Annotated in this window: 107 protein-coding genes and 7 pseudogenes (2 of these 114 only partly in view); 49 read left to right on the top strand and 65 right to left on the bottom strand. The window is 61.2% G+C overall.

Annotated features, from left to right (window positions below; translation table 11 throughout):
- The 17 genes from BBTA_RS07455 to BBTA_RS38730 all read left to right on the top strand — a co-directional run.
- On the top strand, nt 1-584 hold the final stretch of the coding sequence (locus tag BBTA_RS07455) for a cytochrome P450 (protein WP_012041855.1). Its footprint begins 673 nt before the window's first position; only the last 584 of its 1257 coding nucleotides appear in the window; its start codon lies beyond the left edge, outside the window; the stop codon is at nt 582-584.
- An 84-nt stretch (nt 585-668) separates the two neighbouring features.
- Complete coding sequence (locus BBTA_RS07450; protein ID WP_041750444.1) at nt 669-1748, top strand: PEP/pyruvate-binding domain-containing protein; 1080 nt, start codon at nt 669-671, stop codon at nt 1746-1748.
- Between the two features lie 40 nt (nt 1749-1788).
- The gene (locus BBTA_RS07445; RefSeq protein ID WP_012041853.1) at nt 1789-3597 is read left to right on the top strand and encodes a PEP-utilizing enzyme; all 1809 of its coding nucleotides are present in this window, start codon (nt 1789-1791) and stop codon (nt 3595-3597) included.
- 56 nt (nt 3598-3653) lie between these two features.
- Nucleotides 3654-4256 carry an HD domain-containing protein gene (locus BBTA_RS07440; protein ID WP_041750443.1) on the top strand — a complete coding sequence of 201 codons (603 nt, stop codon included), beginning with the start codon at nt 3654-3656 and terminating at the stop codon, nt 4254-4256.
- Nucleotides 4257-4279: 23 nt separating this feature from the next.
- Complete coding sequence (locus BBTA_RS07435) at nt 4280-5719, top strand: aldehyde dehydrogenase (protein ID WP_012041851.1); 1440 nt, start codon at nt 4280-4282, stop codon at nt 5717-5719.
- Entirely contained in the window at nt 5716-6333 is a 618-nt protein-coding gene (locus tag BBTA_RS07430) for an HD domain-containing protein (RefSeq protein WP_012041850.1), read from the top strand. Before BBTA_RS07435 ends, BBTA_RS07430 begins: the two co-directional genes overlap by 4 nt.
- A complete protein-coding gene (locus tag BBTA_RS07425) occupies nt 6330-7091 on the top strand; it encodes an SDR family NAD(P)-dependent oxidoreductase (RefSeq protein WP_012041849.1) in 762 nt (253 codons plus the stop codon). The genes BBTA_RS07430 and BBTA_RS07425 overlap by 4 nt, the downstream gene beginning before the upstream one ends.
- A 16-nt stretch (nt 7092-7107) precedes the next feature.
- Complete coding sequence (locus BBTA_RS07420; protein ID WP_041750441.1) at nt 7108-7431, top strand: 2Fe-2S iron-sulfur cluster-binding protein; 324 nt, start codon at nt 7108-7110, stop codon at nt 7429-7431.
- Between the two features lie 470 nt (nt 7432-7901).
- Entirely contained in the window at nt 7902-9386 is a 1485-nt protein-coding gene (locus BBTA_RS07415; protein WP_012041847.1) for an aromatic/alkene/methane monooxygenase hydroxylase/oxygenase subunit alpha, read from the top strand.
- Between the two features lie 96 nt (nt 9387-9482).
- A complete protein-coding gene (locus BBTA_RS07410) occupies nt 9483-9728 on the top strand; it encodes a toluene-4-monooxygenase system B family protein (RefSeq protein WP_041750440.1) in 246 nt (81 codons plus the stop codon).
- Nucleotides 9721-10101: a Rieske 2Fe-2S domain-containing protein gene (locus BBTA_RS07405; protein WP_041750439.1), complete on the top strand. Its 381-nt coding sequence runs from the start codon at nt 9721-9723 to the stop codon at nt 10099-10101. The genes BBTA_RS07410 and BBTA_RS07405 overlap by 8 nt, the downstream gene beginning before the upstream one ends.
- A gap of 9 nt (nt 10102-10110) precedes the next feature.
- Entirely contained in the window at nt 10111-10410 is a 300-nt protein-coding gene (locus BBTA_RS07400) for an MmoB/DmpM family protein (protein WP_012041844.1), read from the top strand.
- Nucleotides 10411-10432: 22 nt separating this feature from the next.
- Nucleotides 10433-11458 carry an aromatic/alkene monooxygenase hydroxylase subunit beta gene (locus BBTA_RS07395; RefSeq protein WP_012041843.1) on the top strand — a complete coding sequence of 342 codons (1026 nt, stop codon included), beginning with the start codon at nt 10433-10435 and terminating at the stop codon, nt 11456-11458.
- A gap of 48 nt (nt 11459-11506) precedes the next feature.
- Nucleotides 11507-12505, top strand: a complete 999-nt coding sequence (locus BBTA_RS07390) for a 2Fe-2S iron-sulfur cluster-binding protein (RefSeq protein WP_012041842.1) — start codon at nt 11507-11509, stop codon at nt 12503-12505.
- Nucleotides 12489-13043, top strand: a complete 555-nt coding sequence (locus tag BBTA_RS07385) for a hypothetical protein (protein ID WP_244424385.1) — start codon at nt 12489-12491, stop codon at nt 13041-13043. The genes BBTA_RS07390 and BBTA_RS07385 overlap by 17 nt, the downstream gene beginning before the upstream one ends.
- Nucleotides 13044-13064: 21 nt before the next feature.
- Nucleotides 13065-13487: a 2Fe-2S iron-sulfur cluster-binding protein gene (locus BBTA_RS07380; protein WP_244424384.1), complete on the top strand. Its 423-nt coding sequence runs from the start codon at nt 13065-13067 to the stop codon at nt 13485-13487.
- 70 nt (nt 13488-13557) lie between these two features.
- Nucleotides 13558-14330 (top strand): IS5 family transposase gene (locus tag BBTA_RS38730; protein WP_148221378.1). Its coding sequence is split into 2 segments (ribosomal slippage): nt 13558-13891 and nt 13891-14330, totalling 774 coding nucleotides; the frame shifts between segments, so codons are not numbered across the junction.
- A 638-nt stretch (nt 14331-14968) separates the two neighbouring features.
- On the opposite strand, the gene BBTA_RS07360 is transcribed toward BBTA_RS38730, so the two are convergent.
- The gene (locus BBTA_RS07360) at nt 14969-15454 is read right to left on the bottom strand and encodes an adenosine-specific kinase (RefSeq protein ID WP_041750438.1); all 486 of its coding nucleotides are present in this window, start codon (nt 15452-15454) and stop codon (nt 14969-14971) included.
- 208 nt (nt 15455-15662) lie between these two features.
- Here BBTA_RS07360 and BBTA_RS07355 point away from each other — a divergent pair, with 208 nt between their 5' ends.
- Entirely contained in the window at nt 15663-16340 is a 678-nt protein-coding gene (locus tag BBTA_RS07355) for a phosphoglycerate mutase (RefSeq protein WP_012041837.1), read from the top strand.
- A 16-nt stretch (nt 16341-16356) separates the two neighbouring features.
- Here BBTA_RS07355 and BBTA_RS07350 read toward each other — a convergent pair.
- From BBTA_RS07350 to BBTA_RS07340, 3 genes are all read right to left on the bottom strand, one after another.
- Nucleotides 16357-18016 (bottom strand): IS66 family transposase gene (locus tag BBTA_RS07350; protein ID WP_371260186.1). Its coding sequence is split into 2 segments (ribosomal slippage): nt 16357-17010 and nt 17012-18016, totalling 1659 coding nucleotides; the frame shifts between segments, so codons are not numbered across the junction.
- Between the two features lie 45 nt (nt 18017-18061).
- Entirely contained in the window at nt 18062-18409 is a 348-nt protein-coding gene (gene tnpB, locus BBTA_RS07345; RefSeq protein WP_012041834.1) for an IS66 family insertion sequence element accessory protein TnpB, read from the bottom strand.
- On the bottom strand, nt 18406-18765 hold the full coding sequence (locus BBTA_RS07340) for a transposase (protein WP_244424460.1): 360 nt from the start codon (nt 18763-18765) through the stop codon (nt 18406-18408). The genes tnpB and BBTA_RS07340 overlap by 4 nt, the downstream gene beginning before the upstream one ends.
- A gap of 357 nt (nt 18766-19122) precedes the next feature.
- Here BBTA_RS07340 and BBTA_RS38725 point away from each other — a divergent pair.
- Nucleotides 19123-19420, top strand: a pseudogene (locus BBTA_RS38725) (transposase); the annotation flags it as partial.
- A 125-nt stretch (nt 19421-19545) separates the two neighbouring features.
- Here the strand turns inward: BBTA_RS38725 and BBTA_RS38720 are convergent.
- A complete protein-coding gene (locus BBTA_RS38720) occupies nt 19546-20814 on the bottom strand; it encodes a pyridoxal phosphate-dependent aminotransferase family protein (protein ID WP_083780623.1) in 1269 nt (422 codons plus the stop codon).
- 711 nt (nt 20815-21525) lie between these two features.
- On the opposite strand from BBTA_RS38720, the gene BBTA_RS07330 reads away from it, so the two are divergent.
- Nucleotides 21526-21837 carry a hypothetical protein gene (locus BBTA_RS07330; protein WP_041750437.1) on the top strand — a complete coding sequence of 104 codons (312 nt, stop codon included), beginning with the start codon at nt 21526-21528 and terminating at the stop codon, nt 21835-21837.
- Nucleotides 21838-23180: 1343 nt separating this feature from the next.
- Here BBTA_RS07330 and BBTA_RS07320 read toward each other — a convergent pair.
- On the bottom strand, nt 23181-23660 hold the full coding sequence (locus tag BBTA_RS07320) for a hypothetical protein (protein ID WP_012041828.1): 480 nt from the start codon (nt 23658-23660) through the stop codon (nt 23181-23183).
- A gap of 282 nt (nt 23661-23942) precedes the next feature.
- On the opposite strand from BBTA_RS07320, the gene BBTA_RS38715 reads away from it, so the two are divergent.
- Together BBTA_RS38715 and BBTA_RS07305 are read left to right on the top strand one after the other, a co-directional pair.
- Nucleotides 23943-25310 carry a DUF2927 domain-containing protein gene (locus tag BBTA_RS38715; protein WP_083780622.1) on the top strand — a complete coding sequence of 456 codons (1368 nt, stop codon included), beginning with the start codon at nt 23943-23945 and terminating at the stop codon, nt 25308-25310.
- A 211-nt stretch (nt 25311-25521) separates the two neighbouring features.
- Nucleotides 25522-26757, top strand: a complete 1236-nt coding sequence (locus BBTA_RS07305; RefSeq protein WP_148221416.1) for an IS4 family transposase — start codon at nt 25522-25524, stop codon at nt 26755-26757.
- Between the two features lie 193 nt (nt 26758-26950).
- Here the strand turns inward: BBTA_RS07305 and BBTA_RS07300 are convergent, their stop codons facing one another.
- Nucleotides 26951-27175, bottom strand: a complete 225-nt coding sequence (locus BBTA_RS07300; RefSeq protein ID WP_041750434.1) for a hypothetical protein — start codon at nt 27173-27175, stop codon at nt 26951-26953.
- 681 nt (nt 27176-27856) lie between these two features.
- Here BBTA_RS07300 and BBTA_RS38105 point away from each other — a divergent pair.
- The 6 genes from BBTA_RS38105 to BBTA_RS07265 all read left to right on the top strand — a co-directional run bounded on the left by BBTA_RS38105 (nt 27857) and on the right by BBTA_RS07265 (nt 33970).
- Entirely contained in the window at nt 27857-28276 is a 420-nt protein-coding gene (locus BBTA_RS38105) for a DUF5132 domain-containing protein (RefSeq protein ID WP_012041823.1), read from the top strand.
- 117 nt (nt 28277-28393) lie between these two features.
- Nucleotides 28394-28957 carry an HMA2 domain-containing protein gene (locus tag BBTA_RS07290; RefSeq protein WP_148221415.1) on the top strand — a complete coding sequence of 188 codons (564 nt, stop codon included), beginning with the start codon at nt 28394-28396 and terminating at the stop codon, nt 28955-28957.
- Nucleotides 28958-28993: 36 nt separating this feature from the next.
- On the top strand, nt 28994-31105 hold the full coding sequence (locus BBTA_RS07285) for a heavy metal translocating P-type ATPase (protein ID WP_012041821.1): 2112 nt from the start codon (nt 28994-28996) through the stop codon (nt 31103-31105).
- Nucleotides 31102-31929 (top strand): EcsC family protein, encoded by an 828-nt coding sequence (locus tag BBTA_RS07280; RefSeq protein WP_012041820.1) that lies wholly within the window; start codon nt 31102-31104, stop codon nt 31927-31929. Before BBTA_RS07285 ends, BBTA_RS07280 begins: the two co-directional genes overlap by 4 nt.
- Complete coding sequence (locus tag BBTA_RS07275; protein ID WP_049795330.1) at nt 31913-33205, top strand: DUF445 domain-containing protein; 1293 nt, start codon at nt 31913-31915, stop codon at nt 33203-33205. The genes BBTA_RS07280 and BBTA_RS07275 overlap by 17 nt, the downstream gene beginning before the upstream one ends.
- Nucleotides 33206-33703: 498 nt before the next feature.
- Nucleotides 33704-33970, top strand: coding sequence for a DNA-directed RNA polymerase subunit alpha C-terminal domain-containing protein (locus BBTA_RS07265; RefSeq protein WP_012041817.1), 267 nt, complete (start codon nt 33704-33706; stop codon nt 33968-33970).
- Nucleotides 33971-34098: 128 nt separating this feature from the next.
- On the opposite strand, the gene BBTA_RS39945 is transcribed toward BBTA_RS07265, so the two are convergent.
- From BBTA_RS39945 to BBTA_RS07250, 3 genes are all read right to left on the bottom strand, one after another.
- Nucleotides 34099-34626, bottom strand: a complete 528-nt coding sequence (locus BBTA_RS39945; RefSeq protein WP_148221414.1) for an HMA2 domain-containing protein — start codon at nt 34624-34626, stop codon at nt 34099-34101.
- A 275-nt stretch (nt 34627-34901) separates the two neighbouring features.
- The gene (locus tag BBTA_RS07255) at nt 34902-35309 is read right to left on the bottom strand and encodes an SDR family oxidoreductase (RefSeq protein ID WP_049795329.1); all 408 of its coding nucleotides are present in this window, start codon (nt 35307-35309) and stop codon (nt 34902-34904) included.
- Nucleotides 35310-35358: 49 nt separating this feature from the next.
- Nucleotides 35359-35667, bottom strand: a complete 309-nt coding sequence (locus BBTA_RS07250; protein ID WP_041750430.1) for a hypothetical protein — start codon at nt 35665-35667, stop codon at nt 35359-35361.
- A gap of 27 nt (nt 35668-35694) precedes the next feature.
- On the opposite strand from BBTA_RS07250, the pseudogene BBTA_RS07245 reads away from it, so the two are divergent.
- Nucleotides 35695-36336, top strand: a pseudogene (locus BBTA_RS07245) (IS630 family transposase); the annotation flags it as partial.
- A gap of 2 nt (nt 36337-36338) precedes the next feature.
- Here BBTA_RS07245 and BBTA_RS41265 read toward each other — a convergent pair.
- From BBTA_RS41265 to BBTA_RS07235, 3 genes and pseudogenes are all read right to left on the bottom strand, one after another.
- A pseudogene (locus tag BBTA_RS41265) lies at nt 36339-36545 on the bottom strand (SulP family inorganic anion transporter); the annotation flags it as partial.
- Nucleotides 36546-36942: 397 nt separating this feature from the next.
- Complete coding sequence (locus tag BBTA_RS07240) at nt 36943-37641, bottom strand: MgtC/SapB family protein (protein WP_012041810.1); 699 nt, start codon at nt 37639-37641, stop codon at nt 36943-36945.
- Nucleotides 37642-37869: 228 nt separating this feature from the next.
- On the bottom strand, nt 37870-39189 hold the full coding sequence (locus BBTA_RS07235) for an Nramp family divalent metal transporter (protein WP_012041809.1): 1320 nt from the start codon (nt 39187-39189) through the stop codon (nt 37870-37872).
- 157 nt (nt 39190-39346) lie between these two features.
- Here BBTA_RS07235 and mntR point away from each other — a divergent pair, with 157 nt between their 5' ends.
- The 3 genes from mntR to BBTA_RS07220 all read left to right on the top strand — a co-directional run bounded on the left by mntR (nt 39347) and on the right by BBTA_RS07220 (nt 44586).
- Nucleotides 39347-39814, top strand: a complete 468-nt coding sequence (gene mntR, locus BBTA_RS07230) for a manganese-binding transcriptional regulator MntR (protein ID WP_049795327.1) — start codon at nt 39347-39349, stop codon at nt 39812-39814.
- Nucleotides 39815-40699: 885 nt separating this feature from the next.
- Entirely contained in the window at nt 40700-42334 is a 1635-nt protein-coding gene (locus BBTA_RS07225; protein ID WP_012041806.1) for an NRAMP family divalent metal transporter, read from the top strand.
- 194 nt (nt 42335-42528) lie between these two features.
- Nucleotides 42529-44586, top strand: coding sequence for a carbohydrate porin (locus BBTA_RS07220; protein ID WP_083780620.1), 2058 nt, complete (start codon nt 42529-42531; stop codon nt 44584-44586).
- A 994-nt stretch (nt 44587-45580) separates the two neighbouring features.
- Here the strand turns inward: BBTA_RS07220 and BBTA_RS07215 are convergent.
- Together BBTA_RS07215 and BBTA_RS07210 are read right to left on the bottom strand one after the other, a co-directional pair.
- Nucleotides 45581-45889 carry a hypothetical protein gene (locus BBTA_RS07215; RefSeq protein ID WP_012041804.1) on the bottom strand — a complete coding sequence of 103 codons (309 nt, stop codon included), beginning with the start codon at nt 45887-45889 and terminating at the stop codon, nt 45581-45583.
- 523 nt (nt 45890-46412) lie between these two features.
- Complete coding sequence (locus BBTA_RS07210; protein WP_012041803.1) at nt 46413-48008, bottom strand: ATP-binding protein; 1596 nt, start codon at nt 48006-48008, stop codon at nt 46413-46415.
- Nucleotides 48009-48190: 182 nt separating this feature from the next.
- Between BBTA_RS07210 and BBTA_RS07205 the strand changes: the two genes are divergently transcribed.
- Nucleotides 48191-48796: a response regulator transcription factor gene (locus BBTA_RS07205; protein WP_012041802.1), complete on the top strand. Its 606-nt coding sequence runs from the start codon at nt 48191-48193 to the stop codon at nt 48794-48796.
- Between the two features lie 57 nt (nt 48797-48853).
- On the opposite strand, the gene BBTA_RS39940 is transcribed toward BBTA_RS07205, so the two are convergent.
- The 3 genes from BBTA_RS39940 to BBTA_RS07195 form a co-directional block, all read right to left on the bottom strand.
- Nucleotides 48854-49294 carry a hypothetical protein gene (locus tag BBTA_RS39940; protein ID WP_148221413.1) on the bottom strand — a complete coding sequence of 147 codons (441 nt, stop codon included), beginning with the start codon at nt 49292-49294 and terminating at the stop codon, nt 48854-48856.
- 577 nt (nt 49295-49871) lie between these two features.
- On the bottom strand, nt 49872-53111 hold the full coding sequence (locus BBTA_RS07200; protein WP_012041799.1) for an efflux RND transporter permease subunit: 3240 nt from the start codon (nt 53109-53111) through the stop codon (nt 49872-49874).
- A 57-nt stretch (nt 53112-53168) separates the two neighbouring features.
- The gene (locus BBTA_RS07195; protein WP_012041798.1) at nt 53169-54416 is read right to left on the bottom strand and encodes an efflux RND transporter periplasmic adaptor subunit; all 1248 of its coding nucleotides are present in this window, start codon (nt 54414-54416) and stop codon (nt 53169-53171) included.
- A 216-nt stretch (nt 54417-54632) separates the two neighbouring features.
- Between BBTA_RS07195 and BBTA_RS07190 the strand changes: the two genes are divergently transcribed.
- From BBTA_RS07190 to BBTA_RS07180, 3 genes are all read left to right on the top strand, one after another.
- Nucleotides 54633-56213: an efflux transporter outer membrane subunit gene (locus tag BBTA_RS07190; protein WP_244424383.1), complete on the top strand. Its 1581-nt coding sequence runs from the start codon at nt 54633-54635 to the stop codon at nt 56211-56213.
- Between the two features lie 31 nt (nt 56214-56244).
- A complete protein-coding gene (locus tag BBTA_RS07185; protein WP_041750427.1) occupies nt 56245-57036 on the top strand; it encodes an outer membrane protein in 792 nt (263 codons plus the stop codon).
- A gap of 159 nt (nt 57037-57195) precedes the next feature.
- Complete coding sequence (locus tag BBTA_RS07180; RefSeq protein WP_012041795.1) at nt 57196-57408, top strand: hypothetical protein; 213 nt, start codon at nt 57196-57198, stop codon at nt 57406-57408.
- Between the two features lie 851 nt (nt 57409-58259).
- Here the strand turns inward: BBTA_RS07180 and BBTA_RS07175 are convergent.
- From BBTA_RS07175 to tnpA, 4 genes and pseudogenes are all read right to left on the bottom strand, one after another.
- Nucleotides 58260-58472 (bottom strand): hypothetical protein, encoded by a 213-nt coding sequence (locus BBTA_RS07175; protein ID WP_083780619.1) that lies wholly within the window; start codon nt 58470-58472, stop codon nt 58260-58262.
- Between the two features lie 278 nt (nt 58473-58750).
- Nucleotides 58751-59470, bottom strand: a complete 720-nt coding sequence (locus BBTA_RS07170; protein WP_012041793.1) for an IS3 family transposase — start codon at nt 59468-59470, stop codon at nt 58751-58753.
- On the bottom strand, nt 59467-59757 hold the full coding sequence (locus tag BBTA_RS41770) for a transposase (RefSeq protein ID WP_012041792.1): 291 nt from the start codon (nt 59755-59757) through the stop codon (nt 59467-59469). The genes BBTA_RS07170 and BBTA_RS41770 overlap by 4 nt, the downstream gene beginning before the upstream one ends.
- Nucleotides 59758-59791: 34 nt before the next feature.
- Nucleotides 59792-60028, bottom strand: a pseudogene (gene tnpA / locus BBTA_RS07160) (IS200/IS605 family transposase); the annotation flags it as partial.
- 152 nt (nt 60029-60180) lie between these two features.
- Here tnpA and BBTA_RS39935 point away from each other — a divergent pair.
- Nucleotides 60181-60270, top strand: a pseudogene (locus tag BBTA_RS39935) (transposase); the annotation flags it as partial.
- Between the two features lie 377 nt (nt 60271-60647).
- On the opposite strand, the gene BBTA_RS07155 reads toward BBTA_RS39935, so the two are convergent.
- On the bottom strand, nt 60648-62798 hold the full coding sequence (locus tag BBTA_RS07155) for a methyl-accepting chemotaxis protein (RefSeq protein WP_012041789.1): 2151 nt from the start codon (nt 62796-62798) through the stop codon (nt 60648-60650).
- Nucleotides 62799-63222: 424 nt separating this feature from the next.
- On the opposite strand from BBTA_RS07155, the gene BBTA_RS07150 reads away from it, so the two are divergent.
- Nucleotides 63223-63600: a PleD family two-component system response regulator gene (locus BBTA_RS07150; RefSeq protein WP_041750424.1), complete on the top strand. Its 378-nt coding sequence runs from the start codon at nt 63223-63225 to the stop codon at nt 63598-63600.
- 56 nt (nt 63601-63656) lie between these two features.
- Entirely contained in the window at nt 63657-64535 is an 879-nt protein-coding gene (locus BBTA_RS07145; protein ID WP_012041787.1) for a protein-glutamate O-methyltransferase CheR, read from the top strand.
- Between the two features lie 587 nt (nt 64536-65122).
- Here BBTA_RS07145 and BBTA_RS38470 read toward each other — a convergent pair.
- Nucleotides 65123-65791, bottom strand: coding sequence for a diguanylate cyclase (locus tag BBTA_RS38470; protein WP_083780618.1), 669 nt, complete (start codon nt 65789-65791; stop codon nt 65123-65125).
- On the opposite strand from BBTA_RS38470, the gene BBTA_RS38705 reads away from it, so the two are divergent.
- Nucleotides 65780-65971: a hypothetical protein gene (locus BBTA_RS38705; protein WP_148221411.1), complete on the top strand. Its 192-nt coding sequence runs from the start codon at nt 65780-65782 to the stop codon at nt 65969-65971. The genes BBTA_RS38470 and BBTA_RS38705 overlap by 12 nt on opposite strands.
- 120 nt (nt 65972-66091) lie before the next feature.
- On the opposite strand, the gene BBTA_RS07135 is transcribed toward BBTA_RS38705, so the two are convergent.
- Nucleotides 66092-66646 carry a prepilin peptidase gene (locus tag BBTA_RS07135; protein ID WP_012041782.1) on the bottom strand — a complete coding sequence of 185 codons (555 nt, stop codon included), beginning with the start codon at nt 66644-66646 and terminating at the stop codon, nt 66092-66094.
- A gap of 390 nt (nt 66647-67036) precedes the next feature.
- Nucleotides 67037-67228, bottom strand: coding sequence for a Flp family type IVb pilin (locus BBTA_RS07130; RefSeq protein ID WP_041750423.1), 192 nt, complete (start codon nt 67226-67228; stop codon nt 67037-67039).
- 383 nt (nt 67229-67611) lie between these two features.
- Here BBTA_RS07130 and BBTA_RS07125 point away from each other — a divergent pair, with 383 nt between their 5' ends.
- From BBTA_RS07125 to BBTA_RS07110, 4 genes are all read left to right on the top strand, one after another.
- Nucleotides 67612-68859 carry a pilus assembly protein TadG-related protein gene (locus tag BBTA_RS07125; protein ID WP_168167876.1) on the top strand — a complete coding sequence of 416 codons (1248 nt, stop codon included), beginning with the start codon at nt 67612-67614 and terminating at the stop codon, nt 68857-68859.
- 13 nt (nt 68860-68872) lie between these two features.
- Complete coding sequence (locus BBTA_RS07120; protein WP_148221410.1) at nt 68873-69355, top strand: TadE/TadG family type IV pilus assembly protein; 483 nt, start codon at nt 68873-68875, stop codon at nt 69353-69355.
- A 3-nt stretch (nt 69356-69358) separates the two neighbouring features.
- On the top strand, nt 69359-69778 hold the full coding sequence (locus tag BBTA_RS38090; protein WP_012041778.1) for a TadE/TadG family type IV pilus assembly protein: 420 nt from the start codon (nt 69359-69361) through the stop codon (nt 69776-69778).
- A gap of 156 nt (nt 69779-69934) precedes the next feature.
- Complete coding sequence (locus BBTA_RS07110) at nt 69935-70822, top strand: bifunctional diguanylate cyclase/phosphodiesterase (RefSeq protein WP_012041777.1); 888 nt, start codon at nt 69935-69937, stop codon at nt 70820-70822.
- Nucleotides 70823-70912: 90 nt separating this feature from the next.
- Here BBTA_RS07110 and BBTA_RS07105 read toward each other — a convergent pair whose 3' ends face one another.
- The 9 genes and pseudogenes from BBTA_RS07105 to BBTA_RS38075 form a co-directional block, all read right to left on the bottom strand.
- Nucleotides 70913-71488, bottom strand: a complete 576-nt coding sequence (locus tag BBTA_RS07105) for a tetratricopeptide repeat protein (RefSeq protein WP_244424382.1) — start codon at nt 71486-71488, stop codon at nt 70913-70915.
- A gap of 213 nt (nt 71489-71701) precedes the next feature.
- Entirely contained in the window at nt 71702-72067 is a 366-nt protein-coding gene (locus BBTA_RS07100) for a hypothetical protein (RefSeq protein WP_041750421.1), read from the bottom strand.
- Between the two features lie 28 nt (nt 72068-72095).
- The gene (locus BBTA_RS07095; RefSeq protein ID WP_244424381.1) at nt 72096-73796 is read right to left on the bottom strand and encodes a type II and III secretion system protein family protein; all 1701 of its coding nucleotides are present in this window, start codon (nt 73794-73796) and stop codon (nt 72096-72098) included.
- A 300-nt stretch (nt 73797-74096) separates the two neighbouring features.
- Nucleotides 74097-75059: a type II secretion system F family protein gene (locus tag BBTA_RS07090; RefSeq protein ID WP_012041773.1), complete on the bottom strand. Its 963-nt coding sequence runs from the start codon at nt 75057-75059 to the stop codon at nt 74097-74099.
- A 19-nt stretch (nt 75060-75078) separates the two neighbouring features.
- Entirely contained in the window at nt 75079-76032 is a 954-nt protein-coding gene (locus BBTA_RS07085; protein WP_049795325.1) for a type II secretion system F family protein, read from the bottom strand.
- A gap of 4 nt (nt 76033-76036) precedes the next feature.
- On the bottom strand, nt 76037-77431 hold the full coding sequence (locus BBTA_RS07080; protein WP_041750420.1) for a CpaF family protein: 1395 nt from the start codon (nt 77429-77431) through the stop codon (nt 76037-76039).
- Nucleotide 77432: 1 nt separating this feature from the next.
- Nucleotides 77433-78632, bottom strand: a complete 1200-nt coding sequence (locus tag BBTA_RS07075; RefSeq protein ID WP_148221409.1) for a cellulose synthase operon protein YhjQ/BcsQ — start codon at nt 78630-78632, stop codon at nt 77433-77435.
- Between the two features lie 21 nt (nt 78633-78653).
- The gene (cpaB, locus tag BBTA_RS38085) at nt 78654-79583 is read right to left on the bottom strand and encodes a Flp pilus assembly protein CpaB (protein ID WP_012041769.1); all 930 of its coding nucleotides are present in this window, start codon (nt 79581-79583) and stop codon (nt 78654-78656) included.
- A gap of 181 nt (nt 79584-79764) precedes the next feature.
- Nucleotides 79765-80927 (bottom strand): annotated as a pseudogene (locus tag BBTA_RS38075) (HD domain-containing phosphohydrolase).
- A 651-nt stretch (nt 80928-81578) separates the two neighbouring features.
- Between BBTA_RS38075 and BBTA_RS07060 the strand changes: the two are divergent.
- Entirely contained in the window at nt 81579-82529 is a 951-nt protein-coding gene (locus BBTA_RS07060; RefSeq protein ID WP_041750419.1) for a LysR family transcriptional regulator, read from the top strand.
- On the opposite strand, the gene BBTA_RS07055 is transcribed toward BBTA_RS07060, so the two are convergent.
- From BBTA_RS07055 to BBTA_RS06995, 13 genes are all read right to left on the bottom strand, one after another.
- Nucleotides 82505-82762 (bottom strand): DUF2274 domain-containing protein, encoded by a 258-nt coding sequence (locus tag BBTA_RS07055; protein ID WP_041750418.1) that lies wholly within the window; start codon nt 82760-82762, stop codon nt 82505-82507. The genes BBTA_RS07060 and BBTA_RS07055 overlap by 25 nt on opposite strands.
- Complete coding sequence (locus BBTA_RS07050) at nt 82759-83937, bottom strand: TrbI/VirB10 family protein (RefSeq protein WP_012041764.1); 1179 nt, start codon at nt 83935-83937, stop codon at nt 82759-82761. The genes BBTA_RS07055 and BBTA_RS07050 overlap by 4 nt, the downstream gene beginning before the upstream one ends.
- The gene (gene trbG / locus BBTA_RS07045; protein WP_371260204.1) at nt 83934-84887 is read right to left on the bottom strand and encodes a P-type conjugative transfer protein TrbG; all 954 of its coding nucleotides are present in this window, start codon (nt 84885-84887) and stop codon (nt 83934-83936) included. Before trbG ends, BBTA_RS07050 begins: the two co-directional genes overlap by 4 nt.
- A gap of 26 nt (nt 84888-84913) precedes the next feature.
- A complete protein-coding gene (trbF, locus tag BBTA_RS07040) occupies nt 84914-85597 on the bottom strand; it encodes a conjugal transfer protein TrbF (protein ID WP_012041762.1) in 684 nt (227 codons plus the stop codon).
- A complete protein-coding gene (trbL, locus tag BBTA_RS07035; RefSeq protein ID WP_012041761.1) occupies nt 85597-86802 on the bottom strand; it encodes a P-type conjugative transfer protein TrbL in 1206 nt (401 codons plus the stop codon). Before trbL ends, trbF begins: the two co-directional genes overlap by 1 nt.
- Nucleotides 86803-86805: 3 nt before the next feature.
- Nucleotides 86806-87180, bottom strand: coding sequence for a putative entry exclusion protein TrbK-alt (trbK-alt, locus tag BBTA_RS07030; RefSeq protein WP_041750417.1), 375 nt, complete (start codon nt 87178-87180; stop codon nt 86806-86808).
- Nucleotides 87180-87914: a P-type conjugative transfer protein TrbJ gene (gene trbJ / locus BBTA_RS07025; protein ID WP_012041760.1), complete on the bottom strand. Its 735-nt coding sequence runs from the start codon at nt 87912-87914 to the stop codon at nt 87180-87182. The genes trbK-alt and trbJ overlap by 1 nt, the downstream gene beginning before the upstream one ends.
- Nucleotides 87911-90352 (bottom strand): conjugal transfer protein TrbE, encoded by a 2442-nt coding sequence (trbE, locus tag BBTA_RS07020; protein WP_012041759.1) that lies wholly within the window; start codon nt 90350-90352, stop codon nt 87911-87913. Before trbE ends, trbJ begins: the two co-directional genes overlap by 4 nt.
- Nucleotides 90353-90360: 8 nt before the next feature.
- Nucleotides 90361-90624 (bottom strand): VirB3 family type IV secretion system protein, encoded by a 264-nt coding sequence (locus tag BBTA_RS07015; protein WP_012041758.1) that lies wholly within the window; start codon nt 90622-90624, stop codon nt 90361-90363.
- Nucleotides 90624-90950, bottom strand: a complete 327-nt coding sequence (locus BBTA_RS07010; protein ID WP_012041757.1) for a TrbC/VirB2 family protein — start codon at nt 90948-90950, stop codon at nt 90624-90626. Before BBTA_RS07010 ends, BBTA_RS07015 begins: the two co-directional genes overlap by 1 nt.
- Nucleotides 90947-91867, bottom strand: a complete 921-nt coding sequence (gene trbB, locus BBTA_RS07005; RefSeq protein WP_049795323.1) for a P-type conjugative transfer ATPase TrbB — start codon at nt 91865-91867, stop codon at nt 90947-90949. The genes BBTA_RS07010 and trbB overlap by 4 nt, the downstream gene beginning before the upstream one ends.
- 316 nt (nt 91868-92183) lie before the next feature.
- On the bottom strand, nt 92184-92363 hold the full coding sequence (locus tag BBTA_RS07000) for a hypothetical protein (RefSeq protein WP_041750416.1): 180 nt from the start codon (nt 92361-92363) through the stop codon (nt 92184-92186).
- On the bottom strand, nt 92360-92908 hold the full coding sequence (locus BBTA_RS06995) for a hypothetical protein (RefSeq protein ID WP_148221408.1): 549 nt from the start codon (nt 92906-92908) through the stop codon (nt 92360-92362). Before BBTA_RS06995 ends, BBTA_RS07000 begins: the two co-directional genes overlap by 4 nt.
- A 212-nt stretch (nt 92909-93120) precedes the next feature.
- Here BBTA_RS06995 and BBTA_RS06990 point away from each other — a divergent pair, with 212 nt between their 5' ends.
- Nucleotides 93121-93378: a helix-turn-helix domain-containing protein gene (locus BBTA_RS06990; protein ID WP_012041754.1), complete on the top strand. Its 258-nt coding sequence runs from the start codon at nt 93121-93123 to the stop codon at nt 93376-93378.
- A gap of 365 nt (nt 93379-93743) precedes the next feature.
- On the opposite strand, the gene BBTA_RS41260 is transcribed toward BBTA_RS06990, so the two are convergent.
- The 12 genes from BBTA_RS41260 to BBTA_RS38675 form a co-directional block, all read right to left on the bottom strand.
- Nucleotides 93744-94250: a hypothetical protein gene (locus BBTA_RS41260; protein WP_244424380.1), complete on the bottom strand. Its 507-nt coding sequence runs from the start codon at nt 94248-94250 to the stop codon at nt 93744-93746.
- Nucleotides 94243-95790 (bottom strand): nitrate/nitrite transporter, encoded by a 1548-nt coding sequence (locus BBTA_RS41255; RefSeq protein ID WP_244424379.1) that lies wholly within the window; start codon nt 95788-95790, stop codon nt 94243-94245. Before BBTA_RS41255 ends, BBTA_RS41260 begins: the two co-directional genes overlap by 8 nt.
- Before the next feature lie 347 nt (nt 95791-96137).
- On the bottom strand, nt 96138-96572 hold the full coding sequence (locus BBTA_RS06975) for a hypothetical protein (RefSeq protein WP_012041750.1): 435 nt from the start codon (nt 96570-96572) through the stop codon (nt 96138-96140).
- Between the two features lie 9 nt (nt 96573-96581).
- On the bottom strand, nt 96582-98558 hold the full coding sequence (locus BBTA_RS06970; RefSeq protein ID WP_041751301.1) for a conjugal transfer protein TraG: 1977 nt from the start codon (nt 98556-98558) through the stop codon (nt 96582-96584).
- A gap of 89 nt (nt 98559-98647) precedes the next feature.
- Nucleotides 98648-100375 carry a VirD2 family relaxase/mobilization nuclease gene (locus tag BBTA_RS06965; protein WP_012041748.1) on the bottom strand — a complete coding sequence of 576 codons (1728 nt, stop codon included), beginning with the start codon at nt 100373-100375 and terminating at the stop codon, nt 98648-98650.
- Nucleotides 100376-100521: 146 nt separating this feature from the next.
- Nucleotides 100522-101517 carry a lytic transglycosylase domain-containing protein gene (locus BBTA_RS38060; RefSeq protein ID WP_244424378.1) on the bottom strand — a complete coding sequence of 332 codons (996 nt, stop codon included), beginning with the start codon at nt 101515-101517 and terminating at the stop codon, nt 100522-100524.
- 2 nt (nt 101518-101519) lie between these two features.
- Nucleotides 101520-102029 (bottom strand): S26 family signal peptidase, encoded by a 510-nt coding sequence (locus BBTA_RS38690; RefSeq protein ID WP_083780616.1) that lies wholly within the window; start codon nt 102027-102029, stop codon nt 101520-101522.
- Nucleotides 102026-102541 carry a DUF2840 domain-containing protein gene (locus tag BBTA_RS06950; protein WP_012041745.1) on the bottom strand — a complete coding sequence of 172 codons (516 nt, stop codon included), beginning with the start codon at nt 102539-102541 and terminating at the stop codon, nt 102026-102028. Before BBTA_RS06950 ends, BBTA_RS38690 begins: the two co-directional genes overlap by 4 nt.
- Nucleotides 102542-102544: 3 nt before the next feature.
- Complete coding sequence (locus BBTA_RS38685; RefSeq protein ID WP_012041744.1) at nt 102545-102823, bottom strand: AlpA family transcriptional regulator; 279 nt, start codon at nt 102821-102823, stop codon at nt 102545-102547.
- A 132-nt stretch (nt 102824-102955) separates the two neighbouring features.
- Nucleotides 102956-103489 carry a DUF2285 domain-containing protein gene (locus BBTA_RS41090; RefSeq protein WP_244424377.1) on the bottom strand — a complete coding sequence of 178 codons (534 nt, stop codon included), beginning with the start codon at nt 103487-103489 and terminating at the stop codon, nt 102956-102958.
- 46 nt (nt 103490-103535) lie between these two features.
- Entirely contained in the window at nt 103536-103658 is a 123-nt protein-coding gene (locus tag BBTA_RS41765) for a transcriptional regulator domain-containing protein (RefSeq protein ID WP_371260203.1), read from the bottom strand.
- Nucleotides 103659-103856: 198 nt separating this feature from the next.
- A complete protein-coding gene (locus BBTA_RS38675) occupies nt 103857-104144 on the bottom strand; it encodes a DNA -binding domain-containing protein (protein WP_012041742.1) in 288 nt (95 codons plus the stop codon).
- A gap of 212 nt (nt 104145-104356) precedes the next feature.
- On the opposite strand from BBTA_RS38675, the gene BBTA_RS06935 reads away from it, so the two are divergent.
- Nucleotides 104357-104584: a helix-turn-helix domain-containing protein gene (locus BBTA_RS06935; protein ID WP_012041741.1), complete on the top strand. Its 228-nt coding sequence runs from the start codon at nt 104357-104359 to the stop codon at nt 104582-104584.
- Nucleotides 104585-104691: 107 nt separating this feature from the next.
- Here the strand turns inward: BBTA_RS06935 and BBTA_RS06930 are convergent, their stop codons facing one another.
- The 4 genes from BBTA_RS06930 to BBTA_RS06915 all read right to left on the bottom strand — a co-directional run bounded on the left by BBTA_RS06930 (nt 104692) and on the right by BBTA_RS06915 (nt 108549).
- On the bottom strand, nt 104692-105015 hold the full coding sequence (locus BBTA_RS06930; RefSeq protein WP_012041740.1) for a DUF736 domain-containing protein: 324 nt from the start codon (nt 105013-105015) through the stop codon (nt 104692-104694).
- Between the two features lie 562 nt (nt 105016-105577).
- Nucleotides 105578-106057: a hypothetical protein gene (locus BBTA_RS06925; RefSeq protein WP_041750414.1), complete on the bottom strand. Its 480-nt coding sequence runs from the start codon at nt 106055-106057 to the stop codon at nt 105578-105580.
- Between the two features lie 146 nt (nt 106058-106203).
- Nucleotides 106204-107127, bottom strand: coding sequence for a DUF2493 domain-containing protein (locus BBTA_RS06920; protein ID WP_041751297.1), 924 nt, complete (start codon nt 107125-107127; stop codon nt 106204-106206).
- Between the two features lie 363 nt (nt 107128-107490).
- A complete protein-coding gene (locus tag BBTA_RS06915) occupies nt 107491-108549 on the bottom strand; it encodes a toprim domain-containing protein (RefSeq protein ID WP_244424376.1) in 1059 nt (352 codons plus the stop codon).
- A gap of 129 nt (nt 108550-108678) precedes the next feature.
- On the opposite strand from BBTA_RS06915, the pseudogene istA reads away from it, so the two are divergent.
- Both istA and istB read left to right on the top strand, forming a co-directional pair.
- A pseudogene (gene istA / locus BBTA_RS06910) lies at nt 108679-110210 on the top strand (IS21 family transposase).
- 11 nt (nt 110211-110221) lie between these two features.
- A complete protein-coding gene (istB, locus tag BBTA_RS06905; protein ID WP_012041725.1) occupies nt 110222-110965 on the top strand; it encodes an IS21-like element helper ATPase IstB in 744 nt (247 codons plus the stop codon).
- 359 nt (nt 110966-111324) lie between these two features.
- Here istB and BBTA_RS06900 read toward each other — a convergent pair whose 3' ends face one another.
- A protein-coding gene (locus BBTA_RS06900) for a strawberry notch-like NTP hydrolase domain-containing protein (protein ID WP_012041735.1) crosses the window boundary here: on the bottom strand, nt 111325-114178 show its 3' portion. The gene runs 1454 nt beyond the window's last position; only the last 2854 of its 4308 coding nucleotides appear in the window; the start codon falls outside the window, past its right edge — the gene reads right to left on this strand; its stop codon occupies nt 111325-111327.

The following is a 114178-nucleotide window of genomic DNA, read 5'->3' as shown; positions in this document are numbered from 1 at the left end:
TGCCGGGCGATCTGGTGCGGCTGCAGAAGGATGGCGCCGAGATCAGCGACGAGGAGATCGCCGGCGTGCTCTACAGCGCCCTGTTCGCCGGCCACGAGACCACGACGACCTTGATGGCCAACGGCATGCGCGAACTGCTGCAGCGGCGCGAGAACTGGGAAGCCCTCATCGCCGAGCCGCAGCTCATTCCGAACGCCGTCGAGGAATGCCTGCGCTTCAGCCCGTCCATCGTGGCCTGGCGCCGGCGCGCGCTGAAGGACACGGAGATCGGCGGCGTGCCGGTGCCGAAGGAGGCCAATATCCTGCTGCTGATCGGCTCCGCCAACCGCGACGAGACAGTGTTCTCCGCGCCGGCCCGCTTCGATGTCCGGCGCACGGATGCGCGGAGCCATCTGGCGTTCGGCTATGGCATTCACACCTGCGTCGGCCAGCAGCTCGCCCGCATCGAATTCGCCATTGCCCTGGGCGAGCTGACTCGCAGGCTTCCGGGCCTGCGGCTGGCCGCGGACCAGACCGACGATTTCGTTCACAACATCTCGTTTCGCGTGCCGACGGCACTTCGGATCGAATGGGACGTGGCCTGACGCGCACCGATCGTCTCCGGGACGCGTCGCACAAGCAAGAACAAGCCCGGATGCGATCCGGGCCACAAGGTGGGGAACAGACGCATGGGCGCCAACGCAGCCGCATCCTTCATCGTGCCGTTCGAAGCCGCATGCGCGGACGACTTTCCGCGCATCGGCGGCAAATGCGCAAGCCTTGCGCGCATGATCGCACAAGGCGTCCGCGTGCCCCAGGGCTTTGCGGTCACGACCGACGCCTACGCCCTGCACCTTCGAAGCAACGGGCTCGCGGCCACGATCAGCGAGCGTCTGGCGCGGATCGTGCTCGACGATGTGGATGACGAAGAGAGGCTGTCGCACGAGATCCGCGATGCGATCGTGGCGCAGCCGATGCCGGCCGCGGTCGAGCAGTCGATCCGCGAGGCCTATCGCCGGATGTCGCCCGACGGCCAGCTGCCGGTCGCGGTGCGCTCCTCCGCGACCGCCGAGGACCTGCCTGATGCCAGCTTCGCTGGCCAGCAGGACACCTATCTCTGGGTGGTGGGCGAGGACGCCGTGGTCGAGAAGGTCAAGGCGTGCTGGGCCAGCCTGTTCAATGCCCGCGCCATCTCCTATCGCGCCGAGAACGGGCTCGGGCAGATCGACGTGCTGATGTCGGTGGGCGTCCAGAAGATGGTCAATGCGTCAGCGGCAGGCGTGGCGATGACGCTCGATCCGATCAACGGCGACCGCACCAAGATTGTGATCGATTCCGCCTTCGGTCTGGGCGAGCCCGTGGTGTCCGGCGAGATCACGCCTGACAATTTCGTTGTCGAGAAGGTGCTGCTGCAGGTGATCAAGCAGCGCATCTCCGAGAAGGATTTCGAGCTTGTGGCCGATCGCGCGGCGCGCCGAACCGTCGAGCGCGTGATCGCCCCGGAGCGGCGCACGCTGCCCTCGCTGACCAACGCCCAGGTGCTCGCCGTCGCCCGGCTCGCGAAGTCGCTCGAGCGCAGCATGGGCTGTCCGCAGGATGTCGAATGGGCGATCGATGCCGATCTGCCGGAGGACGACAATCTCGTCGCGCTGCAGAGCCGGCCCGAGACGGTCTGGAGCCAGAAGAAAAAGCAGACGACGGCGGTCTACGAGACCGGCATCGCCGGGGTGCTGGGGACGCTGCTCGCCCCGATCCAGGCCAAGCGGTAAGCACGACCATAACGACAAACGACAACGAGGGGAAACAACCATGACGGCGCACGCGAAATTCCCGAGCCCCTATGACCTGAAGACGCCCGTGGGCGCCGAGGGCTGGGAGAAGCTCTATCCCTATTATCTGCAGTTCCAGAACAGCCTGCGCGACAAGGAGGACGGCAAATTCTGGTTCTGCGACTCGCAGCACTGGCCGAGCCCGTTCAAGCCGTTCGACGCCGTCACCGTCGAGTTCGCCGTCAAATGCCTCGGCCAGTACAACACCCGGCATTATCTGATCCCGCCGGCGAATGGCGTCGAATACCGCATTCACAACGGCTATTGCTACATGAGCCCGGTCGCGGTCGCGCCGGAGCTGATCGGCGACCGCGTGCCGCATTTCATGGAGCGCGCCGGCTACTACTTCCAGAACTGGGATCGGCTGCTGGCCAATTGGGACAAGAAGGTCCGTGCCAACATCGCCGATCTCGAAGCGCTCAGCTTCGAGCCGCTGCCGGACGCCGTGCCGCTCGACTGGATCACCGGCGGCGTCGGCCTCGACAACACCTATGCGCTGACCGAGACCTACGACCGGGCGATCCAGCTGCTCTACAAGACCTGGCAGTATCATTTCGAGTTTCTCAATCTCGGCTACGCCGCCTATCTCGACTTCTTCAGCTTCATGAAGGGGCAATTCCCCACCATTCCCGACCAGGCCATCGCCAAGATGGTTCAGGGCGTGGAGGTCGACCTGTTCCGCCCCGACGATGAGCTGAAGAAGCTCGCCAAGCTCGCGGTGAAACTCGGGATCGCCAGCGCGCTGAAGAGCGGCTCCGTCGACGAGGCACTGGCCGCCGTCAGCCGTGCACCGAACGGCGCCGAATGGCTGAAGGCCTGGAAGGAGGCGCAGGATCCCTGGTTCAACTTCACCTCGGGCAACGGCTTCTACTCGACCGACAAATACTGGATCGAGCATCTCGACATCCCGCTCGGCTATATCAGGGACTACATCGTCCGCCTCGAACGCGGCGAGGAGATCGACCGGCCGACGGAAGCGATCGCGCGGGAGCGCGACCGCATCACCTCGGAATATGCCGAGATGCTCGACGCCGATGCCCGCGCCGCCTTCGAGGGCAAGCTCGGGCTCGCCCGCACCGTGTTCCCCTATGTCGAGAACCACAATTTCTACATCGAGCATTGGTCGATGAGCGTGTTCTGGCGCAAGATGCGCGAGCTCGGCGCCATCTTCCGCGATGCCGGCTTCTGGAAGGACGCCGACGACCTGTTCTACCTCAACCGCCAGGAAGTCCGCGACGCACTGTTCGACTACGGCAATGGCTGGGCCGTCGGCGCGCCAGCGATCGGTCCGACCTACTGGCCGCCGGAGATCGAGCGGCGCAAGAAGATCATGGCCGCGCTGGCGACCACCCCGCCGCAGCCCGCGCTCAACAATCCGCCTGATGTCATCACCGAGCCGTTCACGATCATGCTCTGGGGTATCACCACAGAGAGCATCGGCCGCTGGCTCGACGGCGCCGCGAATACGACCAAGCTGTCCGGCATGGCCGCTTCGCCCGGCATCGTCGAGGGCCGCGCCCGCGTGGTGCGCTCGGCCGACGAGCTCGGGCAGATCGAACAGGGCGAGATCCTGGTCGCGCCGGTGACCGCGCCGAGCTGGGCGCCGATCTTCGGCAAGATCAACGCGATCGTCACCGACATCGGAGGCATGATGTCGCACGCCGCGATCGTCTGCCGCGAATATGGACTGCCCGCCGTCACCGGCACGGGGCGCGCGAGCTCCTCGATCAAGAACGGACAGATGCTGCGCGTCAACGGTTCGACCGGCGAAGTCACCATCCTCTCCTGACCCCAAACCACGGAAGGCCGGCGGTGCCGGCCTTCGCCGCAAGATTGGATACAGCAATGCTCGACAGGCCCGAGATCGGCAGCCGTTATGATCAGGTATGGCGCATCAGCGAGCCCTATATGCGCGCCCGCAAGAACGACGTCCACATTCCGCTGTCCTATGCCTACGCGCGCAAGCTGCTGGTGCACTATCCGGACGCCGATGAGGACATCGTCTCGCTCGCGATCATCCTGCACGATATCGGCTGGTACTCCATCGACATGACCGACATCATCGAGAAGGGATTTGGCCCCAACATGATGCAGTCGGAGGTGCGCTTCCTGCACGAGAGCGAAGGAGTCCGCATGTCGCGCGAGGTGCTGGAGCAGGCCGACTGGCCGGAGCCGGTCATCGTCGCGGTCGGCGAGATCATCGACGGCCACGACACGCGCCCCTACCCGCGCTCGCTCAACGACCGGATCGTGCGCGACGCCGACAAGCTGTGGCGCTTCACCACCACCGGCGTCGCCGTCGCCTGCGACTGGTTCAAGATGACGCCGCACCAATATGCCGCGCGCCTGACGACGCAATTCGCGTTGCTCGAGACCGACGCCGGACGCGCGATGGCCGAGGATGCGCTGACCCAAACCCGGTCCGCGCTGATGCTCGACCTGATCTGACCCCGGGGCACGCGGACATGGAGATGTTCATCGACGGCCGCTGGGTTGGCGCCCTGGGCGGCGCGACGTTCGACGTGCTCGACCCGGCCACCGGCGAGACGATCGACAGCGTTCCGGAGGCCGGTCCCGCCGATGTCGATGCCGCCATCCGGTCGGCCGAGATGGCGTTCCAGGCGTGGAAGGCGACGCCGGTCGCCGAGCGAGCGCGGCTGCAGAAGGCCGCGGCACGGCTGATGCGCGAGAACGCCGAACAGCTCGGCCGCCTGCTGACCCGCGAGCTCGGCCGGCCGCTGGCCGGCGCGATCACGGAAATCCAGCGCTCGGCCGAATTGCTCGACGTCTACGCCGAGGAAGGCCTGCGCCTGCATGCCGAGATGCCGCTGACGGGCGTGGCGGGCGAGAAGATCATCATCACCCGCGAACCGGCCGGCGTCGTGATCGCAATCACGCCGTTCAATTACCCGGTGACATTGCTCTGCTTCAAGCTCGGCGCGGCGCTGATGGCCGGCTGCACGGTCGTCGCCAAGCCCGCCGAGGACACGCCGTTGTCGACCTTGCGGCTCGCCGAGCTGTTCCGGAAGGCGGGCTATCCAACTGGCTGCTTCAACGTCGTCACCGGCCGCGGCCCGGACGTCGGCATGCAGATGATCGCACATCCGACACCGCGCAAGATTGCCTTCACCGGCGGCACCCAGGCCGGCAAGGCGATCGCCGCCGCAGCTGCCGGGACGATGAAACGCGTCACCCTCGAGCTCGGCGGACAGTGTCCCGCCATCGTCTGCGCCGATGCCGACATCGGCGCAGCGTCTGCGGCGATCGCGCGTCATGCCTTCGCCAATTCCGGGCAGTTCTGCTACCGCGTCAATCGCGTCTATGTCGAGCGCCCGGTCTACACCAGGTTCCTCGATGCGCTCGCCGACAGGGTCTTGCAACTGGATGTCGGCAACGGCCTGACCTCGACCTGCGCGCTCGGGCCGCTCGTCAACGAGAAGATCTATCGCAACAGCGATCGACAGATCGCCGATGCGCGCGCCAGTGGCGCAACCATCCTGACCGGCGGAGCCCGTCTCACCGGCGGCCTGTACGACAAAGGCTGGTTCCTGCCGCCGACGGTCATCGCCGACGCCGGCCCCTCGTCTCTGATCATGACCGAGGAGACGTTCGGCCCCGTGCTCGGTGTCGCGCCGTTCGACCATCACAGCGAGGCTTTGAGGCTTGCGAATGCGACGATCTATGGCCTCGCCGCCTTCGTGTTCTCCCGCAACCTCGCGACAGGACTGACATTGGCGGAGCGGCTCGAAGCCGGCTCGGTCTGGATCAACGACATCCAGCGCTCGAACCAGCGCGCACCGTTCGGCGGCATGAAGCAGAGCGGCATCGGCCGCGAGAAAGGCCGCTACGGCGTCGAGGATTATCTCGAATACAAGACGATCTACCTCACTTACGACGCGGAGCTGCGATGACGCATTTTCTGCGCGACCAGGATCTGCAGATCTGGCTGGCGGCGCGGCCCTGGCTGGACGTGCGCTCGAACGACGAGCATACGCTGATCTCGTATCGTCTGGGCCAGGCGCTGCTGCGGCTGCATCCGGACGTCGATGCCTCGGTGGTGCTGCCCGCCATCCTCATGCACGATGTCGGCTGGAAGAGGTTCCCGCCGGAGCAGCTCGCTGCGGCTGTCGGCCCTAATCCCCGATATCCCGAACTGCAGCGCGCCCACGAGATCGAGGGCGTGAAGATCGCCAAGGAGGCCTTCACGCGCCTTGCCATTCCGGGGCTGCAGGTCGAGACCATCCTGGCGATCATCGACGGCCACGATACGCGCAAGACGGCGATCTCGTGCGAGGACGCGCTGATGAAGGACGCGGACAAATTGTGGCGCTTCACCGGCCACGGCATCGCGACGATCGGAGGCTGGTTCGATACGCCGCCGAAGGAGACGGTCGCGATGCTGGAAAGTTTCGTGCTGCCATCGATGCTGACCGAAACCGGCACCGCCATGGCCCAGGCCCTGATCGCCGAGGGCACGGCCTCCGCCTTCATGACCGATCTGCTCCACATTGGGGGTCCCGCATGAGCACGATCCAACTGCCGGGCAAGCGCGTCATCGTCACCGGGGCGGCAGGCGGGCTCGGCCGCGGCTTCGCGCTGGCCTTCGCGGCCGCAGGCGCCGAAATCGTCGCCGCCGACATCCGTCTCGGCGGCGTCGAGGAGACCGCGCGGCTGATTCGCGACGGCGGCGGCAAGGCGCACGCCGCCGAGGTCGACGTCGCCAACGAAGCCTCGACTGCCGCGCTGGCGCAATTTGCGCTCGCGCGCATGGGCGGGGTCGACGTGCTGGTGAACAATGCCGCCATCTATGCCGGGCTGGAGCGCCGCGGCTTCGAGGCGATCCCCGAAGCCGAGTGGGACCGCGTCATGCGCGTCAATATCAAGGGCGTGTGGATGATGACCAAGGCGGCCGCACCGCTGATGCGGCGCACCGGCGGCGGCGCGATCGTCAACGTCTCCTCGGCGACGGTCATGAGCGGCTCGCCGCTGTGGCTGCACTACGTGTCGTCGAAAGGCGCAGTCATCGCGATGACGCGCGCGCTGGCGCGCGAACTCGGCGACGACAAGATCACCGTCAACGTCATCGCACCCGGCTTCACCCTCACCGAGGCGAGCCTTGGCCTGATGGAGAACGCCGCCGAATACGGCGTCACGCGCGGCGCGCTGAAGCGTGCGGCCGATGTCGACGACATGGTCGGCGGCGCCTTGTTCTTCGCGTCGCCGGCGGCAGCCTTCATCACCGGCCAGACCCTGATCGTCGACGGCGGCCGGCAGTTCATCTAGGGACTCATCAAGACCCATGCCCAGGATCATCTTCATCGAACCCGATGGCACCGTGCGAACCGTCGAGGCCGCGCACGACGAGAGCGCCATGCAGGCGGCGAAGCGCAACGGCATCGATGGCATCATCGGCGAATGCGGCGGCTCCTGCATCTGCGCCACCTGCCATTGCCATGTCGACCAGGCCTGGCTCACGCGCGTCGGCCCGGCCGGCGATATCGAGGCCGATGTCCTCGAGTTCGAGGCCACGGACGTCCGACCCGAGAGCCGCCTGGCGTGCCAGATCCCGATCACCGACGCGCTCGCGGGTCTGGTGCTGCACGTTGTCGGCCGCAGCCGTTGATCCGCGGGAAGCTAAGCCAGCCGCCTGTTGGCTTCGGCCTCATCGTCAATCTGCTCAGAACGGGACACGGGCAGGCACCTCCACGCCTGCTCGCTTCGCAGGTGTGAACCCGCGCGCTTGAGCGGATCGGCCGAAGGGGTCGACGCAAACGCGTCAGCCCTCGACCGCAGTCGACTATTCCTGTCGCATCGCATCAATCCATCGCGGCATTTACGGCGCCGCCGATGCGATCATTTGCGGTCGCGCCGCAGTTCACGCGCCTCGCATTGATGCGGTGACTAAAGAAAAACCAAAGGAAGCCTCCTACACTCCGCCGCATAACAAGCGCCGACCTAGCCGACCGATCAGTCTCGATCATCTGGATCGTACGACATCGATACGAGCGGCACGGAGTTCGCCCGTTCAAGGGCGGCAGGGCGGACACAACGAAAAACGACGAATGCGATCATCGAGCTCGGGAGGAGCGACGCATGCCGAAGCTGCAGCGGCGGGACTATTACGACACAGCCCGCGACATGAACTGGGCCTTCTCCTATGTCAGCGAGGACGAGGTCTTCCCCGAGGAGCTTTCAAAGAGCTTCGGCATCCACGGCGAAGAATGGTGGGGCTGGGATGAGCCCTACAAGCTGACCTATCGCGAATACGTCCACAACCAGGCCGGCAAGGACGACGGCATCTACTCGATCCGCTCGACGATCGCGCGCTCCAACCTGTATGACAATCTCGATGCCGGCTGGAAATCGGCGATCAAGGCGCATTATGGCGCGATCCCGGTTCCGGAATATTTCGCCTCGATCGGCGAGGCACGCATGGCACGGTTCGGCCGCGCCGCCGCGTGGCGCAACATGGCCGCATTTGGCACGCTGGACGAATGCCGCCACGGCCAGGCGCAGATCTACTTCCCCTATTGCCTGCTCGGAAAGGACCCGCAATTCGACTGGGCCCACAAGGCGATGCACACCAACGAATGGGGTGTGATCGCGGCGCGCAGCCTGTTCGACGACATGTTCACCGCCAATGATGCCGTATCGACGGCGATCCAGCTCACCTTCACGTTCGAGACCGGCTTCACCAATCTGCAGTTCCTCGGCATGGCGTCCGACGCGCTGCATGTCGGCGATATCGAGTTCGGCGCGCTGATCTCCTCGATCCAGACCGACGAGGCGCGGCATTCGCAGCAGGGCGAGCCGACGCTGAAGATCATGATCAACAACGGCAAGAAGGCGGAGGCGCAGAAGCTGGTCGACCAGATGTTCTGGCGCTCCTGGAAGCTGTTCGCGCTGCTGACCGGCATCTCCATGGATTACTACACGCCGCTGGAAAGCCGGACGATGTCGTTCAAGGAGTTCATGCAGGACTGGATCTGCCGCCAGTTCATGGACCAGTTCAAGGATCTCGGCATGAACGTGCCTTGGTACTGGGAAAAGCACTTCCTGCCCGAGCTCGACTGGGTTCATCACGCCTATCACATGGGCGTGTGGTTCTGGCGGCCGACGGTGTGGTGGAATCCCGACGCGGGCGTGTCCGCCGCCGAGCGCGACTGGCTCGAGCAGAAATATCCCGGCTGGAACGACCGGTTCGGCAAGCTCTGGGACGTGATCGGCAACAACGTCCGCACAGGTCAGATCGAAAAGACCTATCCGGCGACGCTGCCGATCGTCTGCAACTGCTGTCACATCCCGATCTGCAGCCCGAGCATCGGGCAGGCGCCGCGGATCACCACACACAACGGGCGCAAGCTGAACTTCTGCTGCGAAGTCTGCGAATGGGTATGGAAGAGCCAGCCTGAACGCTACGAGACCCATCTCTCGGTCGTCGACCGCTTCCTGGCCGGCCACATCCAGCCGCCGACGCTGGAAGGCGCGCTGCAATACATGGGCATCACGCCCGACGTGGCCGGCAACGACGCTCAAGGATACGCCTGGGATGGCGCATCGCGGCTCGCGGCCGAGTGATCCGGCCTCAGCGGCAGCGACCAGTACGAATTGAGAGGCGCCGCTCACGAGCGGCTCGCCCAACCCGGCACACAACAACAAACATGGGAGGCAAGCGTGGCTCTGTTCCCGCTCCAAGCCAATTTTCGTGGCGATTTCGTCGTCCTGCTGGTCCCCGTCGACGACGGCGACACCATGAGCGTCGTGGCCGACAAGGTCGCCCAGCATGCGGTCGGACTGCGCGTCGCCGAGAAGAACGCGTCGAAATGCGTCTACCACAACGGCAAGGAGCTGCCTTCCGCGATCACTGTGGCGCAGTCCGGCATCCAGCCGATGGATTGGATCGAGGTGGCCTATGTCTGACCATGCCGACGTGACATGGGTGCAGGTCGCAACCTTGGACGATCTTTGGGAAGGCGATTTCATCGGCGTCGAGGTCGACGGCGAGGAAGTGATCGTGATGCATCTGCCCGGCGGCGAATTGCGCTGCTTCCAGGGCATGTGTCCGCATCAGGAAATCCTGCTGGCCGACGGCAAGGTCGATTTCGAAGCAGGCACCATCACCTGCTCGGCCCACGAATGGGAGTTCAGCATGGATGACGGCCGCGGACTCAACCCGCGGGATTGCCGCCTCTTTCGCTACGCCGTGAAGAAGGACGGTGAAGCCATTCTGGTCGGCGTGCCCAACGACAGACGGCTGCGCCGCCTGCGCCATAAGACCGAGCAGGACGCATAGGACAAACCCATGACCACGACAGCAACACCGAAACTGGTCGGGCCCGTCATCCGGGGCGTCGACGAAGACATTATCGACGCTGTGATCGCGGCGAGCGAGCAGGACAACCCGGATGTCGAGATCGTCATCGAGGACCGCGGCGGCTACGTCCGCATCCAGGCGGACCGAAACTTCCGCCTGACGCAGAAGAGCATGCAGGCGGCGCTGGGGCGACCGTTCCGGCTGGCCGAGATCGAGCCCAGCCTGGTGTCGTTCGGCGGTCGGCTCGAATCGATGGACGACGAGTGGGTCTGGACCATCCATACTTAGAAAATCCAGGGAGGACACGTTCATGACCGCAATGACCGCGAAGCCGGCTGCGCGCAAGCAGAAGAAGACCTGGAGCCTGTGGACCGAACGCCGGCTGCCCTCGGAGTACGAGGCCGTCACGTACAAGTTCCACAGTCATTTCCGGCGGGCGCCGGCACCGTTCGAGCTATCCGAGAACTGGTCGATCAACCAGTTCTATCTCAGGCATCGCGAAGGCTCGAAACTGATGCTGGACGATTGGGAGGGTTATCGCGATCCCCTGACCTACACCTATCGCCGTTATATTGGCGACCAGAAGGATCGTGAGGTCTACTGCGACAATCTGATCGATGAGTTCGAGCGCCAGGACAGCTACCGCAAGCTTCCTGCGGCGTGGCTCGACTTTCTCGGCCAGACCTATCTGCCGGTCCGGTTTCCCGGCCATGCGATGCAGATGAGCGCGGCCTATGTCGCGCAGATGGCGCCCTCGGCCTTCGTCACCAACACCTTCTACTTCCAGATGGGCAATGAAATGCGCCGCGTGCAGCGCCAGGCCTACCTCGCCAAGGCGCTCGCGCTCGACACCGGACGCCCGGAGCTCGCCGATAGCGGCATCGCCCGGACGATCTGGACACAGGGGCCGGAGTGGCAGGGCCTGCGCGAGCTGATCGAGAAGCAGCTGATCACCTACGATTGGGGCGAAGCCTTCGTCTCCCGCAATCTCGTGCTGCGACCGATCTTCGACCACATCTTCAATCGCGAGATTGCCGATCTGGCGCGGGCAAATGACGATGACCTGCTGGCGCTGCTGCACGACGACTTCCGCAACTACGACGAAGCCTATGCAGTCGAGACCACCAAGGCGCTGGTACGCTATGCGACTGGCAAGATGCCCGCACATGCCGTTCTGCTGCAAGAATGGGTCGCGAAGTGGATACCACTCGGCGAGCGCGCCGCGCGCAGCCTGAGCGAGGCACTTTCGGCCGCGCCCGGCGCCGACAGCGCACGGACCATCCTCGACCGGACCATGACCGCCCAGGCGAGGCTGATCGCCGATTGCGGCCTGTAGTTTGGCAGCGCCGCTCGGCATGTTGCACCGACCGCCCAGGCCGGAAGGATGGCGTTGATGACACGGCAACTCCGCATCGAGCCCGACGGTATCGCGATCGACATGGCCGACCATGAAACGATCCTTCAGGCGGCGCGCCGCGCGGGCGTCGCACTCCCCTATGAATGCGGCTGGGGGAGCTGCGGCACCTGCAAGGTGACGCTCGTCGCCGGTCAGGTCGATCTGATCTTTCCAGGTGCACCGGCCGTCAATCCGCGCGACGCACGACGCAACCGCATCCTGGCGTGTCAATCCCGCGCGACGTCGGAGGTCACCATCGCCCGCGGTCCCGGCGCCTGGTCCATGCCGGCACCCGGTTGCGTCGAGCGACAGGCCATCCTGCGCGACGTTGTCGATCTCGCGCCGGAGGTTCGGCAGTTCAGCTTCGAAACGGCTGAGCCGATCGATTTCCGGCCGGGTCAGTATGCGATACTGCATCTCGGGGCGGACCTGCGGCGCTGCTATTCGATGAGCAATCTGCCGGGCGGCAACCTCCTGCAGTTCATCGCCAGACGCTACGACGGCGGCACGGGCAGCAACGCACTCGCGGCGTTGGCTCCTGGCGCCGTGATCACGATCGAGGCCCCTTTCGGCACCTGTACATTGCGGCGTCGACCGGGTCGCAAGGTGTTCGTGGCGGGAGGCACGGGCATCGCGCCGATCCTGGCCATGATGCGTGAGGCGGCGGAGGCGCGCCTCGATTTCGGCTCGCCCGTGGACATCATCTACGGCGCGCGCGGGCCGGCGGATCTTGCCGCCCACGACGTGCTGCGAGCGGTCATCGCACGGATCGCTCAGGCGCGCTATCTGCCCGTGGTCGAGAACGCCCCATCCGGCTGGCCGCACGCAGCCGGCTTCGTCACTGATGCGATCAAGGCCACGATCCCCGATCCGGCCGCCGCCGAGTTCTACGTGGCTGGGCCGCCGATCATGGTCGACGCGGTCAAGTCGCTGCTGCGCAGTGCCGATGTTCCGATCACGCAGGTTCACTATGACAGCTTCGGCTAGGACAGGCTGGCGCGGCGCGCTACCCATCTGGGCGATGGCGCCGGGCCTGCGCCGCCTCGCCGCGCGTCCCGGCGATGCGCCTCGGCTGGCACCGGCATGGCCCTGCGTCCAGCTCGACGACACCTCGCCCGTCGGCTACGCAGCGCAGCTCGCCTCATGCGCATCTGCGCTGGCCGGCGTCGCCGAGGTGGCAGCGCCGCTCAACGCGGCAGGGCGCGCTTTCGCGCTCGATGACAGCCATGCCATGGGCCAGCCGGAAGCCTTCATCGTCGCGCCGGTGTGGCTCATCGTCCGCCCCGATGGCTCGCTGCACCTGACGCTGCGGCCGGAATGGGGGCAGAAGATTGTGGCCAAGGGCTGGGGCACGGTGCATCCCTTCGCACGCTACATGGCCGGTGCCGTGCCGCCGCAGAGCCTCGTCATCTACGCGCCGCGCGACGACGGTGAGATGGCGGTTGCGGCACGCATCATCGTTGCTGCGCATTGCTACGCGACCGGCCGCATCGGCGAGGTCGCGTTGCCCGACAGCCGCTGGTAAGCGATGACGGAGCTCTCGGCCATGATCGATGAAGGCGGCGCCAGGCGGTTTCGCATCCGGCTGGAACGTCCGGACGGCACGTTCACATTCGACGCCGCATCCGACGAATATCTGCTCTACAGCATGATCGACGCCGGTATCGAGAGCCCCTACATCTGCGAACAGGGCTGGTGCCTCGCATGCGCCGCGCGCCTGGTGTCGGGCAAGGTCGACCGCTCGGATGCGCTGACGGTCTACGCCGAGGACGCCGAAGCCGGCTTCCTGCTGCTTTGCTCGACCAAGCCATGCTCGGATCTGATCCTCACGCTTGACGAACGTCAAACCCGTCGGGACATGGTGCAGCACCGGATCGAGCATAACCAGCTCGCGCGCGCTTATCCGCCAGGGGCGCGCCTCCGCTTCCGCCGGGGACGAGCCACGCCGCGAATGAGCTCCGGTGACTAGGTCCTGTACCCAAACCCCTTGCGGGTGACGGGGCGGAGTGATTCAAGGCTTCCCAAAAGAGGAGGTCCCGATGGCTCGCTTCGACCTTTCAGACACGGAGTGGACAATCATCGCGCCGCTGTTGCCTGGAGCGGAGGGCAAGAAGAACGGCCGGCCGCGGCCGGATGACCGCAAGGTGCTCAACGGCATCTTCTTCGTCTTGCGCACTGGCACGCCGTGGCGCGATCTGCCTGAGCGCTATGGCCCTTACACAACAGCCTACAATCGCTTTAATCGATGGGCCAAGAAGGGCATCTGGCTGCAGATATTTGAGGCCTTGGCAGCGAAGTCTCCACAGTCATTGCAGTTAATCGACTCCTCGATCATCCGCGCTCACCAGCACGCCGCCGGTGGTAAAAAGGGGGCCCGGATAACGCCATCGGCCGTTCTCGTGGAGGACTGAGCACCAAGATAAACGCCATCGTCGATCAGGCCGGCATGCCGGTCCATATTGTGCTGTCGCAGGGCCAGTCCTCGGACAAGACCGTGGCGCCGCCCCTCATCGAAGCGGTCGAGCCGGGGCGCGATCTGGTCGCCGACCGCGGTTACGATGCCCGAGCCCTCATCGATCTGGTCGAAAGCCGTGGCGGGCGCGCTCACATCCCAACCTGCCGCGACCGCAAGGTTCAGCGTTCGGTCGATCCTGCTCTCTATCGACAGCGCAATCTGATCGAACGCTTCTTCAACAAGTTGAAGCATTTCCGCCGCATCGCGACCCGCTACGATAAGAGCGCTCGCAATTTCCTCTCCGCCGTCTTGCTCGCCTCAACCCGCCTCTGGATGCGGTTTGAGTCCACGACCTAGCCAACACACGCAACCATCCATTCGCACGGCAGGATGCTGCGAGGTGAACTGCGTGGCTACCGGGCTGATGAACCGATCCGCTCACGCGCCGCGCAAGGCGGCCGCGAGCGTCGCAGCAGAGAACGGTGCGACTGAAGCCGAGCGGGATGCGATCTTCGGATGGACCGAGCGTCGGATCCCGAGCCCTTGCACGAGCAAGGCCAATCGCAAGAAGCTTGCGTATGGCGGCGTTGCAGAGCTCGAACGAACCGGCTCCACGAACGCATAAAACGAGCGTCTATCCCCCCACCAATAACTGGGCGAGGGAGATCGAGCAAAAAGCTCAATCAAATCAGACGGTGGTCTGAAGAGTGGTGGGCACGACAGGGATCGAACCTGTGACCCCTACCATGTCAAGGTAGTCCAGAGCACAAATTCTCGTGTAAAATCAAAGCGAAAAGGCCGTTAGAGGTGCAAACGGAACACGAACGGGACTGGAACGAAGCGCTATTTGCTGTTGATGTGCTGTTGACGGGGTCCGGCCTGTCGTTCGGTCCACGCGTTCTCATCTCTCCCGCAGGATCAGTTGATAGATCGATACCGAGCCGGTCGCGTTCGACGCGTGGGAGCCGGTGCAACATGCCGACTTCATCCGTTTCCTACAGCTTGTAGCCGATCTTTCGCAGCAGGTCTTTCCGCCACGCAATGTCGGCGTCGGTTTCGATACCCAACGGCGAGGCGCCATCTACCACGCCGAGCACGCCCCGGCCCAGCTCCGTCTGCGCGATGATCACTTGGGTCGGGTTAGCTGTCGCGCAATAGATACGGCAGACTTCCGGCACCGCGCGCACTGCAGTCAGAACGTTGACGGGAAAAAACCCGTCGCCCAGGAAGATCAGGAACGTGTGGCCGGCGCCGATCGCCAATGCGTTGCCGCGTGCGAGCGCGAGGGCGGCTTCGTCATTACCTGACCAGCGGACCAGCCGCTTGCCGGAGGCCTCGCAAAAGGCCAGCCCGAAGCGGATGCCCGGAACCGCGCCCACCAGCGCCTCGTGGAGGTCTTCCACGGTTTTGATGAAATGCGACTGGCCGAAGATGAAGTTGGCGGCGTCTGGCTTGACGATAGGCACCACGGTGAGTTCCATGGCTCTGCTCCAGCTAGGTAAGCTATGCATCAATGGTAGACTGTCGCAAGGTGGCTGCAAGCCGCCACAGGCGGCAGTAGCGGCCGAAGCCAGCGCGAAGCGCGTCCCTTCAAGGCCGACGCAGCGTCGATCTTGGCCACGCCTGTCTGCGGACAGACTTGCGTCCAGTTTTTTCTTAGGAAAACTCATTGGGTGAGAGGAGCTGGACATGCAGAAATACCGACCGGTGATGCTTGTGGTTCTGGACGGCTGGGGCTGGCGAGAAGAGGTCGCTGACAACGCCATCCGTCAGGCGCGAACTCCCAATTTTGACCATCTGTGGGGCACCGGCCCGCACGCACTCGTGCAAACGTCGGGTCTCGATGTCGGGCTGCCGCAAGGACAAATGGGAAATTCCGAGGTCGGACATCTCAACATCGGCGCCGGCCGCGTCGTGATGCAGGACTTGCCACGCATCAGCGCGGCGATTACCGACGGTGAGATCAAAAGTGCGTCCGCCCTTATCGACCTGATGGAGCGGCTGCGGCGGACCGGCGGCACCTGCCACCTCCTAGGCTTGATCTCCCCGGGGGGAGTGCACTCGCATCAGGATCATGCGACAGCGCTTGCTGAGATACTCGCCGAAACCGGTGTGTCTGCCGTCGTTCATGCCATTACTGACGTCCGTGACACTCCGCCGCGATCGGCAGATGTGTATGTTTCACGCTTGAGCGCGGCGTTGCCGCTCTCCATTCCGATCGTGTCGGTTTGCGGCCGATACTATGCCATGGATCGCGACCATCGCTGGGAGCGTGTGGCTAAAGCCTACTGCACAATCGTGGAAGCGTACGCATACGACGAAGGCCGCCTGATTGACGCATGCGCGCGGGCACGACGAGGTCTATGATCGTGTTGGGTGAAGGTCAGGCGGCCTGCTGATCGGCGGGCTTGTCGGCCTGGCGCAGGAGCTTCCATTCCCAGGGCAGCAGCTCGTTCAGACGCGATGCGGGATGATCGGCGATACGGGCGAGGACGTCGGCGAGCCAAGCCTTGGGATCGACCTCGTTGAGGCGACAGGTCGTGATCATCGTCAGCATGGTGGCGGCACGGTCGGCGCCACGCTCGCTGCCGGCGAAGGTCCAGTTGCGCCGCCCCAAGGCGATGCCTCTCAATGCGCGCTCAGCGCAGTTGTTGGTCAAGCAGATCCTGCCGTCGTCGAGGAAGCGGGCGAAGCCGTCCCAGCGCCTGAGCATGTAGTTGATCGGCTTCAGAACCTCGGAGGAACGCGAGAGGGTTTCGCGCTCACGCAGCAACCAGGCTTGCATGTCCTGGAGAAGCGGCTTGCTCTGTTCCTGGCGCACGGCGCGCCGGTCGCCAGCACCATGGCCGTTGATGGCGCGCTCGATCTCGAACAGCGCGTCGAAGCGCTTGACCGCCTCCAGCGCGATCGGGGAGACCGGTTTGCCTTTCTTGCCTTCCCGCGCATTCTTCTCGATGTCAGCCAGTTCGAAGAAGCCCCGCCGCGCATGGGCAAAGCAGAATGCCGGCGCAATCGGCTGCGCCTTGCGCCTTCTTCTGCGGGTCGAACAGCGGCTCGAAGCCACTGTAGCAATCGGCCTGCAGGATGCCGGCGAAGGCGGCCAGATGCCTCTGCGGATGCTCGCCTCGTCGGTCGCTTGAGGCGTAATAGACCGCCGCAGGCGGCGCAGGCCCACCGAAGGGCTGGTCATCCCGCACATATGTCCAGATCCGGCCGGTCCTGCACTTGCCCTTCGCCAGGATACGGATGGTGGTGTCATCACCATGCAGGCGCTCAGCGGCGAGCACATGGCGTTCGATCAGGTGGAAGAGCGGCATGACGGCGAAGGTCCCGTGGCCGACTTGGTCGGCCAGTGTCGACAGCGGCAGGTCGATGCCCTCGGACTTGAAGCGCTCACTCTGGCGGTTGAGCGGGATATGCATGCCGAACTTGTCGAACAGGATCGTCGCCAGCAATCGCGGGCCGATGAAGCCGCGCGGCGTGGCATGGAATGGCGCGGGCGGCTGGCTGATCTTCTCGCAATCACGGCAGGTGAACTTCTCGCGGACCGTCTCGATCAGCTTGAAGCGACGCGGGATCTCCTCCAGCGTCCTGGTCACATCCTCACCGATCTTCGCCAGCCGCGCCCCACCGCAGCAGGTGCAGGTCGTTGGCGCCTCAACGACGACGCGCTCGCGTTCGATGTCATCTGGCCATGGCTTGCGCACCGGCCGCTTGCGCATGAAGGGGCGGACGTTCTGCGTCTTCGCCGCTGCGACTTGGGCAGCAAGCTCATCCTCGCTCGCCGTGGTGGCGAGTTCTTCGAGCTCCAATTCCAACTGCTCGATCAGGCGCGCCGTGCGCTCGGAGCGCTGCCCGTGCAGTTCGCGTTTGAGCTTCTCGATTCGCAGCTCGAGATGCGCGATCAGCACCTCGTTGTCCGACAGCTCCGCCCGCGCACTGGCAGCCACCGCCTCGGCTCGCAGCCGCGCCTCACGCTCGGCCTGCAGCGCCGCCAGGGCACTGACAAGGTCCGATGGAAGATCGTCCGGCTTCGATGTCATGAAGCCATTGAATCAGATCAGGCAACGGAATCAAACCATAAAGCGCTATCCGACCCGCGTCGGGCGCTGGGTTTCCTGAGGATTGCGCCAATCGATCCCGGACAGCAGATAGGAGAGCTGCGCCGGAGAGATCGTCACCGCTTCACCGGCGACCGACGGCCAGATGAACCTGCCTCTCTCGAGTCTTTTGGTAAACAGGCATGCTCCCTGACCATCGTGCCAAATGACCTTCAAAAGATCACCGCGTTTGCCCCTGAAGCAGAAAAGACCGCCGCCCATGGCGTCGCGCTTGAGCACTTCCTGCACGCGCAGAGCCAGGCTCGGAAAGCCGCACCGCATGTCGGTATGGCCCGTCGCCAGCCACACTCGCACGCCCGTCGGGATCGGGATCATCGCCGCGCCAGGCCCCGAGCAATTCGAACGACCGCTTCGATATCCGCACCGGGGCCGAAGACCACGCGCAGCCCCTGAGGGCTCACGATTTCGATCTGACCTGTCTCGACAGCTTCCGTCGTTGGCGGCGTACTTGCCGCAACTATCGCAGGGACGAATGTCGGGCCGATCGAATCCTCTTCGGCCGGATCATGAGAGGTCCAAGCCTTGCGCCAGCTCAGCAGAAGCTGACGTGATATCCCATACCGGCGAGCCGTCGCCGACACCAGTCGCGGCCCCGAGAAGCTCTCCTCTACGATTCTGAGCTTCTCCGCACGCCTCCAGCGTCGCCGCCGACCGGTCTCCACCAAATCCATGCGGCTCAGCACCGCACTGTCCTTATGTACGTCCATAAGGACAGTCAGCTACAGGTCGAAAAAACTCGCAAGACGGCCGCCCTCGGACGGATACGGTCGACCAGGGCATTTGGCTCGTCAGCTTCATGCACTACGATCTGGGATGTTTCGACTTGGAGCAGAAAACGTCACAGCCCCTCGACAACCCGTTCGGCACGAGGTTGTCACCCACGTCTTAGGTACGCTCTGTTACCCATGTGTCCGGGCTGGACAATTGATATCGCGGCGGAGGGAGAGGAGCTGGAATCCAACCGTCTCCACTTTTGGGACCGAGTTTGGCGGCCGGCAAGCTAATGACACCGCGATGGGCAATGTCACAACGGCCAAAGCGTCGGGGAGCTGCTGCGGGTACGCAAAGAACAAAGCGCTCCGCTTTTGACGGCACTGGAAGCACGGCGGCGCGAGCAGCGCGCCCGGTTGTTGAACTCCTCCGCGGTCGCTAAGCCTATCGACTACCTGCTGCACCGCTGGGACCGGTTCGCTCGCTTCGTCGATGACGGACGCATCTGCCTGACAAACAATGCGGAAGAGCCGCGCGCTGCGTGGCTTCGCCCTCGGCCGCAAGTCCTGGCTCTTCGCCGGCTCAAAACGTGGTGCCGACCGCGCCGCCACGTTGACGGTGTGTCAAACTGATGCCAGGTCTTGAGACGACAAGACGCCTTTGAAAGAATATACGAATCCTTGAAACTAACGCCCTTCGACCTGAAATGGCGATCAGATCTCCGCACATGTGCGTAGCTATTAGAGCGCCTCGTTGCCTGCAGGTTCGTCACGCTTTATCTTTGTCATGCCTAGCGTCGACATGATGGTTGCGGATGCGCCATGCTGGTGCACCCGTAGTGTGTCGATGAGCTGATCAATATCTTGACTGGTATGCCCAGCATTTAGTTGAATGCGAAGGCGCGCTTTGCGTAGGGGGACCGCCGGAAAGCGAACGGCATCGACGTGGATGCCCGATTCGCCAAGCGACAGCGCGAGGGCGTCCGCGGCATCCTCATCTCCGACCAGAATTGGGACAATCGGCGACCCTGTCGAGACGAGCGGATACGGCAGTTCCGACATCCTTGTAACGAAGTAACGTTGATTTTCCCACAAGCGGGCACGACGTTCCGGCTCGTCCACGACCATGTCCACTGCCTCGCTAAGGGCGACCGCTTGATCTGGAGGCAATGCTGACGTGAATCCATATGCCGAGCAGGCTAGACGAATAATCTTGGCGATGTGTGCTTCTGTGGCAATGAAGCCACCGATCCCGCCATAGGCCTTACTGAGCGTGCCCATGTAAATGATGCGTGCGCTCGTGACGCCGAAATGCTCACAAATTCCACCGCCGTTTTCACCAAGAATTCCAGTTCCGTGAGCATCGTCTACATAAAGCGCCGCGTCGTAGAGCTCAGCGAGTTGCAGTAAGTCGGGTAAGGGGGCAATATCGCCGTCTTGGCTGAAGACCCCATCAGTGACGATGATTTTGGTTGTCGCGGTCGATTTCTTGAGAAGCCCTTCAAGATGATTGAGATCAAGGTGACGATACGTCGCCCGCGCGGCTCCGGACATGCGGATGCCTTCGCGAATACTAACATGATTCAATTCATCGCTAAAGTAAGCGTAGGTATATTCCCGAGCGCCGGTAAATCCATAAATGCGTGCGTATTTTGACGTTTGCGGGAGAGACGACAAGACCCCCAAGTTGGCCATGTATCCTGTCGCGAATAGTACAGCCGCGTCTTTCTTCTTACAGCCTGCGAGCTTGTGCTCAAGCTCACCGTAAACTGCAAGGTTTCCACTCAGCAGCCGCGACTCGCAGTTTCCAACGCCGTAGGTTTCCAGACCCCGCCTCGCTGCGCCGGTGAAGCGAGCGCTTGTCGCAATCGACAAGTAATTATTGGTGCTGAAGGAGACATATTTTCTTCCATTGGCCTGAAAAGCCGGGGTGGGCAAGGATTCAACTGGATCGCCAGCCTGGAGATTTTGGTGGAGTAGCCATTCGGCCATTTCAATAAATTCTTGCAAGCAGACCCCTAAGTTTCTACCAGACCCCGACCAGCGCCGTGATTTTAGATTTGAGCATACGGAGTTCCGCCGGCTCGCTCTACTCGAAGTTACGGTCTCGCTGCGGTTAAGTTTCCTTGCTCGTTTCTCAGCGATCTCTACCTTAGCCACAGATCGATACCGCCAAAATTAGCCAAAATCGAGTTGCTCAATTGACATGGCATGGCGCCCAATGAGCCTTGCGATCTCACTGAGATCGCCGAAGTGCCCGCAGCCGTCCTAGATCCTACAACATAACTCCACTTAGAAGTCGAGGCTTTTCAGGCGTGTGCCCACAAAACTTGGTGGCGTGACGCGACGACGCCAGTCTGCTTTGCTCATAAGAAGACTGAGATCGTGCGGCATGCAATTTGTCGAGATGGGCCAGAACACAAAGTCGCTTCGCTCCAGCCCGCTGCGCGGGGCAAGAGCCGAGGGGCTGGTAGTCGGTCGAGAGGATCCCAATAGCCGTTGGAGAGCCCCGTCCTGAGAATCGAGATGTCGTCAACCTCACCCACAACGGAGCTCCCCATAAGCGAGACCAAAGTGTCAGTCCGGCGCGTCAGCCTATGATCGTAGATATGGCTGCGCGCGAGCTCACCCCGCACACGCAGCGCAGCCACGTTCATAGCTGCAAGCGGTTCGCCGCTTGGCTCAAACGCTCACCCGACACGGCAATACCCGACGAGGTGCATGCGATATTTTCAGCTGCACCTCATTGAGAGCGTTGCCTGCATCGGCAACCGCAATCGGATCATGACTGGGGTGCGGCTTCTGTTCCGTGTCACGCTGCACCGCCACGATTTAGCAGCCGAGGCCTGGCGCATTAAGGAGCCACAGAAGCTGCCGCCGGCGCTGAGCCGTCCCGAAGAGGTCAAGGGCATGCTCACCATCGCGATGAGCATGCAGGCGCAAGCGATGCTGATGGTCGTCTATAGCTTCTGGCAGCTCGCCGGCGAGTGGAGCGCGCCCGCTGGGCAGGTTACATCGGCAGCGCGCAGATGATCATCCGCATCCTGCAGTCGAAGGGCCGCAAGGACCGCCACGTGATGCTGCCGGCAGAGGTCCTAGGTCTGTTACGGCAATGGTGGAGGTGCTACTTAGGCATGACAGCGGCGTTGCGCCGGAACACCGCTGGCAGTTCCCCGTTCGCGGTCGACATCCGGCCGCTGACCACGTCTCAGTTCAGTCGACTGTCCAAGCAGGCGGCCAAAGCCTCGAGACTGCACACGGCGCGATTTCCCTTCTTGCGCTCCGTCATAGCTTCGCCACCCATTTGCTCGAGCGCGGCACGCGGGGTACTCTTTGGAGAACCCGCGACAGACTTAACGTTTGTCCCCGGTATGTAAGCCCTGACCTTGCTTCTTAAGACCGGCGCTCCAACCGCGGGAGCCTTATTGCTTTAGAAAGAGCCTGGCGATTTCCATCATGTATTGCAGCCGCCAGCTTCGCTGCAACCTGACAACCTGCTCAAGCGTCCGTGCTGTTGGGACTGGCATGGAACCTATGTTGAGTTGTTTCCGCGTCGGGCTCCAGGCTACGCAAGACTTATTCACAAACCGTAAACCATAAACTTGACCTAACTTCGGGATTCCGGTGTCAAAATACCGAAGACTACCATCGTAGGGGTCCCGATAGAGGTGTCCTTGGCGGCCCCTCAGGGGTAATTCTGGATCGCAATCGCAAAGGCTCTCTCGCGCGAGGGTGTTGAGGCAGTCGTCCACAGTCGCAACGAGCCGGGGAGCCCCTCGCTGATCCGATCGCGTCGGATGGTGGAATTCTTCGGCTCTAGCTACCACGTGGACGGCGGATGGCTTGAATCTTGGTCGTGCGCAGCGCGACCATGGCGCGGCGTTTGTAGGAATAGCCGCGCAGCTGAGAGCAGTCGTCGTAGTGAACGTAGTGCTCGAGTTCGTGGATCGGCCATCGGATCGACGCAGGGCGGGTAGATCAAATCGGGCCAAATGGCTTGCAGAAATCTTTAGGATTGGCTGTCATGACCGCTTCATGCGGGCCTTCAACCGCAGGCCTCGTTTCAACCCCGTCGCGTTCTCAGCGCGGCGGGGTTACTCTTTGGGCACGCTCGCCGCGTGAAACGAAGACGCTCGGGCTTGGACGCGGTCCCCGCGTCGGGATCTGCCGCTACGCTATGCCGAGAGCTCCGCGCCAGCTTCCGCCGCTAACACCGCCCATATGGACACATGCAACCGCCCGAACGAACTCAGACCTGGATAAAATTGAGGGCAAGGTCACGGACAGCCCTCCTCTGGGCATCGCCAAGTCGCTCAGGGGACTCTGGCGTTGCGGCCCGTTCCTGAACTGAATAGGTGGCAGGTCGCGCAAGCTAGTTACTCGGTTTGTCCAATGATGCTCCGGACTCGCTGACGGCTGGCGGTCGCGACCACGACCGTATAGATGCCTACCAATGCAAGCGCACCGTGCGCTATGAGTTCGCAAAATTTCTCGTTCCAGCTCGCGCCAACATGCCTGAACGACAGAAGAATCGTTACGCAAGAGGACAGCGTCATTAGAAACAGAACGATGCGCGCCAAAGTTCTCGCGATGCGGTCGGCCTGGAGCCGAGCCAGGATAATTCGAGGTCTTAGGTCGATACCGGAAAACCGGTTGCCGTAGGGTCGAACGGCCAGCCAGAAAATTCCAACGCAAACCAGAATGGCGGTGGCATAGCTAATGATCCGATCAGCGTATCCACTGCCATCGGTACCGACATGGGCAAGCACGAGCAAAACGAACAGAAGGAGCCCCGATGACAAGATCAGCGCGTCCCAACCCATGTCTGCCCGCCGGGATGAATCGATGGCCCCCATGATCCACGCCTCGTCGCATGTTGCACATGTTAAGGGGGTACCAAACCAGACCTGACAAGTTGCTGACGTGCGGGCGACAATCCCGGTGATCAAATGATATAGCAGGTATTTAACGGCCTCAGTTCGGGCACCGCCCCGCGACCAGGTCGCGGGACGGAGCTGTTGTCGCAGTCGTCTGAAACCTATCCCGTGCCCCCTCGACCGGCCCCTGCGGACCCGTGGGGGCAGTCGCCGTTTAATTCGTCGCCCGCGACGCGACAATCGCCGTTCCCGTCGAAACGCATGATGAATGCGCTCGGCTTCTCGACAAACTCCTTGCGCGTAACCTTGCCGTCCTGGTTCTCGTCGAAGTATCCGAAATCGGCATCGGCCAAGGCAGCGTCGGCTCTTGGCACCGTCGCGAATTTGGCCTTGCCGAGCTTTCCGTCTCGATTGCAGTCCGCCAGGGCGAATGTCCGGTTGGCAAAGGCCTTCCATTCGTCGCAAGTAAAGATGCCGTCGCGATTGGCGCCCCATGTCGCGGCCCGCTTCTTAGCAGGCCATCCGGCGCCGGCGGCGAGGTGGATGCGCGAGCGCGGGAGGTTCGACCGTCACCAACAAACCGACGCTCAGGCAAACCATGAGGATGGGTTTTTCGCGCCACAAAGTTCCCTTCCGGCTAAATCGCTGGACCGGCGTCGCGGATCATTTGCCCGGCCGGACATTGCAAATCCAGGTCGTTTCATTGCCGCATCCATATCAACCATATCCATCACGTTGGCTCCGACCTTGGCCGCGCCGGCTCTATGCCGCGCCTATGCGATCGTTAACCGCCACCCCTCGAATTCCTACCCGCCCGTCGGAGATATTTGGTCCAAGGCTCGCGCCGCCGCGCGCGGACACGACCGAGACAATCGGTACGAGTCTTGCTTAAGGAAGGGGCGCGGTCTCACGAGGCATCCACGAACGATGATCCGGCTATTGGCGATAGGCATTGGTGCTGCGACGTCACTCAGCGTCCTCGCGGTTCCGGCACTCGCAGAAAATCCGGATATTTGGAGCCGCCGCGCCGAACAACGGCGGACGTTCAGCGACGCCGAGATCCGCGATGGGTTCTTCAAGATCGCGCTCGACGCTGAACTGCAAATTGGGGCGCGGACGCATCGCATCCGCAAATTCGACGAACCGGTCCGGATCTTCGTCGACGGCAAGGTCCCGCGTGAACGCGTCGTAGCGCTCGACGCAGTGATCGCCGATATCCGCCAGCGCATCGATCATCTCGACATTGCGGCGACCACCGACCGGAAGGCCGCTAATTTTGTAGTGACGCTGGTGAGCGCACGAGACCTGCTGCCAACCATGCGCGCCCGCTTTGGCAATGAGGGGGCCCGGCAGATCGAGCATTCCCTCAATCCGCAATGCCTATCGGGCATCGCCAAGGACGGCGCCTATCGCATTCGGCGGGCGGAGGTGATCCTGCTGCCGGTCGACGCCGGCGATTTCGCCTTCTACGATTGCGCATATGAGGAATTGCTGCAGGGATTGGGAGCGATCAACGACGGCGCATCCGTGCCCTGGACCATGTTCAATGACGACGTCCAGATGGGCTTCTTCGACATCTACGATCAGCTTCTGCTTAACATTCTCTATGATCCGCGCGTCCGCTATTGAATGCACACATCTTTTTGGGTTGCGAGGCTCGTTGAGGACTGATTCCTTGGTGGAGGCAGGTCTTTACGCGGGGCATTTGCATGTCGATAGAGATTGGACTGGGGCGATTTGGCGATCGCCGCCTCGAAAAAGGGGGGCCTTGCTGCATGCGGCGCTTGTTCGACGGCCATGTTCGCGGATTCGACGTCTTGCCGGGAACCGTGCGCGAGAGATGCAGTTCACGCGCTTTCTGCGCAACGAACGAGTAGGCGTCGAAGAGATGGCGAGCCACGCGGCAGCGCGCACGGCGTTACGTGTTGCCGGTCGCGAGATCATCGTGGTTCAAGACAACAGCGAACTGATAATTGGCGGGCGACGCGCGAAAGCCAATGGATATGGACCTGTCGGCAAAGGAGGTGGAACACGTGGGCTGCTGCTGCATGCGGCGCTCGCGCTTGATGCCGAAAATGGTGCATTGCTGGGACTTGTTGATGCGCAGGTTTGGAATCGGGACAAGGGCAAGGTGACGGCCCGGCGCTCGCGAGCGATAGCAGATAAAGAGTCTCAATATTGGCTCTCGACGGCGACGAAAGCCGGCGAGACTCTATCTGCAGCGCAGAGCATCACCGTCATCTCCGACCGGGAAAGCGATATTTACGAACACTTCGTGCGACGTCCGCCGAATGTGGAGCTGCTTGTCCGAGCCAATTGGAACCGGAAGATCAAATTGAAATCCGGGACTTTTACGAGTCAGTTTGCATTCGTCGATGGCCTGCCGGAAGCAGCCCGGTTCAGCGTGACGATACCTGCAGCTCCGGGCCGCAAGGAGCGGACGGCCGAGCTTGCCTTGCGCTTCTCACCCGTAACGCTATGCAGGCCGCATCCAAGCCCAGCACCTGATCTGCCCGATACGGTCCGACTGACCATCGTGGATGTTCGAGAGGTGTCATCGACCCATGACGGCGAGTCGATCCATTGGCGGCTCCTCACCACTCACGTCGTGAGGAGCTCAAAGCAAGCACGTCGGATTGTCGATCTCTATCGTAAGCGATGGACGATCGAGGAGTTCTTTCGCACGCTCAAATCGGCAGGCTTTGATATCGAGGAGGCCGACATTGGTGAGCCAGAAGTCATGATCAAGTTTGTCGCGGCAGCCGCTGTGGCCGCGGTCACCATCATGCAACTGGTGCGCGCCCGTGACGGAACCACCGAGGAAAAATTGATCGAGGCCTTTGACCCCGACGATCGGCCTGTGCTCGAAGCTCTCTCTGCCGAATTCGAGGGAGCTACCGAGAAGCAAAAGAACCCACACCGAAAAGGTACGCTTGCCTTCGCTGCATGGGTCATCGCTCGGCTCGGAGGATGGACCGCCTACTACGGAAAGCCCGGCCCAATGGTGATGCGGGTGGGCCTCGAAGCCTTCCGCCGCATCAAATACGGCACCACTTTGAGGCTCAAAAATGTGTGAATCGAATAGCCGCGCGTCCGGCCGGGCATGACCGCAAAGGAGATCGATGACCTCCTCCCGGTCGTGCTGCCAACAGCGCGTGACCTCGTCCGCCGGAACAACCCTCTCGATCAGGCCAGCGTGCCCGCGCGCGCACACGCCGATTGACAGCAGGCGATCACCTCAAATCGATCAATCGGACGCTCGGTCGAGACTACTTCCGTGGCGACATCTTCTTCGCGGAGGAGGACGAATACTCCGTGATTGGGTAGTCAGTCTTCACCGGGTGAAGCACCTGATGCGCCACCACGACTTGGTGGCTCTGGCTATATTTCGACGGTGCGCTGGCGGATGCGCCCGCGGACACTGGTTGAGCCAGCAAGAGCGGCGAGGCGGCGATCGCGAGCGTCGTACCAACGAGGACGAAAGTCCTAGACATCGGCCCCCTCCATCTGAAGCGAGACAACTGCAACCGACGAGGTTCGGGCATTTCGACGACTCTCTCCGGCGTCGTGTTGTCCCTCGGGTCCGAATGCTGATCCCAATCTTCAGAATTCGCAAGAATAATTAGCAAATGCTGAAACAATGTGCATAGCGATCAGCCGATCAAAACAAGGGCAGACTAGAGCTAGCATCGCGTGCCGCGTGCGCAATCAAGACTGATACAGCTCGCACATCGCAGTGATTCAGATACCATCACCGGCGGCTCTCGCCGACGCGATTTCGAGTTCGAACTCGCGCGTCCACTCATCCGAGCTCCGGTTGCGCAAGCCCGCCGCGGCCGCCATGACCGACATGGCGATCGAGAGCAGATCCCACTCTGACGAAAGTTACCGCCGAGTTCGAACCGGCGATTTCGGAGACGGTTGAGCGTGCGCTCGATTCGACTGAAATCGCCTCCGGAGACGCGAGTCGCCATGGCGCGCCGCTGACGCGCGCGAGCACCATTCGCGCGCGATATCCGGTCTGACGGTCGCTCGCGGCGGTGAACGAAAAAAGCATGCCCACCCCACGTTGATATGACTGTCATAAAACTGTCGTAAGGTCATTGAACTCGGCTCCTATCCAAGGAGGCCGTTGTTTGCGCTGTTTATGCGTTCGACAGAAAAGGGGTTTTAGGATGCCGACAGGTAATGGCCAGGCTTCATTTTCGACCGATGAGGCTGCCCCGCGTGAGGCCGAAGCACATGAGGGACATGTCCGCGAGGGCGAGGAAGACAGTGGGCTGAGAACTGCCGTTGCCACCGTTGCGGTCGTCGCCGTCGGCGCGGCCGTGTTCGAGGCGGCGCTGTTGCCCGGCATCGCGCTTGGCGTTGCCGCGGTCGCTGCACCGAAATATTTCCCGCGGCTCGCCGGCGCGCTCAATCCGCTGTTCAAGTCGACGGTGCGGGGCACCTACAAGCTGGCGCAGAAATCGAAGGAAATGTTCGCCGAAGCGCAGGAGCAGGTGCACGATATCGTCGCCGAGGTGAAGGCCGAAAACGAAGCGGCAGCCAAGGAGCCGGCGGCGGACGAACCGCCGACGAAGCACGCGGCCTGAGGCCGACAGCTTGTCAGCGAGGCAAGCGGCCGATTGACGACCATTCGGCGTCCGGGACCCGCGCGCGGGTTCAGGACGCGTGGCAATGGTGCGGCCCGACAAAACCAGAGACCGCCGATGACGAAAATGAAGGTGCAGATCGCCCATCAGGTGCCTGGGCGCATTCGCCTGAAAGTGCCGAAGGTGAAGGAGAACCCTGAGCTGATCGAGCAGATTCAGCAGATGTTCAACGCAATCCCAGGCATCGAGGAAGTCACCGTCAATCCGACCACCGGCAGCGTGGTTCTGCACTACGACACCGAACGTCACGACCAATTTCATGGCCAGTTGCAGCGCCAGACCGGCGGTCAGTTCAAGCCGCCGACCAACGAGATCGACGTGCTCGCCAACAGGATCGAGCAGGAAGCGGAATATCTCGCCGAGCATTCGCATACGGCAAAGGTCGTCGTCGATTACTTCAAGGACTTCGACCGCCAGATCAAGATAGCGACTGGCAACGTCGTCGACCTGAAGATCGTGCTCGCCGTGGGCGTTGCCGGTTTCACAATCTTCGAAGTCGGCGCCAATGCCGCAACCCCGGTCTGGGTCACGCTGTCGATCTTCGCGCTCAATAACATGATCCAGGCCAATATGGGCGAGGCCGATGCTCCGGAGAAAGAGGAGGCTTTCGCGCCGGGCTGATTAAGCTCAAGGCCGGCCGCCGAAATCGAGAGCTTCATGGAATATTCCCTTCGACATGCGATGCGCGGACGCGTCAGGCTCAACGTCCCCGACCTCGGCCGCAATCGCAGACTTGCCGAGAGGCTGCTGGATTGGCTGCGCGCGCAGTCCGGCGTGCGCAGCGCGCGGATCAATTACGACTGCGCGAGCCTGGTGCTGGAATATGACCCGGCCCACGAGAGCATGCTGCTTGCAGTGCTGGAGCGGTTCAAGGCTTTAAGCCTGTCCGAGGTGAAAGCATTCTGCACACAGGCGCTGAAAGACGCTCCGCCCGCAAAGCCGCCGGAGGTCGCAAAAGACTCGCCGATGGCGCTTCCCACGCTCTCGCTCTTCATGGCCTTCAGCGCCAATCCCGTGGTCACCGCGGTCAACCTGCCCTTGATGCTCTACAACGCGCTGCCGATCGCAAGGCGCGCCTGGAAGGTCTGGGACACCGAACGCCGGCTCAATATCGACGTGCTCGACACGCTTGCCATCACCTCTTCGGTCATGCAGGGCAATCCGCTGGCCGGATGCATCATCACCTGGCTGATCAAGCTCGGCGACTGGATACGCGATCTCACCGCCGCCGGATCGAAGCGCGCGATCAGCGAGCTGCTTGAATTCCAGTCCAGGACCGCCTGGGTGCTACTCGGCGATACTGTGGTATCGGTCTCCGCCGCCGAGCTGCAGGCCGGCGATCTCGTTGTGGTCTATCCCGGCGAGATGATTCCGGTCGACGGCGAAATCGTCGATGGCCACGCGACCATCGACCAGAAGACCATCACCGGTGAAGGCCTGCCGGTCAGCCGCGGCAAAGGCGAGGCGGCATTCGCGGCGACCGTGATCCGCGAAGGCCAGATCACCGTGCGCGCGCTGCGCGTCGGAGCCGCGACCACCGCGGGCCAGATCGTGCGGCTGGTGGAGTCGGCGCCGACAGGCGACACGCGGATGCAAAATCATGCGGAGCGTTTCGCGGACCGCCTGGTGACGCCGACGCTCGCGCTCGCCGCCTCGACCGCAGCCGTGACCGGTGACTTCAACCGCTTCCTGTCGCTTGTCATTGTCGACTATGGCACCGGGATTCGCGTCGCCGCCCCGACGGCAGTGTTGTCGTCGATGACGCATGCCGCCCGCGCCGGCATTATCATCAAAAGCGGCGGCCATATGGAAAAGCTCGCCGAGATCGACACCATCGTGTTCGACAAGACCGGCACCCTCACCCACGGCCACCCTGCGGTGCTCGATATCATCCCCTACCAGGGTCACATCACGCCGAACCATCTGCTTGGGCTGGCGGCTGCCGCCGAGACCAAGCTGCAGCATCCCGTCGCCGAGGCGCTGCGCAGCAAGGCAAGGCAACTTGCCGTCAACGTGCCGCCCTGCAACGAGACCAAGTACCGGATCGGGCTCGGCGTCGAAGGCCAGGTCAATGGCTACTACCTGCACGTCGGCAACGAGCGCTTCATGCGCCAGAGCGGCATCCGGACCGAGAGGTCGGCGCGCGATCGCGCCGGCCTCGACCAGCGCGGTTTTTCCAGCCTCTACATCGCCGTCGATGGCAAGCTCGCCGGCCTCGTGCCCTATTCGGACAAGATCCGGGACGAGAGCCCGCAAGTGATCCGCACGCTCCATGAGCGCGGCATCAGGAACACCATCATGCTGACGGGCGACAATGCGGTGGTCGCACGCGCCGTCTGCGGCGATCTCGGCCTGACGCGCCATTTTGCCGACATGTTGCCGGCCGACAAGGCCAGCGTAATCCAGGAGCTGCAACGCGAGGGCCGCTGCGTCGCCATGGTTGGCGACGGCATCAACGACTCGCCCGCACTGTCTTTTGCCGATGTCGGCATCGCCATGAAACACGGCGCGGAAGTCACGCATGAATCCGCCGACGTGATCCTCATGGAGGATTCGTTGTGGAAGCTGGTCAAGGCGATCGAAATTTCGCAAGGCGCGGTCAGCCTCATCAAGCAGAACTATGCGATCGTCGCCGCGCTCAACACGCTCGCACTGGCGTTGGCATTGCCGGGCGGGCTGATCACGCCGGAGGTCACGGCGCTGATCAGTAACGGCTCGGCGATCCTCGCTAGCGGCAACGGCATCCGCCCAATCCTGCGCTACCAATGACCGATGATGTCACCCTGTTTGCCATCGCCCCGGCCGACGACGCCGCCCTAAAGAATGCGGTCAGGCAGCTGGAAGGCCGGAATTTCGCGGCCAGGCTCGCCGACTATGCCGGCGTGCCGGTGCATCGCGTGCTCGGCTTCCTGCCCAAGCCCGTGAACCGGCAGCTCAGCGGCTTGGTGCGCAAGGCCGTCATGAAGGGACTGGAAGTCGCCGTCGATACGCTGGACGAAAAGCCACCGCGGACGCCCGCGATCGGCTTCTCCTCCTTTCTCGCCGGCGTCACCGGCGGCGTCAGCGGCCTGTTCGGCTTTGGGGCGCTCGCGGTCGAACTGCCGATGACGACGACGCTGATGCTGCGGGCGATCGCGGAGATCGCCCAGCACCAGGGCGAGGACCTCGCCACCCTCGAGGCGCGGCTCGCCTGTCTCGAGGTCTTCGCTTATGGCGCCAAGCCCGACGCCGACAATATCGACGTCGGCTACTATGCCGCCCGCGCCTTGATCTCAAAATACACTCATGACGTCGCGGCGCTGGCGCTGGAGCGCGGCGCAATCGACGCCTCCGCGCCCGTCGTCGCAGGTTTCGTCAGCGAAATCGTCTCGCGCTTTGGCCTGGTCGTCTCCGACAAGGTCGCGGCCGGCGCGCTGCCGGTGCTCGGCGCGCTTGGCGGCGCCACGGTAAACATGATCTTCATGGATCATTTCCAGAGGATCGCACAGGGCCACTTCGCCTTGCGTCGGCTCGAGCGCCGCTATGGCAGCGCCAATATCCGGGCCCGCTATGACGAGCTTGCGGCGCGCAAGTCCGATGCCCTCCGCCATTGATCTTGCCGCATCGCGGCTGCGGCGCGTCCTTGCGCCCGCGCCGAGTGCCATGGCGGGCGAGCGGCGCGCCGGCTTGCGCCGTATGCGCTTCTTCGCCACCGCGCTGCTCGTGCTGATGCTGGTGCTTTTCATCCTGACGTCAATCGGCGAGCGCGAGTTGCCCTGGCTCGCTTATCTTCGCGCCTTTGCAGAGGCCGGGATGATCGGCGCCTGCGCCGACTGGTTCGCGGTGGTCGCCCTGTTCCGTCACCCGCTTGGGCTGCCGATCCCGCACACCGCCATCGTGCCACACAGCAAGGAGCGCATCGGCATCGCCATCGGCCGCTTCATAGCCAACAACTTCCTCTCGCCGCGGGTGCTCGCCGAGCGCATCAGAGATGTCGACTTCTCCGGCTGGGTCGCGCGCTGGATCCTGCGCGGCGGCAATGCGCGCAATGTCGCCCAACGCGCCACGCTGTTGCTGCAGCGGGGGTTGCGCGCGCTGCCGCGCGAGGATTTCAACGCCTTCATGGGCGAAGCCGTGCGGCGCGGCATCGAAGCCGTCCCCGCCGCCCCGCTCGCCTCCCGCCTGCTCTCGCTGCTCTGGGCCCATGGCGAGATGCAGACGGTCATCGAGCACCTGCTCGACCACACAAGCGCGGCACTCGGGAACAACCGCGAGCTCATCAAATCCAAGGTCGCGAAGCAAACCTCGCGCCTGATCCCGAAATGGATCGACGGCCTTCTCGCCGACAAGATCATCGCAGGCGTGAGGCGGATTCTGGACGAGATGCGCGAGCCCGGCCATCCCTGGCGTGTCGAGCTCGCCGCGACCGTAACCCGGCTGATCGACGATCTCGCCACCGACCCGGGACTGGCGGCCAGGGGCGAGGAGATCAAAGCGAATCTCCTGAGCACCCACCAGGTCACCGGACAGATTGATGCGCTCCTTCTCGCCATCGAGGACCGGCTCGACGATGCGGCAACACAGGCGCGGCTCACCGATATGATCGAACAGCTGTTGATCGCGATCGGCGAGCGGCTCCTCAACGATGCGCGTATCCACGATGGCGTCAACCGGTGGCTTCGCGTCGCGGTGCTACGCACCGTCGCGCCACGGCGCGCCGAGATTGCGGCGTTCATCCGCAAGGTGGTCGAGAATTGGGACACCGAAACGCTGGTCGAGCGGATCGAGCTGCAGGTCGGTCGCGACCTGCAATATATCCGCATCAACGGCACGTTGGTCGGCGGCCTCGTTGGCCTATTGATCTTTGCCGTCGCACGCGAGTTTCATTAGAGAGTGCGCGCCAACCTTGAATCGTGCCCGCAAAAGGTCGAACTCCGCAATACGGAGCTCTTGATGCGAAATACTCGAAGCACCCGGCAGCCCCCATTCGCCAGCACCACCGAGTTCGACAATCGCAGTTGACTCCCTTTCCCCTGCCAGGCGCTCTTGCTGAGAAGCGGCAGCGCGGCAGTCAGCAACAGCAGCAGTCGTTGCCGGACCATGCTTCGCGCCCTTCTTTGATCAAAAGCCAAACGATTGCCGGTGAGCCGACGGCGTCTGCTGGTGCTGGTGCGAGTCTTTCAACTCGCCACGGTGCATGATATGTCTCGCATGCCCAAGGCGACCTTGAGGATGAGGCTTGGCGCTTGAACTGGCCTACGCTCTGCATGTTGCCGCCAAATACGAGGCTGAACCGATCGACTCGATCCTCCTTTTTCGCGCACGCGGCCGAACTGCGTTTGCAGACCGCAGGAATGCCGATCGTCAACAGGTGGAACGGAAACGGTCATGATCGATCCATCTCCCGAACTTCCGGATGACACGCCGATCCTGAACGTCGAACTTCCGCTCAGGGTGCGAGAGGCGCTCGTTGCGGCAGGCTTGACGACGATCGGAGAAATACGGGAAACGCCGGACAAGGAGATTCTTCGGATCCAACATCTGGGAACGAGCTCGCTCGCCCTTCTCCGCAAGACCCTTGGATTGCCATCCTCCGTGGGCGTGCGCGGCGATGCCGTACCGATGCCCACCAAGGCCGAGGATCGCAACCACTGAACTGATTTTTAATTCGTGGCCGAAAGGGGCTTTCTCTCGAGAGCCGCGGCCGTTTCCGTCAAGAACATCAGAACATCCGCGGTATACGCCTGATGACGAGCGCCTCTTGCGGCGCTCGTTGAGGACCATCACAGGATGGCGACGACCGCGCTTTCGAGAGCATGGTCGAGGATAAAGTGCAGCGCTGCTTTGCCGAAGTAGGTCGCGGCGCGAAACTCACGCTCACGGCCGACGCCAGAAGACCGCGTTGGCAGGATGACCGAGCAGCCGAGTTCGCCAAGTGCCCGCAACACAACGTCCCGTGTGCCGACAAGTGGGTCATAGGTCACGACGAGGCTCCCAGTGACCGAATTGAAGTGCGTCGTCTGCACCGACCGGGTGGCGAGCAAGTGCTCGCACAGTGCCGCAGCTTGTGCATGATCACCCTTGAGAGCCGACACGACAAATCGCATCCGCCCGTGTACTTCATGCACCAGGACAGCCGTTACAGCGAACGAGCGCTCTCGGTCGGGAGAAGGGGAGCAGGAGCATTGACAAGCGAGCCGCGGCCGCGCGGGTCGACCAACGTTTAGCCGGTTGTCATTGGAGGCCGCGATCACGCACGGCACGTTGCGCCGTGGCTGAGGCATCGGGATTTTTGCGAGATTCTTTGACATCGCTCACCTCCAGGGCCGCCGGCGGCCGGCGGTGGTGAGCGAAACGCGGTCGCCTACGCGCGACCACCAACCCTCACGCAACGTCGGTCGTCGCGGTCGATCTCGATATGTTGTGGCAACGCCAACCCTGATCGGTTGATCGGAGTGGCACTGCCATAGGGTGTACTGCCCATGGCGCTTTGTTCAGGTTGAGAGACGATCCCCGCGCGCGAACGCTCGTCGGAACCGTAGGCGCCCACATAGGCCTAGCCGAGATCCGAGTCAAGCGTAATCGATCATCCTCCCAGGAGGATCAATAAGATCCTGCCTAGAGGATAGGGGGATGATACCAGAACACCCACAAGAGCCACAATGGAGCCCGGCTCAGCCCTGTCCAGACCAGAGAACTTGATCACGTGGCGAACGCCGGCTTCCTTGCACCCGTCGACGAAAGTGCACTGCTTCTCGACCATCTGCGGATCGGGTCCCGAAATCATGAGCACTCGTGCGACCCCTTCAAGCGCAGCGCGCAAGCTTCCTTTTTCCGACATGTCGCCCTCGACGATGTCGACTGTCGGAGTCGATGCAAGGTGCACAACCTTGGCCCGATTCCTCACCAAAATCCTGACGCGTTGCTGAGTACGAACGAACTCCTGCGCGACAAAGGAACCTGCAAGTCCTGTGGCCCCCGTAAGCAGTATCATCTCGAAATCTCCTCTCGCCTTGATAGACGCGATTACGTCAGTTCTGATCTTAGGGACTCGACCGGTCGCCTGACGGGTAATTGCCTATGATCGTTGCGCTGTGGGACTCGGGCGCGGTTAAGCGCCTCGCTTCCGCATCTCGGCGAAACCTTTGAAATGTGGAGAAAGTCGCAAGTTGCGGTGCGTTGTCAGCCACTGATGCCAAATGGACAAAGCTGTCATCTTCCAGGCGGAGCACCAGATATTGCAGCCCGACAGGGGCCTTGGCACCGAGCTCCGCGAAAACCTCTTGGATTAGCCTCTGGTTTTCTTCGGCTTTTTCCGGCTTGACCTTGTACCGGACGACGACGGTTTTCATGTTTGTCTCCCGAAGTTGCAGGCCTAAGCGGCCGATCCGCAGCGGCCTGTGGTCTGCTTCGACGAGAGCCAGGTCCAACTCATCGGCGAGACCCGTCAACCGATTCCCGCCAAGCCGGGCCGGATCGAGCGTTACGATTACGAGTACCGACGCAACGGCACGGCCAACCTGTTCGTGCTCATTGACGTGAACCGGCCCTGGCGCAAGGTGAAGGTGACGGAACGACGCACCGCGAAGGACTTTGCCGAATGCATGCGCGAGCTTGTCGACGTGCACTATCCCAAAGCCGAACGCATTCGCGTTGTGCTCGACAATCTGTCGACCCACAAGGCCGGCGCACTCTATCAGGCATTCCCGCCCGACGAAGCTCGCCGCCTGCTCCGCCGTCTCGAATTCCATCACACGCCAAAGCACGCCAGCTGGCTCAACATGGTCGAGATCGAAATCGGCGTCCTCTCGCAGCAGTGCCTCGACCGACGGATCGACAGCCATGCTCGTCTCGTCAGAGAGACCGCAGCCTGGGAAAAACGCCGCAACGCCGAGCGCTCCAGAATCAACTGGATGTTTACGACCGAGAAGGCCAGGGCCAAACTCGGCCGCGCCTATCCAAAAGTCCCGGCTAAACCGACGAAAAAACAAAGAGTCAAAACCTCTGTGCAGAGGTACTAGTCCAGCATGGCAAAGCCGAGCGAACCCGCCATAAATGCAAAGAAGCCGATCTGCGGCGCGAATCCCGCCGAGTCGGGAGGTCGCCATCTGCTCGGGTAGGCAATTGCGGCCAGAGTCAAGCCGGCCATCAAGTCACTGGGCAGGAGGCCAACACGATAACGCGCCAGCGATTGGAAAAGCCGCCAGGACGCCTCGGCCGCTCCATCCAGGGCCTTCAGTCAGAATCCCTCTTTGATTGCCTATTCCATAATAGGATTGCTCCATTTCCGGGCCTGTTTGGACACCCATAACCGACAGCTCTTATTCAAGTCGAAACATGTCCCGCATGCGGTCCCGCACGATTGGGCCTCTAAGCAGGCCCCCAGGATCGGCTACGGCCGCGCTGCCGCGGGCAGGACCAGAACCACCTTCATGCCGGAAGGAGCCCGCACAGTATTGCTTCCGGTTAGAACGGCGTGCATTTCTTTGACCGAGAGGTTCCTTTCATCTTGGGGAGAGGTTCGCAGCGCACCGCATCTTTGATCCGGGGCCGGAAGAGAAGTCCGTCTCTTCTTCGCCCCTGCAGCCTCCTCCTCTCCCAGATCAGAGGCCGCAATTTCAAACGGATTATTCGGCGAGCGGCTCAACGCTCCAGCCCGCGGCCGAAACTGTGGGCTCGAGGCTGAGCCGCCCAATCACCTGCTCCAGAACCGTATCGCTTGGCGCATGGGCGGTCAGGTGAGCATGCACCTCGACCCGGTCGTTGCCCTCGATGTCCGTGCTTTCGAGGTTGCGCAAGCTGAGTTGGCCCGTAGCCGCTCCCTGGAGAAGCAGGGCACGAACATGGGCTTCTTCAGGGCTCCGGCAGACGATCCTGACTCGGTAACGAAAGTCGGTTTCCGCCTGCGCGATTGGCTGACGATTGATCAGGCGTACGATCGGCCGTAGCAGCAGGTTGACCAGAATGACGAACGCTGCGGCAACGCTCGCATGCAACGGATGACCGGAGCCCGCCAACAGTCCGATCGCCGCCGAGCACCAGAGAGTGGCCGCGGTGTTCAGTCCGGTGACCTGCATACCCTCCCGAAAGATGATGCCGGCGCCGAGAAAGCCGATCCCGGAAACAACTTGCGCCGCGACACGAGTGGGGCTCCCGTCTCCCGGGATCAGGCTCGCAAAAACCACAAAACTGGCGGCTCCAATCGCCACCAAAGTATTGGTACGAAGCCCGGCCATTCGCTGCCGCCACTGGCGCTCGAAACCGATACCGGCCCCGAGGAGCATTGCAACCGCCAGATTGATAAATGTCTCCTCAATCGATGCCATTTGGGCTTCCTCTGCTCGATGCTGGACGAATACCGTTTTCTTTGCCGACCACCTACATCTTGACGCCCCAAGGGCCTAACGCAAACTGGACGTGCAGAATCCGGCCTGCGCGATATCGCGCGTAGCCAATACAAGGTCATGACGGCGCGAGCTGGGAAGCATCATTGGATTGCAGGGTAGAGATGATAAGTGCCAAACGAGCAAACATGCCTTGTTGGCACAGATCCGCTACGCGGCGAAACCGGGCATCGGCAGACCGAAGATTTGCAAGATGAAGAAGATGTTGAGCAGCAACACCAGCGCCGTCCCCAGCAGCGCCGCGAGGAAGGTCAGCCGGCTGTTGGCGAACTGACCCATGATGTCGCGCCGGCTGGTGAAGATCAGGAGCGAGATCATCGGCAGCGGCAGTGCGATCGAGAGCACGACTTGGCTGATGACAAGAGAGCTCGTTGCATTCGCTCCGACGGCGACCACGATAAATGCGGGCAGCATCGTGACCAGTCTGCGCACAACAATCGGGACGCGAAACCTGAGGAAGCCCTGCATAATCATCTGACCCGCCATCGTTCCTACGGTCGAACTCGAAATCCCGGAGGCGATGAGCGACAGCAGGAACACCGCCGCGGCGCCGATCCCGAGCAGCGGAGTCAGCGTGTGATAGGCGGTTTCGATTTCCTCGACGTCGGTATAGCCGGCATGGAATGCGCCTGAAGCCATCATGACCATCGCGATGTTGACGAGGCCGGCTACCGCCAAGGCGATGATGACCTCCTGGTTGGAGAAGCGCAGAAGCTTGCGCCGCTCGGCGTCGTTATGAACCGGCGTACGGGCCTGCGTCAGGCCGGAATGAAGGTAGACCGCGTGCGGCATGACGGTGGCACCGATGATGCCGACCGATAGCAACAACGCCCCGCCGTCGGGAATCTGCGGCAGGACCAAATGGACCGCAGCCGCCGCCCAATCGACCGGGGCGATGAACAGTTCGACCACGTAGCAAAGGGCGATGACGCTGACCATGCCGCCGATGATCAGCTCGATCGGACGGAAGCCCGATCGCTCGAACATCAGCACGCCATAGGTGACGACCGCCGTGACCGCCATTCCCGCCAGAAGCGGCACGTGAAACAGCAAAGATAGACCGATCGCGCCACCGAGAAATTCGGCGAGATCCGTCGCCATCGCGGCGATCTCGCTCGCCGCCCACATTGCCCACACGACCGGCTGCGGAAAGTGGTCCCGGCACATCTCCGCAAGATTGCGTCCGGTCACGATGCCGAGCTTGGCCGAAAGTGCCTGGAACAGCATTGCGATCAGGTTGGCGGCGAGCACGACCCACAGCAGAGCGTAACCATATTTCGCGCCGGCCTGGATATTGGTCGCGAAATTGCCGGGATCCATGTAGGCGATCGAAGCGATCACCGCGGGGCCGGCAAAGGCCAAATAGGCCCGCAAGCCGCTGTGCCTGCCCTCCAGCACCTGGCGCGCCGCAGATACGGTCCGCTCGGAAAGCGATCCCCGCGGGACGACGGTTTCTGTCACTCGGCTCATGCAGCCCTTACATGAAAATGTAGCTCAGGCTACGAGTTGGGGAACGATTTGTAGATGTCAAGACAGTCCAAGGATATAGCTTCTGCTACATTTTTGACACGACGATCAAAATGTGTTCTCACTGAAGCGGAATCCTCAGCCCGTCAGGACCCGTGCCATGGTGTCGCCGACATCAAATAAGGCGCGACAATCGAGAAAATTGCCCAGCGAGCTCATTCAGGCGCGTCGCTTCGGCAAGACCCGGTCGGCCCAATCGACGGCCTTGTTTGAAGACTATGTGGAGCTGATCGCGGAGCTGTTGGCGGGTACGGGCGAGGCACGTCCGACCGACATCGCAAGACGCCTTGGCGTATCGCACGCTACCGCAATCAAGACGATCTCTCGCCTGAAACGGGCGGGTCTGGCGACGTCGCGTCCGTATCGCGGGGTGTTCTTGACGGAAGAAGGGCGCTCCCTGGCCGAGCGCGTGCACGTTCGCCACAGGCTGGTCGTCGATCTGTTGCGCGCCGTGGGCGTTCCCACCGAATCCGCCGAGGCCGACGCCGAGGGCATCGAGCATCACGTGTCGGAAGTCACGTTGCGTGCATTCGCGCAGTTCCTGAAGGCCCGTCGCAGCAAGCGCTAGCCGCTGCTCCTGCGGCAGGCGCCCCGTCTTTCACACGGAATGATCGCGGCCTCGCTTGTCGGGTGTTTTCGCCGGGACTCCCGCGCTTCCCCATATCGTGGCAGCCGCCCTGGCTTTGAGCTTGCGCCACGGGCGACTTGTTCAACCGTTGTCCCGCGCAGGACCAGGATCGCGCGGCTGCTATTGCGAGCTATTACGAACATTTCAAATTCTTCAACCAAAACACATATTTCGGATTGACATCATCAAACTAGAGGCGCACTTGCGAAACATCACTTCGGGAGTCGCATCTCGGGTGAATCGCAACACAGAAAGAAACATGGGCAGTAGCAGCTTTGGCGTCGTGACCGCGTCTGCGCGATCGACGTCGCCGACATATCCGGTCCGCGGCCTTGAGGATCGTGTGAGAGGCTTAGCTCGAGCTTAGGCTCCTGTCTGCCGCTCGCCTCCGGCCGTTGACCCCAACGAAGATCGGAGGTGAGCGATGTTCACGGCATTCGCTCTTTTTATACTCGCCTTCAAGGTGTTTCCGAGCCGCGTCAGCCTGCCGACGGCCCGCGAAGTGCCGCTGAACGCGACAGCTCCGCAGACGGCTCGCCGCCGTCCGCCGAGCCGCCGCCGGCTCATTTGCACCTGGGTGCCGGACGCACAGACCGGACGGCTTTCCTGCGTTTGGACCCACGAGCCTTCGCTTGGTGGTGGCGCGCGCCGGTCACCATCAGCGCCTGGAGCGTCGTGGGATCCTGGAGACGACGCCCCGCGGCGCCGCCTCGTTGCGGCCTGATCACCCGAACGTCTGCGCTCCACTTGTGGAGCGTCGGTTTCGCACCCCTTCCTTTTCCATCGAGCGCCCCGAGCGTTCAAATCAATCGCAGTGAGACGATGATGAACATACACGTGCACACACCCGATGAGACCGAAACCGCGGTGCTCGACGAGGCCCATATCGGCCATATCCACGGCGCGCTCGGGACCATCTTGCACGGCGATGTCGGCCCCCGTACGACCTGGCGACATCGCCTGCAGACGCTGCTCGCGATTCTAGGGCCCGGTCTCATCGTGATGGTCGGCGACAACGACGCTGGCGCGTTCGGAACCTATACGCAGGCGGGTCAGAACTATGGTACCGCGCTGCTATGGACGCTGGTGCTACTGATTCCGGTTCTCTACGTCAACCAGGAGATGGTGCTGCGTCTCGGCGCGGTAACCGGGGTCGGGCATGCCCGCCTGATCCTGGAGCGGTTCGGACGCTTCTGGGGCGCTTTTAGCGTCATCGATCTGTTTCTGCTCAATGCGCTGACCATCGTCACCGAGTTCATCGGCATTTCGCTTGGCCTGTCTTATCTTGGCCTGCCGAAGGAGCTCGGCGTTGCGCTTTCGGCGGTGGTGATCATGGGCGCCGCGAGCACGGGTAACTTCCGCCAGTTCGAGCGGTTCGCCCTGGTGCTGGTCGCGGGCAGCCTGGTCCTCGTTCCGATCGTCATCATGGTTCACCCGCCGATGACCGAGATCGTGCATAACCTGATCGTCCCGCAGTTCCCGCAGGGGGCCAAGCTCAGCGAGGTCATGCTGCTGATCATCGCCATCGTCGGCACGACGATCGCGCCCTGGCAGCTGTTCTTCCAGCAGAGCTACGTCATCGACAAACGTATCACGCCGCGCTTCATTCGCTATCAGCGAGCCGACCTGTGGATCGGGATCGTGCTGGTTATCGTCGGCGCAGTCGCCATGATGGCGTTCACCGCCCAGGCGTTCACCGGGACGGCCGAATTCGGCCAGTTCAAGGATGCTGCCGCCGTATCCGCCGGTCTGGAGAAGTATGCCGGCCGGCTGCCGGGCGTGCTGTTTGCGATCGCGCTGATCGACGCGAGCATCATCGGCGCCGCGGCGGTCTCGCTGTCGACGGCCTACGCCATCGGCGACGTTCTCTCGCTCAGGCATTCCCTCCACCGCAAACCGAAGGACGCCAAAGGGTTTTATGCGGTCTACTGCGGCCTGATCGTGGTGGCGGCGGGCCTCGTCCTCAGCCCCGGCGCCCCGCTCGGTCTCCTCACAAACGCGGTCCAGACCCTAGCCGGCGTGCTGCTGCCGAGCGCCACGGTGTTTCTGCTGCTGCTGTGTAACGACAAGGCCGTGCTCGGCCCGTGGTGCAATGGACGCGGCATGAACCTGTTTACTGGAGCGGTCATCGCGGTGCTGGTGATGCTTTCCGTGGTTCTCACCTCCTCGGTCCTGTTCCCGGAGGCGACCGACGAGACCGTCATCCTGAGCCTTCTTGGCGGGGGCACCGTGCTCGCGCTCGTGGCAGCAGTAATGAGCGGGGCGCTCGGCCGAAAGCCGGCCGATTCGGCCAACCTGGCCGAGCGCGAACACTGGCGCATGCCGCCGCTCCATCGCCTCCCACCGGCGCGGCTCGCCGCCGGCAGCAAACTGTGGATGCTCGTCCTGCGCGGTTATCTGATCGTCGCCGCAGGGCTCGTCCTCGTGCGCATCGCCCAACTCGCCGTCTCGGCGGGTTGAGCGACGGCCAACTTCGCTGGCCCGGTTCTTTGAAGGGGGGATCGATGGACGAACACCCTAGCAGGCCTGCTGTCGCGGCAAGCGGCGCAGGCATTCCGATCTCATTCAACCAACTAAAGAAACACACGTTCGTCGGGACGCAGTGAACGAGAAGCCTTGCGCTCTCGGCATGCGTCGAGCGCTGGGGCCAACCAATGTCGTCGAAAGTCTCTAACGATATCACTGCCAATCACAAGATCAGCCGCCCCTTGGCGGTGTTTCGAGAAATCATCGCTGAAACAGTCGCTGTCGGAATTGCGCTTGGCGCTCTCTCCTGCGGAGATCGCGCTGCGGCGGCCGATGCGCCTGCGCTGCCGGCGAAAGCGCCTGTGGTGCCCCCTTATTATGATTGGAGCGGATGGTACGGTGGCGTGAACCTCGCTTACGGATGGGGAAGCGCGAAGTCCAATCCGTCTTTGCCCCCCTTCAAGTCGTCGGTCGGATCGCTCTTCGGCGGCCTGCAGCTCGGCTATAATCGTGAGTTGCCCTCCCGCGTGGTGCTCGGCGTGGAAACTGACTTGTCGTTCCCGAACTATCTCGACTTCGACGACATCATCTGGTCGGGCGTGAACGCAAATGGTCGCGTCACGGAGAAGGTCGATTATTACGGCAGCCTTCGTGGGCGGATCGGATACGCGCCAGCCCGATGGCTTATCTACGCGACCGCCGGGCTCGCCTACAGCCAAGGCCGTCTCACCGAGGATCCGTTTGATCCGGCGACCCAGAAGAAGATCGGTTTTCGCGCCGGCTGGGTGGCGGGCGCGGGCGTCGAGGCGCCCGTTGATGGCAACTGGACCGCTCGGATCGAGTATCTCTACAGCAATTTCGGCTCGTTGAACGTGATGCTGCCCTCGGGCACGAGCTACGGTTCGACCTTCGATCTGCACACGGTCAGGCTCGGCCTCAACCGCAAGCTCGGCGGTTCGGCCAAGGAACCGAGTGGCGCGGGCGACACGATCACCTCGCCCATCTACTGGGAGATGCAGGGCCAGTCGACCTACATCCAGCAAGGCTATCCGGCATTTCGCTCGCCCTATTACAGCACCAACAGCTTCACCCCGGGGGCGCAGTCGCGAGAGACCTGGAGCAACAGCCTGTTCCTCGGCGTTAAGCTGTGGGACGGCGGCGAGTTCTACTATAATCCGGAATTGATCCAGGGATATGGCCTGAACGCGACGTTCGGCGCCGCCGGCTTCCCGAACGGCGAGGCCCAGAAGTCGAACTTCTCCTATCCTCATTACATCACCTCGCGCCTGTACCTGCGGCAGACCTTCGGCCTCGGTGGTGAGCAGGAGACGGTCCAAAGTGACTACGGCCAGATGGCTGGGAAACGCGACGTCTCGCGCCTCACCTTCCAGATCGGCAAGTTCGCGGTGCATGACATGTTCGACAACAACACCTACGCTCAGGACCCGCGCACTCAATTCCTGAACTGGTCGATCTGGGCGGCCGGCGCGTTCGACTACCCCGGCGACATGGTCGGGCTGACCTACGGCGCGGCGGCGGAATTGAACCAGCAGGCATGGGCCGTGCGCGCCGGCTATTTCCTGGTTGTCGTCCATCCCAACACCAATGACTTCGACATGGAGCTCGGGAAGCGCGGTGGCTATGTCGGAGAGTTCGAAACGCGTTATGAAGTCCTGTCGAGGCCGGGCAAGCTGCGCGTCATCGGCTGGATGCATGACACGCTCTCGGGAGGATACCGCGACGCCTTGAATCTGGCGGCTGCAACGCCCGGGCTGGACCTCACTACCGCGATCGACCTGACCCAGCAGGGCCGGATCAAGTACGGCTATGTCTTTAATGTCGAGCAGGCGGTCACCGATGACATCGGCGTGTTCGGGCGCTGGAGCTGGAACAACGGCAAGAACCAGATCTCGGCGTTTACCGATATCGACTCTAGCCTGTCTGGCGGCGTATCGATCAAAGGCACCTCGTGGGGCCGTCCCGAGGACACAGTCGGCCTGGCCGGGGCGGTCAACGAGATTTCCAAGGATCACCGCGACTTCCTTGCGGCCGGTGGCATGGGAATCCTGGTCGGCGACGGCCGCCTCAACTACCGGCCGGAGCGGATTCTGGAGACCTATTACACGGTGAAGGTTGCGAAGGACGCCACCTTCACCTTCGACTATCAGTTCCTGCAGAACCCCGCCTACAATGCCGATCGCGGACCAGTCTCGGTGTTGTCCGGCCGGGTTCACGCGCAGTTCTGAGGCCGATGTCTTGGCCTTTGTTGCTCAAGCGCTCTGGCTGCACACCTGGGTGTCAGCCTTGGCAGGCAACAAAGGCCGCTTGCGATTCACAAAAATGGCAGCCCGTCATCGGGTGGCGGCATGGTAAACTTCGCCGTGTCGCCTCGCCATTTTGCTCACAGCCGGAGTGGCTCAAATGACGAGCGATCGGGCCGCTAATCCGGTCAAAGGGTAAAGGTACAAAGTGATCAGGACGATCATCGCTGAAGTGCGACGCTGGGGGGCAATTGCAGCGCTTCGCCTTGCAAGCAGAACCCTGCGCTATGCGATGATGCTCAAGCGACAGCGCGGAATTCCACACAGCAGTCTTCTGGTCGTCTTGTCTGCCACGCGATCGCTAGAGCGTTTCGGATTGTGGTTGGGCCTCGGCGATCGACAAAAGCGAAGACAACGGGACCAGCGCAGTAATCACATCATCTGACCAGGCCATTTAACAGTTTTTGTGCAAGGACCAACCTGTCGAAATCCGAGTCGATGTCCGTGACAGCAGTTTGCGACGAGCGTCATGATCTGGCGAGGGCGTGATGCCGATGGCGCCCAGGCTCGTTATCTGACGTCCCCCGGACCACGGCAGGCATGGGTTTGCGGATCGCGTACGCGCCACTTTCCGCAACCAGGAAGAAAATCGCTCGGAGAAGCGGCGGGCTCCGAACTCTGCGGCGCGGGAACTGCCACATCGGCCCTCACGACGTTCTGGAGAGCTGCCTTGGTCTGAAACGATCCAGCGGCCCAGCTGTCCGACGAGAATGCGGCCGCTAACGCCACTATCAACGTTAGCAAGCTGGCGCGGCACATTGCAGTTCTCGTAAAAGCGAAAGTCAAACAATTGTAATCGCATATCGGGTGAAAGTACAGGATCCCTCGCGGATGGCTTTGCGAGTATTTCGCAAGAAATGCCGATTGACGCTCATCCGTCTTATTTCGAGGAAACATCCTCATCTAAAATTCACACGACCTAGTATGGGAACGGGAATTCCCGGACGCGGTATCGGCGCTCGAACCCAAGCCCCACTGCCGGCCCTGCCCGGTAGTAGTTGTTGTAGTAGGCCCGATCATACTGTCGAACGAGACAAGCCTGATCATCACGATAATCAAGCATTGGCCTGCGCTCTTGATAACGCGTCCGCCAGCAGGTGCAGTATTGGTCGCACACCAGCCTGACGAGCTCGAGAGGCGGCCGCAGCCCGCGATCCAATGCCGGCTCGGCATGACCAGCGAAGGTCAGCAAGGCGGCTTGAGCGAGAGAAACAAGCAACGTGGCCATGGGCGATCCCGACGGATTTCGGCAAGATAGTTGGTCGGTAACACGGCCGTGCCCTCAAATAACCTGAGACAAATACGAGCATCTAGCGGGACCATCCCTGCTTCGAGCCAACTGCCAGCCTGAAATCAATTCCAAGCTGAACCCTAACTGTCACAAATCCCGTATCCGGGATGTCCATCGTAACAGTTTACAATGGCGCTGGCGGCACGCTGAATGGGGTCCAGATTCATGCTGCCGCCCTAGCTGTCGAAAGAGAGCCGCCCGTGAGCCGTCGAAGAAGAGCTGCTTGCTCGACTGCGTACACGAATCAAACGATCATTAGAGCTGCGGCGGAAACCGAGGTGATCGCCGGCCGGGCCCCCACCGCGGAAAAGTTCAGGTTCGTGAAGGGAGAAAAAATTCGGTTCGAACGGTTCGCGAAATCCAGTCTCCGTGTCGGCCTCCTGGTCACCAAGGCCTCTTACTTTCGCTATTTTAGAGACCAGGCTCGGGCAAAATCCAAATGACCCCGCTCACCGACTTGCTACCTATCGCCCAATGTTGCCGGCCGAAGGTTCGCTTCAGGAGAGTTCGGATGGTTATCTACACGCAACGAAGGCAGGCGAACCGTGAAGCAGGATCCTTCGTCCTCGATGCTGTCTACAACAACGCTGCCGTTATGCAGTTCGGCAACAATCTTGACCAGGTATAAACCTACACCAGTGCCCACGATCCCTGAAGCATTGCTGCCGCGGGTGTAGCGATCAAAGATGTTCGCGAGGTCCCTTTGAGGAATACCCATCCCGCGATCGCGGACAGAAACCGCAATCTTATCTCCCTCCGTCGCTGCGATGACCTCAATAGAACTGCCGTCGGGAGAATATTTGAGAGCGTTTGATATGAGATTGCCGAACATCTGAAACAGCAATTTGACGTCGCCGAACACAGGCAACGGCGAAGTGCCCAGCCTTTGCGATATGTTCGCCTGCGGAGCGACCTCACGATGGACGTTACAAACCTCTTCCAAGACTCCCCGCAGATCGGTTTCAGCGGGGTGAAAATAGAGTTCCGCCTTACCTTCAACCAGACTCGAGAAATTGAGGAGTTTGTCGATTACCGTAGTCATACGGAACACCGCTTTGCGGATCTTTCCCGCGCGCTCGACGATGTCAGCGCTCGTGGCATCTTTGCTCGTTTTGGCAAGACGCTGCGCCTGCCCGTCGATTACGGTTAGCGGCGTGCGGAATTCGTGCGAGGCCATCGATACGAAATCCTGCCGCAGCTGGCTTAACCGCTGCTCCTCCGCGAGCCTCTCTTCCAGCATGCTCGCCTGTTGTGACAACGAGCGTTGACTGAGCATTAACTCAATAGCGTTCGTGCGGAAGACACTTAGCGCGCGGGCCATTTCGCCGATTTCATCGATGCGGTCGGCACCGCGTATCTCAATGTCGGCGTCGTTTCGCGCAAGCTTTCGCATGCCGGCCGCAAGCTCGAGCAAGGGCGTCGAGATAAAGCGCTTCACATAGAAAAGCGCTCCCATGACCAACACTACTGCAATACTCATGGCGAGGATGATCAGGGCCCTTGAATGCCGGTAAGCAGTATCCGCCGCATTGCTTGCGGCAATTGCACTCTCAATATTGAGGCGCGTAATACCGTCCAGCGCGTCGCTGCTCGCGTCATAGGCCGATTGCGAGGTGGTGCGGTAGAGGTTGACGGCCTCCGAAGTACGGCCCGCTTCATGCAGCTGCAGGACGCGGCCCACCACTTCGCGGTAGACGGTCCAATTCTCCTTGAACTTGGCGTAGAGCGCGGCGGCAGACGGCGCCTGGCGGAGGCTTTCGTAGCCTGTTTGCGCCTGCGTCACCGCTTTTCCGAGGCCTTCGATCTCCTTCCTGCCAGGCCCCGACTCCTGCCTTGGAGAGAGTAGATAGCGCCCCTCGGCGGCCCGGAAGTCCGAGGTAAAGTTGTTGAGATCCCCGACGAATCGGGTGCTCGGCAGCCAGATGTCACGCACGTCCGCCGAGATCCCGTTGAACTCCCGCAGCCGCTCGATGCTGAACAAGCCCAAGGCGACGATCAGCAGAAAGAAGAACAGGAATACCAATGACAGAACAGATTTCAGCGAACGCGCGCGCATGCCGCTCTTTTCGGTTGTGACTAAGCCTCTTGAACTTCTCGGATTTTCGCTTTCAACTGCTACTGTGATTTATCACATTTGCGTCGGTTCCGGATACCTTTTAAGGGCTGGTGGAACTACAGCCTCCCGTGGGCGAGCTAGGTCAAGAGGTCAGTGCTTTTCCGCGATCCAGAGACGCAGCGATGGCGACTAATAAGAGGAAAATTCTCTGTATCGAGGATGATCGCGAGACGGCAGCCCTGATCGTCGAAGAGCTGACGGAGCGAGGATTCGACGTCACGCTGGCCTATGACGGCGGAGAGGGTTTCGCAGCGATTTTCAGAACAATGCCCGATCTGGTCCTGTGCGACATCAACATGCGCGTGATGTCCGGATTCGAGGTTCTAGAGCACCTCACGAAGATCGCGCCTCGATTCAATAACATGCCGTTCATTTTCCTCACCGCCCTTACCGATCGAAGAAACGAACTGAAGGGGCGGCAGCTTGGTGCGGACGATTACGTCACCAAGCCCATCGATTTCGACATTCTGGTGTCGATCATCAACGCACGCCTCGCCCACGTTGCGCGAACCGACGTCTGGGTCAAGGAGGTAAATCTGAACCATCGCGAGATTGAAACCCTGACATGGGTCGCGCGCGGCAAGACCTCGGCCGAAATCGCCAAGATTCTGGGACTGAGCAAACGCACGGTCGACTTTCACATCGACAACGCCCGGATCAAGCTCGGGGTCGCGACCCGGACTCAGGCCGCCATCAAGGCGGTTACTGGCAAGCTGATCGAACCTTGATCTTCCGATCGGTTGGGAGACTCCAATGGATATGCGCTCCTCCTCGAGCGCAAGCACTCAGACCTTCCGTTTGTTAGCCGTCTGAAGCGAAATCCGATCGGGGCATTGGACCAACACCAGCCGTTGCACATATTCGGCAGCGCTCTCAGGAAACCATCCAGAACCAATATTGCGAAGTTCGTCGGACGATGTGCCGGGAACGATGTCATCAAGCAATTGCGCATAAGCCTGTAACACCGATACGTCCACGTGCCGTGTCGTTTCAGCAAGCTTCCGAAGGATCTTTGCGGCGGTCAGGTTACCCGTTCTCAGTGAGGAGTCGGCCGCACAATCGAGTTCGAGTCGAAGAAGTTCTCGTATCTTTTCCCGTCCGCTTTCTGCCGTAACTGCATCCACCTTCTTCATTGTCCTGGAACGATCCAACGATAGCGCTTCTCTTGGCGACAGCGCCAGTAGTGCTCGTCCACTTCCCATCATCCGATCGAACCATCTGGCCATCGTAAGCTCTTACTGACGCTTCGTGAGGCTACTCCCGCTCAACACGCCAACAGCGGTTTTGGTCGGGCCCCCCACGGCCGCTGTTCGGTCGGCTGGCCGGACCATGCTGGTGCCGTTGACGCTTGAACCGTTGGCAGCCGCGGCATTTCTCGATGAACTGGACGCCTGATCGCCCGGAGGCGCTGCGATCGGGGCACGCGCGGCCGTCGAGGCCTTCCCCGGGAGCGTCCCGTTGTTCGAACTCGCAGTCGCGGGGCCGGCGGTTTGCAGCTTTGCGCTTGCAGTGGGCTGGATCGGGCCCACGCCTGCTCCCTGCACCTTGCCAAACCCGCTCGGTGGTGATCCCTTGCCACCCTTGCCTTTCGGCGCAAACAGCATGTTGACATCCGGCCCGCCGCCTTTGGCCGACCCACCGTTGCCTTGATCGGCTCCTGTGCCCGATGCCGGCGTTGCCTCAACCCCACCCCCGGCATCCTGGGCGATGGCTGGACCTATGACTGAAACGCTGAGCGCGATGCCAACGAGCCAGACGAAGCGGATTCCACAGGTACGGCCTGCAACCATGAGAGCCCCTCGCTTACTCGGCAGGTGCGAAGCTACTGGCATCGCCTGCCCCCGACGCCTCTCCTTCTCTGCCAAGCAACATCACTCGAAGTGCCGGCACCACCACCAGGAGCATGATCGGCCCGATCAGCATGCCACCCACGACCACGGTGGCGAGCGGCCGCTGCACCTGGGCGCCGATGCCCTCGGAGAGGGCGGCCGGAAAAAGTCCGATGCAGGCCGACATTGCCGTCATCAGCATCGGCCGCATCCGCTGCGTTGAGGCCTGGAACATCGCTTCGACAGAGTCCGCCACTCCTTGCCGCGCCTGGTTGTAGTAGGTGATCATCAGAATGCCGTCCATGACGGACACGCCGAATAGCGAGACGAACCCGATCGCCGCCGAGATGCTGAAATCGAGGCCGGTCACGTATAGCGCAATGATGCCGCCAGCAACGGCGAATGGAATGCCGGCCAGCGCCAGCAGACTGTCGCGCAGCGAATTGAAGAGCCCGTAGAGAAGAACCAGAATCATCGCCAGGCTGATGGGCACGATCACTTCGAGTCGCTTCTTGGCGAGCTGCAGCGATTCGAACTCGCCGGCCCATAACACCCGGTAGCCCGGCGGCAGCTTCACGTTCTCCGCGATCCGTTCCTGGGCTTCGGCAACGGCGCCGCCAAGATCGCGATCTCGCACGCTGAACTTGACCGGAATGTAGCGCTCGCGACTCTCGTGATAGATGTAGGATGAGCCGGTATCGAGAGTGATGTCGGCCAACTCGCTCAAAGGTATATAGGCATTTGCTGCTGCCGGAGTGTTGATACCGACCTTGATGTTGCGAACCGCCTCAAGGCTTTCCCGGTACTCCGCCGGCAGACGGACCACGACGTTGAACTGACGGTCCGCTTCGAGCAATGCGGTCGCATGCGCGCCTCCAAGCGCCGCCTGGACCAGGGTGTTGACGTCACCGGTATTGAGTCCGTACCGGGCCGCCCGCTCCCGATCGACCTTGATGTTCAGATTGGGCTGACCGCGCACCCAGAACACGTCGAGATCCTCGATGCCCCGGACCTGGGCCATTTCGTGCCGGACCTGTCGCGCAAGCTCCTCGAGGGTCACGAGGTCGGGCCCGACTATCTTGGCCGAGTTCGCGCCTTTGACTCCGGACAGCTGCTCCTCGAAATTGTCCTGAATGTACTGCGAGAAGTTGAAAACGACCCCCGGAGCCTCGTCGGCGAATTCCTGCTGCAATTGCTTCGTCAGCTTGTCCTTGGTCAGACCGGCGGGCCACTGGTCAAACGGCTTGAGCGGCGCAAAGAGTTCCAGATTATTGAATCCTGCCGCATCGCTGCCATCGTCGGGGCGTCCGTGCTGCGTGACCACCGTGGTGATCTCGGGATGACGTAGCAGAATTTCGCGTGCCTTGTGAGCCACCGGTTCGCCGGACATCAGGCCGATGGTCGGCGGCATGGTCGCGCGAATCCAGAGATTGCCCTCTTCCAGGTGCGGCAGGAATTCGCTACCGAGGCGCATCATCAGCAATCCGGTCACACCCAGCATTGCCAATCCCAGGGACGCCACCAGCTTGCGATGGCCGAGCGCCCAGCGCAGCGCTGGAGCGTACACCGCCCGCAAGGCACGCACGACGATGGTTTCTGTCTCGGTGACGTGTTCGGGCAGCAGGAAAGAGCCCAGCACCGGCGAAATCGTAAAGGTCGAGATCAGCGCTCCGACCAGCGCATAGCCGTAGGTTCTGGCCATCGGATTGAAGATCTGGCCCTCCACGCCCTGCATAGTGAACAGCGGAACGAAAGCGGCGACCGTAATCGCAGCGGAAAAGAACACCGCCTTGTCAACCTGCAATGCACTGGCCAGAATCAGCCGTAACCGATCGGTCCAGAGATTGGGAGAGCCAGGTTTGGGCCGGGTTGGATCCGGACCCCACTGACCTTCGGAGAGGTAGCCCAGAGTTTCCTGCTTGTGCTTGTCGCTTGCCTGGAAGTTCCGGAAGATGTTTTCGACGAGGATCACGGCGGAGTCCACGATGATCCCGAAGTCGACGGCGCCGACCGACAGCAGATTCGCGTCCTGCCCCAGCAGCACGAGGACAATGACACTGAAAAACAACGCGAATGGAATATTGACGCCGACGATAATTGCGCTGCGCAGATCACCGAGGAACAGCCACTGAATCAAGAAGACCAGTGCGCAGCCAAAGATCAGGTTGTGCAGCACCGTGCGGGTGGTGACCGAGATCAGCGTGCCGCGGTCATAGAATGGCACCAACTTGACCCCGGGAGGCAGGGTGCCGTCGCTGTTCATCTTGGCAATCTCCGCCTCGACGCGCGGCAACACCTCGTTCGTATGATAGGTTCTGCCCATGACCACGATGGCCATCACCACGTCGTCATTGCTGTCCCGGCCGGCAATACCGAGCCGCGGCACGAAGCCGACCGAGACCTTGGCGACGTCCTTCACCTGCACGGGGACGCCGTTCATCTGGGTCAACACGACGTTCTCAATATCGCTGACCTTGTAACCCTGGGTCAGGTCCTTCTCGCCGCCGCTGTCAAACAAACCAACGCCCCGAATATTGACCGATTGCTGTCCGACCGCGATCTCGCGTCCACCGACATTGATATTGGAATTGCTGAGCGCAGTCGTGACTTGCTGGAGCGTGAGGTTGTAGGCGTCAAGCTTGTGCAGATCGACTTCGACGTCGTACTGCTTGGTCGTGCCGCCCCACGAGTTCACCTGAACGACTCCGGGAACCGTCAGAAGGCGGCGCTGTACGATCCAATCCTGCACGGTACGCAGGTTGGTCAATCCGAAATGCGGAGGTCCGGCCAGTTGATAACGAAGGATCTCGCCCGCCTGGCTGGACTGCTGAATATTGGGCTGCGTGTTGTTGGGAAGGTTGACACGCTGCTGAAGGCTGAGCGCCGCCTGGGTGTAGGCGAAATAGAATTCGACCCCGTATTTGAACGTGACTCGCACGAACGAGAGGCCATAGAACGAGGTCGAGCGAATGACATCGACGCCCGGTGTGACGGCAAGACCCACCTCCATCGGAATCGTGTAGTAGCGCTCCATTTCCTCGGCCGACAGACCCGGCGCCTGCGCGGTGATTTCAAGGATGACCGGCGCGGGATTGGGATAAGCCTCGATGTTCAGGTTGCGGAACGCGATCAGCCCACCGCAGATGAACACCAGCACCCCCAACAAGATAATGGCGCGCCGGGTCAAGCCAAATGCGAGGATTCCCTTCAGCACTTTTTATGCCTCTCTGATCGAGTTGCTGTTGGACGGATGGATGCGATCCACAACTTTTCAGCCGCCTGCCTGGCCGATAGCCAGCATGTTGCTCAGAAACAGCGCGCCTTCGGTGGCAACGAGTTCATCCGGCTGCAGCCCTTCCATGATCTGCCGCAGCCCGTCCTTCTGGTCGCCGATCTTGACGACGCGTTGAGTGAAACGCTTCCTGTCGATCGTGACCCATACCGTCATGGTGCCATCGCCCTGGCGCACCACCCCGTCGAGCGGCACGGCAGGTGATCTGACGGGAGCGCCGATCACGATCGAGAAGCGCGCGAACATGCCGGAGCGCAATTCGTGATCAGGGTCCTCGATCTCGGAGCGGACCAGCATCCGGTGCGTGTTGGGATCGACGTTCGAACTGATCGTTGAAATGTGCCCCTCGAAGATCTTGCCGGGATACGACATCACAGAGACCTTGACGTGCTGGCCGACGTGGATGGCCGAAACGTCGCTTTCAGCGACGTTGGCGATCATCCACATGGTCGAGGTGTCCGCAACCGAGAACGGCGCCGGCGCGCTGCCAGGTTGGACGAACAACCCGGGAGCGGCGTTGCGCGCGGTGATGCGACCGTTGATCGGGCTTTTCACCACGAGCGTTGAATCGGCCCGGCGCTCCTTGATGATTGCGTCAATTTCGGCGTCAGTCTTGCCGAAAATACGGACAGCATCACGCGCAGCTTTGTGCGCGCCTTCAGCGGTCTGCTGATCCGAGATTGCCTGCTCAACATCCTTCTGGGCGACCGCCCGGCTTTCATAGAGCGTCTTGAGCCTGTTCAATGCCCGCGTCGTCAGCTGCAGCACGCCGGAAGTTGCGATCAGGCTTGACGCGGCTGAAAGCAAATCCGGACTATCGATTGTGAAGAGGACTTGCCCCTTTTTGACCTCGTCGCCGACCTTGGCGAACGTCTCCAGGATGCGCCCCTGGTACGGCGTGAAGACCTGAAGGGTCATTTCTTCGTTGAAATCGATGCTGCCGACCGCCGCCTTCTCGAGCGGGAACTCCTGGTCCTTGACCGCCTCGACCTTGACGGTCAGCATTTGCTTCTCATTAAGTTCGATGCTCGGCATGCCGCCGACGACGCCCATTTTGGCTTCAGGAGAATCCGTCTTAGCGTTTGCGCTCGGGCTCACGATCTGGGCGCTCGACTGCAACCAGCCGTTGACGTAGCTGACTGAGGCTGCTCCAGCCAGGAAGCACAGCGCGCCACCCGCAACAACGACGATCACTCTGGATTGGACCACTGCCATCAATGCACCCATGCGAGAGCCCGGGCGACACCAGCACGCAGGCTTTGAAATCCCCGTAATTATGCCTCTGACGGACTTGGCATTTCACTGTGACAAACCCCGAGGAATTGCCGTGACAAATCACAGTTCCCGGCGAGGCCAAGTGCTCTAGCGTTCAGAGATCGTTTACCTCAGGCGATGGGACCGGGACCAAAAGCCCTTCGCTGTTCGGAAATGATCGGGGTTGGAATGCTTAGGTATCGTTCGGTGTTCGCGGCATCCTGCGCGGCGCTGCTACTGTCGAGCTGCGCGGTTGGACCGAAGTTCTCGTCGCCGCCGACGCCGGATGTCGCGCGCTATACACCCGAGCTGCTGTCCTCGCCCCACTCCAGCCCGGAGTCGCCAGGGATCGCCGGCCAGCGATTCATCGAAGGGGGCGATATTCCGACCCGTTGGTGGGCGGCGTTTCGCTCGCAGCCGCTCAACGACCTGATTAGGCTTGCTGTCGACCACAGTCCGACGCTGCAGGCCTCGGAAGCGGCGATCCGGGTAGCGAACTACAACGCACTTGCCCAGCGCGGCTTGTTCTTCCCGCAGATCAGCGGCAGTTCTGGCCCCTCACAAACCCTCCTGACGAACGCCGGAACCGTTTTCGGAGTCCCTCTCGATTCGGTGCCGCAGACTCGATACTCGCTGGTGACCCATCAGGTGACCGTTAGCTTCCTGCCGGATGTCTGGGGCGCTAACATCCGGGCCGTGGAAAACCTGGATGCGCTGACCGAGCAGGCCCACTTCCAGCTCGAGGCCGCCCACCTGGCGCTTACCGCCAACGTCGTCACTGCAGCCATTCAGGAGGCTTCGCTGCGCGGCCAGATCGAGGGAATCGAGCAGGTCATAAAGGTTGTGCGCGAGATACTCGAGCTCCTGAAGAAGCAATTCAATGCCGGCCAGGCTGCGCAGACCGACGTGCTGACACAGGAGGCGGCGCTCGCTCAGGTGGAGCAGACCCTGCTGCCCCTAAGGAAGCAACTCGCGGTACAACGAGACCTGTTGACGGCACTTGCCGGCCAGTTTTCCGCCGACGAGGTTCTCCAGAAGTTCGATCTGAAACACATCGCATTGCCGAGAAACCTGCCGGTGAGCTTGCCGAGCACGCTTGTGCGCCAGCGGCCAGACGTCAGGGCCGCGGAAGCGGCAATGCATGCGGCAAGCGCACAGGTCGGGGTTGCGATCGCCGCCCGTCTGCCTAGCTTCCCGTTGTCCGCGAATGGCGGATCGACCGGCTACAACTTCGCCCAGAGCTTTACCCCAGGCACAGGATTTTACGTGTTGGCTGCGAGTGTCACCGGCCCGATCTTCGATGGGTTTACGCTGTACCACAAGCAGAAGTCGGCCGAGGCCGCGCTTGACCAGGCCGATGCGCTGTATCGCCAGACCGTCATCACGGCGTTCCAGAACGTCGCAGACGCTCTGCGCAGCCTCCAGCAGGACACACCGGCGGTGCAGGCCGCTATCAAGTCGGAAATGGCCACAAAGAAAAGCCTCGATCTGATCAGAAAGCAGCTTGTCCTAGGTCTGGTCAATCAGGCAACGGTATTAACGGCCCAGCAAGCGTATCTCTCCGCCGTGATTGCGCGAGTTCAGGCGGAAGCCACACGACTTTCGGATGTCGCAGCCTTGTTTATGGCGCTGGGCGGCGGCTGGCCAACCAACTGCCCCACCACCGACTGGCGCGCCTGCGTGTTTGACGCGGTCCAGCTGCCCAAGGCTGAAATGCCGAAAGCCGAAATACCCAACCCCGAAATGCCCAAAGACACCACCAAGTCATGAGCCATCCCGGATTGAGTTCGGAGAAACCGCAATGACCAAACGAGTATTGATCGGCGCAGCAGGGCTCCTGGCGGCCGGCCTTGTCGCGAGTCCTTCGTTCGGCGCCGACCAGACGGAACGGGTGTACTACAATTACAGCCGGCCGAAGCCGGTGTTCGAGCCCAATTACGACTGGAGCGGCTTCTATGTCGGAGTCAACGTCGGCGGCGGTAAAGCCCACGCCTGCTGGGATGATGCCTTCAGCTTCGGTGTCTTGAACAGCCCAGCTATTTCCGAGGGATGTCACAGCACGTCGGGCGCAATTGCCGGCGGCCAAGCCGGATATCGCTGGCAGAGTGCGTTCGCGGTGCTGGGTGTCGAGGCGCAGGGCGACTGGGCCAATCTGCGGGGATCGAATATCAGCCAACTCGACCCTACGCTGACGAACCGAACCATTACCGATGCCATCGGCTTATTCACTGGGCAGGCCGGCGCGGCATGGCAGAACGTACTTTGGTACATCAAAGGGGGCGCGGCCATCACGAACGACAAGTATGATGGCCTGATAACCGGAACGAGCGTCCTGAACGACAGGGCCTCTGGAACACGCTGGGGCGGAACGATCGGAACGGGTATTGAAATCGGCTTTGCGCCGAATTGGTCGGTTGGTATCGAGTACGATCACCTCTTCATACCCAGCCGGAGCATTTCGTTCACCTCGCTCAACGCGGCTGTTGCGCCGATCGGAATGCAGACCCGCGTCGATAACGTTCGAGAGGGAGTCGATATGGCCACGGTGCGCGTGAACTATCGATTTGGCGGGCCTATCGTCGCAAAATACTGATCGGACCAGCCTGCAGCTTCGCGTCTTCGATGCCGAGCGAAAAATCAACGCTCGGCGAGCCATGTTCGACTGCACCCGAGGATTTGACGTGACCCAGCCGCGACGTACGAAGGCTGCAATATGGCTTGCACGCTCCGTGGCGCTGCTTTGAGGAGCGCGATGGGCAAGCGTGCCGCCTCCTGGACCGCGTTCATTTCGGCGTTCGCCGCAAGCGCCCTTGCGCTGCGCGTCGCCCTGAACTTGGGGCTCTTTGCAGCAAACGGTGAATCGGTCGGCTGCGATCTGACTCTGCAATCGCGGTGGGCTGCGGTCGCGGCACTTGCCGCTCTCGTATCGGCGATCGCGCAGATAATACGAAGGGCTTCGAGGTAAAAGGCAGGCGGATTCGCCAGAGCGGGGACCTTGCGTCCTTCGTTCTGCTCAAGTTGTGCGCCGATCCCTCCCTATTCGCGGCAGCAGCAAAATGGCAGCCATTGGCTTTCTGCCGCCCGGACCGATATATGCGCCGCGCCGAAAATCAGAATACTATTTCAATAACATACGAGTTCGCAGTTCTGTTCTGAATGGCGCGACGTTTCGCAAGACGCGGGGTCGCCGCTCTGGGCTGGGTGGGTGCGGCCGGGGCAGCTTGGCGAATCCGAGGTGCCCTCAGCGCGGGGGTGAGCGACCTCCTATGTGTCAACACTGCTCTATGGGAACCGCCAAACGCGCGATCAGCGTGACGATCTCATCAAGGTTCTTATTGTCCGCGTCCTCAATGAGCAGGGCAAGCCTCCGAACGCACTCGTCATCACTGAAGACTCGAACACCTTGCGGCGCGGTTGCTGATGTTTGGGTGTACGGCATAAAAGAATTCCCCCAGATTGATTCGCGGGGACCATCATAAGCAAGCCGACGTAACCCAATGTAATGTAAAAGGCCGGTCCGTAAAACTACGAAGGCGTTCGTCTAGAAGAGAGCTCGGATCGTCGCGCTGCTGCCGGACGGCTGCTCGCTTCGAACGCTCCTCGACGCCGGACAATGCACGACCGGCCTGAGTGGCGACCACGACGGAGATGCTACGGACGGGCCGCCGCCGTTTGCCAGTGATGTTCGCGAACATCGCGCAGCGGAGCCACGCAAAAAGGCAGCGAAGACAGGATCATCCGATGATCGGTATTGCTGAGTAAAACAAGAGGCCGCCAACTGAAGCGGCCTCAAATTCACCGTTGAACGGGGAGAAACTACTTTTTGCCGTGTTCCTCCATGTGAAGCTTGGCAGCTTCGTCAGAGTGATGCCTGGCGTGAAGCGCGTGCCCCCTTGCGGTATGTGCATGATGCGCCGCTTTTTCGTGCGCTCCACTTTCATGATGCTTAGCGGCTTCGCCGTGGTGGCGGGCGGCATGCGTATGGTGTTCTGCCGACTGTTTGTGGTGCTCAGCTGCTTTCTTGGACATGGTGTGTTTCCTCCGTTTGTCGCCCCCGCCGGCACAGACTACTCCCACGGAAAGTTGGGAATGCTCACATCTGCGAAATTGTGCTTCTTGCCACAAAACCTTCATGATGACGCTGATCACAATGCTCGTAGGAAAACGAGCAACCCCGCCCTGGGAGTCTCAAACAGGAGGCCCACTTGGAAGGCGGTGCCCGGCCTGGGAGATTGGAGGTTAAGGCGCCATGCAGTAGGGTATAATCTGAAGTGGACCCCAGGAGCAGGACCACTGATGCCGCTTTCTTAGTTGAATTTGAGATACACGTCCTCGTGCTTGAGGCTGCGCCACAGCCGCTCGATGAACACGTTGTCCATCCAGCGGCCGCGGCCGTCCATCGAGATTTGGATGCCGGCGGCTTCCAGCACGCTGGTGAAGGCCGCGCTGGTGAACTGGCTGCCCTGATCGGTGTTGAAGATTTGCGGCTTGCCGAACCGCGACAGCGCCTCCTCCAGGGCGTCGACGCAGAACGACACGTCCATCGTATTGGACAGGCGCCAGCTCAGCACGGCGCGGCTGGCCCAGTCGATCACGGCCACCAGGTAGAGGAAGCCGCGCCCCATCGGAATGTAGGTGATGTCGGTGGCCCAGACCTGGTTCGGCCGGTCGATGGTCATGGCGCGCAGCAGATAGGGATAAATCCGATGACCCGGCGCGGGCTTGCTGGTGCGCGGCTTCGGCCCCAACGCCTCGATCCCCATCTTGCGCATCAGCCGCTGCACCCGCTTGCGGTTGATCCTGACGCCATCCTCGCTGATCAGCCAAGCCATCCGCCGCGAGCCCAGGAACGGCCGGGCGGTGAACAACTCATCGATCCGGCGCATCAGCGCCAGATCATCATCGTTGGCCGGCAGCGGCGTCCGATAAACGCTCGAGCGCGACAGCCCGAGCAGCCGGCACTGGCGGCGGATCGACAGCACGCCATGGGCGCGGTCGAGCTTCGCCCTGCGGTCCGGGATGCTCATCTTCCGGACCTCTTCGCTAAAAAATCCCGCTCCACGATCAACTGGCCGATCTTGGCATGCAGCTTCTCGATCTCACGGTCGCGACCAGCTTCCGCGACCTCTCCAGCACCGGCGTCAAAAGCCCTGGCCGCCTGGTCCAACAGCTGCTTCTTCCAAGCGTAAATCTGGTTGGGGTGCACCTCGTAGCGCTGCGCCAGATCTGCCACGCTCACCTGTTCACGCAGCGCTTCCAGGGCGATCTTCGCCTTCAGCGCCGCGTCGATCTTCCGTCTCGTCTTCTTCGTCATCGTCCGCTCCGTTTACCAAACGGAACGGCTAGATTCCAACTATGCTTCTGGTCCCAAATCTGGGGTCCACTTCAAGCATCATATGAACATGATCGGGCATCAAATGCCCCTCCTCGACCCTGCACTCCTTCTGCAACGCCAACCTGCGGAAAACATCCCCGAGATGCCGCCTCAGCTCGCCGTACAGCACCTTCCTGCGGTACTTGGGAATGAAAACAACATGGTATTTGCACTCCCATTTGCTGTGACTTAGGCTCTCTAAATCGTCCATCGCGAAATTCCCTTTCGTGTGCGTGGAGGCTCACGAGTCGAGAGTTTCGACGATGGGCAACTGAAGGAAATGTCAAACTTCTGCTGCCTCCCCGGCAGAGCCGGGGGACCTCCCTTGTTGGGTTAGGTGTTTCATTGAGCCGGAGGTGGGCGATGAAGAGACGGAAGTTCAGTCGCGAGTTCAAGGTCGAAGCGGTCAAGTTGGTCGGGGAGCGCGGGGTGTCGGTGGCGCAAGCCAGGCGCCACCGTCGGCATAAGCACGCGCGTGCCTTCTGACCGTGCGCCGTCTTGAAATTAACTTGCCACTATACGCTCGAGGGTCGCAATCGCATCCGCAACTCCGTCTTCCGCGCGGATCGCTTCACCCAAGGTCCGTGCGCGGCTGCGCGCCGGAGCAGATCCTGCGAAGTCGAGAGCGCTTGCAAGCACCTCCGTGTCGGGCCGTCGGCTGTTGACAACGTTCGGCGCGACGCCGGCCAGACGCAAACGTTCAGCTCAGAAAAGCGATCGAGATCTACCATTCTGCCTGAGACGGACAAGCCTTCAACCGCATGATTCGCTCCGAACCAGATCGCGATTCAATGCGGCACAATTGCTTTGACTCTTGGAGAGCAGGATATTCAAGCCGCCCGCACGACGTCGAGAAACTTGCCTACCTCCGTTCTCAGATAGGTACTCTCGTTTGACAGCGACTGCGCAGCCGACAGGACATGAGATGAGGCGGCCCCGGTTTCGCTGGCCCCGCGCTGAACATCAACGATATTCGAGGAGACCTCCTCCGTGCCCCGTGAGGCCTGCTGGATGTTTCGAGAAATCTCCTGAGTGGCGGCGCCTTGCTCTTCCACGGCCGCTGCGATCGCCGAAGAGATCTCCGACAGGCGCTCGATCGTCGAGCTGATCTCCTTGATCGCCATCACCGAATCCTGGGTTGCTGCCTGAATGCCGGATACTTGCTGGCCGATTTCGCCAGTGGCTTTGGCGGTCTGCTCGGCGAGGGCCTTTACCTCGGACGCAACCACTGCAAAACCTCGTCCGGCCTCGCCGGCGCGGGCCGCCTCAATGGTGGCATTCAAGGCGAGAAGATTGGTTTGTCCGGCAATGGTGTTGATCAGCTCAACGACGTCACCGATGCGTGCAGCGGCTTTTGACAATTCATTGACCCGCTCATTCGTCGTGCGGGCTTGTTCGACGGCCCCGCTGGCAATCCGGGCCGACTCCTGAACCTGACGGCTGATCTCGTGGACGGAAGAGGTCAGCTCTTCGGCGGCGGAAGCAACCGATTGGACGTTGGTCGAGGCTTCCTCGGAGGCGGCCGCCACCGCGGTCGCAAGCTGCTGGGAACGAGTTGCGGTCGAAGACAGCGTGGAGGCTGATGATTCCAGATCATTTGAGGCAGAGGACACGGTCTCGATGATGTTTCCGACGGCCCCCTCGAACTCGCTGGCGAGCCGCGCCATATCGAATTTGCGTTGCGCGGCCGCCTGCTGTTCGACGGCCTTCACCTCTGCGGCATTGAACCGGACGATGGCCTGGACGTTCTGCATGTTGCGCAGCGCCTCGCCGAGTTCGTCGTCGTGCTCGACTGGAATGCGGTTGTCGAGCTTGTCCATCGCTATATTGAGCATCGTTTCGTTCAGGACTTTCAATGGCCGCAGCACGCTGCGAATGGTTTGCGTTCCAATACATCCACCCAACAACAGGCCGACCAGGAGAATGATGGAAGCTATCACGATCGCGACAATATATTCATGGATGGCCGTATCGTACTCCCGCTGGGCTTCCTTGACCTGGATCTCCACGAGCTTGTCGAGATCCTGCTTGGCGGCCGCAAAGAATTCGCCCGCCTTGCCCGCCAGCAGCAGATTGGCTTCGTCGAACTTGCGTTCGCCAAGCAGAGCAAGCGCAGGCTTAACGGCGTTGTCCGCATAATTCTTGCGCTTCGAGGAGAAGCTTTCTGCAAGGGCTTTTTCCTCTGGCGTGAAATAAGTCGTCAGATAGTCACCCCAGACCTTGGTAATTCGTTCGATGTTCGCGCTGACCTTAGACGCGACGTCGCCAACCGGCCTCTCGGCACGGCCGTTGGCAGCTGCTTCGTATTGCAGCGTCGCGTTTTGCAGCATGCGATCATTGATCTCAAGCAATTGAGACAGCGGCACCGTTCGGTCTTCGTAAATCGATTTCATTCGGATATTGCTGGCGCGCGTCGACAGGATGCCGGTCAGCGCCGCAACGACCATGAACACAGCGAGTACGGAAACGAGCATCGTCAAGCGCGCCTTCAATGTGCCGGTGAAGAACGACAGCCGATCGACGACCGACCGGCGCCGGATCACACCTGCGCTAATCCTGTAGTCCTGCGCCTTCCTGTCGCGCAGCAGCTTGTAGACCTTTTCAGCCTCCTCACGCTGGTCGGCGGAAAGCCTGGTTCGAATTGAGGTATAGCCGACGATCTGGCCGTTCTCACGCACCGGCGAGGCGGTAGCCAGAACCCAATAGAAATCCCCGTTCTTGCGGCGGTTCTTCACCGCGCCAACCCAGGGATTGCCGCCCTTTAGTGTCTCCCAGAGATTAGCGAACGCTTCCGGCGGCATGTCGGGGTGGCGGACGATGTTGTGTGGCTGCCCTATCAGCTCCGCCTCGGTAAAGCCCGACGCAGCGACAAACGCCGCGTTGAAATAGGTCAGTTTCCCTTTCAGATCCGTCTTGGAGACGATGATGGTTTCATCGGAGATCGGATATTCGACGGTCGTCACAGGAAGATTGGTGCGCATCTGCAGACCTAGCTTACGAATTTTGTGACCGATGGAATCAGCCGGTTCCTGATATTCTGATTGGAATGCTTCTAGATTGTTTAACTGTTGAGCACCGTAGGAACACGGAGGGCGCGTTCGGTTTCCGCGTGCATCGACTGCGTTGGGAATTCGCTTTTGCCTAGATCCCAAGAATGCTTCGGTGCACCGTCGGTATTGCCGTGTTGTTTGAAAATGCGACCCGTTGGCGAGCAGTCACTCCATACCGTATTTGTGCGGACCCGAAACTTAACGGGAGGGAGAATACTCAGCGGGTATTCGGCTAAAGAAGCCGCCGAACACGTATCGGCACTGTCGCGGAGTAAACGCCGAGCAGCGGTTGCGTGGAACGCGTTTGAGATTGGTTCGCTCCAGCGCAGTCCGTCTGCCGTCTTTGGGAAGACTCATGAAGACATGCATGGTCGTCGATGACTCCAGTGTCGGGCGGAAGATCGCACGGCGAATTCTAGAAGAACTGGAATTCCGGATCATCGAAGCCAAGGACGGGGAGAAGGCAGTGGAGGCGCGCAAAAGTGATCTTCCCGACGTTGTGTTGCTCGACTGGGACACGCAGGTCACCGACGGATGCGAATTGTTCGGAAACTTGCTTCGTCTGTCGGGCGGCGATCAGCCGATCGTGGTGATCTGCACAACCGAAAGCAATATCGATCACATCTCGGATGCGCTGCATGCCGGATCCGACGAGTACGTCGTGAAGCCTTTCAACAGGGACGCTGTCGTGGCCAGATTCCAAGATATCCGAGATTCCAAGATATCCGACTGATTGACCAGAATTCGCGGATATCTCCGTGATCAATTCGCCTGCTTTCGAGAGCACCCATGATCCCTCCTGACTACGAATTCCTGCGCAAACTTCTCAAGGATCATTCAGGTCTCGATCTGTCGTCAGACAAGCAATACCTGCTTGAAAGCCGGCTGCTCCCATTGGCGCGCAAATCTGGGATGCGCGACGTTAGCGACCTCGTGCAGAAGCTGAAGGGTGGCTCGAGTCCCTTTGTCGCTCAGGTGGTCGAAGCAATGACCACCAATGAGACGTTCTTCTTCCGGGACAAGACACCGTTCGATCATTTTCGCGATGTGATCATGCCAGAGCTGCTTAAGACGCGCGCGGGTCGCCGGAGCGTTCGGATCTGGTGCGCGGCCGGCTCAACCGGCCAGGAACCTTATTCGATCGCGATGTGCTTGAAGGAGATGGGGCTAGCTTTGAATGGTTGGCGAGTTGAGGTTCTTGCAACCGATCTCTCGCAGGAAGTGCTCGAGAAGTCCAAGACGGGACTCTACAGCCAGTTTGAAGTCCAGCGCGGTCTGCCAATTCAGTTACTGGTCAAATACTTCAAGCAGACAGGCGAGCTTTGGCAGATCAATGCCGATCTGCGCGCGATGGTTCAGCATCGCCAGCTCAATCTCCTGCATGACTTTTCAAGGCTTGGTATCTTTGACGTCATTTTCTGCAGAAATGTGCTGATCTATTTCGATCAAGAAACTAAGATCAATATCTTTAATCGCCTGGCCAAGGCGATTGAGCCTGACGGCTTTCTAATGCTCGGCGCGGCTGAGACTCTCGTGGGGCTGATGGACGCGTTTAAGCCGGTGACGGAACGACGTGGTCTCTACAGGCCGACCGGTGCCATGAACAGGCTGGGGAAGATGTCAACCCGAGGCGCGCCTGCATTAACGGCTGGTACCGGGCTTCGATAGGTACGCAACCTTCAATCGCCGAAACTCGTAAGCAGGCACTGCCTTTCGGGTTCGACCAACGCTCGATCAAGTTCACACCCCTGCTTCCGGATCGCGGACGCATCAAACGGCTGCCGAGTCTCCCGAGCGGAAAACCGCGACCTTTCGCCCACACGCAGTTTGCAAGTCTGGCTTGGCCTTATATTCGCACTTTCTCTCGCTGACAGGGGCATCCACAACGCCGCAAACGCAACGCACGCGGACACGCCAACCGAGCCGATAAAGCCTCGCCATGGGTCTCGATTGACAAGTGAACAAAATAGGACACGACCGTCCGGTCAACACGGAATGCGGCCCAATGTTCCGTCCCTCCGCGCAAATTTGCCAGATCGAGCCTGACGCTCTTGAGCTGGCGGGCGGACCAGGTTATCGCAGTGTGTGATGGAGACGTACGAGCGGCGGTCTGCGCGCTGATCGTTGCCGAGGGTCTGCTCGAACCCGAGCGAAACCTACGCTTCGTCTTCAAGAGAATACGCGCGAGGGCGGAGATCTCCGGTATCGAACCAAGTTTGAGCCTGCGGGAATTACGTCCTTTGGCACACCAGCATTTAGACAGAGCCGGCCGGGGATGCACTCATTGAATCGTTCCAGACGATTACGCGGTTCCTTCCCATCGCCTTGGCGACGTAAAGAGCGTTGTCGGCGCGATCAATGGACTGCTCTACGGGTATGTCCGGGTCCAAAAGGGTCAACCCGAACGAGACGGTGACTTGAAACATCTCCTTGCCATTCGCGTCAATTCGCAACGCCCCGAGTTCCTCCCGCAACCGATCAACGACGTCGCGGCCTGCCTTCAGGTCGGCGTCCGGCATAAAGATCAGAAACTCGTCGCCGCCAAATCGAAATATCTTGTCGTAGGGGCGCAGGTGCATGATGATGTGGCGCGCAAAATAGATCAGCACCTTGTCCCCGGTGGCGTGTCCATACTTATCGTTGATAGCCTTGAAGTGATCCAGATCCATCATCGCCAGGGCGCACGGTTGCACGCCGCGCCTTACCAGTTCCCGTTGCTCGCGGAGGCCTGTCAGCAACGATGTGCGGCTCCGCGTCCCCGTCAACGGATCAAGGTTAAAGAGCGTATCCGCGAGTTCACGCTGGACGGTCGCGAGTTCCAGACGCAGACGTTTCACCGAGGTCACGAAGCGTTCGAAGTCCCCGATCTCGATCGGGTCGCCACTCGCGGACGCCCGCAGGAGTCTCGCCGCATGCTGATGCATCCGCTCATGCTCAAGTCCGATCTCTGCGACGCCGGGATGGTATTCAAGCTCGCTTATCCCATCCTTTTAGTACCATTGGCCAAACCGGCACATGCGATGCGCGTCGTCGCTGATATCCCGTTGATCCGGCGCCAGATCACGGTGCCGAAATTCATTTCGGCCCATCGCTCGTGGTTTTAAGCGGCCTGCTCCAGCTCCTTCAGCGCAAGGCGCATTTTCTCGTCGGGCATGGTGGGAATGGGCATCTTGCGCTTCCTCATATCCTGCCGTTGATTGGCTGATTATCGCGCAACGGCACAACTAAGGTTGAAGGAACTGCATGGCGTTGTAAACGATGACGCCGCCCAGCACGGCCACGGCGTAAGGCATAGGATATCCTCCACCGATCCTGATACGCTCCGCCTTGAGCGTCCGGACAAACCCGCTCTTCTTCGCCGAAGGAGCAGCTTCCGCCGCGGCGGATCGAGGCTCGGGCAGACGCTTAAGCCCGTAATGCGCCGCGAGATAGAAGCAGCTGAGCAGCCCGCCGGCCAGAACGATGTCGATCAAGAGCTGTCCAACGCGATCGGGCGGGACAAGAAGTGTCACGGCGCTGATGAGCTTCAGGTCGCCGCCCCCAATGATCTTGACGTGAGCGACGATCCATAGCCCGAAGAATACAATGATGGCAACGAGCAGGCTAAACCAAACCAGCCCGGGTCTCAAAGCAAGACCCTGAGCAAATCCGATCACGGCGATAGCCACCACAAGCTCATTTGGAATGACTCTGTCCTTCAAATCGATGGCAGCGCTGATGCCGAGCACAATCAGGCTCGCCGGCTGACAGATAGCGTGGACCAGAAACAGAAGGCTCATGGCTTCTGTCCACCCGCAAATGCCGCGCGTCCTGGCGCGCGGCGACGACGCCAGCGTCGCTGGTGTAAACTACTAGGCATCGGTACCATTAGCTTGCCACTAATGTATTTGGATATGGCCTCGAGGTTGGCGCCGATGAGCGTTACGCCCACGATGATCACGACAGCGATCGGTGCGGCGAGAAGCCCCTATTCGATCGCGGTGACACCTGACTAAAACTCCATCGAAAGCCAGCCGGCTACCCTTGTAGCGAACTTACGCATCGCATGCCCCATTGTCAAAATCGACAAAATCGGAACGCGCTCATGACGTCCTGATGCGGTTCAACACCGCAACGGCAGTCTGGCGATCACCACATGGCGACGGCCACGGCGTCGCCGGCTGAGACTACTAGGTGCCAGGTACCTTCAGCTTGCCGCCGATGTAGTTGAATATGGCCTGGAGGTTGGTGCCGATGAGCGTCACGCCCACGATGATCACGACAGCGATCAGCGCGGCGAGAAGCCCATATTCGATCGCGGTGACACCTGACTCAGAGTCGATCGAAAGCCAGCCGGCCACCTTTGTAGCGAACTTACGCATCCCATGCCCCTTTGTTCCTGAATACAGATACAATCAATGGTATTGATATTACAGATTGACAATTAAGCGTTGACATAGCTCAACACCCCAAAAGAATACGGTTCCCAAACCCTTGCGCGTTTTTGGACAGCACGTGCCCCGATGCGCCAAGGGCAAGAGCAACGGTATCGGTAACTCTGGCATTATAGTTCATGACGTTGCGCGATTATCGATCGGCGCTCGACGGCAGAGCATTTCGCATCGCGGAACGTTCTAATTTCGAGCAGCCATGTCAGGTCGGCTCGCGTGGAGCGAGCCGACATCGAGCCGTTATGCAACTGACCCGTTTTGCGGCTTCGTCATGTGGCCGCATCGCGGACAGCATCTGTATGGGGTACATTAGGATGCGTATTCGGATCGGCGCCCTGGCACGAAAACTTCGCTGGTCGCACCAGGGCAGCGTCGCCATACAAATGGGCCTGTTAGCGGCCGTGTTGATCGGCATGGCCGCGTTGGCTGTCGACATCGGTTTCGCCATTTACAAGCATCGTCAAATGCAGTCGGCCGCGGACGCGGCGGCGTTCGGCGCCGCAACCGCACTGGCAACAGGCCATCCCGCCGATTTCAGGACCGAGGCGTATGCGCTCGCGGCCGCCGTCGGCTATGTCAACGGCGTCGATGGCGTCGTGATCACCGTCAATCATCCGCCGGTCAGTCCGCCGGCCAGCGCCGCGCATGCCGCGGATCCAACCGCGGTCCAGGTGATCATCACCCAGCCTCAGACTCTCATTCTCGTTGGATTGTTCGGCTCGGGGATTTTCAAGCTGGGCGTAAGCGCGGTGGCGCTCCAGGGCAATGCGGGCCTCTATTGCGTTTTTGCGCTGGACCCTACGGCCTCCGCGGCGGTTTATCTCAACAACAACGCCGCCGTGAATGCTTGCGGCGTCGGCGCCAACTCCAACAGCAACAGCGCCCTCACGCTCAACAACAACGCCTTGATCACGGGCCCCGTTTCGGTGGTCGGGAAGTGGTCGCTGGCGAACAACGCCAGACTTACCGGCACGCCTCAAAAGCAGAATGCCGCGGCGATGACGGACCCCTACGCCGGCGTCCCGCTGCAGCCGCCGCCAGGCCCTTGCACAAATCCGCCTGCGTCCGCCTCCACCGTGCATATCCTCAACCCCACCGGGGAAGTCCATTTATGCCGTTTGAATTACAGCAATAACGTAACGCTCAACCTCGACCCCGGCGCCTATTACATCGACACTCAACTAAGTCTGCAAAACAACGTGACGGTGAACGGAACCGGCGTCACGCTGATCATCAATGGCAATTACGCCATGTCCCTTGGGAATAATTTGACGATGAACCTCACGGCCCCCACAAGTGGAGAATATACCGGTCTGGTCTTTGCCAGCCCCCGGACTGCGACTTCAACGAGTACTCAGAGATTCAGCAACAACACGATCCTGAACCTAAATGGCGCCGTCTATTTTCCGAATCAGATCCTCCAGTTCGACAACAACGCGACGCTGAATGCCCGCACCTGCGGTCAGCTGATCGCTCGCAAGATCGCGATTTACAATAACGCCACTCTCGGCTCTCAATGCGCCGTTCCGATCGGTGGCAGCGCGTCTCGGCTTGTCGAGTAGACGAGGAGCATTTATGACCCCGACCAAGACGAGATTTGGAAAACTGTCCGGACGCCGGAGTGAATCGGGCACGGCGGCCATCGAGTTCGCGCTGTTTATCCCATTCCTGTTCATTCTACTGGTGGGGACGGTCGATCTCGGGTTCGCCATGTATGAGGCAATGCAGGTGAGCAATGCGGTCGAAGCAGGCATGCTATATGCGGCCAAGAACGGTTGGGATTCCGCGGGCATTACCAATTCGGTACTCAATGCGAGCAGCGTCTATCCGGGCGGCACGCCGGCCCTGACAGCCACTCCGGCTCCATCGCAGTTTTGCGGCTGTCCACAAGCAACCGGCATCGCGGTGGCGACATGCAGTTCGACTTGCCCCGACGGGAGCGCTGTGAGCCAATATGTTCAGGTCAACGCGGCGCTCAATCACCTGAGCATTTTGTCCCTTCCCGGTCTGCCGGTGCCGAGCACATTTACCGCGAAAGCGGTGGTCAGGGTGAACTAGGCGATGGCGCCAATCCTGAAATCGCGAACTCGGCCTCGTCGGAGCGGCGCAGTCGCCATTGAATATGGCTTCGTCCTGCCGGTGCTGTTGCTGTTCATCTTCGGAATCATCGACATCGGCCGCCTGCTATGGACATTTACGACCTTGAGCCGGGCGACCGAAGCCGCCGCGCGATGCGCCGCCGTCAATAGCACGGCGTGCGCCAACGCGGGCCTGATCCAAAATTATGCCGTAGGCGAGGCATGGGGGCTTGATGTCACGGCTGCGGCCTTCACGGTCACGCAACCTGCCTGCGGCAAGCAGGTGAGCGCAACCTATACGTTCCAGTTTGTCATCCCGTGGTTTTATGGGACTTCAACGTTTGGCAGCGCCAACACCATGACGTTGAGCACGACGGCATGCTATCCGCCGCAATATCCGTAGCGGGCGTTGCGCAAGATCGCACACCAGCGCGTATATCACCCGTTCCAGGCCGGGATCTGTAGTTGATCTGGATCAAGCCGATCCGCGTCCGAGATTCACATCACGGTAAGCACCGGAATCTCATTCTGCGATCCGGCGATTGCGGAACCTGAGACGATGCTAACCCAGGCCGATCTCGCACTCTATCGGGCAAAGGACGAAGGCCGTAACCGCTATTGCTTCCACGCCGAGGAACTCGACCGGGAAGTGCGCGAACATTTCACGCTGACCAACGAACTGCGCGCCGCGCTCGATAACCATGAGCTCGAACTCTACTACCAGCCACAGGTCGAGCGTACCTCCGGCCGGATCGTCGGGCTGGAAGCGCTGGTTCGCTGGAACCACCCGCGACGCGGCCTGCTATTGCCCGATCTCTTCATTCCCCTTGCGGAACAAACAGGGACGATCTGCCCCCTTGGTCACTGGGTGTTGGATCAGGCATGCCGGCAGTTCAAGGCCTGGCGGGACCAGGGAATCGCCCCATCTCGCCTGGCGATCAACGTCTCCGCGGCGGAGTTGTGCATTTGCACGGGGTTCGAGGAGGATTTGGCTGAGGACCTGAAACGATGGAGCATTGGTCCCGGCGAAATCGAACTCGAGCTTACCGAGTCCGTCTTGATGGAAACCACGCAGATACATGGCGATGCCCTGGCACGGGTCCCGCGGCTCGGGGCGAGTATTGCGATCGACGACTTCGGGACCGGGTACTCCTCTCTCGCCTATTTGAGTGCCTATCCGGTGGACCGTCTCAAGCTGGCGCAGCGCTTCATCCTCGGCATCCCGGAAAACGCCAGCGCTATCGCGATTACCAGGGTGATGCTGAGTCTGGCGCGTGAACTCGGCATCAATGTCGTTGCGGAGGACGTTCAGACCAAGGTCCAGCTCGATTTCCTTGTCTCCGCCGGCTGCCTGGTCGGGCAAGGCTTTTACTTCAGCAAGGCCGTGCTAGCCGAACGCGCCACCGAGTTCCTGCGCCGGGGTCTCGTCGAAACGGCTGCCCTCTGATTCCGATTGAAGCGTCGGTCATGGCGAGATGATTGTGTTCGATGCAACGCAACGCTCCGCGCCGCCAGCCCCGCTCGATACAGAATACATCTACTGCGGAGGCAGCTCGCGCTCAATGAATCGATAGCTTGAATTCAGCAGATTGATGTTGTTGAGAACCGTCGGGTTATCAGGTTCACGCCGGTAAGCTTCCATGAATTTCGTCCGAGCGGCGGTCAGTTTTCCGCGCAGCATGTAGGAGTAACCAAGGTTATTGAGAATTTGCGTGGTTTCTCCACCCAGCTTGATGGCTTGGCCATACGCGTGGTCCGCCAGATCGAAACGCCCAAGGCGGTCATAGCTAGCGGCAAGTCCGATCCATGCACTCACGTCCTTCGGAGCCTTTTCGACCGCACTCTGGAAATACTTCTCGGCTGTTCCGTAAATCCCGCGATTGAAATATTCCTCGCCCAACCGCAAGGGTTCATCTGAAGGATAATATTTGACGTCCCCAGGCTCTGAGATCGTCACGGTGGTTCCTGCATCGTCGACGACCGCGACCGAGCCCGCTACGGTTTCGCACCCTCCAAGCGCGATTGTGAGCAGTCCTGCAGACAACAAATGAAAAATGCGCGCCATATCGATTCGAAATGCCCTTCGTCCGCCGATCTGAAGTTCGTGCACCACCTGCCGCGAATTCGTCTCAGGGACATCTCGAAAAGCGGTGCTAGAACCATAAGCTTGCTAGTACCCATGACTTTCCGAATCTCGTGTGGGAATACGGTAGCAACGACTCACGAATTTCGGAAAGCGGATGCTAGAGTCTGTAACTGGTGCCCGGGCGCTTCAACTCGGGAGAGTTCCGGCTAGAGCTGCATCCGGGTGATTGTCCCGCGCGCCCTACTGCCCGCCGCCATAGCCTCCCCCGCCGCCACCGCCACTACTGCTCGCGGTTGGAATAATGATCGGGGCGAGGGTCGGCGCAGCCGCGGCCGTACCCGGACCACCCGGGTTCCGGTAGCGTGTGACTGCACCGACCATGCGCTCGCCATTTGCGGGAATGCGCCGGTTACGGACATGGCGCGGCCAAGGGGCGATGATGTGGGTGACCGCATTCACCTCTCTGGCGTCACCGGAGGTCACCGAAATCGTATCGATCCGCTGAAAATACCGAGCCATTTCATCCCAAAACGGGTAGTCCGCCGCCCGCGCATCGCCAGAGGCGATCAGGATCAGGAGTGCGACCAAGCCGGTCATTTTCGTCATTCGAACCTTCCTTCCCAACGTCGCGCCATCATTTCGGTTCGAGGGGCATCATGTGACCATAGGGCCCTACATTCGCCCCACCAGATGTCAGGTAATCGGTATATTGCTTGCGGACTTCCGGTCGGCCCATCAGGAACAGGTCGACATCGTTGCCGGGAAGCTGTTTGTCAAATGGCGTCGCCAGGGCCTGGCCCGGAGCCGCTGGCGCGACAAGATGAGGCGTGACGATCACCACGAGATCAGTCTCTTTCTGCTGGTACGACGTGCTGCGGAACAGCGTCCCGAGAACGGGCACCGAACCGAGCCAGGGCAGTTGTCCGACGTCCCGCAAATTATCCGACTGAAGAAGACCGGCAATCGCGAAGCTCTGCCCGTCGCGCAGTTCGATCGCCGTCCGCGCCTCGCGTTTGCTCAACGCCGGGACAAGAGTACCGGAGATCGCAACGGCGTTCGTGTAATCGAGCTCGCTGACCGAAGGCGTCAGGCGCAGATTGATAATTCCGCTAGCGAGCACGGTTGGAACGAACGTCAACTGCACGCCGAATGGCTTGTACAATACGGTGATGACAGGGGTCGTGCCCGACGAGGACTGCACGGAAGGCACGGGATATTCTCCGCCCGCGAGAAAGCTCGCCGTATCGCCGGAAAGAGCGACGAGATCCGGCTCCGCGAGCCGCCTTGCGAGTCCTTTCTTTTCCAGCGCAGTGATAAGAACGTCGACGCTGCCGCCCTTGTTAGCAAGATTGAAAAGCCCAACGCCGAAGGGCGCGCTCAAGGTGCTTCCAGCGAACGTTCCGATTGTGTTGAACACGGGAACCCCGGCGCTCGTAGCCGTGGGGCCAGCCTGGCTGATGGCGCCCGTTCCGGTATTGATGCCACGTGTTCCGCTGGCATTGGCACCGAACCAGTTCACGCCGATTTCCCGCTCCGCCTGGCGGCTCACTTCGATGAAACGAACTCTCAACATCACTTGCTGCGACGCAGCGACGCGCATCGCGTTGATGACGTATTTTTCTGGATCCTTTCCTTCCGGCGGCGTCGCCATTCCCCTGGCGATCGCGACTGCCTTTTCGGCATCCACGGCATCCCTCGCCTCGCCGCTCAACACAATCTGGTTGTTGCTACTGGAGACGCGGATGCCGGGGCTGTTCGTTCCGGAGCGAATCTTGCTAGCGATATTCTGGATATCGATCGTGACTTCCAGTCCGATCACGCCGATCACATTCTTGTCTTGATCGAATAGGGTAACGTTGGTGGTTCCGATTTTTTTTCCCTGAATGTAGACTATGCGATCGGACATCGGCAGAACATCGGCAATATCTGGAGCTCCAACGAGCGCCGAGGCAAATGGCTTATCCAGTTTGATCGTGCGCGACTTGTCGCGCGTCACCGAAATCTGCCGCGCTGGCACAGGGTCATCCTGAACCACGCGCACCTGCGACCTCGCCGGACCGATGCCGTAGATCCCGATGCTGATGGTCGCAGCCATCAAAGCCACGGCTGCCCACGTGTAGCCCATCACCACGCGGCCCGAAAAAAGTCCTCTGAACACCGATGGCGTTCCGCTTTGTGGGGCCAGGCCAATACCGCCTACCAACCTGTGGAACATGCCTGCCTCTTTCGGGATATTAGACAAAGCCATTTTCGGAACGTTCGGCGCGGCTGGCCAAGTCCCATGCATCGTGATCCCTGGCGCCGCCATCGAACACGGAACGAGCGCGCCAGCCATTCAATTGCCGCCCAACCAAAATAACAGCCATCCCCCAAGCGGCGGATTCAATTGCGACTCATTCGCTCGAAAGCGACAAACCTCATGCTCCAGCTCGAAGCAAATGCCCAAAAGCGATTTTACAAAGAGATGCAACCTTTTGTTGAAATTAGATTAATGTCAATGGCGGACGAGGGCGCACTTGACGCTATCATCGCAATACCGTCCAGGTGTTGCCCAAATGCCCCGTCGCCCATCGCCCGCGGTTCGATTTCGCCGGCATGGCCGGACGCTCCGGCTTTCCCGTCGCCAATGACCGCTTCAATGAAACCCACGCTGGAACATATCGATCAATCGCAGGGCAGCCGGTCCGCCGACGAGCAGAAAGACCGTAGGCATGATGAACAGCATCACCGGAATGGTCAGCATCGCCGGCAGCCGGCTTGCCCGCTCTTCCAACAGCATCATCTGGTCATTGCGCATTTCCACTGCCCCCACCCGCAGCGATTGGGCAAGTGGCGTTCCGAGTTGCAGGCTCTGGGACAGCATGCTCACGACTGATCGCACGCTCGGAATGTCGTTGCGAGCAGCGAAATTGGTGAGCGCCTGCGCGCGACTGGGCAGGACATTGATTTCCGCCCAGGTCAGAACGAGTTCATCGGCGAGCGCCGGTTGCGCCTCCCTGAGCTCGTGAGCGACCCTATGAAGCCCTTCCTCGAGAGACAAACCGGCCTCGACGCAGACCACCAGCAATTCGAGCGCATCCGGCAGCCCTGACGCGACGGCCTTGGTCTGCTGCCTGACAACGTGATCGATATAGAAGATCGGTGAAATCCAGCCCACGATCGCGGCTACGATCGCAGCCATGATCGGCAGCCACCAGCGCGCCCCAGAGAAGGCCCAATGCACCGCCGCCGCGGCTGTCAATGTGGCAAAGCTCAAGGCAAAAACAACCCTGGCGACGACAAAATATGACATTGCCCGATCGGCCGGCACACGGAGGTACGAAAACAGCCGGATGATCTGCTGCAGCTCCGTCTTCGAGACGCCGACCGCCAGCGAAGGAAGCTGCTGCACGATCGTTGGATGTGCCTCTCCCGGCGCTGCAGCCTCTGCCATCGCGGCTTGCGGCAGGGCCAGATTGACGCGCCGCGCCAGCGCGTCCGCATGCACCAGAATGCTGGAAGCAATCAGAACCGCGCCACCCGCAGCCAGCACAATTATGCCAAACAGCCCCATCAGGTCAGCGAAAGTCAGAGAGTTCCAGAGCTGCCACGCATTCATGGCTTCGCCTCTACTTCCGTCACGCGTTGGTTACGCTGCGCATCATCTTCCGCATCGTAAGGAACGATAGCAGCAACAGAGCGCCAGCCAGCACGAGAATCAAATGGCCGCGCGGGTCCGTCCATAAGGGGGTGAGATAGCGCGGTTGGACGACGAGCAACGCTCCGGTGGTCAGAATCGGTATCGCTCCGAGAGTATAAGCGGTGAGGCGAATTTCACCGGTGGCGGCTTTGGCCTTGAGGCGGGCCGCGCGGCGTTTGCGTATGATGTCGGAAAGACTTTCCAGCGTCGCCGTGAGGTTGCCTCCGGTCGCAAACTGCAGCGTCATGGCTACGGCAAAAAAGCGAAAATCCGGCAGCCCTATTTCCCGGCTGTTTGTATCCAGGGCTTCCTCGAGCGGAACGCCAATTCGCAGCTCATCGGCGATCAAGCCGAATACTCTGCTGACGGGTGGGGATCCGTCGACAGCGACAGTCCGCATCGCCACCGTGATCGGCAGGCCGGCCCGGAGCATGCGAGCGACGGTGTCGACCGCGTCCGGAAACAAGTCGACGAACATGCGTTCGGTCTGCTTCTGCTCCCGGGAAAGAAGAAGGCGCGGCGCGAAGAATGACGCAGCCGCGCTCGCCGCCACCGCGAGCAATGACGAGAGACCGAGGAGCTGCTGAGTCAGGAACCACATCCCGCCGGCCGATAGGGCGGCTATTAGCAGGAGCTTGAGCGCGCCGGACCGCATTGCCCAAGTGTATTTGATTCCGATCGTGAATATGCGCCGCACCCGCGCGTCGAATTTTCTGGTTTTCAACAGCTCGCCGAGCCCGTCCGCGAACCCCGGCGTCTCCCTTTTGCCAGCGACAAGGTTCACGCGTTTCTCTATCTCCAGGCGTGTTCTTCGGCCCATCAGCAGCGCCGCCGTCAGTACGACCCCGCCGATCAGCAGCAGAACAAGCGCCAACCCGATGACGGACGACATGAGTCTATTCCTCGGTTGCTTTCTCCAGAACGCCAAGCGACCGCAAGAACGCAGAGGCTAATCCGAAATATTCCAGCCGCGAAAGAAATTGCGGCCGGACCTGCGTCGGTTCGAAACCTCCGCGGAGGGTGCCATCCGGGTTTTCGCCCTGGTATTTGTAGGTGAACAACGAACCGAGGGTGATGACCTCCCCTTCCAATCCGACAACCTCCGCAACTTCGGTCACCCGGCGAACCCCATCGCGCATGCGCTCGGCATGCACCACAAGGTCGAGCGCGCTGACGATCTGGGTGCGAATCGCCCGCATCGGCAAATTGCCGCTTCCCATCAGGATCATGTTCTCGATACGTCCCAACGCATCGCGCGCGGAGTTGGCATGAACCGTCGACATGGAGCCGTTATGCCCTGTGCTCATCGCCTGCATCATGTCAAACGCCTCTGCTCCACGAACCTCCCCCACGATGATCCGGTCCGGCCGCATTCGAAGGGCGTTGCGCATCAGGTCACGCTGGCTGATTTCGCCGCGCCCTTCGACATTGGGCGGACGCATCTCCAGTTGAATGACGTGAGCCTGCTGAAGCTGGAGCTCGGCAGCATCTTCTATCGTGATGATGCGCTCGCCCGGATCGATCATGCGCGAAAGAGAGTTGAGCAGGGTCGTTTTACCGGAGCCGGTACCGCCGGAGATGATAATGTTCAGACGACAACGCGCGGCGATCTCGAGCGCGCTTGCGAGCTCCGGCGAAAGCGTACCTCCGGTGACAAAGCTTGCGAAATCCATCATGGACCTGGAAAACTTGCGGATCGAAATACAAGGACCTCTGAGGCTGAGCGGCGGAATGATCACGTTGACACGACTGCCATCCGCCAATCTTGCGTCCAGCATGGGACTTGATTCATCGATGCGCCTGCCGATCGACGATGCAATGCGTTGCGCCACATGCAGAACGTGCGCATCGCTGCGAAATTGCAGCTTGGTCAACTCCAGCTTGCCCCGCCGCTCCACATAGATCATGCGCGGCCCGTTGACGAGGATATCGGCTACCGACAGATCCCGTAGGAGCGGCTCGATCGGTCCGAGTCCGACCATTTCGTCGACGATGCTGGCGCTGAGAACGCGCTGCTCATCCTGGTTCAGGAGGATTTTTCGTCCAGTCGCGATCTCGGCCACCAATTTATTGACGGAGACCATCAGGTCTTGCTGGCTGATCCGCACCGCAACCAATGGCTCGATACGCAGAAAAATCTGGTCGCGGATGAAGTCCTTCGCCTCGGAGACCGTCGGCCTCGTCGAGGCCTTCATCAGGGCATCGGCGACCGCGGTTGCCTGCCGCAGGTTCGTCGGAGCCAGCTCCGCGGCAGGCGTTTCGCTGGCGGTTTTTCTGCCGAACTGGCCCATGTCAACCAAAGATCCGACTGAATATCGAACGCGTTGGCCCGTCAGTCTCTCCCGTAAAGTCGCGGAGCAACCGCGCCAGACCACGGTTGAGCACAGCGCATTTCCGTGTGGCCTTCACACCAAATTTTGAGGCAATCGCGATGTCCCGATCATACGGGATGATGATATCGGGGGCCTGGCCAACCGCACGAATGAACTCGGCTTGCGGTAGCGCTCCGTCGGCTCCGTTCATGTTGAGAACATGCAGCGTCCGGCGCTCGGCAGAATTGGGCCCGATCCATTCGCGCCAGCGCGATAGTTCTCGCGCCGACGCCAGACTGGCATCGCTGACCAGGACACAGACGCTCGGCTGATGCAGCACCTGAGCCAGCCCCAACGCGACGATCGACGGCAAGTCGACAAAGACGAAACGATACCGGTGCAGCAATTTTCCCAGCAGCGAGAGCACGGCGCCTTCGGCTAGCGTCGTGCTCTCGCTCAGCGGTTCAAGAGACGCCAGCAAATCGAGACGCTCGCGCACATGTATCGTTCCGCGTTCGAGAAAGAGCCTGTCGACGCGCTCAGGCTTTTCGAACGCTTCGCTGAGCGCATGGCCCGGCGTCGAATCAAATTGCAGCGCAGCGTCGCCATTGTGCAGGTCGAGATCGACAAGCATGACCCAGCGTTGCTTTTTCTCAGCCAAATACCAGGCCGCGTTAGCTGCGATCGTGGTGGCTCCGACGCCGCCGCGGACGCCGATCACGAAGACGAGCTTGCCGGTGCGTTGACTCGGCGAATGTTCGCGCCCGTCGTTCAGAATGCGGTTGCAGGTTGCTTTAACCGCGTCGATGATCAAAGGCTTGAAGAAATATTCGCTCACACCGGCGTTTTTTAGGTCGCGGTAGAGAATGATGTCGTTCCTGTCGCCGATCACCACGACGCTGACGCTCGGTTCGCATCGGTCCGCAAGCTCATAAATATGCACGACCGGGTCATCGACGCCGCTCAGGTCCACAAAGAGAAGACGCGGTGACGGTTGCGTGGCGAGGTAGGCAGTTGCGGTTTCGACCGTACCTTTCTTGAACTCGGCATCGTCGATACCAAGATCGCTGAGCGATTGACGGATGACTCCCTCGGAGTCCTGATCGGATACAAAAACCGTCGCAACCGGCGCAGCTTCCTGGGCGTGGGTCAGGCCGGGATCTTGTCCGGGCGTATCCATCACTTTGGGCCTCTCTCGACGTTACCGGGCGCGATGACTTGCCGGGTCAAAAAAGGGCGCGCTGCCGCCAGACGAGTTGGGTGGACGGCGGACCAGGCATTCGAGCGAGCTCCCGGAAAGCGACTCATCCGGATTGCATTTCCGTAGCGCCGGTGGCCCGACCTCCCTGAGAGCAGGCGAGACATCCGATGCCCAGACTGGCCCGGCCTCCGTCTGTTCTTCAGGATGCTCGACGGCTACGCGCTCAAGGGGCAGAACCGCAAGCTGAAACTTGCCCAGCTGCGCGGCAACCATGAGCGCCTCCGCTTGCCGTTCAAGCAGCTCGAGCGTGACTGTCTTCGGAATACGGGCCTCGGTGCTAATCGCAGCCGCTACGTTGGTCGACGGGGTCAGAGACTGATCGATGGCGATCACCCGTACGTCGCGCAGCATGGTCTCGCTGACCGTCTTGCGCCCGGGATCGGTTGCTTGTTCGCCGAAGCTTTGCGTCAATATCACATCCACACGATCGCCGGGCAAAGCCATCCCCGCCGCGCTTTGCGCCGCATCAACGAAAATCGATATGGCGCGGCTCCCCGGCTTGAGCACTGCAGCGAGAAATTGCCGATCGCCGGGCTTGACGAACTCGCTCGCAATCAGCGGCTCGTCCTGGGCAAAATTGCGCCGACTGATCGCGCCCAAGAATTCCGCTTCCGAAACTTGGCCACGCATGAGATATCCGGGGCGAACCTCACCCGGCATCACGTCCTTCCAGGCGATATCCTCTTTTCGCAACAATGTGCCGAGGGCGATTGTACGGGCCGCCACCAGAACTGCCGGTCGGCTTTCGACCGATCTTTCGACTACCGCGACGGGGCGGCTTCTCATCTGGCTGAACCACGCGATGAAGAGTCCAGCTCCGACGAGCACCAAGACACCGCCTAAGGCAAGCAGGACGTTGCGCAAAAACATTGAAAGGACTTTCTGGCGGCCCCAGCATCAATGCAACTTAACGTTAGGTTGCAATATATTCACTACTAGGAAGATGATTTTGATTTGAATCAAGGGGTCCAGCCCCTCGCGAGAACAACGAGGCGGTTCACCCTGGCCGCCGCCAACGCCGATAGCGGCGTGCAATTCAATCGAACTTGATTCAATTGAACTTGAAGCCCTTCTGGCGGAAGAGGGCGACGCAGGCGTCGACAGCCGCGGGGTCGTAAATGTGGTTTTTCCCGGCCTCGATCTCGGCCAGAGCCGCATCGAGACCGAGCCCGGCGCGATAGGGACGATGCGACATCATCGCGTCGACTACATCGGCGACCGCCAGGATCTTGGCCTCGATCAGGATGTCCTCGCCTTTGAGGTGGTTCGGGTAGCCCGAGCCGTCGAGCCGCTCGTGATGCTGCAGGATGGCTTGGGCGACGGACCAGGGAAACTTGATACCCTTTACGATGTCATATCCGGTTTGCGCGTGGGTCTGGACCATCTGGAATTCGAGCAGCGCAAACTGCCCGGCTTGGTCAGTATCTCGGCCGGCACGTTGATCTTGCCGACATCGTGAATCAGGCCTGCAAGGAAGATGCCCTCGACCTGCTCCTCTGTCAGACCGATCGCGCGCGCGATTGCGACCGCAAGATCAACCACGCGGCGCTGATGGCCTGCCGTGTAAACGTCGCGCATCTCAACTGCGGCGGCGATCGCCTGGACGGTCGCTTTCAGGTTTTCCTGCACGGCGGAGAGCGCCGCCTCGTGCCCGACACGGTCGCGCCGCGCTGAAATTCCGAACGCAAGATCTCCGGCCAGCTCCTTCAGCAGGCCGACCTCCTCCGGGCCGAAGGCATCCTGTTCTCCTGCATAGAAAGCGAGGTTGCCGAACACTTCCGATTTAGTCTTGAGAGGCAGCGAGATGCTGGCGTAAAAACCGAACCTGAGTATGTCCTCGCGCCAGGGCGCCATGGCCGGATTGGTCGCGACGTCCTGGTTGATCTGCGCTTCACCGGTCCAAATCGCGGTCCCGGTCGGGCCCCGTCCCTTCTCGGTGTCCGCCCAGGTGATCTTCGCCGTTTGAACAAATTCGGGATGCTCGCCAGCCCATGCCACCGGCCGTACCGACTTGGCCTCGTCGTGTTCGGCAAACCCGATCCAGGCCAGGCGATAACCGCTGCATTCCACGCCGACCCTACACATTTCATCGAGCAATTCCTGCTCGGTTGTTGCGCGCACGGCTGCTGCGTCAGCCGCGCCGAGGGTTCTGAGCGTCCGATTGAGCCGATGAAGGGCGCGTTCCGTCTGCTTGCGCCCGGTGACCTGATCGATGGGAGTACCGCGGCAGCCGAAACGGCTTCACCCCGAGCCGGGCTACAAACTCGAAACTGCGTTTTAGGCGAAGGCGTCGAGTTGCCAGGTTGATTCAATTTTTGCCTATGTGTTCGCGTTGCGCCAACGCAAATCGTTGGTCAATGCGTCCGATATACATTTGACTTGGCGAACAGACAGGTACCCAAACATACTGCTGACGAACGTCTATCGACTGCACAATATGAAGTCATTTCCGGACACGCCCGGCTCCGTTCGATCGTCTGATGAAATAAGCTGAGCTATTCAATGCTCGACGATCCCGCTCCTTCATCACCTATCCAGTAGACCCCTCGGTTACTCCTCCCATGGCCTATCGCACAACAAGCGTAGCGCTGAAACGAACCGTCCCGAGCGACCTGGCGATCCGCGAAGGTCGCATTTTGCGATCTCGCAGCGACGCCTCTGCTAGATGACCGGGCAACTTGAAAGCAGTCCGCGAGCACTGAAATTTACTTACAATTAAGTTTTTGGTATCTAATTACCATTAAGAGCCTTAGAGGCCATGCCGGAGTTTCAGTTCTCCTACTCGCGGTCACAGCGCTCAGCGCCGCAATCGCTAGGACTCGTGGTGCAATTGTTGTGGTTTCGCTACAGCACCGACGTATTTTTATGCCCTATTCCAATAATAGGCCGCACGGCGGCAGCGCAATTTCGGGTCTTGACCTTCGGCAGCTCAGATATGCGGTGATAGCAGCGGATTACGGCAGCATCCGACAAGCCGCCGAAGCATTGCTGATAAAGCAATCCACTATCAGCCGCTCCATTCGTCAACTCGAAGACACGCTTGGGGTAGCGGTGTTTGCACGAACGAGCGGCGGCGTTCAGGCAACCGACGCGGGACGTCAATTTCTCCGCATGGCGCGATCCGTACTTGATCAGATGGATATGATCATAGCGGTGTCCCAAGCAAATGGACGGGGCGAATCGGGGCGACTCACCGTCGGATTCTGCACGTCACTGACGACCGGCAACCTTCGTGCGACGTTGCTCGAATTTCGAACGAGATTTCCGCATGTGCAGCTTGGGACTATCGAGCGATCGAGAGCGCGGCTTGTGACCGCGCTTCGCAACGGAGCCATCGACATTCACATTGTAACAGGTGACGCACCTTCCTTTTACAGCAAGGTAATGCGACTTTGGAGTGAGCGCATCCTGGTCGTTCTGCCGGAGAGCCATGCCCTTGCTGCGCAGGATGTCGTCTACTGGACGGATCTGCAAGACCAGACCATCTTGCTAAGTCAGTATGATCCGGGCCGCGAGCTGGAAGGACTGTTGACCACAAAGCTTACGTCAACAAGCGATCGCCTGCGGATCGAACGGCACGACGTTAGCCGTGGGGTCCTCAAGAGCCTGGTCGCCATGGGGCTAGGCTTAAGTCTTGTGCTCGAGTCAGACATCGGCGCCAATTTCCCCGGGTTGACGTATCGAGAAGTCCGGGACGGAACCGGACCAAGCCGCCTCGAGTTCGCCGCAGCATGGAGGGAGGATAACGAAAGTCCGCCGCTAAGGGATTTCATCAAGTTATTGAATGAACGCTATCCGGCATCTTTCCCCGTCTGAAGTTGCTTTCTTCTGGCTCGGGCAAACGCTCGATCAGTGGCCATGAAGCGCGTCAGCATGGGCACTATCAGTGATGTCGGATCGACCGCTTTTCCACTTTCGAGCTTTAGAATTTCGGCATAGGCGACCAGATCGCGATGAGTGCTGGGCGGCATCCGCACGGTCAGACTAACTGGCATATCATCTTCAATGGCCGCGATCTTGAGCTTAGTCGGTTGTATCATTCGCTTCATGGTTCAATCACCAGGTCACGATTGACGATCACTCGTATCGGGAAGCCAGGCCGAATTGTCAGGGTTGGCTGAATATTGAGGTTCCTTCGAACGACTTGTTGTCCAGTCTGGTTCAAGGAATTCGCCCCGGTCAGGCGGAGCGCGTGAACAATATCGGTGTTGCTGCCGCTATCCGCACCAGAGCCAAGCTCCGCTCCCACGCCAAGGGTGGTTGACAGCAGCGCCGCCTTGAACAGCTCAGCCCAGTGATTGTCGACGTCGTCCTCGAGACCGGAATACCCGCCCGCATCCGTTCCCTGTTGCCGTTCCAGCACGATCGATCGACCATCCGGCATGATCAGACGCGTCCACACCAACAGCACCCGAGACTGGCCAAATGCGACCTGGCTATCATAGATTCCTATGAGTCTTGCGCCTTGCGGGATAAGTTTTGCACGGCCAGAAGGAGTATCATAGACCGCCTCTGTCACTTGTGCGGTGATTTGGCCGGGGAGATCAGAGCGAATCCCGGTCATGAGCGCTGCCGGAATGATGGTCCCCGCTTGAACGACGTATGGAGATGCAGGACGCAGAAGCCTGTCGGGCGCCGTGGTCCGCCGATCGATGGGAGCATTGACGAACAGTTGCTTGCGATCCTGCCCATTCTGCGTGAAGGTTTCGTCCGAGGATGATGCCGTGGCGTTGGTGGCCGTCTCCTGAGATGCAGCATGCGGCGACGTCGGCGGCGCGGTTGTCGATGCAAAGACTTTGCTGGTCCGAGCTGCCTCGGTTTCCTGGTTGGCACGTTGTTGTTCAGCGTCAAGGCCGATTGCTGATGCCGCCGTTGCGCTGGCGGGCGCCGGGTCACCCAGCTTCGGCGGTCCAGATCGGGTGGTCTCGTGTGAAACGCCGCCATAGTCTTGCGGTAACTTCGTCAGACCGTCTGCCACGTTGTGATGGTCTGTGCTGTAGAGTTCGCCCAGTGCGGGATTGTGCGGCGGGTTGCCCAAGGCCCATAGCACCGCGCCGGCGACGAGCAGCAAAGCCAGCGTGCTGCCGCCTGCAAGAATTTTGCGGGAGAGCCGCGTGATCTTGGGACGCTCTGTAGCCAATCGTACGGCCTGCGTATGATCAGTCGACGCCGATCTTGGTCCAGTTGAAGGACTGACGCGCTCGCTTGAACCATTGTCCGTCACGATCGGCCTCCGTCGTTCCTCGCAATCCGCACTATCTGTTGCTTCTCTCCGCCAAGGCGCAGTTCGGCCGCGGCAAACAGACGGTCGGCAATCAGGATATTTTTGTAGACGCGATAGTTGACGAGCTCCGGTTTGCCGTCCTGGCCGACGACGAACAGCGGCGGCATTTCGCCCTGTGCGATCCCGGGCGAGAATTCGATATAGACCTTTCGGCCGTCATCATACGCATTGACTGGCCGCCAGGGCGGGTTGTCGCCCTCAACGACGTAGCGGTAGCGGCGCTGGTCTATCGCCGGGATGAGCGGAGTTGGGGGCAAAGCCTTGGAGCGGTCCCTTCGGTCTTCGGGGTAAAACCAGGCGACCGACGGCATGTATGGCCTTTCGCGGGAGCGCAGCTCGATGAGGTAAGTCCGCCGGTCGGTGTTGACGACGAGATTTGTCTCGATAGCGGTCCGCGTCGGCTTGACCATGATGTGGACGCGCCTGGTATCTCCGTTGCCGCTTTCGGTATCGCCGACGATCCAGCGTACGGTGTCGCCGGCGGCAAGTGGTCCCGAACCGGTCAGCTGCTCGCCCGGCTCGAGCGCGATATCGGTAATCTGGCCGGGCGAGGCATAGATCTGATAGAGCGCGCCGGGGCTGTAAGGAAACACCTGGACGGCGTTGAAGTACCCTGCCCGCCGCGGCTCGACCCGCGCGGCATCATTGGCCGTCGCGATCCGGTCCGCCGGCTCGTTGGCCTCCTCATCGCCCTTCTTACCGCCGCGGGTTGGTGTCCAGGGCGGCGGGACGTGCAGCGGGCGCGCGCGTTCGTCCGCCGCCATTGGGAGATCGGGGGACGATTGTAGGTCGTTATCATAGCTGACCTGCGGGGGCTTGAACGTTGTGCAGCCGGAGAGCGCGGCCGTTACGAGAACGACGAGACCAACGGGGCCGCTATTGCGCTTCAGACCAACCGACAACGGTGCAGGCTTTCTCACTGGCCAAGCTCCTTCGACCAGTTGATGGAATTGACATAAACGCCAAGCGGATTCTTGCGCAGGCGATCGGTGTCGCGCGGGGTTTCGATGATCACGGAAAGGATCGCGGTCCAGCGCTCGGTCGCAGCGAGCTGGCCGCTGTCGTAACGGCGCTCGGTCCATGCCACTCGAAAGCTTTGCGGTGAGGCGCGGATGACGCTGGAAATCTCGACCGCGACCTGGGTGTTGCCGAGCTTGACAAAGGGATCGTTCGTTCGGGCGTAATCGTTCAACGCGGCGGCGCCACGATCGGTCGTGAAATCGTAGGCTCTGAGCCAGTCCTGCCGCAGCACGATGGCGTCGGTCGGCAAGCCCCGTACATCCTCGATAAACCGCGCGAGATGAAACGCAATTTGCGGATCAGTCGGCTGATAGGAGGAACTTGCCGGCGCAACCGCCTGGGCCTGGCCGAGATGATCAACCTGCACGACCCACGGAGTGATCGTGCCTTGGGTGGATTCCCAGACGAGAGCCGCGGCGAGCCCGCCGGACAGCAACAGGCATCCAAATGCCATCAACCGCCAGTTCCTGGCTTGGACCCGGGCCGAACCAATCCGCTCATCCCAGACTTGTGCTGCCTTCTGATAGGGCGTTACGGGCTGCGGCGTGCTGCCGTAGTGCACGGATGGCCGCTTGAACATCAGTGTCCTCCCTCGGACAGATCAACGGAAGCCCCGCTACCTGCGCTATCACCACTGCGGACAGCATGAGTGGCAGCGGATGCCCCTTGATTGACCGTCTGCGCACGTTTCATCCGGCGCGCCCAGGCCGGTGCTGCATCACTCGTTGACGAGCTGCTTGCGAAGCTCGCAGCCATACGGCGCAGCGGGCTGACAATCGCCGAGCCGCCTGCGCTCGCGACACCCGACAGTCCTCCGGCTCGGTAGGCACTGGTTGCCCCGCTCGCAACCGAGGCGACCCCACGGGCTCCGCCCAGCAGCGCGCCGCCGGCCATTCCGACACCACCGGTGGCAAGACCCGCGCCCGCAACGACGGCACCGCCTGCGGCCAAGCCGGTGCCGACTGCGGCGCCGGCACCGAGCTGTGGTCCGCCCGACACGATGCCGTTGGCAATTCCCGGTCCAAAGATGCCAAGGCCCAGAAGGGCAAGGGCTCCGAGCACGAGCGCCATGGCGTTATCGATGGTCGGCTGATTGCCACCAAAACCGGCCGTGAACTGGGTAAACAGCGTCGACCCGATACCGACGATGACGGCCAGCACCAGAACCTTGACGCCCGACGAAATCACGTTGCCCAGCACGCGCTCGGCGGCAAAGTCGGTCTTGCCGAACAGACCGAATGGGATCAGCACGAAGCCCGCGAGCGTCGTCAGCTTGAACTCGATGAGGGTGATGAAGAGCTGGATGGCCAGAATAAAGAACGCCAGCAGCACCACGATCCAGGCAAACAACAGCACCGAGATCTGGACGAAGTTCTCGAAGAAGCTGACATAGCCCATCAGCCCTGAGATCGAATCGAGAATCGGTCGTCCGGCATCGAGCCCAACCTGAGCAATCTTTCCTGGCCGCAAGAAGTCGGCCGTGGAAAGGCCAGTGCCGGAAGCTTTCAGCCCCAAGCCGGCAAAGCTCTCGAAGACGATGCGTGCGAGGCTGCTCCAATTGCCGATCAGGAACGCGAAGACGCCGACAAACAAGGTCTTCTTGACGACCCGGGCCAGAATGTCCTCATCCGCCCCCCATGCCCAGAATAGGCCGGCAAGCGTGACGTCGATTGCCGCGAGCGTCGTGGCAAGATATCCGACTTCGCCCCCGAGCAGGCCAAACCCGGAATCGATGTACCGGGTGAACGTCTCCAGAAACTGATCAATGATTCCCGTGCCACCCATCGTTCACTCCTTGTCGGTCGGCTGGATCGGAGGGGAATCAGATGGCAGACGGCTCTCGTCCTTCGGGGCAACGAACAACGAGGAGCCCGCTTGGGCCGCCCTGGTATCGGACGTTGCTGGAGCTTTCTGCCCGTGAAACTGGCGATGGTTCTCATTCGAGGCTTTCAGACACTCGGGCAGAGCGTCATTCTCCTCGTTGGTTACAGAGCGGCATTCCGTGAGCTTCGGCAGCAATGGAACGAATGTCAGGTCGGCGGACACGGGTTTGTTCGTCTGCTCCCCGCCGCCGTGTAGCCGAATCGCGCAGGCAGCGACGACAAGGAGAACCAGCACGACGGCTGAGAAGGTTGGAGTTCGTTGGACCATTTTCGTTTTCATCAGTGAAACATCTGCACGGTTGTGGGTTGATAGCCGGCGCCATGGGTCAGGAAACGCCGCAGTTGCTCCCTGCCCTGGTCCTGGGCGGCCGCATGCTGCGCGGACTCCAGGTTTTGTGCGCGCGAATGAGCCGCGATGACCGCCGTGAGATCGGCAAGCTGCTGGGCCTGCAGCGCCAAAAGCTGATTGCCGGCCTGGGCCGCTTGCAGCGCGCCGGTCGCCCCCTGGCTCGAGGTGACAAGAGCGGACATCTCGGTGCGGTTGGTGTCGAGGTTGCCGACGACCGTGGCTTGTGTCCGCAAAGCATCCTGCAAGCCCGCCATTGCATTCTGCCAACGGCTTTGCGCGTTCGCTATCAACGCCTGGTCCGAAACGCTCGATGATGCGGACGCATAGGTCGTAGAGAAAGCACGATCGATCTGCTGGATGTCATAGGCGATGCGCTGAGCTTGGGCGAGAAGCTGCTGGGTTCGCAGGATCGATTGCTCCAGCTGCAACAACGACGAAAACGGCAGCGTGGCCAAATTCTTCGCCTGGTTGATCAGCATCTGCGCCTGATTTTGCAGCGACACGATCTGGTTGTTGACCTGTTGCAGGGTACGAGCTGCAGTCAGCACGTTCTGCGCATAATTGTTGGGGTCGAACACAACCAACTGCGCCGAACAAGGCCTGCAGCCAACGATTAGGGTGACCGCAATGACGCCGACGGCGGCAAGACGACACAGGCGCTTCATTTGGACGCCTCCAATTGAGCAAGATGAGGGATGAGGTCGGTCGCCCAGGCAATATCGCGTGCCTTCAACCATCCGGACGCAAAACCATCGCGGCCGTGTTCGGCAAGGACTTGTTCGATCAGCGCCTGATCGGCCTTTGAAGAAGCCGCGGTGAAGGCAAGCGCAACCTCGCCTAGACCAAGTTCGAACAGACGATTGCCGCGACGCGACTGGCAGTAGTAGTCGCGCTTGGGTATGGCGCGAGCCAGGATCTCGATCTGCCGGTCGTTCAGCCCAAAGCGCCGATAGATCGCCATGATCTGTGGCTCGATGGCGCGGTCGTTCGGGAGCAAGATCCGTGTCGGACAGCTCTCGATAATAGCCGGCGCGATCGCTGAGCCGTCGATATCCGCTAACGATTGGGTGGCGAAGATGACCGAGGCATTCTTCTTGCGCAGCGTCTTCAGCCACTCGCGCAGCCGTCCGGCAAAGTCCGCGTCGTCGAGGGCGAGCCACCCTTCGTCGATGATGAGCAGGGTCGGCCGACCATCAAAGCGGCTCTCGATCCGGTGAAACAGATAAGCCAGAACTGCGGGCGCAACAGCGGTACCAATCAAGCCATCCGTCTCGAAGACCTGGACGGATGACGCTCCCAACCGTTCATTTTCGGCATCGAGCAGACGATCATAAGGGCCGCCGATGCAATAGGGCTGCAGGGACCGCTTCAGAACGTTCGATTGCAGCAGAACGGAGAAACCAGTAAGCGTGCGTTCTTCGACCGGCGCGGAGGCTAACGAGCTCAAAGCCGACCAGATATGCTCCTTGGCTTCGGGGGTGACCTCAATGCGTTCACGGCTTAGGATTGAACCGATCCAGTCCGTCGCCCAGGCGCGCTCGCCGATATCATCGATACCGGCAAGAGGCTGAAGAAAGACGGACTCAGAAGTCTCCCCAGTGACAGCTCCACCGAGGTCATGCCAGTCGCCGCCCATGGCGATCGCGGCAGCACGGATGGATCCCCCAAAATCGAACGCAAAAATCTGCGATTCCGGATACCTCCGAAACTGCAGCGCCATCAGCGCCAGCAGCACCGACTTACCCGCTCCTGTCGGCCCGACCACCAGCGTATGCCCGACGTCACCAACGTGGAGTGAAAATCGAAACGGGGTCGATCCTTCCGTTTTGGCCAAGAATAAAGGCGGAGCCTTAAAATGATGGTCCCTGGGCTCGCCGGCCCACACCGCGGACAGCGGGATCATGTGCGCCAAGTTCAAAGTCGAGATCGGGGGCTGACGGACGTTGGCGTAGACATGGCCCGGGACGCTGCCAAGCCAGGCCTCGACAGCATTGACCGTCTCGATCATGCAGGTGAAATCGCGTCCCTGGATCACCTTTTCGACCAGGCGGAGCTTCTCGTCGGCGCTCGCGGGCTCGCCATCCCAGACTGAGATCGTCGCCGTAACGAAAGCTTCTCCAATCTGGTCGGAGCCCAATTCCTGCAGCGCCGCGTCTGCATCCATTGCCTTGTTGTGGGCATCGGTATCGAGAAGAGCAGAAGCCTCGTTGGTCATGATCTCCTTGAGGATCGCGGCCACCGACTTCCGTTTGGCGAACCATTGCCGCCTGATCCTGGTCAGGAGCTTTGTTGCATCGGCCTTGTCGAGCATGATCGCGCGGGTCGACCAGCGATAGGTGAACGGAAGCCGGTTCAGGTCGTCGAGAATTCCGGGCGTGGTCGCCGTCGGAAACCCGACCACCGTCAGGATGCGCAGATGCGCCGACCCGAGCATCGGCTCAAGACCACCGGTTAGCGGCTGATCGGCGAGCAGCGCGTCGAGATACATGGGGATCTCGGGCACCCTGACCCGATGTCGCTTGGTCGAGATCGTCGAATGCAGGTAGGTGAGCGTCTCCTCGTCATCAAGCCAGGCGCACTCCGGCATGAAGCCTTCCACCAGCTGCAGAACACGATTAGTCCGATCCACGAACCCACGGAGGATTTCGCGCCCATCGGCATCGACGGTGCGGTTGCTCCCTTCGTAGAGCAGCCGTTCCGTTTTCGCCGTTCCTTCTGGCGGCGGCAGATAGAGAAACGTGAGGAAATAGCTCGACTCGTAGTGGGCGCCGGCCTCCTCGAATTGTGCTCGCCGCTCTGCATCGACGAGGGCGGAAGCCGCATCGGGAAATGTATTCGGGGGATAGCTGCCAGTGGAATGGCGTTGCGCCTCGACAAAGATCGCCCAGCCTGATTCCAGGCGCCGCAGCGCATTGTTGAGACGGCCGGCGACAGCAACGAGCTCGGCCGGCACCGCACTATCGAGGTCCGGTCCCCGAAATCTCGCCGTGCGCTGAAACGACCCATCCTTGTTCAGGACGATTCCTTCATCGACAAGAGCGGCCCACGGCAGGAAGTCAGCGAGCCGGGTATTGGATCGGCGGTATTCGGCGAGATTCATCATAGAAGACCTCATGTGTTGAGATAACCGGGGATCCGGAGATGCCGGCGGACGACCTCGACAAAGGCAGGGTCGCGCTTGGTCACCCAGACAGCGACCATGTGACCAACGAACCAAAGCAGGAGGCCCGCGACCCAGAGGCGCAGACCAATACCGAGGGCAGCAGCGAGCGTGCCGTTAACGATGGCGATCGAGCGTGGCGCCCCGCCCATCAGGATCGGCTCGGTCAGCGCGCGATGGACCGGTGCTTCAAATCCTGGGATCTGTCCGTCCATCAGATCACAACTCCCCCGCCGAATGAAAAAAACGACAGGAAGAAACTCGAGGCCGCAAACGCGATCGACAGGCCGAACACAATCTGGATCAACTTGCGGAAGCCCCCGGACGTATCGCCTAGCGCGAGCGAGAGTCCGGTGACGATGATGATGATGACGCCGACGATCTTGGCGACGGGGCCCTCAACCGATTGCAGGATCTGGTTGAGCGGTTGCTCCCACGGCATGTTGGAGCCGGCAGCCGATGCTGAAGTGATGGTAAGGTAGGTGATTGCGAACGCGGCCGCCCCTACAATCCCTCGCATGCCCGATTGATTGAACTTCATGATGGGTCCCCTATGGCTGAAAGAACGTAGTCGCCCGAAGCTCCGAGACCTTCGACACTGGCGAGCTCGGTGAGCCGGCGTTCGTTGCCGCGGCCGGAAAGCACAGCGATGACGTTGATGGTTTCCGCAATCAGGTCGCGCGGCACGGTGACAACCGCTTCTTGAATGAGTTGCTCGAGCCGGCGCAAAGTACCAATCGCGCTGCCGGCGTGGATGGTGCCGATGCCCCCGGGATGACCTGTGCCCCAGGCCTTGAGCAAATCGAGAGCCTCCGGACCGCGCACTTCGCCGATCGGAATCCGATCGGGGCGCAGACGCAGCGACGATCGGACAAGCTCCGATAACGAGATCACGCCATCCTTGGTGCGGAGCGCCACCAAATTCGGTGCCTTGCACTGCAGCTCTCGCGTGTCTTCAATGAGGATGACCCGATCCGAAGTCTTGGCAACCTCCGCCAATAGCGCGTTGGTCAGCGTCGTCTTGCCGCTGGAGGTACCACCAGCCACGAGAATATTCTTGCGTGCCCCAACCGCGCGACGCAAAGCGTCGGCTTGGCACGAGATCATGATTCCTTGGGCGACATAGTCGTCGAGCGTGAACACGGCGACCGCTGGCTTGCGAATAGCGAAGGACGGGGCCGCGACCACCGGCGGCAATAGTCCCTCGAAGCGCTCCCCTGTCTCCGGTAATTCAGCCGAGACGCGCGGGCTGCCTGCGTGAACCTCGGCACCCACGTGATGAGCGACCAATCGGACAATGCGCTCCCCGTCCTGGGCCGACACGAATCGTCCGGTGTCTGCCAAACCGACAGACAGGCGGTCGATCCACAATCGCCCGTCGGGGTTAAGCATCACCTCGACGACGGTCGAATCTTCAAGAAAGCGGGCGATAGCTGAGCCGAACGCGGTGCGCAGCATGCGCGCTCCACGCGAAACCGCTTTCGATTGAATGGGATGATTCACCAGTGCCGTCCCCACCAACTAGGCCGTCCCGAGCGGCCTCAGATGGGATGATCAGAGAAGGCAAGCAGCGAGCCGCTGCAACGAGGCAATTATCGCGTGAGTACCCTGGCGTATAAAAAGAAATGACAAGGAGTGTTCGGCATCGTCAATCGGCAACGCAAAGAACGCCAGGGCCAGTGAGAATCCCTATCGCTGCTCAGGTTGCCGCCCACAAATCCGTCCTGTCCGGAGAGGAAAGCGCGTGCGGCTTTGTCAGGTTCTGAGCAGACTACTAGGTTCCGTCGCTTGGGTTCGGCTCCAGTCGATGCTGTTTGATGTCTACCGCAAGCTCGGCCGTACGTTCGATCATGTTGTGGACCATTGTCTCGCAATCGAGCTGGGTCAGCGTGAGAATGCCGTGCTCTCGCAATTCATCTTCGAGAATCGCGGCCATGATCGATACGATGCTCATTCGCCTTCTTCCATTCCCGGCGCGCCTTGCAAGGAGCTTCGACGTGTGGCGCAATCATCGTTGTCGCCCGCATGGCGAAATGGCAGTGGCGTGCCCCCTACGTCGCAGACTGCTTCGATTAGCAGACGGACCGCTTGCGCATCCCAATCAATCTGGTCAAGAGGGTCTTCCCAGTACTGGGACATCACGTGGGCTGCATGACGTGCTTTTAGACCCAACCCAGCGATTGTGCGCGCTTGCGTCTCCATGATCGCCCGTTCGATTGGGTAGAGACGGGCGAGAACAGGTTCGATCCGACGTGCTACGGCTTCCTCACAGGCGTGCTCCTCGAGGCTCGTCTGGCCGGTCGATTGCTCCGGTCGCTGCGGAGCAGCACCTTGACGTGTTTTCTGATTGTGGCGCAACCGATCCAACGCAAGCAACTCTGCGAAGATCGCGTTGAATTGCCTTTCAAGCGCGAGCAGCCGGGAGTCGTCCTCTAGCGAGGAGGCCGCGGAGCCGACCGGCAGCTGATCAAGGCTGATCTCAGCGGAGTCATTGCTCATGACACGCTCTACATTGCACACTCGGCCACGAAACATCTTATTGATCTTCATGGTCAAATTGGCGCCATGCGCCGTCGACGCCCCCACCGATATCTGTGGGGCGCGCACGCGGCATTGTTTGCCCGCAAGGGCATCGATGTTACGCTACCAGAGTAATCCTTTGCCCCTGATGTGTCAACACCTCGGGCGCAAAAACTTACACTTGGGGCGTAATGTTGACCAGCGAACAAATCAGAGCGGCGCGTGCCATGCTTCGGATCGAACAGCGCGACCTCGCGGAGAAATCCGGCGTCTCGCTGGAAACCATCAAACGGATCGAACGCACTCCCGGACCGATATCGGCCTATACCGGGACCGTCGACAAGCTGCGTCGAGCTTTGGAGTCCGCGGGGATCGAGTTCAGCAATGGTGATCGGCCTGGCGTCCGTTTGACGTCAACAGCAGCAAAGCAAATCGATCGCACTGAATGACCTGGCGCCAATGCGCTCAGTTGCCGCAACGGTGTATTAAATCGACCGCGCGCCGACGGCTTGGCGTGAGCCAAGTGCCTGTGACCATCATGTAGGCCGAGCGAAAGCAGTCGGGCTGCGGCAGCTATCAAATTCGATGGCTGCAAACCCGGTGAGCGCAGCCAATCGCTCAAGTGCGTTCCGGTCTCGCACTGGCGGGCCTTGGTCAACGGGCTCTCACGCTCCATTCCATGCGAAAGAGCCTTGGCTTCTTCGCGCAGCCGCAAAATATGAGACCTATATTTTGTCCGCACCGGGGACAATCCCGGGTGCTCGTCCGTTTTCGGGTTCTGATCGGAAATCGCATTCAAGCAGCCGACATTCTCTTACCAATCGCCTCCTGCGCACGCCTCAAGGATCGGCTCTTCAACAGAAGAGCCACGAGATCCCGCGAGGCTTCCAAGAGGATCTCCAAAGGCATTCCGGCCTAACGTTCGAATCCACGGCATCGCAAACCACACCAGTGCGGCCGCCTGAAATACAAGGCAAAGACCAAACGCGGTCTGATAGGCCACGACTGGATAGTGTCCCCCCTGAGATGGCCATTGCGCCACCAAGAACCCGATGCCGTATTGGATCGTAAACGCCCAGCAGAAGTGCAAGAGGTTCAAGGCGCCATTGCTGCGCGCGGCAAATTCCCTTGGGAAATAATCGGCTACGACCGCAAAGCTTAGGACGGTTGCGGCTCCGGCTATCGACACGATCGACCAAGGTAGAAGCGACGGCAGTGGGATGCGGAGGAGCAGAGCGAGTTGGGCCACGATGAACAGCGCTCCCACGCTAGCCAAAAGGACCTCTGTCCTCGTATTGAGTTTGCGCAGGCGATCAGCCAAGCCGCAGAGCTCCAAAACTTAGGCCAACGGCCATGAAGAGCATATGAGAGACCCGGCTCTGCCCGTCGAGCCCTTCCACGTCCGTGAGCCAGGCCGAAGCCCACAATGACTGCAGCGCCCAGGCCGATCCAATGCAGGTCGCAGAAAGCGGTGCTATTCGCAGGAATCGCGGATCTGAATAGACCGACCACAAGGTAAGCGGCTTTCGGGCGGTGGTGGCGGTCTGTGAATCGCCGACGCGCTCCGGAACGACCATGTAAATGAGCCCACTCACCGCAAAGGTCCCGATCGTCAGAATCTCAAAGAGGCTGCGCCAACCAACGTAATTCAGCAACCAATCGGTTGGCGCGGTTGCTGTCACTGCGCCAAGCGAGCCCAACATGATCATCCAGCCGTTGGCAAGCGCGACACGTTCTCTCGGAAACCAGGTGACAATGGACTTGAGTCCGGCCATCAACGAGCCGGCGACGCCAAGCCCAATCATGCCGCGCGCAAAGAGGAGTTCTGGGAGGCTCGAGGCATTACCGAACAGCGTGGCACCGCCAGCGGCAATGACCAGTAGCACGCCTTGGACCCGACGCGGCCCAAAACGATCCAAAAAGATTCCTACGGGAATCTGGGCCACCCCGAACACCAGGAAATAGACTGACGCGAGCAGCCCAGTCTCGGCGGCGTCGAGGCCGAACTCAGATGCTAATGCCGGTGAGATCGCGGCATTAATCGTCCGAAACAAGTAAGCGAGGTAATAGCCCGCCGCAAAGGGAATAAACACTGAGAGGACTATGCGCCATGTAGGAAGTGATTCTTTTCTCGATACATCAGACGTGCCTCTTGGGTTCGGATTGGAATTTGGCGGCATCGGACGTGAGTTTTGCCGCGAGTCTCTCCGCGCGTCCGGCGAGCTCTCGCCATGATCGCGGTCACCGCGCGAACGGCTTACTCCTTCTCCAGGGTTGAGACCCTGGGCAACATCGGAGCGTTCAGGGCCAGCTTTTTGACCGTGTTGCTGCGGCTCCGCGGTCTGGGTAGCCCCCTCGCCTGTCTCGTGCTCCACTCCGCCCTGGCTTTGGGAATGCAGAGATTCGATCGTCTCCTGCATGAGAGGCCGGCGCTGTTGGACGCGGCGGTCGACCTGCTGCGCCAAAACTCTGAACCGCTCGTCACCCAGGCGGATCGCCTCTTGTTGCCGCTCTTGCGATACAGGTGGGGTCACTGCCAACTGGTATCGCGCGTGTAGCGCGACGGTCTCAGCGATCATCCGCATATCGCGCTCGAGGTGGTCGAACCGGGTGTGCATATCGTCTAATCGTTCGCGCAACAGGGATTCGAGCGATGGCGCGGGACTCATGAAATGCTCGAGAGCAGCTTCAACCAGCATGCTCTTGCCGACGCCCGGTCGGTCGCTCGCGACGTCAAGCCGACCACAGACACTTTCGCTGAGCCGAACCGTTACCTTGCGACGCGCGGAGGTTTTGCGCTTGCGCCCAGCTTGAACGTCAACGCGATCAACCTGCGTACCCAATTCGGCGAGTTGTTGCATCCGATGTTCCCTAACGTCCCCATGATCGAGACCGCGGCTTCGCGAGACGATTGAGGAGGTGCCAATCTGACGGGAACGACAGAAAAGGCAGGCTGAGCCTGGGCTCAACAGAGCAGAACTGCCGATCATGCTCTGGCGTAAGAAAAGAAAGGAGATGCGGAGTCGCGTTGATCGGCAACGGAGTATCAGCGGAGGGATGATCTGTTTGGCGCATTGCGGTCTGAGCGATCACCAGAACCGGCGGCGATCGCTTCTCAAAATAGTTGCAACGGCTTTCGCGAATGAGGCTGTCTGGGCCCGCGGCTCTTCTTCAGGGCGAAATCGTATCATCCTTAGGGAGAACGGGCCTAATCTTTGACTTGCGCCGCGCTTCCGAGTTCAGGAGATTCGATACTGACTTCGTTGAGAACCGTCGATCCACTGGAGAGACGCCGGCCGAGTGCTTCGACAAAGCGATCGTAGCGTTCGGCGCCTTTGGCACGCGCTGCTTGGCTCGACTGCTCTGGGAGAGCCGGCGTTGACGTCAGCCAGAAGCGAATGAACAGGGCTATGGTCTCGAGCGTGATGCCATCATTGCGTTCGAGCCGCTCCAGCACCCGCACGATCCTGTCCAGGCGCTTGGCGATCACAGCCTCGCGCCGATCGGAATCGTCAGGGGAAAGAAACGACCCGATCGCGGCCTCGGCCACCAGCGACTTCGGCTTGCCCTGATGCTTGGCGTAGGCGTCCAGGCTCGCGAATATCTCTGGATCGAGGTAAATGCTGAGCTGGGTCTTTTTCATCTTGCCTGCTTACAGGCCCATCTTGTCGTCAGGATCGAGGCTGACAGCGCGTGCCAGGCCCTGCATTGATCGATTTAACGCTGATGCCTGCACGGCTTCAGCGTCACCCTCATCGGGCGCAGCATCAAACTCGTTCTCGGCGAGTGGCGCCTTCACGATGACCTCTTCTTGCTGCGGCAGCTCCGGTTCGCGGCGAATGCCGCCATTCTGATCGCGCGCCTTGTTCTTGAGAGCGGTCAGCAATTTGACCGATGGAGGAATTGGCCCACGTCCTGACCACTCGTCCGATCGCGCGGCCCGGTCGATCGGCATCGCGTCCGATGGCTTCAAGATCCGGCGTTGGAATTGAGGATCTTCATAGTAGCGGACCTTGGTGGCGCGGATCGGATGCAGCCCGGAGACCATCACAATTGCCTCGTTGGGGGAGAGTTGCATAATCTCTCCAGGCGTTAGCAACGGACGCGACGTCTCCTGGCGGCTCACCATCAAATGGCCGAGCCACGGCGAGAGGCGATGACCGGCATAGTTCTTCATCGCGCGCATCTCGGTTGCGGTCCCGAGCGCGTCCGATACGCGCTTGGCGGTGCGCTCGTCATTGGTGGAGAACGCGATCCGGATGTGGCAATTGTCCAGAATCGCGTGGTTCGGGCCATAGGCGCGTTCAAGCTGATTTAAGCTCTGGGTGATCAGGAAGCTTCGGATCCCGTAACCTGCCATGAAGGTTAGCTGACTTTCAAAAAAGTCTAGCCGGCCGAGGGCTGCGAACTCATCGAGCATCAGGAGCAGCTTTTGCCGCCGTCGGTCGGTATCCAAGCTTTCGGTCAGCCGCCGTCCAATCTGATTGAGGATGAGGCGCATCAGCGGCTTTGTGCGGGCGATGTCGGAGGGTGGTATCACAAGATACAGAGATATCGGTTGATCCCCATCAACCAGATCACGGATGCGCCAGTCGCTTCGGCCCGTCACCTTGGCAACCACAGGGTCGCGGTAAAGTCCCAGGAAGCTCATGGTCGTCGACAACACGCCCGATCGCTCGTTCTCACTCTTGTTGAGGAGCTCGCGTGCCGCCGAGGCCACCACCGGATGGACGCGCTCGCCGAGGTGCGGTGTCGCCAACATGGCGTTCAGGGTTGCTTCGATTGGGCGTAACGGATCCGACAGGAAGTTGGCGACCCCCGCCAGCGTCTTGTCGGCCTCGGCGTAGAGGACGTGCAGGATGGCACCGACCAGCAGAGAATGGCTGGTTTTCTCCCAATGATTGCGCCGCTCGAGCGCTCCTTCGGGGTCAACGAGAATGTCGGCGATATTCTGCGCGTCGCGTACCTCATTGTCTCCTTTACGGATCTCGAGCAATGGATTGTAAGCAGCGCTCGCGGGATTAGTCGGATCAAACAGTAGCACCGACCCGAGCTGGGCTCGAAAGCCGGAGGTCAATTGGAGGTTTTCGCCCTTGATGTCGTGGACAACAGTGGAATACGGCCACGTCAGAAGGGTCGGGATGACGAGACCAACGCCCTTTCCCGACCTCGTCGGCGCAAAACACAGCACGTGTTCGGGACCGTTGTGCCGCAGGTAGCGATCGCCCAGACGACCGAGCACGACGCCATCGGGCCCAAGAAGGCCGGCACGGCGCACCTCCCGCGCATCGGCCCACTGCGCCGAACCATAAGTCGTAACGTGCTGAGCTTCCTTTGCACGCCAGACCGAGAGGATCATGGTAACGGCCATGGCTGCGATCCCGCCGCTTGCGGCGATGCACCCACCCTGAAGGAAAATCGTTGGCGCATAAGCGTCGAATTTGAACCACCAGATGAAGAGGGCCAATGGTTGATACATGGGCCAGGGCCCGATCATGAACCAGGCCGGCCCGAGTTGCGGCTGAAAGCCGAGCCGCCAAGCGGTCCACTCGGTGGCTGTCCAGAGAAAGGCAAGCACGAGCAGCGACGCAAAGAAAAGCTGGCCCCAGAGGATTTTGGTTGCGGACATGCACAGAGGGATGCGCAAGTCCGGCTGACATTCAACAGCGATCCAGTCGCTGTCGTGATCACGCGCGCCGTGGCGTAGAAACCGGATGGTCAGACCGCGAGGTCCCGCTTGCGTCCGAGACTCCATTCAACGCCACCGGGACCGGCGATGCCGTTGACGTGCCGGCCAAGCTCGCGTTCCAGGGAAGGTGTCCAGGGTACAAGCTGAAATCCCAAACCATTGTCGATCATTGCGAAGCGGCCGGAAGCAAGGGATAGCCGTTGGCGATAAACTCCTGTGACTGTCTCCCCTGCCTCGGCGGGCAAATGCGACAGTCCCGTTTCCGAAGCGAGACGCCGTCCGATCACGTCGAGCTCGCGGCTGCGCAGCGTAGCGACAAGGTTGCGCCCGATTGTGACCTTGTCTCCGTCGCGGCGGACAAGGCCCTGCTCTGCCAAAATATCGATCCGCCGATCGAGCGCAGCACGAACCTCGGCGCCGAAACCGGCCCGCGAAAGCTCTGCACCTTCTCGGGCCACCAGCCGGCGGTCGAGCCAGGTCGCCCCCTCCGCTACCACCTGCTGGTCGAGACTGAGATCCGAGCGGACCGCGAGTGCGATCCGCTGACGGCCCCTTGCATCATCGAAATGGCGGAGCTCCACGATCCCGCCGATTGGACCATCCCCAGCCGCTTCAATATCGGGGAGCTTGAGATGATGAACGCGCCCGTCGATGCCGTCGACGACGGCGAATGCTGAGCCCCTCAACTCGTCATCCAGCCCGCGGGCGATGAGGCGGCCGATCACGGGCTCGCCATGGCGTTCGCCTTCGAGCGCCCAGGATGACGGGGCGCGTGTGGCACCATCCTTCGTCAGGCTCTTGTGCAGCCGCTTGATGATATCGCCGCGCTCGCCTAGCTCCCGCAAGCGGAGTTCTGCGTCAGGCGCGAGCACCCAGCGTGCTGGCCCCGCAGGTTCAGCCAGACCCAGCCGCTCCAGGGTCCGCATCCGACCAATTCTAAGCTCCCGCAGCGGATCGGCCGCGACATCCCGGCTCGGCCTGACATCAATGACCCCATCCGCCGCCCCCGCTTCCCGGGCAAGCACCCGATCGATCCGTGTCCAGCGTTCGGCCGTCGTCTCATTCTCAAGACCACGACGGACCTCAAGCTCCGATCGCGGACCGAGCTCGCGAGTAACGAGATCGCCAGCGCGGGCACGCAAGCCCGTCGAAATATAGTCGCGGCTGATGACGAGGTCTTGGCCGTCATCGGCGCGGCCTCTCACGAGGATATGGACGTGTGGGTGCTCGGTGTTCCAATGGTCGATGGCGACCCAATCGAGCCGCGTGCCGAGGTCGCGCGAGGCCTGGTCCATGAGCTCGCGGGTGAAGGTCCGCAAGCTCGAGAGCTCGCCGGCATCATCGGGCGAGACGATGAACCGGAAATGATGCCGGTCGTCCTTGCAACGCTCAGTGAAGGCTCGGCCGTCGGCCTCGTCTCCGGCGGCATCGAACAATTTGCCGGGCGCCCCATCGCGGGTCACCCCGTCGCGCTGGAGATATCCGATATGGGCGCGCAGCGCACCCGGCGATCGCATCCGCCGGACCACTTGCGCCTTGATGACAGCGCCGCGAGCACGGCTGCCTAGGAGTCTTGACGCGGCAAGGCTCGCGGCGCGGCCACGCCCAAACGTACTGCCGCGTCTCTGGCCGGCCCGCGAGAGTCCGCCAGCCTTCTGCGCGGCTTGGAGCGCCTGCGCCAGGAACGGTTTTGTACGCGCCGCGCGCGTCGAGCGGATGCGACCTGGACGGATCCGAAAATCGTCGCTTCTGGTCATCTTGGGCTCATAGGGTGTGGATAGATGAGCGGCGATAACGCTTTGCCGAAAGTCGCAAGGTGTGCCTGATATTGCGCAATGTTTGCCGGATCGCTGGAATTTTCAGGCAGTCCCCATCCCAACCGACCGCGCGCACCTTGTGCGCTTTATCCTGCCCTCCTCGGTCGCTCGTTCCCAGCGTCCAACTTCCAAGCCAACAGACTCTCGATGCTGGCGGCGATTTGCGAGATGCGCCCCACTGTTTGCGAGCAAAGCGAGCGCTTGCGATAGCGATCGCTACCCGAAGGGCCGAGACACCCGTAGGGTGGCTCGGTGAGGAGCGAAGCGACGAGTAGAGCGCGGGCCAAAGGCATCGCCCGTGCAGCGTTTCGAATGCAAACCGAACGTCCGTCACGGTGCGCCCCCCGCTCAACAAACAAGGGCGCCTGCCGCCAAGGAAGTGCATGCCTGCCGTCAGCTGCGGTATGTTCACGTTGCTCGTTGTCCGGCAATGGTGTGACCGCCGCGACGTAGGCCGTAGTTTTGGGTGGAAGCGGCTTTCCCGTTACGAGATGCTGCTCATATCGCGTCGGACCGGCATGATAGGCTGCAAGAAAACCCGCTTGCCCGAAGCGATCGTGCAACTCTTTGAGGTACGCGGTGCCTGCTAAGATGTTGTCACGGGGATCGAATGGATCGAGGCCCAAGCGATAGCGGGCGCTGAGCTCAGCCCAAGTTCCTGGCATCAGCTGCATCAGGCCCATCGCCCCCCGAGACGACGTCGCACGTTGGTCGCCTGAGCTCTCCACCTGCATCACAGCGCGGATCCAGCTTACCGGCACGGCGAAGCGAACGGATGCTTCCGCGATGCATCCGGCGAACCGATCGATGCCGCCCGGACGCGGCGCGGTTTGCGCGTGTACGGTCACGCCGAAGGCCACCGCGACGGCCACATGGCACACAAATGGCGCGATGGCGACGATGACGTGCGCCATTGACCGGCGCGAGCGGAGCAGCCCAATCGCGCCCGTCAACGCACGGGAATGGCTCTTCCGTTGCGAGGCGAGCGCCGGTTTTTCATCATCGAGACTGCTCCGGTAAGGAAGGATTCGAGCGGGTTCGGACGAACCCAAACCAGTCGAAAGGGTGATGCCGCCCCGCACGGTCACTCCTCCTCGGTCCACAACGGTACCGCCCTGCCGATGACTGAGGATGCGGGGATCGGTCCAAAGTATCGACCATCTAGCGAGTCTGCGGACTGCCAGTTCATGACAAAGATATCGCCATCAGCGATCGCGCGGCATCCATGCCAGGCGGGAAGCGGACGGCCGCGTCTGTCGCGCTCGTGTGCCTGCCCCACATCGACGCCATCGACAGTGACCGTCAGGCCTATTCTGCAGACGGTTTGTCCAGGAAGCGCCAACACGCGCTTGAGCATGGGGACCCCGGTCGGGAGATAGCCATTGAGGTCAAGGAATGCGGCAAGAAGCTCAGGCGGCTGTACTGCAACGAGGTCAGTAACGGCTATCTGTGTCGCAGGTTGAACGCGATAAAGGCCGATCGGAACGCTGTTTGATGCGTTCCATATGAAGTGCGGCGGTGCTCCGCCGAGCGTCGCGAGGAGAAGGCCTGTTGTCGCAATTGTCGTGAAAATCGTCGCACACCGCGCGTTCATGGCATCACCCGCCGCCGATGGAGCCAGGCCTGATGACGCGACCGGGTGTATGGCCGGGGTGCTTCGTTGACCGACACTCGGTTATGAACGTGGTGCCAATACTCAGGTGCTGCGTCGGCAGGATCGACGTCGAGCGCCTCGACGATATCGATCATCTGCAGCACCCGTTCGACCTTCGGCCAACCGGAAAGTCGCAACAGGCTCTCACCGCCCGGCGTGATCCAGGGCACGGTGGAATAGCGCTGTCCAGGCGTCGCTGCGCGCAGGATATCGATGCGGGACAGCATCGTCCCAAAGTCGTTGGACGTCCAACGCACAAACGCGAAGATGCTGCCAGGGGCGAATGACAGCACGCGTCGATTGCGGTCGATGATCTTCTCCACAACGGATCGACCGAACCGAACGCGGTTTTCGATGCGTTTTTCGAGCCACAGGATTTCAACGGTCGTGAGGTCGCCGACTCTGACCTCTTTCGTTGAGTTGCTCTCGGGATGATGAACGTGTTTCTTCATGGGTCAGCGCCGCTCTTTTCCTGCGTAAGCGATGGGAGCGTGCCGCTTGGCCGGCAGTACGGTGCCTGTACCTGGATCGCTGGTTGACTTTCTGGTGCCGACGTCTGCCCAGGCTTTGAGATCAGCAACCGCATAGATGACGCGACCGCCGATTTTCCGGTAAGCAGGACCGGTACCGTACGTACGGTGTTTCTCGAGCGTGCGGGGTGAAAGGCTCAGGTATCGCGCTGCTTCGGACGTTCGAAGATATCGTGGCGATGTAACGAGGTTCAGATCGGACATCTGAAAGGCTCCGTGGCCGTGTGGAGCGCCAACGAGGTTGGTGGCGCGCTGACGGGGACAATGACGGAGAAGAACCTCGAAGGGGGATGCCGAACATGAGGGGGTGCAGTTTCGATACCCCCAAAGGCAGCGCTACTTCCTTCGCGAGGGTGGTCTTAACAGGGCGCGGTAGCCATCTTGCGCCAAGGCGAAACCTGTCTTGACCAGGCGGACGATCTGGCTGCGCAAGTCGTGCGTTCGCCAGTCCCGCTTGCCAATGCGGTGAGCGGGCAGCAGGACTTCAGCGATCTCGCGATAAGTGGCGCCGTCCGTCCGGGCGTCGAGCGCGCGCAAGGCAAGCGCGAGCCGCCGGCGGCGGTAGACTGAGAGCGCATGGAGCGGCGCTCCCTGCGGTCTGCCGTTGAGGCCTCGCCACAAGCGCCTGCCCGCATCGACCCTGAATTCGAAGTCACGATCGAGCGGGTATTCAACAGTGTAGGCAGCCGAGACGAGCGGCGCCTCTTTGCACCAGATGCGGTGCTCTACGCCGCGCAGGTGCATGACCGCGTGCCAGCCGTCAGGGCCCTGCCGCAACTGACCATCGTCCAGGTTGCTGAGGTCCAGGCGGACGGGCGAATACGGGCCGGCGATCAGCGCGGGACGTACGGGTATGACCGTCGCCAGCACTTCTGGCGCCCAGAAGATCGTCTGCTCAAGATAGGACTGACCGGGATCAGCTGCGAAAAACCAACCCCCATTGCTGTCGAAACTCGATACTCGCGCTGACACCAGGCGGCGGGGCCGCCCGCTGGAAAGCAGGATTGCGGCGCAAGCACTCCCAGGCCAAGCCGGTCATTTCCGCTCCCTCAACACGACCGTAAAATTCTGCAGACGATCTCCAGTTGATTTTCGACATGTACGCGTCCCACTACACAGCTCGATTGCGGCGCAATAATCGTGACGAGCAGGAGTTGTAGCTAGCCCCCGATCGTGCATCGCGTGATGCAATAGATCGAACCCAGCGGCCAGATAGCAAATTGTTCTACGCAAGACTTCAAAGGTTTGGGTTTGAAGCACCACCTCGGAGCAGATGGCGATAACCATGCTCCGTCATCCACTTTGCGCGGGTCAGGTGACTATCGAACGCACGTCTAGCGCGGTCGTGCTCGAGCTCTGGATCGATGTGGAGAACGATTTGCGCCACCTCGCACCAGTCGGCTCCCTCCGCGTCTGCATCGAGCATGCGCAAATAAGTAACGATATGCTCTTCGTCGTAGACCGTGAGCACAGGATCCGTTGGCGCAAGGTCGGCAACGTCCGGATCTGCCGGTGGCTTTTTCATGAGCGCTTCATAAAGCGAATGATTCTAATTCCCGCTGATCTCAAGGACTTACTTTAGCCTCATTCGGGCCAGCGCCGCCAGCACCATTTTGGTTGCCCTTTTACACTGATAAGGGCGGGCCATCACCGCGTAATAAGTAGAATAACATGTTCTGCGACGAATAGAACGATCGTTCCCGGAACGATCGTTCTGGCTCGGATTCACATACTGCCATGGATCTCAAGGAGATCATGGCAGTGAACCTGCGTCGCAAGCGCCATGATCTGGAAATGACGCAAGAGGAGCTGGCTGAGCACGCGGGCCTAAGCGCCCATTATGTCGGCGCGATCGAGCGCGGCGACGTGTCGGCAAGCGTCACGGTGCTCGGGCAAATTGCGGACGCATTGGGAATCGAGCCGGGAGACCTGCTTAGGCGCGCCGGGCGGGCGACCAAGTCGTAGGCGCTGGTCAACGTGCTTTGTTCTTCAATCGGCGCGGCCGTTTGCTGAGTATTGTGTGAAGCAGAAGCCCCGCCCGCTTGTCTCGGGCGGGGCTTTGAGAGCCGGTCTTACTCGCCGTTCTTTCGCGGCCGCGACCACAGCAGGTTGAAGCCTTCACCACCCTCGTCGTTGAACAGGTTAGCGTAGATCGGCGCCGTGAAGGAGGGATCGTCCAGCTTGAGCGAGAGGTAGTCGCGACCTTCCTCTGAGCGCTTCGACCAGGCGGCGCCGATCTCGACGTCGCGGCCCACGAAAACACGGTGGCTCGGAGCCTTGTCGTTGGAGAGGTTGGATTCCGCGACGATGCGAACGCCTTTGGCCTTCAGGCTGAGGGTAGCGATTTCGCCCTGGTAATCGTTTCCGACCTTCTTGAACGAACCGATGGTAGCCATGTCTCTTCTCCTGTTTGTGTTTCAAGCCCGCGACCACCGCGGCCTCGATGGCGATCTTTGAGGCCGGGGACGATCGGCGACGCACCCGAAGGGCCGGAGCGCAGCGGAGGATGCTGTCGCAGCGACCCCCGCCTTCGCGGGGGCATGCTTTCTTGGCTCGCGCGAGGAATGGGCGAAGCCCAGGGGAAGAAAGTCACTGCGACAGCGTTGCGGCTCAGACGATCGAGGCGCAGCCGGTCTTCGGCCAGATCGAGCCATCACGGAGGCCCGGTGCGTCGCGTGCTGAAACATAACCTCGGGAGAAGAGTTGGCTAATCTCGGTTCTGCCGTACAAGAGGTCGAAACGGTTGGGCGTAGAGAAAGAAACAGAATGCGGGAAATAGCGGCATCGGCGCCGAGAGAGACCTCCAGAGAGAGGCCCTTCCACTTCGAGGACGGAGCGGGAGTAATCGCCAGCTGGCCCGAAGTGCTCTGGAAAGACCCGATATTCTTTCGCTCAGCTCCCGAACACCCCGCGCGTTGATCTGCGCAAACCTGTTCGACGACGAGGGTCAGCAGATCATCATTCGCGCGCGGCGGCCGTGAGAACTGGGCGAGGACTGTCGCTGACCGCCCTGCCCGGCTCAAGCGGGCCGGGCTCTGTAAAGACAGTTAAACGCGTCCAAGCCGTGCCGCCGATGAAGATCGCCCCAAAGCAAGCGAAAAGCTCCCGCCAGACAAGCGAAGGTGCTCCGATTTGTGCCATCGCGAGAGTGACGTGATAGCCAGCAAATGACGCCGGCAAAGCAAACACCGATGCTATGACCGCACGCAAAATCAACGACTGGGTCGTGGCGAACGCGATTCGAGCGATCGCCAGCGTCATGACGCCGACGGCGACGGCAACAATCAACGCGCCGGGAACGCCGGCACCACTCTGTAGAACTAACATGCCGGCATTCATGGCTACAAAAAATGGCAGAGCGTATACCGCCAGCGTGAAGGTCAGCCAGCAGAACAAGCCGATGCCAACGATATTGAGAAGAAGTCCAAGGGCGAGCATGGTGGTGGCTCCATGTGCAATAGATGTCATGGTCGCGCCTTCCACCACCACCGCGGCGCAGGTTTGACATATGAGCGAAACGAGGCGGAGTTGCGGCGCTGCAACTCCACCTGGGTGGTAGGATCCGAAGCGTGTCAGGGTGGCGCTCACGCGCCACCGAATGTCCAAACAGGGATGCCGAGCCGCTTCGCCTTGTCAGCGAGATTGTCCTGGATTCCAGTGCCCGGGAAATGCATGACGCCGATCGGCAGCAGTTCGAGCATCGCGTCGTTGCGCTTGAATGGTGCTGCCTTGGCGTGCTGGGTCCAGTCCGGCTTGAACGCGACCTGTGGCACCTTCCGGGTGGTCGCCCATTTGGAGGCGATCAGCTCCGCGCCTTTTGGCGAGCCGCCATGGATGAGGACCATGTCAGGATGTTTGGCGTGAACTTTGTCAAGGCGATCCCAGATGAGGCGGTGATCGTTGAAGTCGAGGCCGCCGGTCAGTGCGATCTTCGGTCCTGCTGGCAACATGACCTCGGTCTCGGCCCGGCGTTTGGCGGCGATGAAGTCCCGCGAGTCGATCATTGCTGCGGTGAGCGTGCGATGGTTGACGAGTGATCCCGATCGAGGACGCCAAGTGGAGCCGGTGTGGAGCTCAAAGCGTTCGATTGCCTGGTCGCGGAAGAGTTCCAGGCAATTGCGCCGTTCGATCAGTGTGATGCCTTCGGCCGTCAAGCGCTCCAGTTCGACGGATCGCACTTCCGAGCCGTCTTGCTCGCGCTGGCTCTTGCGTTGCGCCTGTTCGTTATCGTCGAGCTGACGGTTGGTTCGGTCTGCGGCGCGGTGAAAGAGGTTGACTGCCGACCAGAGCAGATCTGGAAGGTCTGGCTCGAGCCGGGTGTCGTTCAGTGTGGCGACCAAGGCGTCGAAAATGTCGGCAACGGCGCCAGCGATCGTCTTACCTTCGGGCAGCGGTCTCGGATCGGGCTGGTCGTCGAATGGACGGTAGCCAAAGAGCTGCAGTTCGTTGAGAACGAGGTCGGTCGCAGATGAAGCGTGCGGCGGTTCGATGTCGTCACGATCGGTCATGAGGAGGTGTCCCTTTGCCGGATCGGCCGCGCCCATCGCGGCCTTCGTGGCGATCACTCAGACGGCGGGCGGAACGGGCCTGCACCCGGAGCAACGCGGAGGGCCGCAGCGCCAGCGGAGGATGGCTGAGGGGCGGCTATTTTGCTTCGCGATGCAAAGGCCCGCAGTCGGGGTCCCCACGCGACTCGTCGCGTGGGGTGGCAAGGGCCGGCGGAAAATAGCCGCCCCTCAGCCATTGCCGGCCCGAACCGCCTGCCGTCCGATCGCCCTCTAGAAGGCCGTGGTCGCGTGCCACTTCGGCATCGGGCCGCCGCGACCGAGCCGTCGACGCCGAGAGACGCCGCTCGCGCCTATCCGACGGCATCAGCCGGCGCGAGAAAAGCGGACGATGTCCTCCGGTACGATTTGCCCCATGATCGATGCGCGAAGGGCGTCGAGTCCGAAGGTGTGCAGATCCTCGTTGAAGTCGCCCAGCCGGGGCGATAACGGGATCGCCTCAATGCCGGCAACTTCTGCGCGTTGCGACAGAACCGCTTGCACCATGTCGCCAGCAGCATCGGCGTCACGCGCGATATAGAGCCGACGCAAATTCGGCGGCTGTGCCATGGCTGCGAGGTGATTGGCCGACAGTGCAGCGGCCATCGGCAAGGTTGGGAGCACGCAACGTAGCGACAGCATGGTCTCGATACCCTCGCCAGCTGCGAGCACGTCATCCGCCATGCCGAAACGAACCGCATTGCCGAGAAGATCACCCATGGCGCGGCGGGGCGTATCGATCGGCGCCTTGCCGAGCCGATGAGGTTCGAAGCCCTCAGGATCGAGCCAGGTACGGTGTACGCCCGTGATCGTCCCATCGAGATCCGTCACGCGAGCAATCATCGCCGGCCAGATCTCGGGCGCATCCTGGTTGGGCGGATGATAGTAGCAACGCGGCTGATAACGCAGACTGCCGCCGTGATGCACATCATCAATGCCGCGACGGCGCAGATATAGCTGCACGAGAGTACTCTCGATCGGTTGCGATATGGCAAAGAGCCGCCTTGCCGCCTCTCGCGATCCACGCTGCACCGCTGGGAGAGCGACTTTGGGAGTGACGTCCTGATTGGGACGAGGCAATTTGAGAAATCGCCGCGCTTCCTCGGCAACCTCGCGGAAATTGCCGAAACCGCAGCGCTCACGGATGATATCCAGCAAGTCGCCGTGCTCGCCCGTCGCCGCGTCAGTCCATTTACCTGCCGGGCCTTTTGGCGATTCGTAGAGCCGCACAAACAGAGAGCGGCCCGGAGTGTTCTGGACATCGCCAACCAGCCAGTACCGTCCCTGGCGTGCGGATTCCGATCGATGTCGCCCAGGATTCCGAGATGATCTCGCCCACCATTCCGATTTGAAGTCGCCCACCCGTTCCGAGATGATGTCGCCCACGATTCCGGGATGATGTCGCCCGGGTATCGCAAGAGCGAACCCGGGGTGACGAGACCTCTTCTGGCTCCCATAGGGTCAACCTTTCGGCTTTGCGAAGGGGGACCCTGGATGCCGACGGAGAGGCTTGCGATGCGCCGTGTGCGCGATGTGATCAGGATGAAGGCGGCTGGGCTGCCGAGCCGCGAGATTGCTCGGCGGATGGGCGCGGCGCCCTCGACAGTGCGGCTGACCATCCGGCGGTTCGAGGCCGCAGGCCTGAGCTGGCCGTTGCCCGACGAACTCACGGACGCGGCCCTGGAGGCCCGCCTGTTCGCCAAGACCGGCAACGGTAACCGGCAGGGTCATCGCCGCATCGCCGAGCCCGATTGGGCGGCGGTGCACCGCGAGCTCAAGCGCAAGCACGTGACGCTGTCGATCCTGTGGGAGGAGTACATCGGCGCCGAGCCCGGCGGATACCGGTACTCGCGCTTCTGCGAGCTTTACCGCGCCTGGGAGGGACGCCTGTCGGTGACGATGCGCCAGGCGCACGCGGCCGGTGACAAGCTGTTCGTCGACTACGCGGGCGACGGCGTGCCGGTGGTGGTCGACCGCCTCACCGGCGAGCGGAGGACGGCGCAGATCTTCGTCGCCGTGCTCGGCGCCTCGAGCTTCACCTACGCGCAGGCGACGTGGACGCAGGGGCTCGCCGACTGGATCAGCGCCCATGTTGGCGCCTTCGCGGCGATCGGCGGCGTCCCGGCGCTCCTGGTGCCTGACAACACCAAAGTCGCAGTCATCAAGGCGAGCCTCTACGACCCGCAGATCAATCGCACCTATGCGGAGATGGCCGCGCATTACGGCACGGCCGTCTTGCCGGCGCGACCTCGCAAGCCGCGCGACAAGGCCAAGGTCGAGCAGGCCGTCCTCATCATCGAGCGCTGGCTGCTCGGTCGCCTGCGCCACCGCGTCTTCTACAGCCTCGCCGAGGTCAACGCAGCGATCGGCGAGTTGCTCACCAGGCTCAACGAGGAGCGGCCGATCCGGCGGCTCGGCGTGACGCGCCGCCGGCTGCTCGAGGAGATCGACCGGCCGGCGCTCAAGCCGTTGCCGGCGAGCCCCTACGTGCTCGCCGAGTGGCGGATCCGCCGCGTCAGCCTCGACTACCACGTCGAGGTGGAGAAGCATTATTACAGCGTTCCGCATCGCTTCGCGCGTGCCGAGGTCGAGGTGCGGTTCACCGCCCGCACCGTCGAGATCTTCCACAAGGGCGAGCGGATTGCCGCGCATCAGCGCATGAGGGCAATCACAAGCACACCACCGTGCCGGAGCACATGGCCTCCAGCCATCGGCGCTACGCCGGCTGGACTATCGGGCGTATCCGTCAGGACGCCGCCGCGATCGGGCCGGCAACCAGCGCATTGTGCGACCTCATTCTCGACGAGCGCTCGCACCCCGAACAAGGCTTCCGCGCCTGCCTCGGCATCCTCAGGCTCGCCGCCTCCTATGGGCGCGAACGGCTGGACGCGGCGGCTGCGCGGGCGATCGACATCGGCGCGCGCACCTATGGCTCGGTCAAGTCGATCCTCGCCAACAATCTCGATCGGCGTCCCGCTCACCAGCGCTCCGCGGACGATGCGCCGATCCTGCATGCCAACATCCGCGGACCGCGCTACTACAATTAGGAGACCGTCCCTTGCTCACCCATCCGACCCTCGACCGCCTCAACGCCCTCGGCCTCCACGGCATGGCCAAGGCCTTCGCCGACATCGAAGCCGCCGGTGAGGCTGGCAGCCTCGGTCACGCCGAATGGCTTGCTCTGCTGCTCGAACGTGAAGCCTCGCTGCGGCACGACAAACGGCTCGCCACTCGCCTGCGCTACGCCAAGCTGCGCCAGCAGGCATGCGTCGAGGACATCGACTACCGCACCCCGCGCGGTCTCGACCGCCCGCTGTTCGCCAAGCTTGTCGAGGGCCGTTGGATCGACGACCACGTCAATCTCCTGATCTGCGGCCCGGCAGGCGTCGGCAAGAGTTGGCTCGCCTCGGCGCTCGGCCACAAGGCCTGTCGCGACAATCGCTCCGTGCTCTATCAACGCGTCCCGCGCCTGTTCGACGATCTGGCGCTCGCCCGCGGCGACGGTCGTCACCCACGCCTGTTGCGCGGCCTTGGCCGTGTCGATCTGCTGATCCTCGATGATTGGGGGCTCGAGCCGCTCGATGCCGGCGCCCGTCACGACCTCCTGGAAATCCTCGAAGATCGCTACGGTCATCGCTCCACCATCGTCACCAGCCAGCTCCCCGTGGACCAGTGGCATCTGCTCATTGGAGATCCCACCTATGCCGACGCCGTGCTCGATCGCCTCGTCCACAATGCCCATCGGCTCGACCTCACCGGTGAGAGCCTGCGCCGAACTCGGCAATCCGCCCGAAAGACCTGAGCGCCGTGGACATGCCGCTGCGCTTGGACAACGCAATCGCGTTGTCCACATGCCCACAGCAACCGCAGAAGAAGAAAAAAGGTTGAAGTCGCGATTCCAGATTGACCGCGCGGCTTGACCGATGCCAGAGAACCAGCCGGCCAGAACGCCTCGCCGCTGGGCGAGATCAAATCGGAAAGGTGGGCGACATCGTCTCGGAATCCACGGGCGACTTCATATCGGTACGCCTGGGCGACTTCGTCGGAATCCGCACCCTGGCGCTTGCCATTGGACAGATAGTGACGGCATACGGCCTCGGCCTCTCGCGCGAGACGGTGTGCCAATTCAGACGCATCGCGGGGCATCATGCGGACTCCCGCTCACTGATGCGCGACCGGATAGTGATCGAGCACTTTCGACAGGATTTCGATGCCGCTTTCATCTGTTGGCACGAACATGCGCAGCTTCCACGAGATGATCTCGGCGAAGAGCCCATAGCTGCGCAATCGGTCGCGCATCGCGTCCGTGAATCCCGACAGCTCGATGCGGTATGCGCCCATGATCCGAACGCGGCGCAGCCGCAGGCCTTCGGCGAGCTCGAGGACCGTTCGGCCCTCGATCAGAGCGGCGAAGGCAGCGTCCGATGCCAGCTTGGGCGCGTCGCCCTCAAGGACGCTCGCGACCCAGGTAGCTGAAACCTTGCGACCGATGACTCTTTCTCCGGCATCGGTCTGCAGGCGGTAGACCCGCGCCGACTCGTCCGGCAGCCGCTTCCAGATCGGCAGCAGCAAGCCCGCCACGATATGGATCGTGCTGTCAGAGAATTCAGGGATATCCGCGAGCTCCGCCCGCCAAGCGGCGGAAAAGCGTTCGCGGTCGGCTTCGACCCAATGGCTCTCCGCCATCATCTTCAAGGGAACGCTGTGCTGCTCCATCGGACGGATCAGCCGGACACGGCTTTCGATCTCGCCGTCATCGAGCATGAAGCTCGGCGCCGGGATCTGCAGGGCGGCTCGATTAGAGCGCTCGTTGATCAGCAGGACGGCACGTCGATCCGACAGCCGGCTCAAGGCCTCATCCAGGCTGACCGGGCGATTCCGCTCGCGCTGGGTAATCGTGAGCAGCCTGGTCTCGGCACCGGTCGCTGGATGAACGTAAATCGCGCGGCGGTCGGTGACCACAAAGCTTTCGGCGCGAAGCGTTTCCAACCCGACGTCGTAGGTGCCGGACGCAATGGCGCCCTCGATGCGGGCCGACAATAGCTGCTCGAATGCCGTGAAGAGAATGTTCTGCAGCTCGATAGCGAGGGCAAGCAGCCTGTTGAGGAAGGTCGTGATCGGCGGAAGCTCGTCCTTCAGCCCACTGGCGTCCACGAGCTTCAGCCCGGTGGCGTCTTCAAACGCCTCGAGCGAGCAGCCCTCGACCTTGCCCCGCGCAAGCAGCGTGTAGAGCTGGCGCAACGCATCACGGCCATATTGGCTTTCGAGGTTGTCCTCGGGACGGAATAGTCCCTGCCCTCCGGTCTGGCGTTGACCACGGGTGATGGCACCCAACGTGTCGAGCCGGCGAGCGATGGTGGAGAGAAAACGCTTCTCCGCCTTCACGTTCGTTGCAATTGGTCGAAACAGCGGCGGCTGCGCCTGGTTGGTCCGGTTGGTGCGGCCGAGTCCCTGGATGGCAGCATCCGCTTTCCACCCAGGCTCGAGCAGATAGTGAACCCGCAAGCGGTGATTCCGTGCCGACAATTCGGCATGGTAGCTCCTGCCGGTGCCGCCGGCGTCGGAGAATACAAGGATGCGCTTGGCGTCATCCATGAATGCCGTGGTCTCCGCGAGGTTCGCCGACGCGGCACGGCTCTCGACGACAAGGCGACTGCCCCTGCGGATGACACGGCGGGAGCGGCCGGTGACTTCGGCGACCATGTCCGTCCCAAACCGCTGGACGATTTGATCGAGTGCACCGGGCACCGGCGATAGCGATGCCAGCTTTTCGATGAGGCGATCGCGTCGCGCGACAGCCTCCCGGCTCTCCACCGGCTGGCCGTCGCGATAGACGGGCCGGGAGCAGAGGTTGCCCTCCGAGTCGGAGAAAGGCTCGTAGAGCTGGACCGGGAAGGAATGGGCGAGATAGTCGAGTACATATTCGCGTGGCGTGATGTCGACCTGGACGTCGCCCCACTCCTCAGTCGGGATCTCGGCGAGGCGCCGCTCCATCAGCGCTTCCCCGGTCGAAACGATCTGGATGACGGCGGCATGTCCGGCATCGAGATCGCGCTCGATCGAGCGGATCAGCGAAGGTGTCTTCATCGAGGTCAGCAGGTGCCCGAAGAAGCGCTGCTTGGCGCTCTCGAAGGCAGAGCGTGCTGCCGACTTCGCCTGGGCGTTCAGGATCCCAGTTGCGCCGGTGATGTTGGCGGCCCGCATCGCCGCGTCGAGATTGTTGTGGATGATGCCGAAAGCATCTGCATAGGCGTCGTAGATGCGCACCTGCTCAGGCGTGAGCTGGTGCTCGACGAGCTCGTATTCGACGCCCTCGTAGGACAGGGACCGCGCAGCATAGAGACCGAGCGCCTTGAGGTCCCGGGCCAGCACCTCCATGGCGGCGACACCGCCCGCCTCGATCGCCTCGACGAATTCAGCTCGGGTGGCAAACGGGAAATCGGCACCGCCCCACAATCCGAGGCGCTGGGCGTAGGCGAGGTTATGAACCGTGGTAGCGCCGGTCGCCGAGACATAGACAACGCGGGCATTTGGCAGGGCATGCTGGAGCCGTAGGCCCGCGCGTCCCTGCTGAGAGGCGGCCTGATCACCGCGTTCGCCCTTCCCACCCGCTGCGTTTTGCATGGCGTGGCTCTCGTCGAAAACGATGACTCCGTCGAAATCGGAGCCCAACCATTCGACGATCTGCGCAACGCGCGAAAGCTTCTTTCCGCGCTCGTCGGTGCGCAGCGTAGCGTAGGTGGTAAATAGGACGCCTTCCCCAAGCCGGATCGGCGTGCCCTGCCGGAAACGCGAAAGCGGCGTGACCAGTAGGCGCTCCATGCCGAGCGCCGACCAGTCACGCTGCGCATCCTCGATCAGCTTGTCGGATTTGCTGATCCAGACCGCACGACGGCGCCCCTTCAGCCAGTTGTCGAGCAGGATACCAGCGACCTGCCGACCCTTGCCAGCCCCGGTCCCATCCCCCAAGAACCAGCCGCGACGAAACCGAACAGCATTCTCCGCATCGTCACGC

Source organism: Bradyrhizobium sp. BTAi1 (genome assembly GCF_000015165.1).
GTDB classification, from domain to species: Bacteria; Pseudomonadota; Alphaproteobacteria; order Rhizobiales; family Xanthobacteraceae; genus Bradyrhizobium; species Bradyrhizobium denitrificans.
The sequence above is the reverse complement of the archived record's forward strand: the minus strand, read 5'-3'. Positions and strand labels throughout refer to the sequence as shown.

Coding starts and splice junctions, on each gene's coding strand:
- BBTA_RS07450 (WP_041750444.1), top strand. CDS start 669: ATGGGCGCCAACGCAGCCGCATCCTTCATCGTGCCGTTCGAAGCCGCA.
- BBTA_RS07445 (WP_012041853.1), top strand. CDS start 1,789: ATGACGGCGCACGCGAAATTCCCGAGCCCCTATGACCTGAAGACGCCC.
- BBTA_RS07440 (WP_041750443.1), top strand. CDS start 3,654: ATGCTCGACAGGCCCGAGATCGGCAGCCGTTATGATCAGGTATGGCGC.
- BBTA_RS07435 (WP_012041851.1), top strand. CDS start 4,280: ATGTTCATCGACGGCCGCTGGGTTGGCGCCCTGGGCGGCGCGACGTTC.
- BBTA_RS07430 (WP_012041850.1), top strand. CDS start 5,716: ATGACGCATTTTCTGCGCGACCAGGATCTGCAGATCTGGCTGGCGGCG.
- BBTA_RS07425 (WP_012041849.1), top strand. CDS start 6,330: ATGAGCACGATCCAACTGCCGGGCAAGCGCGTCATCGTCACCGGGGCG.
- BBTA_RS07420 (WP_041750441.1), top strand. CDS start 7,108: ATGCCCAGGATCATCTTCATCGAACCCGATGGCACCGTGCGAACCGTC.
- BBTA_RS07415 (WP_012041847.1), top strand. CDS start 7,902: ATGCCGAAGCTGCAGCGGCGGGACTATTACGACACAGCCCGCGACATG.
- BBTA_RS07405 (WP_041750439.1), top strand. CDS start 9,721: ATGTCTGACCATGCCGACGTGACATGGGTGCAGGTCGCAACCTTGGAC.
- BBTA_RS07400 (WP_012041844.1), top strand. CDS start 10,111: ATGACCACGACAGCAACACCGAAACTGGTCGGGCCCGTCATCCGGGGC.
- BBTA_RS07395 (WP_012041843.1), top strand. CDS start 10,433: ATGACCGCAATGACCGCGAAGCCGGCTGCGCGCAAGCAGAAGAAGACC.
- BBTA_RS07390 (WP_012041842.1), top strand. CDS start 11,507: ATGGCGTTGATGACACGGCAACTCCGCATCGAGCCCGACGGTATCGCG.
- BBTA_RS07385 (WP_244424385.1), top strand. CDS start 12,489: ATGACAGCTTCGGCTAGGACAGGCTGGCGCGGCGCGCTACCCATCTGG.
- BBTA_RS07380 (WP_244424384.1), top strand. CDS start 13,065: ATGATCGATGAAGGCGGCGCCAGGCGGTTTCGCATCCGGCTGGAACGT.
- BBTA_RS07360 (WP_041750438.1), bottom strand. CDS start 15,454: ATGGAACTCACCGTGGTGCCTATCGTCAAGCCAGACGCCGCCAACTTC.
- BBTA_RS07355 (WP_012041837.1), top strand. CDS start 15,663: ATGCAGAAATACCGACCGGTGATGCTTGTGGTTCTGGACGGCTGGGGC.
- tnpB (WP_012041834.1), bottom strand. CDS start 18,409: ATGATCCCGATCCCGACGGGCGTGCGAGTGTGGCTGGCGACGGGCCAT.
- BBTA_RS07340 (WP_244424460.1), bottom strand. CDS start 18,765: ATGGATTTGGTGGAGACCGGTCGGCGGCGACGCTGGAGGCGTGCGGAG.
- BBTA_RS07330 (WP_041750437.1), top strand. CDS start 21,526: ATGCGATATTTTCAGCTGCACCTCATTGAGAGCGTTGCCTGCATCGGC.
- BBTA_RS07320 (WP_012041828.1), bottom strand. CDS start 23,660: ATGGGGGCCATCGATTCATCCCGGCGGGCAGACATGGGTTGGGACGCG.
- BBTA_RS38715 (WP_083780622.1), top strand. CDS start 23,943: ATGATGAATGCGCTCGGCTTCTCGACAAACTCCTTGCGCGTAACCTTG.
- BBTA_RS07305 (WP_148221416.1), top strand. CDS start 25,522: ATGCAGTTCACGCGCTTTCTGCGCAACGAACGAGTAGGCGTCGAAGAG.
- BBTA_RS07300 (WP_041750434.1), bottom strand. CDS start 27,175: ATGTCTAGGACTTTCGTCCTCGTTGGTACGACGCTCGCGATCGCCGCC.
- BBTA_RS38105 (WP_012041823.1), top strand. CDS start 27,857: ATGCCGACAGGTAATGGCCAGGCTTCATTTTCGACCGATGAGGCTGCC.
- BBTA_RS07290 (WP_148221415.1), top strand. CDS start 28,394: ATGACGAAAATGAAGGTGCAGATCGCCCATCAGGTGCCTGGGCGCATT.
- BBTA_RS07285 (WP_012041821.1), top strand. CDS start 28,994: ATGGAATATTCCCTTCGACATGCGATGCGCGGACGCGTCAGGCTCAAC.
- BBTA_RS07280 (WP_012041820.1), top strand. CDS start 31,102: ATGACCGATGATGTCACCCTGTTTGCCATCGCCCCGGCCGACGACGCC.
- BBTA_RS07275 (WP_049795330.1), top strand. CDS start 31,913: ATGCCCTCCGCCATTGATCTTGCCGCATCGCGGCTGCGGCGCGTCCTT.
- BBTA_RS07265 (WP_012041817.1), top strand. CDS start 33,704: ATGATCGATCCATCTCCCGAACTTCCGGATGACACGCCGATCCTGAAC.
- BBTA_RS39945 (WP_148221414.1), bottom strand. CDS start 34,626: ATGTCAAAGAATCTCGCAAAAATCCCGATGCCTCAGCCACGGCGCAAC.
- BBTA_RS07255 (WP_049795329.1), bottom strand. CDS start 35,309: ATGATACTGCTTACGGGGGCCACAGGACTTGCAGGTTCCTTTGTCGCG.
- BBTA_RS07250 (WP_041750430.1), bottom strand. CDS start 35,667: ATGAAAACCGTCGTCGTCCGGTACAAGGTCAAGCCGGAAAAAGCCGAA.
- BBTA_RS07240 (WP_012041810.1), bottom strand. CDS start 37,641: ATGGCATCGATTGAGGAGACATTTATCAATCTGGCGGTTGCAATGCTC.
- BBTA_RS07235 (WP_012041809.1), bottom strand. CDS start 39,189: ATGAGCCGAGTGACAGAAACCGTCGTCCCGCGGGGATCGCTTTCCGAG.
- mntR (WP_049795327.1), top strand. CDS start 39,347: ATGGTGTCGCCGACATCAAATAAGGCGCGACAATCGAGAAAATTGCCC.
- BBTA_RS07225 (WP_012041806.1), top strand. CDS start 40,700: ATGAACATACACGTGCACACACCCGATGAGACCGAAACCGCGGTGCTC.
- BBTA_RS07220 (WP_083780620.1), top strand. CDS start 42,529: ATGTCGTCGAAAGTCTCTAACGATATCACTGCCAATCACAAGATCAGC.
- BBTA_RS07215 (WP_012041804.1), bottom strand. CDS start 45,889: ATGGCCACGTTGCTTGTTTCTCTCGCTCAAGCCGCCTTGCTGACCTTC.
- BBTA_RS07210 (WP_012041803.1), bottom strand. CDS start 48,008: ATGCGCGCGCGTTCGCTGAAATCTGTTCTGTCATTGGTATTCCTGTTC.
- BBTA_RS07205 (WP_012041802.1), top strand. CDS start 48,191: ATGGCGACTAATAAGAGGAAAATTCTCTGTATCGAGGATGATCGCGAG.
- BBTA_RS39940 (WP_148221413.1), bottom strand. CDS start 49,294: ATGGCCAGATGGTTCGATCGGATGATGGGAAGTGGACGAGCACTACTG.
- BBTA_RS07195 (WP_012041798.1), bottom strand. CDS start 54,416: ATGGGTGCATTGATGGCAGTGGTCCAATCCAGAGTGATCGTCGTTGTT.
- BBTA_RS07190 (WP_244424383.1), top strand. CDS start 54,633: ATGCTTAGGTATCGTTCGGTGTTCGCGGCATCCTGCGCGGCGCTGCTA.
- BBTA_RS07185 (WP_041750427.1), top strand. CDS start 56,245: ATGACCAAACGAGTATTGATCGGCGCAGCAGGGCTCCTGGCGGCCGGC.
- BBTA_RS07180 (WP_012041795.1), top strand. CDS start 57,196: ATGGGCAAGCGTGCCGCCTCCTGGACCGCGTTCATTTCGGCGTTCGCC.
- BBTA_RS07175 (WP_083780619.1), bottom strand. CDS start 58,472: ATGTCCAAGAAAGCAGCTGAGCACCACAAACAGTCGGCAGAACACCAT.
- BBTA_RS07170 (WP_012041793.1), bottom strand. CDS start 59,470: ATGAGCATCCCGGACCGCAGGGCGAAGCTCGACCGCGCCCATGGCGTG.
- BBTA_RS41770 (WP_012041792.1), bottom strand. CDS start 59,757: ATGACGAAGAAGACGAGACGGAAGATCGACGCGGCGCTGAAGGCGAAG.
- BBTA_RS07155 (WP_012041789.1), bottom strand. CDS start 62,798: ATGCGCACCAATCTTCCTGTGACGACCGTCGAATATCCGATCTCCGAT.
- BBTA_RS07150 (WP_041750424.1), top strand. CDS start 63,223: ATGAAGACATGCATGGTCGTCGATGACTCCAGTGTCGGGCGGAAGATC.
- BBTA_RS07145 (WP_012041787.1), top strand. CDS start 63,657: ATGATCCCTCCTGACTACGAATTCCTGCGCAAACTTCTCAAGGATCAT.
- BBTA_RS38705 (WP_148221411.1), top strand. CDS start 65,780: ATGCTGATGCATCCGCTCATGCTCAAGTCCGATCTCTGCGACGCCGGG.
- BBTA_RS38470 (WP_083780618.1), bottom strand. CDS start 65,791: ATGCATCAGCATGCGGCGAGACTCCTGCGGGCGTCCGCGAGTGGCGAC.
- BBTA_RS07135 (WP_012041782.1), bottom strand. CDS start 66,646: ATGAGCCTTCTGTTTCTGGTCCACGCTATCTGTCAGCCGGCGAGCCTG.
- BBTA_RS07130 (WP_041750423.1), bottom strand. CDS start 67,228: ATGCGTAAGTTCGCTACAAAGGTGGCCGGCTGGCTTTCGATCGACTCT.
- BBTA_RS07125 (WP_168167876.1), top strand. CDS start 67,612: ATGCGTATTCGGATCGGCGCCCTGGCACGAAAACTTCGCTGGTCGCAC.
- BBTA_RS07120 (WP_148221410.1), top strand. CDS start 68,873: ATGACCCCGACCAAGACGAGATTTGGAAAACTGTCCGGACGCCGGAGT.
- BBTA_RS38090 (WP_012041778.1), top strand. CDS start 69,359: ATGGCGCCAATCCTGAAATCGCGAACTCGGCCTCGTCGGAGCGGCGCA.
- BBTA_RS07110 (WP_012041777.1), top strand. CDS start 69,935: ATGCTAACCCAGGCCGATCTCGCACTCTATCGGGCAAAGGACGAAGGC.
- BBTA_RS07100 (WP_041750421.1), bottom strand. CDS start 72,067: ATGACGAAAATGACCGGCTTGGTCGCACTCCTGATCCTGATCGCCTCT.
- BBTA_RS07095 (WP_244424381.1), bottom strand. CDS start 73,796: ATGGCTGGCGCGCTCGTTCCGTGTTCGATGGCGGCGCCAGGGATCACG.
- BBTA_RS07090 (WP_012041773.1), bottom strand. CDS start 75,059: ATGAATGCGTGGCAGCTCTGGAACTCTCTGACTTTCGCTGACCTGATG.
- BBTA_RS07085 (WP_049795325.1), bottom strand. CDS start 76,032: ATGTCGTCCGTCATCGGGTTGGCGCTTGTTCTGCTGCTGATCGGCGGG.
- BBTA_RS07080 (WP_041750420.1), bottom strand. CDS start 77,431: ATGGGCCAGTTCGGCAGAAAAACCGCCAGCGAAACGCCTGCCGCGGAG.
- BBTA_RS07075 (WP_148221409.1), bottom strand. CDS start 78,632: ATGGATACGCCCGGACAAGATCCCGGCCTGACCCACGCCCAGGAAGCT.
- cpaB (WP_012041769.1), bottom strand. CDS start 79,583: ATGTTTTTGCGCAACGTCCTGCTTGCCTTAGGCGGTGTCTTGGTGCTC.
- BBTA_RS07060 (WP_041750419.1), top strand. CDS start 81,579: ATGCCCTATTCCAATAATAGGCCGCACGGCGGCAGCGCAATTTCGGGT.
- BBTA_RS07055 (WP_041750418.1), bottom strand. CDS start 82,762: ATGAAGCGAATGATACAACCGACTAAGCTCAAGATCGCGGCCATTGAA.
- trbF (WP_012041762.1), bottom strand. CDS start 85,597: ATGTTCAAGCGGCCATCCGTGCACTACGGCAGCACGCCGCAGCCCGTA.
- trbL (WP_012041761.1), bottom strand. CDS start 86,802: ATGGGTGGCACGGGAATCATTGATCAGTTTCTGGAGACGTTCACCCGG.
- trbK-alt (WP_041750417.1), bottom strand. CDS start 87,180: ATGAAAACGAAAATGGTCCAACGAACTCCAACCTTCTCAGCCGTCGTG.
- trbJ (WP_012041760.1), bottom strand. CDS start 87,914: ATGAAGCGCCTGTGTCGTCTTGCCGCCGTCGGCGTCATTGCGGTCACC.
- trbE (WP_012041759.1), bottom strand. CDS start 90,352: ATGATGAATCTCGCCGAATACCGCCGATCCAATACCCGGCTCGCTGAC.
- BBTA_RS07015 (WP_012041758.1), bottom strand. CDS start 90,624: ATGGACGGACAGATCCCAGGATTTGAAGCACCGGTCCATCGCGCGCTG.
- BBTA_RS07010 (WP_012041757.1), bottom strand. CDS start 90,950: ATGAAGTTCAATCAATCGGGCATGCGAGGGATTGTAGGGGCGGCCGCG.
- trbB (WP_049795323.1), bottom strand. CDS start 91,867: ATGCTGCGCACCGCGTTCGGCTCAGCTATCGCCCGCTTTCTTGAAGAT.
- BBTA_RS07000 (WP_041750416.1), bottom strand. CDS start 92,363: ATGAGCATCGTATCGATCATGGCCGCGATTCTCGAAGATGAATTGCGA.
- BBTA_RS06995 (WP_148221408.1), bottom strand. CDS start 92,908: ATGAGCAATGACTCCGCTGAGATCAGCCTTGATCAGCTGCCGGTCGGC.
- BBTA_RS06990 (WP_012041754.1), top strand. CDS start 93,121: ATGTTGACCAGCGAACAAATCAGAGCGGCGCGTGCCATGCTTCGGATC.
- BBTA_RS41255 (WP_244424379.1), bottom strand. CDS start 95,790: ATGCAACAACTCGCCGAATTGGGTACGCAGGTTGATCGCGTTGACGTT.
- BBTA_RS06975 (WP_012041750.1), bottom strand. CDS start 96,572: ATGAAAAAGACCCAGCTCAGCATTTACCTCGATCCAGAGATATTCGCG.
- BBTA_RS06970 (WP_041751301.1), bottom strand. CDS start 98,558: ATGTCCGCAACCAAAATCCTCTGGGGCCAGCTTTTCTTTGCGTCGCTG.
- BBTA_RS06965 (WP_012041748.1), bottom strand. CDS start 100,375: ATGACCAGAAGCGACGATTTTCGGATCCGTCCAGGTCGCATCCGCTCG.
- BBTA_RS38690 (WP_083780616.1), bottom strand. CDS start 102,029: ATGAACGCGCGGTGTGCGACGATTTTCACGACAATTGCGACAACAGGC.
- BBTA_RS06950 (WP_012041745.1), bottom strand. CDS start 102,541: ATGAAGAAACACGTTCATCATCCCGAGAGCAACTCAACGAAAGAGGTC.
- BBTA_RS38685 (WP_012041744.1), bottom strand. CDS start 102,823: ATGTCCGATCTGAACCTCGTTACATCGCCACGATATCTTCGAACGTCC.
- BBTA_RS41765 (WP_371260203.1), bottom strand. CDS start 103,658: ATGACCGGCTTGGCCTGGGAGTGCTTGCGCCGCAATCCTGCTTTCCAG.
- BBTA_RS38675 (WP_012041742.1), bottom strand. CDS start 104,144: ATGAAAAAGCCACCGGCAGATCCGGACGTTGCCGACCTTGCGCCAACG.
- BBTA_RS06935 (WP_012041741.1), top strand. CDS start 104,357: ATGGATCTCAAGGAGATCATGGCAGTGAACCTGCGTCGCAAGCGCCAT.
- BBTA_RS06930 (WP_012041740.1), bottom strand. CDS start 105,015: ATGGCTACCATCGGTTCGTTCAAGAAGGTCGGAAACGATTACCAGGGC.
- BBTA_RS06925 (WP_041750414.1), bottom strand. CDS start 106,057: ATGCTCGCCCTTGGACTTCTTCTCAATATCGTTGGCATCGGCTTGTTC.
- BBTA_RS06920 (WP_041751297.1), bottom strand. CDS start 107,127: ATGACCGATCGTGACGACATCGAACCGCCGCACGCTTCATCTGCGACC.